This is a genomic window from Photorhabdus khanii NC19 (assembly GCF_000517265.1).
Classification (GTDB): Bacteria; Pseudomonadota; Gammaproteobacteria; order Enterobacterales; family Enterobacteriaceae; genus Photorhabdus; species Photorhabdus khanii.
This window is the reverse complement of sequence record NZ_AYSJ01000008.1, coordinates 1-103868: the sequence shown is the minus strand read 5'-3', so window position 1 is coordinate 103868 and position 103868 is coordinate 1. Positions and strand designations below refer to the sequence as shown.

General features: G+C 46.1%; 124 protein-coding genes and 12 pseudogenes. 98 read left to right on the top strand and 38 right to left on the bottom strand.

What is annotated here, in order from left to right:
• The 5 genes from PTE_RS24500 to PTE_RS08785 all read left to right on the top strand — a co-directional run.
• On the top strand, positions 1–853 hold an 853-nt coding region (locus PTE_RS24500; RefSeq protein ID WP_209435497.1), incomplete at its 5' end, for an EndoU domain-containing protein.
• Between the two features lie 9 nt (positions 854–862).
• Positions 863–1123, top strand: a complete 261-nt coding sequence (locus PTE_RS08800; protein ID WP_036845172.1) for a MafI family immunity protein — start codon at positions 863–865, stop codon at positions 1121–1123.
• 659 nt (positions 1124–1782) lie between these two features.
• Positions 1783–2568 carry a ParA family protein gene (locus PTE_RS08795; RefSeq protein ID WP_036845169.1) on the top strand — a complete coding sequence of 262 codons (786 nt, stop codon included), beginning with the start codon at positions 1783–1785 and terminating at the stop codon, positions 2566–2568.
• An 18-nt stretch (positions 2569–2586) separates the two neighbouring features.
• On the top strand, positions 2587–3747 hold the full coding sequence (locus tag PTE_RS08790; RefSeq protein ID WP_425339427.1) for a ParB/RepB/Spo0J family partition protein: 1161 nt from the start codon (positions 2587–2589) through the stop codon (positions 3745–3747).
• Positions 3748–3795: 48 nt separating this feature from the next.
• Positions 3796–4068 carry a helix-turn-helix domain-containing protein gene (locus PTE_RS08785; RefSeq protein ID WP_010845935.1) on the top strand — a complete coding sequence of 91 codons (273 nt, stop codon included), beginning with the start codon at positions 3796–3798 and terminating at the stop codon, positions 4066–4068.
• A gap of 237 nt (positions 4069–4305) precedes the next feature.
• Here the strand turns inward: PTE_RS08785 and PTE_RS08780 are convergent, their stop codons facing one another.
• The gene (locus PTE_RS08780) at positions 4306–4941 is read right to left on the bottom strand and encodes an N-6 DNA methylase (RefSeq protein ID WP_036845164.1); all 636 of its coding nucleotides are present in this window, start codon (positions 4939–4941) and stop codon (positions 4306–4308) included.
• Positions 4942–5491: 550 nt separating this feature from the next.
• Between PTE_RS08780 and PTE_RS08775 the strand changes: the two genes are divergently transcribed.
• From PTE_RS08775 to PTE_RS08740, 8 genes are all read left to right on the top strand, one after another.
• Positions 5492–5869 carry a hypothetical protein gene (locus tag PTE_RS08775; protein ID WP_036845162.1) on the top strand — a complete coding sequence of 126 codons (378 nt, stop codon included), beginning with the start codon at positions 5492–5494 and terminating at the stop codon, positions 5867–5869.
• On the top strand, positions 5862–6140 hold the full coding sequence (locus tag PTE_RS25990) for a hypothetical protein (protein WP_036845160.1): 279 nt from the start codon (positions 5862–5864) through the stop codon (positions 6138–6140). Before PTE_RS08775 ends, PTE_RS25990 begins: the two co-directional genes overlap by 8 nt.
• Positions 6137–6640 (top strand): hypothetical protein, encoded by a 504-nt coding sequence (locus PTE_RS08765; RefSeq protein WP_245219024.1) that lies wholly within the window; start codon positions 6137–6139, stop codon positions 6638–6640. The genes PTE_RS25990 and PTE_RS08765 overlap by 4 nt, the downstream gene beginning before the upstream one ends.
• Positions 6641–6745: 105 nt before the next feature.
• Positions 6746–7270 (top strand): hypothetical protein, encoded by a 525-nt coding sequence (locus tag PTE_RS26440; RefSeq protein WP_245219023.1) that lies wholly within the window; start codon positions 6746–6748, stop codon positions 7268–7270.
• Positions 7267–7842 carry a DNA cytosine methyltransferase gene (locus PTE_RS26435; RefSeq protein ID WP_245219022.1) on the top strand — a complete coding sequence of 192 codons (576 nt, stop codon included), beginning with the start codon at positions 7267–7269 and terminating at the stop codon, positions 7840–7842. Before PTE_RS26440 ends, PTE_RS26435 begins: the two co-directional genes overlap by 4 nt.
• Entirely contained in the window at positions 7842–8495 is a 654-nt protein-coding gene (locus tag PTE_RS08755; RefSeq protein WP_036845158.1) for a hypothetical protein, read from the top strand. Before PTE_RS26435 ends, PTE_RS08755 begins: the two co-directional genes overlap by 1 nt.
• A 60-nt stretch (positions 8496–8555) precedes the next feature.
• Positions 8556–9173, top strand: coding sequence for a hypothetical protein (locus PTE_RS08750; protein WP_036845156.1), 618 nt, complete (start codon positions 8556–8558; stop codon positions 9171–9173).
• Between the two features lie 233 nt (positions 9174–9406).
• Positions 9407–9685 carry a hypothetical protein gene (locus PTE_RS08740; protein WP_036845221.1) on the top strand — a complete coding sequence of 93 codons (279 nt, stop codon included), beginning with the start codon at positions 9407–9409 and terminating at the stop codon, positions 9683–9685.
• Positions 9686–9748: 63 nt separating this feature from the next.
• On the opposite strand, the gene PTE_RS08735 is transcribed toward PTE_RS08740, so the two are convergent.
• Genes PTE_RS08735 through PTE_RS08720 form a run of 4 tightly spaced genes read right to left on the bottom strand, consistent with a single transcriptional unit; the run spans position 9749 to position 13185 of the window.
• Positions 9749–10153, bottom strand: a complete 405-nt coding sequence (locus tag PTE_RS08735) for a hypothetical protein (RefSeq protein ID WP_036845152.1) — start codon at positions 10151–10153, stop codon at positions 9749–9751.
• Between the two features lie 10 nt (positions 10154–10163).
• Entirely contained in the window at positions 10164–12353 is a 2190-nt protein-coding gene (locus PTE_RS08730) for a DNA topoisomerase III (protein WP_036845149.1), read from the bottom strand.
• Complete coding sequence (locus tag PTE_RS08725; RefSeq protein ID WP_036845147.1) at positions 12353–12586, bottom strand: hypothetical protein; 234 nt, start codon at positions 12584–12586, stop codon at positions 12353–12355. Before PTE_RS08725 ends, PTE_RS08730 begins: the two co-directional genes overlap by 1 nt.
• Positions 12568–13185: a hypothetical protein gene (locus tag PTE_RS08720; RefSeq protein ID WP_036845145.1), complete on the bottom strand. Its 618-nt coding sequence runs from the start codon at positions 13183–13185 to the stop codon at positions 12568–12570. Before PTE_RS08720 ends, PTE_RS08725 begins: the two co-directional genes overlap by 19 nt.
• 167 nt (positions 13186–13352) lie before the next feature.
• On the opposite strand from PTE_RS08720, the gene mobH reads away from it, so the two are divergent.
• The 9 genes from mobH (at position 13353) to PTE_RS08680 (ending at position 21567) form a co-directional block, all read left to right on the top strand.
• Complete coding sequence (gene mobH, locus PTE_RS22785) at positions 13353–16322, top strand: MobH family relaxase (protein ID WP_051477307.1); 2970 nt, start codon at positions 13353–13355, stop codon at positions 16320–16322.
• Positions 16319–18184, top strand: a complete 1866-nt coding sequence (traD, locus tag PTE_RS08710) for a conjugative transfer system coupling protein TraD (RefSeq protein WP_081738191.1) — start codon at positions 16319–16321, stop codon at positions 18182–18184. The genes mobH and traD overlap by 4 nt, the downstream gene beginning before the upstream one ends.
• Before the next feature lie 49 nt (positions 18185–18233).
• Positions 18234–18779 (top strand): hypothetical protein, encoded by a 546-nt coding sequence (locus tag PTE_RS08705; protein WP_245219020.1) that lies wholly within the window; start codon positions 18234–18236, stop codon positions 18777–18779.
• Positions 18736–19365, top strand: coding sequence for an IncC plasmid conjugative DNA transfer DtrJ family protein (locus tag PTE_RS08700; protein ID WP_036845140.1), 630 nt, complete (start codon positions 18736–18738; stop codon positions 19363–19365). Before PTE_RS08705 ends, PTE_RS08700 begins: the two co-directional genes overlap by 44 nt.
• Positions 19366–19374: 9 nt before the next feature.
• The gene (locus PTE_RS08695) at positions 19375–19821 is read left to right on the top strand and encodes a hypothetical protein (protein WP_036845137.1); all 447 of its coding nucleotides are present in this window, start codon (positions 19375–19377) and stop codon (positions 19819–19821) included.
• A 9-nt stretch (positions 19822–19830) separates the two neighbouring features.
• Positions 19831–20208, top strand: a complete 378-nt coding sequence (locus PTE_RS08690) for a hypothetical protein (protein ID WP_036845134.1) — start codon at positions 19831–19833, stop codon at positions 20206–20208.
• Between the two features lie 230 nt (positions 20209–20438).
• Positions 20439–20870, top strand: a complete 432-nt coding sequence (locus PTE_RS08685) for a hypothetical protein (RefSeq protein ID WP_245219018.1) — start codon at positions 20439–20441, stop codon at positions 20868–20870.
• Between the two features lie 180 nt (positions 20871–21050).
• Positions 21051–21194: a hypothetical protein gene (locus PTE_RS25680; RefSeq protein WP_165577083.1), complete on the top strand. Its 144-nt coding sequence runs from the start codon at positions 21051–21053 to the stop codon at positions 21192–21194.
• A gap of 10 nt (positions 21195–21204) precedes the next feature.
• Entirely contained in the window at positions 21205–21567 is a 363-nt protein-coding gene (locus PTE_RS08680; RefSeq protein WP_245219017.1) for a hypothetical protein, read from the top strand.
• Between the two features lie 177 nt (positions 21568–21744).
• Here PTE_RS08680 and PTE_RS24495 read toward each other — a convergent pair.
• A pseudogene (locus PTE_RS24495) lies at positions 21745–23090 on the bottom strand (IS1182 family transposase); the annotation flags it as partial.
• A 278-nt stretch (positions 23091–23368) separates the two neighbouring features.
• Between PTE_RS24495 and PTE_RS08665 the strand changes: the two are divergent.
• From PTE_RS08665 to PTE_RS25650, 15 genes and pseudogenes are all read left to right on the top strand, one after another.
• Positions 23369–23554: a hypothetical protein gene (locus PTE_RS08665; RefSeq protein ID WP_036845125.1), complete on the top strand. Its 186-nt coding sequence runs from the start codon at positions 23369–23371 to the stop codon at positions 23552–23554.
• Between the two features lie 71 nt (positions 23555–23625).
• Entirely contained in the window at positions 23626–24231 is a 606-nt protein-coding gene (gene yfbR / locus PTE_RS08660) for a 5'-deoxynucleotidase (protein WP_036845122.1), read from the top strand.
• A complete protein-coding gene (locus PTE_RS08655; RefSeq protein WP_036845119.1) occupies positions 24224–24634 on the top strand; it encodes a hypothetical protein in 411 nt (136 codons plus the stop codon). Before yfbR ends, PTE_RS08655 begins: the two co-directional genes overlap by 8 nt.
• Positions 24635–24691: 57 nt before the next feature.
• Positions 24692–24853 carry a hypothetical protein gene (locus PTE_RS25670; RefSeq protein ID WP_165577082.1) on the top strand — a complete coding sequence of 54 codons (162 nt, stop codon included), beginning with the start codon at positions 24692–24694 and terminating at the stop codon, positions 24851–24853.
• Positions 24854–24922: 69 nt separating this feature from the next.
• The gene (locus PTE_RS08650) at positions 24923–25774 is read left to right on the top strand and encodes a hypothetical protein (RefSeq protein ID WP_036845114.1); all 852 of its coding nucleotides are present in this window, start codon (positions 24923–24925) and stop codon (positions 25772–25774) included.
• Positions 25775–26214: 440 nt separating this feature from the next.
• Entirely contained in the window at positions 26215–26601 is a 387-nt protein-coding gene (locus PTE_RS08645) for a hypothetical protein (RefSeq protein ID WP_036845112.1), read from the top strand.
• Between the two features lie 178 nt (positions 26602–26779).
• Positions 26780–27091 (top strand): annotated as a pseudogene (locus PTE_RS27230) (primase-helicase zinc-binding domain-containing protein); the annotation flags it as partial.
• A gap of 66 nt (positions 27092–27157) precedes the next feature.
• Positions 27158–28507, top strand: a complete 1350-nt coding sequence (locus PTE_RS08640; protein ID WP_425339429.1) for a DUF7146 domain-containing protein — start codon at positions 27158–27160, stop codon at positions 28505–28507.
• On the top strand, positions 28494–28775 hold the full coding sequence (locus PTE_RS08635; protein ID WP_036845109.1) for a hypothetical protein: 282 nt from the start codon (positions 28494–28496) through the stop codon (positions 28773–28775). Before PTE_RS08640 ends, PTE_RS08635 begins: the two co-directional genes overlap by 14 nt.
• A gap of 72 nt (positions 28776–28847) precedes the next feature.
• Positions 28848–29087, top strand: a complete 240-nt coding sequence (locus tag PTE_RS08630) for a hypothetical protein (protein ID WP_021326768.1) — start codon at positions 28848–28850, stop codon at positions 29085–29087.
• Between the two features lie 246 nt (positions 29088–29333).
• Positions 29334–29708 carry a hypothetical protein gene (locus tag PTE_RS08625; RefSeq protein WP_081738190.1) on the top strand — a complete coding sequence of 125 codons (375 nt, stop codon included), beginning with the start codon at positions 29334–29336 and terminating at the stop codon, positions 29706–29708.
• Between the two features lie 113 nt (positions 29709–29821).
• Positions 29822–30547, top strand: a complete 726-nt coding sequence (locus PTE_RS08620; RefSeq protein WP_036845104.1) for a hypothetical protein — start codon at positions 29822–29824, stop codon at positions 30545–30547.
• A 96-nt stretch (positions 30548–30643) separates the two neighbouring features.
• Positions 30644–30976: a hypothetical protein gene (locus PTE_RS26430; RefSeq protein ID WP_245219026.1), complete on the top strand. Its 333-nt coding sequence runs from the start codon at positions 30644–30646 to the stop codon at positions 30974–30976.
• A gap of 94 nt (positions 30977–31070) precedes the next feature.
• Positions 31071–31820, top strand: coding sequence for a DUF6531 domain-containing protein (locus tag PTE_RS08615; RefSeq protein ID WP_394346978.1), 750 nt, complete (start codon positions 31071–31073; stop codon positions 31818–31820).
• 250 nt (positions 31821–32070) lie between these two features.
• Positions 32071–32247: a hypothetical protein gene (locus tag PTE_RS25650; protein ID WP_165577076.1), complete on the top strand. Its 177-nt coding sequence runs from the start codon at positions 32071–32073 to the stop codon at positions 32245–32247.
• On the opposite strand, the gene PTE_RS23595 is transcribed toward PTE_RS25650, so the two are convergent.
• Entirely contained in the window at positions 32173–32331 is a 159-nt protein-coding gene (locus PTE_RS23595) for an IS1096 element passenger TnpR family protein (RefSeq protein WP_081738189.1), read from the bottom strand. The two genes, PTE_RS25650 and PTE_RS23595, sit on opposite strands and share 75 nt — an antisense overlap.
• 306 nt (positions 32332–32637) lie before the next feature.
• On the opposite strand from PTE_RS23595, the gene PTE_RS26985 reads away from it, so the two are divergent.
• The 4 genes and pseudogenes from PTE_RS26985 to PTE_RS27225 form a co-directional block, all read left to right on the top strand.
• Positions 32638–32985, top strand: coding sequence for a helix-turn-helix domain-containing protein (locus PTE_RS26985; protein ID WP_339366719.1), 348 nt, complete (start codon positions 32638–32640; stop codon positions 32983–32985).
• A 271-nt stretch (positions 32986–33256) separates the two neighbouring features.
• Positions 33257–33685 carry a hypothetical protein gene (locus tag PTE_RS08605; protein WP_036845095.1) on the top strand — a complete coding sequence of 143 codons (429 nt, stop codon included), beginning with the start codon at positions 33257–33259 and terminating at the stop codon, positions 33683–33685.
• Complete coding sequence (locus tag PTE_RS08600) at positions 33648–34619, top strand: nucleotidyl transferase AbiEii/AbiGii toxin family protein (RefSeq protein WP_036845092.1); 972 nt, start codon at positions 33648–33650, stop codon at positions 34617–34619. The genes PTE_RS08605 and PTE_RS08600 overlap by 38 nt, the downstream gene beginning before the upstream one ends.
• 311 nt (positions 34620–34930) lie before the next feature.
• Positions 34931–35188, top strand: a pseudogene (locus PTE_RS27225) (IS982 family transposase); the annotation flags it as partial.
• On the opposite strand, the pseudogene PTE_RS08595 reads toward PTE_RS27225, so the two are convergent.
• Positions 35163–35891: pseudogene (locus tag PTE_RS08595) on the bottom strand (ISAs1 family transposase); the annotation flags it as partial. The pseudogenes PTE_RS27225 and PTE_RS08595 overlap by 26 nt on opposite strands.
• 305 nt (positions 35892–36196) lie before the next feature.
• A complete protein-coding gene (locus PTE_RS08590; RefSeq protein WP_110742853.1) occupies positions 36197–36433 on the bottom strand; it encodes a helix-turn-helix domain-containing protein in 237 nt (78 codons plus the stop codon).
• 247 nt (positions 36434–36680) lie between these two features.
• Between PTE_RS08590 and PTE_RS08585 the strand changes: the two genes are divergently transcribed.
• Together PTE_RS08585 and PTE_RS08580 are read left to right on the top strand one after the other, a co-directional pair.
• Positions 36681–37028, top strand: coding sequence for a helix-turn-helix domain-containing protein (locus PTE_RS08585; RefSeq protein WP_245219015.1), 348 nt, complete (start codon positions 36681–36683; stop codon positions 37026–37028).
• 144 nt (positions 37029–37172) lie between these two features.
• Positions 37173–38204: pseudogene (locus PTE_RS08580) on the top strand (IS630 family transposase).
• A 5-nt stretch (positions 38205–38209) separates the two neighbouring features.
• On the opposite strand, the pseudogene PTE_RS23585 reads toward PTE_RS08580, so the two are convergent.
• From PTE_RS23585 to PTE_RS08565, 4 genes and pseudogenes are all read right to left on the bottom strand, one after another.
• Positions 38210–38431 (bottom strand): annotated as a pseudogene (locus PTE_RS23585) (ISKra4 family transposase); the annotation flags it as partial.
• Positions 38432–38440: 9 nt separating this feature from the next.
• On the bottom strand, positions 38441–38623 hold the full coding sequence (locus PTE_RS27440) for a TniB family NTP-binding protein (protein WP_209435496.1): 183 nt from the start codon (positions 38621–38623) through the stop codon (positions 38441–38443).
• Complete coding sequence (locus PTE_RS08570) at positions 38614–39030, bottom strand: TniB family NTP-binding protein (protein ID WP_205085317.1); 417 nt, start codon at positions 39028–39030, stop codon at positions 38614–38616. Before PTE_RS08570 ends, PTE_RS27440 begins: the two co-directional genes overlap by 10 nt.
• Before the next feature lie 2 nt (positions 39031–39032).
• A complete protein-coding gene (locus PTE_RS08565) occupies positions 39033–39356 on the bottom strand; it encodes a hypothetical protein (RefSeq protein ID WP_036845083.1) in 324 nt (107 codons plus the stop codon).
• An 85-nt stretch (positions 39357–39441) separates the two neighbouring features.
• Here PTE_RS08565 and PTE_RS25645 point away from each other — a divergent pair, with 85 nt between their 5' ends.
• The gene (locus PTE_RS25645) at positions 39442–39618 is read left to right on the top strand and encodes a hypothetical protein (RefSeq protein WP_165577075.1); all 177 of its coding nucleotides are present in this window, start codon (positions 39442–39444) and stop codon (positions 39616–39618) included.
• On the opposite strand, the gene PTE_RS23580 is transcribed toward PTE_RS25645, so the two are convergent.
• Positions 39544–39702 carry an IS1096 element passenger TnpR family protein gene (locus PTE_RS23580; protein ID WP_081738188.1) on the bottom strand — a complete coding sequence of 53 codons (159 nt, stop codon included), beginning with the start codon at positions 39700–39702 and terminating at the stop codon, positions 39544–39546. The genes PTE_RS25645 and PTE_RS23580 overlap by 75 nt on opposite strands.
• Positions 39703–40025: 323 nt before the next feature.
• On the opposite strand from PTE_RS23580, the gene PTE_RS27220 reads away from it, so the two are divergent.
• From PTE_RS27220 to tssK, 6 genes are all read left to right on the top strand, one after another.
• Positions 40026–40202, top strand: coding sequence for a hypothetical protein (locus PTE_RS27220; protein WP_081738187.1), 177 nt, complete (start codon positions 40026–40028; stop codon positions 40200–40202).
• Positions 40203–40328: 126 nt separating this feature from the next.
• A complete protein-coding gene (locus tag PTE_RS22780; RefSeq protein WP_051477303.1) occupies positions 40329–40775 on the top strand; it encodes a hypothetical protein in 447 nt (148 codons plus the stop codon).
• Between the two features lie 94 nt (positions 40776–40869).
• A complete protein-coding gene (locus PTE_RS08555; RefSeq protein WP_036845081.1) occupies positions 40870–41088 on the top strand; it encodes a hypothetical protein in 219 nt (72 codons plus the stop codon).
• Between the two features lie 975 nt (positions 41089–42063).
• Complete coding sequence (gene tssB / locus PTE_RS08550; protein ID WP_209435495.1) at positions 42064–42561, top strand: type VI secretion system contractile sheath small subunit; 498 nt, start codon at positions 42064–42066, stop codon at positions 42559–42561.
• A gap of 30 nt (positions 42562–42591) precedes the next feature.
• Entirely contained in the window at positions 42592–44124 is a 1533-nt protein-coding gene (tssC, locus tag PTE_RS08545; RefSeq protein WP_036845077.1) for a type VI secretion system contractile sheath large subunit, read from the top strand.
• 4 nt (positions 44125–44128) lie between these two features.
• Positions 44129–45862 (top strand): type VI secretion system baseplate subunit TssK, encoded by a 1734-nt coding sequence (gene tssK / locus PTE_RS08535; RefSeq protein ID WP_071992959.1) that lies wholly within the window; start codon positions 44129–44131, stop codon positions 45860–45862.
• Positions 45863–46012: 150 nt separating this feature from the next.
• Here tssK and PTE_RS22775 read toward each other — a convergent pair whose 3' ends face one another.
• Together PTE_RS22775 and PTE_RS22770 are read right to left on the bottom strand one after the other, a co-directional pair.
• Positions 46013–46372: a hypothetical protein gene (locus tag PTE_RS22775; protein ID WP_051477301.1), complete on the bottom strand. Its 360-nt coding sequence runs from the start codon at positions 46370–46372 to the stop codon at positions 46013–46015.
• A gap of 87 nt (positions 46373–46459) precedes the next feature.
• Complete coding sequence (locus PTE_RS22770) at positions 46460–46918, bottom strand: hypothetical protein (RefSeq protein WP_051477299.1); 459 nt, start codon at positions 46916–46918, stop codon at positions 46460–46462.
• 348 nt (positions 46919–47266) lie between these two features.
• Between PTE_RS22770 and PTE_RS08525 the strand changes: the two genes are divergently transcribed.
• Entirely contained in the window at positions 47267–47887 is a 621-nt protein-coding gene (locus PTE_RS08525; RefSeq protein ID WP_051477297.1) for a tyrosine-type DNA invertase, read from the top strand.
• 209 nt (positions 47888–48096) lie between these two features.
• Here the strand turns inward: PTE_RS08525 and PTE_RS22765 are convergent, their stop codons facing one another.
• The gene (locus tag PTE_RS22765; protein WP_051477295.1) at positions 48097–48678 is read right to left on the bottom strand and encodes a helix-turn-helix domain-containing protein; all 582 of its coding nucleotides are present in this window, start codon (positions 48676–48678) and stop codon (positions 48097–48099) included.
• A gap of 425 nt (positions 48679–49103) precedes the next feature.
• Here PTE_RS22765 and PTE_RS08510 point away from each other — a divergent pair, with 425 nt between their 5' ends.
• The 5 genes from PTE_RS08510 (at position 49104) to PTE_RS26980 (ending at position 52420) form a co-directional block, all read left to right on the top strand.
• Positions 49104–49796 (top strand): helix-turn-helix transcriptional regulator, encoded by a 693-nt coding sequence (locus PTE_RS08510; protein ID WP_036845074.1) that lies wholly within the window; start codon positions 49104–49106, stop codon positions 49794–49796.
• Between the two features lie 37 nt (positions 49797–49833).
• Complete coding sequence (locus PTE_RS08505) at positions 49834–50520, top strand: helix-turn-helix transcriptional regulator (protein ID WP_036845071.1); 687 nt, start codon at positions 49834–49836, stop codon at positions 50518–50520.
• 24 nt (positions 50521–50544) lie between these two features.
• Positions 50545–51210, top strand: a complete 666-nt coding sequence (locus tag PTE_RS08500; RefSeq protein ID WP_036845068.1) for a PAS domain-containing protein — start codon at positions 50545–50547, stop codon at positions 51208–51210.
• A 250-nt stretch (positions 51211–51460) separates the two neighbouring features.
• Entirely contained in the window at positions 51461–52168 is a 708-nt protein-coding gene (locus PTE_RS08495; protein WP_036845066.1) for a helix-turn-helix transcriptional regulator, read from the top strand.
• A 126-nt stretch (positions 52169–52294) separates the two neighbouring features.
• Positions 52295–52420, top strand: a complete 126-nt coding sequence (locus PTE_RS26980) for an IS1096 element passenger TnpR family protein (protein ID WP_339366718.1) — start codon at positions 52295–52297, stop codon at positions 52418–52420.
• 435 nt (positions 52421–52855) lie between these two features.
• Here PTE_RS26980 and PTE_RS08490 read toward each other — a convergent pair whose 3' ends face one another.
• From PTE_RS08490 to PTE_RS08475, 4 genes are all read right to left on the bottom strand, one after another.
• Positions 52856–53530 (bottom strand): helix-turn-helix transcriptional regulator, encoded by a 675-nt coding sequence (locus PTE_RS08490; RefSeq protein WP_036845064.1) that lies wholly within the window; start codon positions 53528–53530, stop codon positions 52856–52858.
• A gap of 257 nt (positions 53531–53787) precedes the next feature.
• Positions 53788–55314: a p-aminobenzoyl-glutamate transporter gene (abgT, locus tag PTE_RS08485; protein WP_036845061.1), complete on the bottom strand. Its 1527-nt coding sequence runs from the start codon at positions 55312–55314 to the stop codon at positions 53788–53790.
• A 101-nt stretch (positions 55315–55415) separates the two neighbouring features.
• Positions 55416–56864, bottom strand: coding sequence for a M20 family metallopeptidase (locus tag PTE_RS08480; RefSeq protein WP_036845058.1), 1449 nt, complete (start codon positions 56862–56864; stop codon positions 55416–55418).
• On the bottom strand, positions 56857–58182 hold the full coding sequence (locus PTE_RS08475) for a M20 family metallo-hydrolase (RefSeq protein ID WP_036845056.1): 1326 nt from the start codon (positions 58180–58182) through the stop codon (positions 56857–56859). Before PTE_RS08475 ends, PTE_RS08480 begins: the two co-directional genes overlap by 8 nt.
• A gap of 253 nt (positions 58183–58435) precedes the next feature.
• Here PTE_RS08475 and PTE_RS08470 point away from each other — a divergent pair, with 253 nt between their 5' ends.
• The gene (locus PTE_RS08470) at positions 58436–59335 is read left to right on the top strand and encodes a LysR family transcriptional regulator (protein WP_036845054.1); all 900 of its coding nucleotides are present in this window, start codon (positions 58436–58438) and stop codon (positions 59333–59335) included.
• On the opposite strand, the gene PTE_RS08465 is transcribed toward PTE_RS08470, so the two are convergent.
• Positions 59332–60366 (bottom strand): DUF4158 domain-containing protein, encoded by a 1035-nt coding sequence (locus PTE_RS08465; RefSeq protein WP_036845052.1) that lies wholly within the window; start codon positions 60364–60366, stop codon positions 59332–59334. The two genes, PTE_RS08470 and PTE_RS08465, sit on opposite strands and share 4 nt — an antisense overlap.
• A gap of 149 nt (positions 60367–60515) precedes the next feature.
• Here PTE_RS08465 and PTE_RS08460 point away from each other — a divergent pair, with 149 nt between their 5' ends.
• Together PTE_RS08460 and PTE_RS08455 are read left to right on the top strand one after the other, a co-directional pair.
• On the top strand, positions 60516–61091 hold the full coding sequence (locus PTE_RS08460) for a recombinase family protein (RefSeq protein ID WP_036845050.1): 576 nt from the start codon (positions 60516–60518) through the stop codon (positions 61089–61091).
• Positions 61088–61360, top strand: a complete 273-nt coding sequence (locus PTE_RS08455; protein ID WP_036845047.1) for a hypothetical protein — start codon at positions 61088–61090, stop codon at positions 61358–61360. The genes PTE_RS08460 and PTE_RS08455 overlap by 4 nt, the downstream gene beginning before the upstream one ends.
• Positions 61361–62180: 820 nt before the next feature.
• Here PTE_RS08455 and PTE_RS24965 read toward each other — a convergent pair.
• Complete coding sequence (locus tag PTE_RS24965) at positions 62181–62780, bottom strand: group II intron maturase-specific domain-containing protein (protein ID WP_071992958.1); 600 nt, start codon at positions 62778–62780, stop codon at positions 62181–62183.
• A gap of 287 nt (positions 62781–63067) precedes the next feature.
• Between PTE_RS24965 and relB the strand changes: the two genes are divergently transcribed.
• Genes relB through PTE_RS08435 form a run of 3 tightly spaced genes read left to right on the top strand, consistent with a single transcriptional unit; the run spans position 63068 to position 64241 of the window.
• Positions 63068–63517: a type II toxin-antitoxin system RelB family antitoxin gene (relB, locus tag PTE_RS08445; RefSeq protein WP_036845045.1), complete on the top strand. Its 450-nt coding sequence runs from the start codon at positions 63068–63070 to the stop codon at positions 63515–63517.
• On the top strand, positions 63514–63801 hold the full coding sequence (locus tag PTE_RS08440) for a type II toxin-antitoxin system RelE/ParE family toxin (RefSeq protein ID WP_036845044.1): 288 nt from the start codon (positions 63514–63516) through the stop codon (positions 63799–63801). Before relB ends, PTE_RS08440 begins: the two co-directional genes overlap by 4 nt.
• Entirely contained in the window at positions 63783–64241 is a 459-nt protein-coding gene (locus PTE_RS08435) for a GNAT family N-acetyltransferase (RefSeq protein WP_245219012.1), read from the top strand. The genes PTE_RS08440 and PTE_RS08435 overlap by 19 nt, the downstream gene beginning before the upstream one ends.
• A gap of 304 nt (positions 64242–64545) precedes the next feature.
• Here the strand turns inward: PTE_RS08435 and PTE_RS08430 are convergent.
• A pseudogene (locus tag PTE_RS08430) lies at positions 64546–64820 on the bottom strand (type II toxin-antitoxin system RelE/ParE family toxin).
• The gene (locus tag PTE_RS08425; RefSeq protein WP_110742849.1) at positions 64820–65101 is read right to left on the bottom strand and encodes a CopG family ribbon-helix-helix protein; all 282 of its coding nucleotides are present in this window, start codon (positions 65099–65101) and stop codon (positions 64820–64822) included. The pseudogene PTE_RS08430 and the gene PTE_RS08425 overlap by 1 nt, the downstream one beginning before the upstream one ends.
• A gap of 213 nt (positions 65102–65314) precedes the next feature.
• On the opposite strand from PTE_RS08425, the gene PTE_RS08420 reads away from it, so the two are divergent.
• Positions 65315–65551, top strand: coding sequence for a virulence RhuM family protein (locus PTE_RS08420; RefSeq protein ID WP_036845042.1), 237 nt, complete (start codon positions 65315–65317; stop codon positions 65549–65551).
• Positions 65552–65598: 47 nt separating this feature from the next.
• Here PTE_RS08420 and PTE_RS08415 read toward each other — a convergent pair whose 3' ends face one another.
• Positions 65599–66507 (bottom strand): hypothetical protein, encoded by a 909-nt coding sequence (locus PTE_RS08415; protein ID WP_036845040.1) that lies wholly within the window; start codon positions 66505–66507, stop codon positions 65599–65601.
• Positions 66508–66616: 109 nt separating this feature from the next.
• On the bottom strand, positions 66617–67042 hold the full coding sequence (locus tag PTE_RS08410) for a hypothetical protein (protein ID WP_036845038.1): 426 nt from the start codon (positions 67040–67042) through the stop codon (positions 66617–66619).
• A gap of 408 nt (positions 67043–67450) precedes the next feature.
• Between PTE_RS08410 and tnpA the strand changes: the two are divergent.
• The 13 genes and pseudogenes from tnpA to PTE_RS08340 all read left to right on the top strand — a co-directional run bounded on the left by tnpA (position 67451) and on the right by PTE_RS08340 (position 83428).
• Positions 67451–67879 (top strand): annotated as a pseudogene (gene tnpA, locus PTE_RS08405) (IS200/IS605 family transposase).
• A gap of 708 nt (positions 67880–68587) precedes the next feature.
• Positions 68588–68869 (top strand): hypothetical protein, encoded by a 282-nt coding sequence (locus PTE_RS08400; protein ID WP_165577080.1) that lies wholly within the window; start codon positions 68588–68590, stop codon positions 68867–68869.
• 309 nt (positions 68870–69178) lie between these two features.
• A complete protein-coding gene (locus tag PTE_RS08390) occupies positions 69179–69709 on the top strand; it encodes a protein-tyrosine phosphatase family protein (protein WP_036845033.1) in 531 nt (176 codons plus the stop codon).
• A gap of 89 nt (positions 69710–69798) precedes the next feature.
• A complete protein-coding gene (locus PTE_RS08385; protein WP_425339428.1) occupies positions 69799–70722 on the top strand; it encodes a tyrosine-type recombinase/integrase in 924 nt (307 codons plus the stop codon).
• A gap of 292 nt (positions 70723–71014) precedes the next feature.
• A complete protein-coding gene (locus PTE_RS08380; RefSeq protein WP_425339426.1) occupies positions 71015–71596 on the top strand; it encodes a 3'-5' exonuclease in 582 nt (193 codons plus the stop codon).
• On the top strand, positions 71593–72084 hold the full coding sequence (locus tag PTE_RS08375; protein WP_036845029.1) for a hypothetical protein: 492 nt from the start codon (positions 71593–71595) through the stop codon (positions 72082–72084). Before PTE_RS08380 ends, PTE_RS08375 begins: the two co-directional genes overlap by 4 nt.
• Before the next feature lie 306 nt (positions 72085–72390).
• Positions 72391–73266 (top strand): DNA replication terminus site-binding protein, encoded by an 876-nt coding sequence (locus PTE_RS08370; protein WP_036845028.1) that lies wholly within the window; start codon positions 72391–72393, stop codon positions 73264–73266.
• A gap of 148 nt (positions 73267–73414) precedes the next feature.
• A complete protein-coding gene (locus PTE_RS08365; RefSeq protein WP_036845027.1) occupies positions 73415–74455 on the top strand; it encodes a DNA-binding protein in 1041 nt (346 codons plus the stop codon).
• A 72-nt stretch (positions 74456–74527) separates the two neighbouring features.
• Positions 74528–75445, top strand: a pseudogene (locus PTE_RS25635) (IS982 family transposase).
• Between the two features lie 273 nt (positions 75446–75718).
• Entirely contained in the window at positions 75719–77230 is a 1512-nt protein-coding gene (locus PTE_RS08355; protein ID WP_036845026.1) for a UvrD-helicase domain-containing protein, read from the top strand.
• Between the two features lie 134 nt (positions 77231–77364).
• Entirely contained in the window at positions 77365–78363 is a 999-nt protein-coding gene (traF, locus tag PTE_RS08350) for a conjugal transfer protein TraF (RefSeq protein ID WP_036845184.1), read from the top strand.
• 1 nt (position 78364) lies between these two features.
• Positions 78365–79798 carry a conjugal transfer protein TraH gene (locus PTE_RS08345; protein WP_036845025.1) on the top strand — a complete coding sequence of 478 codons (1434 nt, stop codon included), beginning with the start codon at positions 78365–78367 and terminating at the stop codon, positions 79796–79798.
• Between the two features lie 12 nt (positions 79799–79810).
• The gene (locus PTE_RS08340; RefSeq protein WP_036845024.1) at positions 79811–83428 is read left to right on the top strand and encodes a conjugal transfer protein TraG N-terminal domain-containing protein; all 3618 of its coding nucleotides are present in this window, start codon (positions 79811–79813) and stop codon (positions 83426–83428) included.
• A gap of 35 nt (positions 83429–83463) precedes the next feature.
• Here the strand turns inward: PTE_RS08340 and PTE_RS08335 are convergent, their stop codons facing one another.
• Both PTE_RS08335 and PTE_RS08330 read right to left on the bottom strand, forming a co-directional pair.
• Positions 83464–83826 carry a hypothetical protein gene (locus tag PTE_RS08335; protein ID WP_036845023.1) on the bottom strand — a complete coding sequence of 121 codons (363 nt, stop codon included), beginning with the start codon at positions 83824–83826 and terminating at the stop codon, positions 83464–83466.
• Positions 83827–84008: 182 nt separating this feature from the next.
• Positions 84009–84227: a hypothetical protein gene (locus PTE_RS08330; RefSeq protein ID WP_036845022.1), complete on the bottom strand. Its 219-nt coding sequence runs from the start codon at positions 84225–84227 to the stop codon at positions 84009–84011.
• Positions 84228–84551: 324 nt separating this feature from the next.
• On the opposite strand from PTE_RS08330, the gene PTE_RS08325 reads away from it, so the two are divergent.
• The 4 genes from PTE_RS08325 to PTE_RS08310 are packed head-to-tail and all read left to right on the top strand — an operon-like array spanning position 84552 to position 86524.
• On the top strand, positions 84552–84824 hold the full coding sequence (locus tag PTE_RS08325; RefSeq protein ID WP_023043913.1) for a helix-turn-helix domain-containing protein: 273 nt from the start codon (positions 84552–84554) through the stop codon (positions 84822–84824).
• A complete protein-coding gene (locus PTE_RS08320) occupies positions 84824–85357 on the top strand; it encodes a transglycosylase SLT domain-containing protein (RefSeq protein ID WP_036845021.1) in 534 nt (177 codons plus the stop codon). The genes PTE_RS08325 and PTE_RS08320 overlap by 1 nt, the downstream gene beginning before the upstream one ends.
• Complete coding sequence (locus PTE_RS08315; RefSeq protein ID WP_422615326.1) at positions 85347–85976, top strand: transcriptional regulator; 630 nt, start codon at positions 85347–85349, stop codon at positions 85974–85976. The genes PTE_RS08320 and PTE_RS08315 overlap by 11 nt, the downstream gene beginning before the upstream one ends.
• Complete coding sequence (locus PTE_RS08310; RefSeq protein ID WP_036845018.1) at positions 85973–86524, top strand: FlhC family transcriptional regulator; 552 nt, start codon at positions 85973–85975, stop codon at positions 86522–86524. Before PTE_RS08315 ends, PTE_RS08310 begins: the two co-directional genes overlap by 4 nt.
• Positions 86525–86583: 59 nt before the next feature.
• On the opposite strand, the gene PTE_RS08305 is transcribed toward PTE_RS08310, so the two are convergent.
• From PTE_RS08305 to PTE_RS08295, 3 genes are read right to left on the bottom strand one after another with little or no spacing between them, the layout of a single operon-like run.
• Positions 86584–87003, bottom strand: coding sequence for an H-NS family histone-like protein (locus tag PTE_RS08305; protein WP_036845017.1), 420 nt, complete (start codon positions 87001–87003; stop codon positions 86584–86586).
• 1 nt (position 87004) lies between these two features.
• The gene (locus PTE_RS08300) at positions 87005–87298 is read right to left on the bottom strand and encodes a hypothetical protein (protein ID WP_013141657.1); all 294 of its coding nucleotides are present in this window, start codon (positions 87296–87298) and stop codon (positions 87005–87007) included.
• Between the two features lie 16 nt (positions 87299–87314).
• The gene (locus tag PTE_RS08295; RefSeq protein WP_036845016.1) at positions 87315–88298 is read right to left on the bottom strand and encodes a ParM/StbA family protein; all 984 of its coding nucleotides are present in this window, start codon (positions 88296–88298) and stop codon (positions 87315–87317) included.
• 388 nt (positions 88299–88686) lie between these two features.
• On the opposite strand from PTE_RS08295, the gene mobI reads away from it, so the two are divergent.
• From mobI to PTE_RS08280, 3 genes are read left to right on the top strand one after another with little or no spacing between them, the layout of a single operon-like run.
• On the top strand, positions 88687–89313 hold the full coding sequence (gene mobI, locus PTE_RS08290; protein ID WP_422615325.1) for a conjugative transfer protein MobI(A/C): 627 nt from the start codon (positions 88687–88689) through the stop codon (positions 89311–89313).
• Positions 89303–89605, top strand: a complete 303-nt coding sequence (locus PTE_RS08285) for a hypothetical protein (RefSeq protein ID WP_422615324.1) — start codon at positions 89303–89305, stop codon at positions 89603–89605. Before mobI ends, PTE_RS08285 begins: the two co-directional genes overlap by 11 nt.
• A gap of 20 nt (positions 89606–89625) precedes the next feature.
• On the top strand, positions 89626–90690 hold the full coding sequence (locus tag PTE_RS08280) for a plasmid replication protein (RefSeq protein WP_394346984.1): 1065 nt from the start codon (positions 89626–89628) through the stop codon (positions 90688–90690).
• Between the two features lie 1021 nt (positions 90691–91711).
• Here the strand turns inward: PTE_RS08280 and PTE_RS08270 are convergent.
• Entirely contained in the window at positions 91712–92146 is a 435-nt protein-coding gene (locus tag PTE_RS08270) for a hypothetical protein (RefSeq protein WP_036845010.1), read from the bottom strand.
• A 17-nt stretch (positions 92147–92163) separates the two neighbouring features.
• Positions 92164–93279 carry a phosphoadenosine phosphosulfate reductase domain-containing protein gene (locus tag PTE_RS08265; protein ID WP_036845008.1) on the bottom strand — a complete coding sequence of 372 codons (1116 nt, stop codon included), beginning with the start codon at positions 93277–93279 and terminating at the stop codon, positions 92164–92166.
• 266 nt (positions 93280–93545) lie between these two features.
• On the opposite strand from PTE_RS08265, the gene PTE_RS08260 reads away from it, so the two are divergent.
• The 13 genes from PTE_RS08260 to PTE_RS08200 all read left to right on the top strand — a co-directional run bounded on the left by PTE_RS08260 (position 93546) and on the right by PTE_RS08200 (position 100339).
• Positions 93546–94154: a hypothetical protein gene (locus PTE_RS08260; RefSeq protein ID WP_165577079.1), complete on the top strand. Its 609-nt coding sequence runs from the start codon at positions 93546–93548 to the stop codon at positions 94152–94154.
• Between the two features lie 4 nt (positions 94155–94158).
• Positions 94159–94680, top strand: coding sequence for a hypothetical protein (locus PTE_RS08255; protein WP_036845007.1), 522 nt, complete (start codon positions 94159–94161; stop codon positions 94678–94680).
• Positions 94681–94682: 2 nt separating this feature from the next.
• The gene (locus PTE_RS08250; RefSeq protein ID WP_422615323.1) at positions 94683–94979 is read left to right on the top strand and encodes a hypothetical protein; all 297 of its coding nucleotides are present in this window, start codon (positions 94683–94685) and stop codon (positions 94977–94979) included.
• A gap of 128 nt (positions 94980–95107) precedes the next feature.
• Positions 95108–95434: a hypothetical protein gene (locus PTE_RS08245; protein ID WP_422615322.1), complete on the top strand. Its 327-nt coding sequence runs from the start codon at positions 95108–95110 to the stop codon at positions 95432–95434.
• A complete protein-coding gene (locus PTE_RS08240) occupies positions 95400–95738 on the top strand; it encodes a hypothetical protein (RefSeq protein ID WP_422615321.1) in 339 nt (112 codons plus the stop codon). Before PTE_RS08245 ends, PTE_RS08240 begins: the two co-directional genes overlap by 35 nt.
• Before the next feature lie 4 nt (positions 95739–95742).
• Positions 95743–96597: a hypothetical protein gene (locus PTE_RS08235; protein WP_036845003.1), complete on the top strand. Its 855-nt coding sequence runs from the start codon at positions 95743–95745 to the stop codon at positions 96595–96597.
• A complete protein-coding gene (gene sppA, locus PTE_RS08230) occupies positions 96597–97556 on the top strand; it encodes a signal peptide peptidase SppA (protein WP_036845000.1) in 960 nt (319 codons plus the stop codon). The genes PTE_RS08235 and sppA overlap by 1 nt, the downstream gene beginning before the upstream one ends.
• A gap of 15 nt (positions 97557–97571) precedes the next feature.
• Complete coding sequence (locus PTE_RS08225) at positions 97572–98432, top strand: DsbA family protein (protein ID WP_036844998.1); 861 nt, start codon at positions 97572–97574, stop codon at positions 98430–98432.
• Positions 98433–98464: 32 nt separating this feature from the next.
• Positions 98465–98893 carry a hypothetical protein gene (locus PTE_RS08220; protein WP_036844995.1) on the top strand — a complete coding sequence of 143 codons (429 nt, stop codon included), beginning with the start codon at positions 98465–98467 and terminating at the stop codon, positions 98891–98893.
• Between the two features lie 79 nt (positions 98894–98972).
• Positions 98973–99224, top strand: a complete 252-nt coding sequence (locus PTE_RS25970; protein ID WP_036844992.1) for a hypothetical protein — start codon at positions 98973–98975, stop codon at positions 99222–99224.
• Positions 99224–99418: a hypothetical protein gene (locus PTE_RS08210; RefSeq protein ID WP_036844989.1), complete on the top strand. Its 195-nt coding sequence runs from the start codon at positions 99224–99226 to the stop codon at positions 99416–99418. Before PTE_RS25970 ends, PTE_RS08210 begins: the two co-directional genes overlap by 1 nt.
• A gap of 12 nt (positions 99419–99430) precedes the next feature.
• Complete coding sequence (locus tag PTE_RS08205) at positions 99431–99700, top strand: hypothetical protein (protein ID WP_036844986.1); 270 nt, start codon at positions 99431–99433, stop codon at positions 99698–99700.
• 15 nt (positions 99701–99715) lie between these two features.
• Complete coding sequence (locus PTE_RS08200) at positions 99716–100339, top strand: hypothetical protein (protein ID WP_036844983.1); 624 nt, start codon at positions 99716–99718, stop codon at positions 100337–100339.
• Between the two features lie 14 nt (positions 100340–100353).
• Here the strand turns inward: PTE_RS08200 and PTE_RS08195 are convergent, their stop codons facing one another.
• The gene (locus PTE_RS08195; RefSeq protein ID WP_036844980.1) at positions 100354–100695 is read right to left on the bottom strand and encodes a hypothetical protein; all 342 of its coding nucleotides are present in this window, start codon (positions 100693–100695) and stop codon (positions 100354–100356) included.
• A 63-nt stretch (positions 100696–100758) separates the two neighbouring features.
• On the opposite strand from PTE_RS08195, the pseudogene PTE_RS08190 reads away from it, so the two are divergent.
• Positions 100759–101294, top strand: a pseudogene (locus PTE_RS08190) (DUF1643 domain-containing protein).
• 754 nt (positions 101295–102048) lie between these two features.
• On the opposite strand, the pseudogene PTE_RS24470 reads toward PTE_RS08190, so the two are convergent.
• Positions 102049–102742: pseudogene (locus tag PTE_RS24470) on the bottom strand (conjugal transfer protein TraG N-terminal domain-containing protein); the annotation flags it as partial.
• Between the two features lie 31 nt (positions 102743–102773).
• Positions 102774–103013 (bottom strand): hypothetical protein, encoded by a 240-nt coding sequence (locus tag PTE_RS26425; protein ID WP_131601460.1) that lies wholly within the window; start codon positions 103011–103013, stop codon positions 102774–102776.
• Here PTE_RS26425 and PTE_RS25630 point away from each other — a divergent pair.
• Positions 102934–103332 carry a hypothetical protein gene (locus PTE_RS25630; protein WP_036844977.1) on the top strand — a complete coding sequence of 133 codons (399 nt, stop codon included), beginning with the start codon at positions 102934–102936 and terminating at the stop codon, positions 103330–103332. The genes PTE_RS26425 and PTE_RS25630 overlap by 80 nt on opposite strands.
• A gap of 25 nt (positions 103333–103357) precedes the next feature.
• Here the strand turns inward: PTE_RS25630 and PTE_RS26420 are convergent.
• Positions 103358–103694, bottom strand: a pseudogene (locus PTE_RS26420) (transposase family protein); the annotation flags it as partial.
• Positions 103695–103868 lie beyond the last annotated feature (174 nt).

Here is a 103868-nt window from a genome sequence, read left to right as displayed (position 1 = left end):
AGTGGAGAATAATTCATTAGCGGGAGATAAGGCGAGAGAATCCGTCAAAGAAAGTACGGAGTACTGGAAAAATAAAGTCCGGGAGAAATTAGGGGAGAATACTGTCAGCCAGATTGTTAATGGTGTGTTAACGGCAACAGGTGACGCAGGTGATCTCGCTCTTGCTACAGGCGATCTAGCACTGGATTCCACGTTAGCATTAGGCAGTTGTACGATGGGAGCAGCCTATTGCGATACAGCCATTAATGATCTGAAGAAGAAAAATCAGGGTGCGGCTAACGCCCTCCAGTCGCTGGTTAACGGTCAGGCATGGGACGGAATAAAAGAGACCGCTAATAAAGCCTATCAGGGAGATCAAAACGCACTGGAGCAATTGAGTAGTGTTATTACTGGTGTGCTTTTACCGGTTAATAAACTCCCTGTTGCAGAAACAGGTGGTAAACTGTCTGAGTATACTGCTATAAAAGGGACGATAAGCCCAGCAAATCAGAAGTATGTTGATATTCTTTCACCAGAGGCAAAACAACATATTTTATATGGCGATAGCCCAACACAGGGCGGCCACTTATACCCTGGAAATCCTGGTAAAACGGTTTTCCCTCAGAATTGGACGGCAGATAAGGTTGTTCATGAAATTGGTGATATAGCCACATCACCAAAGACTCAATGGTACGCTCAAACAGGAACTGGAGGAGTATATACAAATGCAGGAAAGCCAGCCAGATGGGTTGCTTGGGAAGTTCGAGATAATGTTAGAGTTCGGGTGGTGTATGAACCCGCTAGTGGAAAAATAGTCACAGCATTCCCTGATAATAATCCTGCATCGTCTGCATTGAAGCCAATTAAGAAATAAGAGGTAATTATGGAGATTAACGATAAAATTAGAGCATTGGGGGAAAGGTTAAAGGATCGATTAGATCCTTCACTAATAGACTTTGCTCTAGAGTATATTAGCTACTCTGAAAATATATTGGCATTCGAGACATTATGTGATCATATTGCTGATTATGATGTCGCTATTGAAGAAGAAGAATATGTTCAAATAATTACCTTGGCTCATGAACTTGGCCTAAAAATAGATAATAGATATACATATATAGATCCAGAAAAAGGATTTCATTGAGTATCAATAATATAAATAACCCTGGTCGATTTTAGCTAGGGTTTTTTTAAAAGTATCGGAAATTAATTTAAGTACTGATGGTTGGGAGTGGGCGATTTCGATTGAACCAACTACTGCACAGGCAGTTCATGACTCGCATGTCATAGAGAACAGCAGTGAGCCAAATTGGCATACATGGTATTCATATATTCCACTTAATGAGACCTATGGTGCAAAATATCCAGGACAAAACTATCTAAAAGCACTTGCTGCCCTGCACGGTGTTAAAAATGTTATTGATGCGCTCTTAACTACTGATTCTACTACTGGCGAAGCCGGTGAGCAGCTCCGTGGTTTGGAACTCAATGTTTTTGAAAATGGCATAGAGTCCACTGGCTGACAGAAACGCTGCCATGCGTAATGGTTAATGGTTCACGCCGGAACGAGGCTCTGCACTGCCAAGCAGTTATTGGCGAATGGGCTTGGGGCAGCCCAGAAACTGCGCTGACAGTACAAACCTTGTAAAAACGCGGCCTTTATGGCCGTTTTTTGTTTCAAGTTTGTTTTAACAGAACCATAATTAGATATTGCAGTATCATTTTATGGTATGTACAATCTTTCACATGTGAAAGTTTGGGGGTGGTATAAATCACCTACAAGAAACCAAAATTGAGGTGGGTATGGCAAAAGTAATCAGCTTCGCCAACCAGAAAGGCGGGGTGGGGAAGAGTACCCTCTGTATCCAACAGGCCTTTTATCTGGCGTTACAGAAGAAAAAGAAAGTGCTGGTCTTGGATATGGATGGTCAGGGGAACACATCCTCTCGACTGGCCCCCAGACGAGAGCTGGAGGATGGAGACTATGAGCCTATCCTCACTGGAACAAAAACCGCTGAGCTGTTCGCTTACGAGCTGGACGGCATTGATGTTATGCACTGCCCTTGTGGTGCTGACCTTATTCATACACCGAAGAACGATCCGGATTTGTTTGAAATGGAGGCAGTGCCTCTCGATCAAGCAATGAACCCGGCTCGCCATTTGGCTGCTCTTTTTGAGAACTACGACTACGTGCTGATTGATTGTCCGCCTAGCCTCGGCAGAAAGCTGGTGGCTGCGTTGGTCATGTCCACCCATGTGGCATGTCCAGTGAAGCTATCAGGTTTCGCTGTTGACGGTGTTGAAGGTCTTTTAAATACAATAATTGGTGTTCGAGAAGCGTATAACTCTGATTTGAACATTCTTGGAATTATTATAAATGATATGGATGGATCAGTTAATCACGCTAAGTCTTTGCATAAGTTGGAAAAAGAAATACCAGATTTTTTATTTAAAAACAAAATTATGCACCGTCCACCATTAGATACAGCAACCACGGATGGGATACCTGTTTGGGATTTGCGTTACGGACATGTCGCGGCCAGAGAGGTTGAGGCGGTGTTAGAAGAAATTTTAGAGAAGGTGGGCTAAACGATGGCATTAAATAATTTGAGAGGCCTGTCGGATCTTGCTAAAGCCGCCAAAGGCAAGAAAGGTAAAGAAGTTCTTACAGTGCCAGTTGACGACGTTGTTTCCAAAGTTCAGGTGCGTAAGCGCTTCCGTAACATTGAAGAGTTGGCAGCGACTATGCTGACCGAGGGGCAGCAGTCTCCTATCATCGTGTTCCCGAAGAATGAGGAAGGAAAGTTCGTCATCCAGAAGGGGGAGCGTCGTTGGAGAGCATGTAAACATGCTGGTATTGATACTATCGACCTAGTTGTCAATGATAAGGTCCAGAATAATCTGGACGAAACTGCTGGTGAGTTGATCGAAAACATCCAAAGAGATGACCTAACGCCGGTAGAAATAGCCGAGGCATTGAATCTGTTTATCGAAGACGGTTGGAAGCAAAAAGACATTGCTGATCGCCTCGGGAAAAACATCACTTTCGTATCTACGCATTTGTCATTGCTAAAGCTACCTGACTGTGTGCGCGAGTTGTACGATAATGAAATATGTTCTGACACAGAAACCCTGAATAATCTTCGTCTTTTGTTCGACATGAACGAAGAACGCTGCCGGGCCGTCTGTGCTGTGGCTATGTCTGACGGGATCACCCGGAAACAAAGTCGTGAGCTTCTGAATGATGCCAAGCGCATCAAAGAAGAAATGGAAAAAGGCCCTCTGACTGGCTCCGGCAACAATGACGAGCCTGGTGATGGAAATACCGATGACCAAACCCTAAACTCAAACGGGAATGGTACGGAGGAACAACTGGGTAATGCCGAGCAGAACCATAACCAGAAGGGGTTGGAAGATGGTTCAGACCATGATGGACTGAATGACGATGATTTGGACCCTTTGCGCGATGAAGAGGACAAAGAGCCAGTCCAGCAGCCTATTAACAGCGGAAAGAACAAAGATGATGAAGGGGGTGATGCTCTTCCTCCTCTGCCGAAGGACAAAGAGTGGAAGAATGTCCGAGCCGACAGTTTGGTTATTGCTGTCAACGTTAACCTGGACGGTGAAACTAAACGCGGAGTCATCATGACAGACCGTGTTGCTCTGGTTCCATCTACTGTCTGGGTCAAAACGCTCGATAGTGAAGGAAAGGAAAAGCATGTTCATGTGCCTGTGTCAGACATTGAACTCCTTAGTGTCGAAGGCTAACAAAGGAGGCCCAGCCAAAAAGGGTGGGCCTGTCAAGAACAGGTGAATATGAAGATCTCACAGGACATGAAGAGAAAATTTGCTTTGGTGAATGCCCTGTCTAAAACGGAGAAACCAAGTCTCCAGGACCTTCACAAGGCGACAAATATTCCTGAATCAACAATCAAGAGGCAGTTGGCTGCTTTGCGTGATGAGTTCGGAATGAACATTTTATTCGTCAGGGAGTCAACCGGCGAACGGGGTGCCACCGGCTACTACATGCTGACAGATTGGGGGATCTTAGACAGGTCTTCGTTTTTGAACCGGTACGGAAAGCTGTAAGGTGCCATAGAGCAGAGCATTGAATGGAAAACCCGCCTGATGGCGGGTTAATGAGATGGTCACCCCCACCCTGTGAGCGGTATGCTGACAGGGTGTTTTTCTTTGGGAAGAGGCCATCATGAATAATATAACCCTTATTGGTATTGATTTAGGCAAGCATTAGATGCCGAATAGATTTAAGCAAGCCCATCATACATCAAAATTTGTGTTTGCAAAAACGGGGGTGACCATAGATTTTTATGCGGCCACGGTGGAGGCGGATGCTGGAGTTTTCTCAGCGAAGTAGGCGATATTCTTGGTTCGTCTGCTTAGGGTGTCGATGCCGACGATACTCAGCGTTTTTGGCGTGGCATCACGGGACTCGAAATAATGGAAGAGCTGGAGCATACAGCACTTCACCATTAATGGATCAATGTCTTCCAGGTAGATTGAGGTTTCGGCCAAGGCCTCTGGGCCTTTGTTCTCGATCAGGTTTTCCATCCAGTGAATGGCGTTGACGCCAGAGCCACAGCAAGGCTCATAGAAGTCTGCCGAAGACTGTGAGCCAACAATGAGTGACAGCAAGCGGCCAATCTCTGGAGGGGTGGGGAAGTAGTTGGTGCCTTTCTTGTGGAAGCCAGACATGCTCAGGACGTAGCCAAGAACATCGCTGGTGGGATCACGCTTCATTGCCGTAGACAGGACATGGGAAAGCTCGAAGGCGACCGTCTGTAGTTCCTCCGGGATCTCCTCCTTGGCTGGATATAGGCCAGTCTGCAAATAAGCCCATTGGTCGATAAAGGCCTCAACAAACCGAGAAGTGCCCATTCGGTAACGGGACTGCTCAATGAGAGATAAAGCCTTGGATGTAAGTTGCTGTGTTTCTGGTGACATAAGCGCTCCAGTTTGTTCTGACGAAACATTCAATAGGTAGAAACGAAGAACCCCGCCGAAGCGAGGTTCTTTGCTTTCCTGATCGCCTTAGTGCCGAAGTAAAGACGTCTTGATAAAGTCAGGACACCCGGACATTTCCCGGTCTATGAAGTCCTGACGTTTCGCCAACGGCCATTTCATGAACGCCACGAGCGGGATGCGCTTATTCGTGTTAAAATTGCCTTGCAGCATAACAAAGCTCCTTATTTGCTTGATTGTGTTGTAAGGGCTGCAACGAAGGTCGAAGAGCGATGCGGCCCTTATTTATGATTATTATAGCATCATAAAATAATATCAATAGACAATAAAACGATACTAAGAATGATGAGCTTTCACATGTGAAAGTATTCACATCCCCAATCTAGCGTGAGCCCTACCTCCAAATAACTTGTTCTTCTTCCCAAAATGGGCGTGTCGGCGTCCTATTGAAAGTAATTGTTAGTGAGATATTGACTACACGGAATATGGCTATATCATAGAATCATAAAATGATCCTGTGAAAGTGGTGTGTATGCCAAAGCAAGCAAATCATCTCCGTTTGAAGAAACCTTGCGCCAACTGTCCATTCCGGAAGGAGGGGGCTATCGAGCTTACCCCTGGACGATTAGAAGGCATCATCAACGACATTGTTGAAAACGACATGACGACGTTTCATTGCCACAAGACCGTGCATTCAAAGTCAGGTGGTGAATGGGATGAAGATGGTAACTATGCGCCATCGGGACAAGAGTCGATGTGTGCCGGTGCTGCGGCTTACTTGATGAAAATAGGCAGGCCGACAGTGGCTATGCGAATTGCCTTTGCGTTTGGTGATGCAAAGGTGTCCGACTGGGACGAAGCTCAAGCGCTGGTTGTCGAGCCTATGGTACAAGGGGACGGAAATGAGTAAGCGATATGCGGTAGTGCCGCATCCGAAACTGAAACGAGAGTACAAAGGTCGGCTGGTCAGAACTACTCGGGTACTGAAAAACGGCTGGGGATTGATTCCTCTAGGGGCTGTGGCAACGGTCACGCATCAGTCTCCCAAGGGCTCAGGGCTGACCTTAGAACCATGCGACTGCTGTGGCCTGAAAGCTACTATCAGTCATGTAAGCATGGACTCCATTGAATTTATCGAACTGATCACCGAGGACGAAAATGAACGAAAACAAGCTCAATGATGAAAGCGCAGGCATACCCACCATCAGTAATTCGGAAAGACGCTGTTTTGTATGCAGCCATTTATTACATTTCTGATGACGATAAAGCAAAGGTCGAAGTTACTCAGTGGATAGTTCGGTCCATTCAGAAAAAACGTAACTCAACCAGCGATCAGCGCTACGTCAATCTGGCCCAAAAGGTAGATGGTGTTACCTGGGGAAAGAGATCCAGAATGAACGGGGATTTTGGTTGGTTGCCATCTATACCGAGTTGGTGTTTGAAGCAATTCAGGGAAGGTGGCGAATTGCCGTTTGGTGTCTACACGACACGGTTGGCGGCACTCAAATTTGCGAAAGCCAGCTTGCAGGAAGAAGTCCAATATTGCGAGAGCGAGCTGAAAAAGCCACAGACAGAAGAGGATACTCAACAACTTCAAGAGGAGCTGACGGAGAACCAGAGACTTCTGAAAGCTGCTGGCTCAATGGTGAAGCGCGAACAAAACAAAAAGAAAAGAGGTTGACCAATGTTACCGATCGTCTCCCCTTCCGTAGTAACCAAACAACTTGCGTTCAATCGAGTAGGCGATAAACGCAAGGTTAGGGTTTCGTCCAACTTTTTGGATGTTATGGGGTTCAAGCCAGGTATGGGCATCGCCGTTGAAACTGGGGAGAGTATGGGCGGTTTTTCGGTGATACCAGCGTCTGATGAGCTACAGACACACCTAGTTTATCAGCGTCGGTATCAGCCAAAGAGTCGCTCCAATAACCCGCTGGAAACCGTCATTGAGTTTTCAGGGCAAGGGCTCATAGATAAGAGCTTCCCTCGTTATACAGAGCGTTTCCACGTCGAAATGCGGAAAGGCCGGGTTATTTTCACTCCTGTAGCAAACAGAGCTTTTGCTATTGCTGATCGATTCAGAAAAACCAGCCCTTTCCGTGCTTTTGTGGCATTGACTGGTGGGGTCGATATTCATGTAATGGAGGCGCTTGGCTGGAAAGCTGAGATTGTGCTGGAGCACCGCCCAGTCGAAGCCAGAGACAAGGCCTCTGGTCGGAATTTGAGTGAAGTACATGCGCTCAACACGCTGGTGAACAGCTCCCCGCGTATCTTGCTTAATGAAGACATTCATCATTTGGAGCTGGGGCGATGATGGGCGTCACTCTGCGGCGTATGGGGTACTTCCTTACTGAGATGGTTTTGAACGGTCTTGATTTCGGGGCTTACCAGGGACGAGAGCGCTATTACATGGTGGCGTCGGTATTCCCCGGATTCGTTCCACCGAAACATCAGAAGAGAGCTGGTGGACGGCTGTGGCCGGTGATCGAGAAGCACCTCGGAGATTGCACTGACGTGACAGGGTTAAAGTCAATTAAGGCCAGAGAGTCAACATCTCGTAGGATGCCAGCATTCTTGACGAGAGAAAGTGTCAGTTGCCCGACCATTCTCAAGTCTCAGGACCGTGGGGTAAAAGACGCTGTGTACATCCAAGACGGCGGACGCATTTACAAGCCATCGGTCGATTTGGTTCAAGAGCTGATGTCGATTCCTGAGAGCTTTGATGTGTCGTGGATGGCAAAAGAACAAGCAACAGAAACGCTTGGGCAAAGTGTGGATTACAGATTGCATTCGGCGGTTATGGCCGCAGTTAGGGACCACCTGAATGTTAATTGCGGTCGCCATACCGTGGTACAGCACGGTATCAGAAGTAAGGAAGGTAGATAATGGCAGTCATTTACTATGGCGAGGGAACCCATGACGCCGGTTTTGTCGGTTTCCGTGTCGCTCGAACAATTGGGGTCGCGGATGATTACAGGCAGGAATACTTCTCCTTGAGAGAGTATTCCTACGCAACGGCTCATCGGCTGGCCTACAGCTTAGACCGAAAGTGGGAAGATGAGGCAGAAAAGGTTAAGCGCCAGAATAAGACTTGTAAGCGGCGGCGTAACTCCGGGCCAAACATCATTGCAGAGGGGTTGAGAGCTTATATCGGTATCGAGAACAGGAGTCGGATGGGGGGGAAGACAACCTACTTTACACCTTGCTTTCTCGTCACAAAGCCAGGTTACGGCAATGGGGATATTGCTTTCCGGGTTTCTACTCATGGCTACAATGAAGCCTATGAAAAGGCGGTGGAAAAGTATTGTGAGATCCACAACCTTACAGACGAGCAGTATGTTGAATTGCTTGACCGTATGCCAAGTAAAGAGGTGTTCACTGGCTACCTGCTGGATGCTCTTCTAATGCGCGGCCATCGCGCTACAAAAGCAGAAATACTGAGTAAGTTGGGTTCAGTGGAAAATGAAGGGGGCATCGCCAATGGCAAAGGGGAAAGCGGCCCGAACAGAATTCGTGGCCCAGAGTATCGGTGGGCGTAACAATCAAGCCACCAGCTATTTGAACGAGAAGATCATAAATTTATACAAGTAGGAGACACTATGTTTTTTGATAACAACGCAGGGGATCATACGTTCGTTATGGGAACAAGTGGAAAAGGTAAATCAGTCTTTTCCGAACAAGCCAGGAAAAATGCGAGGCAGCGCGATGATCTGCTGGTGGATACTGAGATGTACCGTGAAGGTCGAGGGTTGAAACCATACGAGCATGAGTACGCTCGTCGCATAGTTCTGGGGCTAAGTGGACCGTTGCCGCGTGAACTGCGTGGAAAGCCGGTGACGGTTATCTCTGATGTGTCCAGGCCTAAAAAAGTAAAGTGTCAGCCAAAGCAAGTTGTTACAACCGCGAATGGAGTTACCCTTGAACGCCAATTGGTGGCCGATGCCAGGGACCAGTTGGAAATGCAAACAGGCATCTGGCTCAAACAGCCGCAGCTCATCGAGCTGATGGAAGAGTCTGGCATAGATGAAACTCTGGCCGAGTTTGGTGAGGCTGAAACACAGATCAGAGAAATGCTGGCGGATGCGTTGGCTATGAAACTGGTGGGCCGCTCATGGCCTACGTGTGGAGCTCTTTATAATGCGGCAGATAAGTCCGACGTCAGTTTTTCCGCCGAACTTGATGTTGCTGCCAAAAAAGCTGGATACATGGTTCGTTAAATGGGATTTGGTGTGGACAAGATAGATCGGCAAAGTTGGCTTGTTAAATTCAGGCGAGCGAAGTGTCAAGATACCTTAAATACTATGAGGGACGCGGCCATTTGCAACTACGAGGGAAATATTCGTGTTATTGCGGATATTATACTGGCTCATGAAACAAGAGAGACGGAAATTGAAAAAGGAGTTTTTTGCCGGATGCCTCGATGCCCCAAATTTACTCCCTAAGTGTGATTATGAAAAAACGAATACTTCATCTGCCAGTAAAAAAGATTTACTTCGATCAAATTAAGTCTGGAGAAAAATCAGATGAATATCGCCTCGTTACCGAGTATTGGAAAAAGAGGCTTGAAGGCCGTGATTATGATGAAGTCTATGTTAAGTGTGGCTATCCAAAGGCTGGCGACATGTCCAGGATAGAAGTTAGGCCTTGGCGTGGTTTTTCTCAGATTATTATTACGCATCCTCACTTTGGGTCGGACCCGGTTGAAGTATTCGCCATTCATGTGAATTAGAGTGAGTTGCAACAAAGAAATTTAGTCAATTGAAATTAGGGGCCGGTCATCAGGCCCCTTTTTTTAATCTTCTAAAAGCGAGCAGTTGAGTTCGGATAGCACCTTTTCGTAGGCGCTATTTTCATTTGCTTTTCGCAGTTCTACCATCTCTACAATGAATGGGGTTAGGGCCAAAGATTGTGGCTCCCAGACACGGTTACACATATCGGCCATGTGGGCATTTACATCAGTAATGACGTAAATAAATTCAGGAAGATCTTTTAGACTTCCCAAAGCCTTTGCCATATCAACTGCTTCCGTGGTCTGATAGCTATGATTACTTTTCAGTCCAGAAGTAAGCGGCATTATGGTTTGCGCCAAATAACTTGCTGACGCAGCCATTAATCCAGATGAAATACTTTTACCTGTATCTTCGGTAATGGCTGAACTTGTGGTTAGTATGGTAGCTAAGATGATTGATCCGAACATAGTTAATTCCTCATTCTAAGTCTGATTTTTTGAAAGGCATTGTGCCTTTGCAGTCTGGATAAGCTGTGCAACCCCAAAACTTAGAGGCTCGTTTTTTACCTGGTGCTTTCCCTTTTCTAAGGCGCATAGGGCTACCGCAATCCGGGCAGTCTGGGCAATCCTCCGCAGCGATGCGCTTCTCGGGTTTACCTCTATTATCAGGGAATGTTTTTTTACAAGCCTCGTTCTGACAACCCCAGAAGAAGCCATTTTTACCTCTGATTCGGTGCATCTCTCCACCACAGTTAAAGCATTCGTGTGAGGGAGGTTTCGCGCCTTCAAATGCTTTAGCCATCGCGCCACCTTCTTTTGTCAGAACTGGCGAGGCCACTTTGAGCTGATCGACCATCTGGCAAATCCAAGTGGAAATCTGTTTCATGAAGACAGACATGTTTCCGGAGCCACTGGCGACTTTTTCAAGCTCTTGTTCCCAGGCCGCAGTCATGCCAGGTGACTTGATTGCTGGTGGAAGCACAGCGATAAGTGCATGAGCCTTATCTGTTGCAAGCAGAACCTTTTTCTGACGCTTGAAATAGCCTTTATCTACAGCTCCCTGGATGATGCTGGCGCGTGTTGCTGGAGTGCCCAAACCGGCTGTGTCTTTGAGGATCTGCTTGAACTTCTCCTCAGTCACAAACCGGGCAATGTTCTCCATCGCGGCAAGTAATGTGGCTTCTGTGAAGTGTGGTGCTGGCCGCGTCATTTTGTTCATCAGCTCAGTACCATTGAGCAAGGCAGGTTCGCCCTGACTAACCCTGGGGAGCTTCTCCTGTTCAACCGGCGCGTCCGTATCTTCTCCTTCATCCTTGGGGCTACTTTCGCTGTCAGAAGCAAACAAAACCTTCCAGCCTTGTTTGGTCGGAGTCTTACCAGAAGCGGCAAAGAGGTGACGTCCACACTGCACCTCGATGGAGGTTTTGGTGAACTCGAACTCGCTGTAGAACTGCGCGATGTAGAAACGACGGATGGCGTCGTAGAGATTTAACTCGATCTCAGACATGGCACTGATGTCTGTTCTTGCTGGTGTTGGAATGATCGCGTGGTGCGCGGTCACTTTAGAGTCATTGAATACTCTGGCCTTGCGGTGAGGGTCTGCGCCAGCCACCAGCCCCGAGACGTTTTGATCGGACAAAATTAGCGCCTGTAGGATGTCAGGAATGTCTTCCTTTTGGCTCTCTGGCAGGTAACGACTGTCGGTACGAGGGTAGGTTGTTGCTTTGTGTGTTTCGTACAGAGCTTGGGCTGCATCAAGCACCTGCTGGGCTGTATATCCCCATCGTTTACTTGCGTATTGCTGCAATGAAGTCAGATCGAAGGGAAGGGGAGCAGACTCTTTTCCAGGTTTTGTCTCTGCCTTGCTGATAACGGCATTGGCACCGTTAACCTGAGAGGCTACCTGCTCGGCATAGGCCTTATTGATACATCGGCCTTGTTCGTCACTACACTCCTCTGGCGGTATCCACTGAGCGGCAAACTGACCATTTTGCACGGATACGTTCACGCCCAGAGTCCAGTATGGGGAGGGTGTGAAACCCGCGATCTCTCGATCTCGTTGACACACGAGAGCGACAGTAGGTGTGATGACCCTACCTACGTGAAGGGTATGGTTGAAACCTACGTCTCGTGCCAGCACGGTATAGAGTCGGCTTACGTTCATTCCCACCAGCCAGTCAGCACGTTGCCTTGCCAGTGCAGCGTAGTAGAGCGAAACTGTTTCTTTGCCGTCCTTGACGTTATTCAGCGCTTTCTTGATGCTCGACTCATCGAGTGCAGTCAAGCAAACCCGACGGATAGGACCAGAGTAGCGGAATCGATCCAAAAGCGAACGGGCGATAGCTTCGCCTTCACGGTCGTAGTCGGTAGAGATGTAGATGGTGTTGGCCTTTTTTACTAGGCCTTCAACGATTTTGTACTGCTTTAGCGCACTCTTGCGAACGTTGTACCGCCAGGATTCAGGAGCAATGGGAAGAGTCTCCAGTGACCATGACTTGTATCGTTCGTCATAGTCGTCTGGCATATACAATTCCAGAAGGTGGCCGAAGGCCCAAGTAATAACCCTGTTTCCTCCATCGTGGATAAACCCATCCCCCCTTTGGGAGGCTTTCATTACTCCTGCCAAGTCTTTGGCCTGAGAAGGCTTTTCGCAGATATAAAGGTCCATTACGCAGCTCCCTTCATCTTTGATTCCAGATTCGCCAGCTCGGTCCAGTTTTGGGCAAGAACTTTTATCTCGGGATAGTCTCTGGAAAGGTTTTCGAGGACTCCAGAAATGACATAGGCCGCTTCGTGGGTATTACCCCTCGAACCAGCCTCCTGGAGCATGATTAATAAAGCGTCGAAGAGCTCAGCCTTTCGGCCAGGCTCTGTGTGATTTCTTATTTCAGAGCTTTGCATGGGTTCACCACAGAATAGGGACGGACTGAATCGCGCACAATACGGCGATCTGCGTCTGTTACGGCCTGACTGGAGCAAAAGTGCGTCCAGGCATTCAGGTAATCTTGGTAGTTATGAGTGGGCGGTATGCAGCCAGTCACAACGTCTTGGGGGATGTTCGTGGCACCTTCACCCTCAATAAAGCGCCAATCGTGCTCATCCATGCCCTTGCCGCTATCGCAATAGCGTTCCCAGCGTGACAGCTCATACAGCGAGTAGCCTTTACCTTTGTTCATGGACTTGAAGGTATTGATGGCTTCGCCTACATCCCCCTGTTGCTTTATTCCAACCGGTGTTTTAACTGCATCATTGGAATCATCTTTGGCCTTGTTGATCGTTGCGCTGACATTACCGTCGCCCAATACATGGATATAACCCGGTTGGCGTAATGCCGCACCACCGCGCCCCATGTTGTCCCATGCGATAGAAAGTTCCCGGTTAACTCGGGCAGGTTTGTCATTCTCCGCAGGGGATACCTGGGATTGGGGTTTTTGTTCAGGGGCGTTAGAGGCACACCCGGCCAGAATTGCCACTCCCAGAATTGCTAACAGTTGTCTCATCGTGTCGTTCCTCATTAAAAATTGTCGATGAACCCATTCTAAAAGGGGGGAGATGGAAAGCTGGTTTCTCAAACTGCCCAAATTGGACAGATAGGCGTGTGTGCGATCTAAACGTGTTTTGAGAGCATGTACTGACGAAAAATACGATAGGAATATGGTCAACCTACATGCTGAAAGCCCTGAACAAGTTATTTGGTGGGCGAGGTGGAGTGATCGAGACCGCGCCAAGCGCCAGAGTGTTGCCGCTTAAAGACGTGGAAGATGAAGAAATCCCTCGATACCCGCCTTTTGCCAAGGGTCTGCCAGTGGCCCCACTAGACAAGATACTGGCAACCCAAGCTGAACTAATTGAGAAAGTGAGGAACTCTCTCGGTTTCACTGTGGACGACTTCAACCGGCTTGTTTTGCCGGTGATCCAACGGTATGCCGCGTTTGTTCACTTGCTGCCAGCTTCCGAATCTCACCATCACCGTGGAGCTGGTGGGTTGTTCCGGCATGGGCTTGAAGTAGCCTTTTGGGCAACTCAGGCATCTGAGTCGGTTATTTTTTCAATCGAGGGGACGCCTCGGGAACGCCGCGACAATGAACCTCGTTGGCGACTGGCTAGTTGCTTCTCCGGACTCCTGCATGATGTTGGCAAACCGTTGTCAGATGTGTCCATTACGGACAAAGACGGATCGATTACATGGAATCCTTATTCAGAGTCTCTTCATGACTGGGCGCACCGTCACGAAATAGATCGTTACTTTATCCGGTGGCGCGATAAGAGACATAAAAGGCATGAGCAATTCTCGCTGCTGGCTTGGCATCGAATTATTCCGGCTGAGACGCAGGAGTTTCTTTCTAAGTCAGGCCCTTCCATCATCGAGGCGATGCTTGAAGCTATTTCAGGAACAACTGTCAATCAGCCTGTTACAAGGTTAATGCTTCGTGCTGACCAAGAGAGTGTTTCAAGGGACCTTCGCCAAAGCCGTCTCGATGTTGATGAGTTCTCTTATGGTGTTCCTGTAGAGAGGTATGTGTTTGATGCTATCCGTCGTCTGGTGAAAACTGGGAAATGGAAGGTCAATGAGCCTGGCGCGAAAGTTTGGCATCTAAACCAAGGTGTTTTCATCGCATGGAAACAACTTGGAGATCTCTATGATTTGATCAGTCAAGACAAAATCCCCGGCATTCCAAGAGATCCAGATACGTTGGCCGACATTCTCATCGAGCGCGGTTTTGCTGTGCCAAACACGGTGCAGGAAAAAGGCGAACGTGCGTACTACCGCTACTGGGAAGTTTTGCCTGAGATGCTCCAGGAAGCGGCTGGTTCCGTGAAGATCCTGATGCTCCGTCTCGAATCAAACGACTTGGTGTTTACCAATGAGCCACCATCAGCAGTTGCAGCAGAAGTTGTTGGAGACGTTGAGGACGCTGAGATTGAGTTCGTTGACCCTGATGAGAGTGATGACGATCAAGATGAAGACGGAGCGGCTCTGAACGATGACATGTTGGCCGCAGAACAGGAAGCTGAGAAAGCTCTAGCCGGTCTCGGTTTCGGTGATGCGATGGAAATGCTGAAAAGCACTTCAACGGAACCCGAAGGTACACCGGTCCAAGGCGCGGCTGAAACAAAGGACTCGCCTAAAGCAGCACCAGCCACAACACCAAGCAAGGGAAAACAGGTTAAAGCTAAACCCAAAAAAGATACGGAAGAACAAACAGAGAAACCTGAGACAAAAGAAGAGTTGTCCCCTCAGGACATCGCCAAAAACGCGCCACCGTTGGCGAACGATAACCCACTGCAAGCCCTCAAGGATGTTGGGGGTGGGCTGGGTGACATCGACTTCCCATTTGACGCATTCAACGCATCGCCTGAAACAGGCAGCGCTGACGCAGAGAGCCTTAAAAACACCAACGAGGCAGAGCTCGAACAGCCTAAACCTGACTTCGTTCCGCAAGAACAAAACTCCCTACAAGGCGATGACTTCCCCATGTTTAGTGGTTCAGATGAACCTCCGTCATGGGTGATTGAACCATTACCTATGTTGGCTGTTGAGCCAGAAGATACTTCTGCCACAACAGAACTGTCACAAACGGACAAACCTAACCAGCAGGAAAAGGACGCTAAGACATTACTGTCTGAGATGCTTGCTGGCTATGGCGAAGCATCTGCTCTGCTTGAACAGGCGATTATGCCTGTTCTGGAAGGGAAAAAGACGTTGGGAGAGGTTCTATGTCTGATGAAGGGCCAGGCCGTCATCTTGTACCCAGAAGGTGCTCGGTCATTAGGTGCGCCGTCAGAAGTCCTCTCAAAACTATCCCATGCTAATGCGATTGTTCCAGACCCGATTATGCCTGGTCGTAAAGTCCGAGATTTCAGCGGTGTGAAAGCTATTGTGCTGGCGCAACAACTTTCAGATGCAGTCGTAGCGGCCATCAAGGAGGTAGAAGCGTCAATGGGTGGATACCAGGACGTCTTTGAACTTGTGTCCCCTCCTGATTCTGATGTCAGAAAGAGCAAGTCTGCTCCGAAGCAACAAAGCAAACCGGCACAGAAAAAACCACAACAACAGAAGCATGATGCTGAATCAGGGCAAGCTGCACTGGCAAAAGACACGAAAGGAAAAACTGCTCAGAAACCTCAAAAGGAGAAAAAAGGTGACACCTCCTCTGTGGTTGAGGGGCATGAACACAAGCCGATTGAAGAAAAACAGAACGTGGCTCGCCTTCCTAAGAGAGAAGCTCAACCCGAAGCTGTTGTAGTTACCAAAGTTGAGCGTGAAAAGGAACTGGGTCACATCGAGGTGCGAGAAAGGGAGGAGCAAGAGGTGAGGGAGTTTGAACCGCCAAAGGCTAAAACAAACCCGAAAGACATCAAAGACGAAGACTTCTTGCCGCCAGGTGTTACCCCTGAGAAAGCGATTCTTATCCTCAAGGACATGATCCTGAAACGCTCGGGGAGATGGCTAGTTACACCTGTCTTGGAAGAAGACGGCTGCTTAGTAACGAGTGATAAAGCGTTCGACATGATTGCCGGGGAAAACATCGGCATCAACAAACACATCCTCTGCGGGATGTTGAGCCGGGCACAGAAACGCCCTTTGCTCAAAAAACGTCAAGGAAAATTGTATTTAGAGGTAGATGAAACATGACAATGAGTTATGACCCGCTCGCCTACGAGATGCCGTGGCGGCCTAACTATGAAAAAAATGCTGTAGCAGGCTGGCTTGCTGCGTCCGGTGCTGCTTTGGCCGTGGAGCAGGTCAGCACTATGCCTCCAGAGCCCTTTTATTGGATGACGGGGATCTGTGGAGTGATGGCAATGGCTCGTTTGCCTAAGGCTATCAAGCTCCACTTGCTCCAAAAGCATTTGAAGGGCCGAGACTTAGAGTTTATCTCTATTACGGAGCTCCAGAAGTACATCAAGGACACGCCGGAAGATATGTGGCTTGGTAGTGGATTCCTGTGGGAAAACCGTCATGCCCAGCGCGTGTTTGAGATCCTTAAACGAGATTGGACCTCTATCGTCGGAAAAGAATCGACGGTTAAAAAGGTTGTCCGAAAAATACAGGGTAAGAGAAAAGAGTTGCCAATCGGTCAGCCTTGGATTCACGGGGTTGAGCCAAAAGAAGAAAAATTGATGCAGCCTCTCAAGCATACAGAGGGGCACACTCTAATTGTAGGGACCACCGGCTCGGGCAAGACCCGTATGTTCGACATCCTGATCTCACAGGCTATTCTGCGTGGGGAGGCCGTGATCATCATTGACCCGAAAGGGGATAAGGAGATGCGGGATAATGCCCGACGTGCCTGTGAGGCTATGGGACAACCGGAAAGGTTCGTCTCATTCCATCCAGCATTCCCAGAAGAATCTGTGCGTATTGACCCTCTACGGAACTTCACCCGTGTGACAGAGATAGCAAGTCGTTTGGCCGCGTTGATCCCGTCAGAAGCAGGAGCTGACCCGTTCAAATCATTTGGTTGGCAAGCACTGAACAATATCGCTCAGGGTTTGGTAATCACTCATGACCGTCCTAATCTGACAAAGCTCCGTCGCTTCCTTGAAGGTGGAGCTGCTGGTCTGGTTATCAAATCCGTTCAAGCCTACTCCGAACGAGTGATGCCTGATTGGGAAGCAGAAGCTGCGGCTTACTTGGAGAAAGCCAAAAATGGTTCTCGTGAGAAGATCGCTTTCGCTTTGATGAAGTTTTATTACGACGTCATCCAGCCTGAACATCCAAACTCAGATCTTGAAGGTCTGCTGTCGATGTTCCAACACGACCAAACTCACTTCTCCAAAATGGTGGCGAACCTTCTGCCAATCATGAATATGCTTACTTCTGGAGAGCTTGGGCCGCTCCTGTCGCCAGACTCTTCTGATCTTAGCGATGAACGTCAAATCACCGACTCCGCCAAGATTATCAATAACTCCCAAGTAGCTTATCTGGGACTCGACTCTCTGACCGATAACATGGTTGGTAGTGCTATGGGGTCCATTTTCCTGTCTGACCTGACAGCAGTTGCGGGTGACAGATACAACTATGGGGTCAACAACAGACCCGTAAACATATTTGTGGACGAGGCTGCTGAGGTGATCAACGACCCATTCATCCAGCTTCTGAACAAGGGGCGCGGCGCGAAACTTCGTCTCTTCGTTGCAACCCAGACTTTTGCTGACTTCGCTGCTCGACTGGGTAGCAAAGACAAAGCACTCCAGGTGCTGGGGAACATCAACAACACTTTTGCTCTTCGTATTGTTGATGGAGAAACCCAGGAATACATCGCGGATAACCTGCCGAAGACCAGGCTCAAGTATGTCATGCGAACCCAAGGCCAGAACTCCGATGGTAAGGAACCCATTATGCACGGAGGCAACCAAGGCGAGCGTTTGATGGAAGAGGAAGCGGATCTATTCCCAGCCCAGCTACTTGGGATGCTTCCTAACCTGGAATACATAGCCAAGATTTCAGGCGGAACCATTGTTAAAGGCCGTCTGCCCATATTGACCCAATAAGAGTAGAGCTATGTGTGACAAGAAGTATAGAGATTACGAGGTAGCCATCATGGTCGATGTAAACCCTTTTGACAGGGTTATGAATGAATTGAAAAGTCGTGGCCGCAAGAACGCTCATATCTTGAGCATCCTTCAATTCGACTGGCCTGCATCAGAGGTCATCATCGAGAAGCTAAGCTGCTACATCACAGACGGGATTAAGGCGAATCAGGAGCCAGTGATTTACCCGATCATCGAAGAAGCTCTGCATCGCTACAGCCAGCTCGTGTTTCATGAGCAGAGAGAGAAATACGAAGACCCTGCCAGGATTGGGGCATTTTTGGAAACCCTGATCACTGAAACCTGTCGTGCGCTGGAAGTGCAAATTGTCGATAGTGGCGGTAATTCATGGTCCGTAGATTCAGGAGAGTCATTCTCCCTGTGGCTTTCTTCTCATCCAGGAGAATTATCCATTAACTCGCAGCCCCATGAAGATGAGACCTCTTTGCGTGGCTTGCTGTATGAGCTCATCACCTGTGAGAGCGTGAAAACTGTTTTAAGGAGGACTGACTATGAAGAAGCCGTGGTTACTGGTCGCATGGCTGCTGGTTATTGAAATGCTGGCAATATTGCTGTTAATCCCAGGTGATTGGACAGACAAAGCAATTAAACGGGAATCTGTGCTGGTGGAACAGAGCCTTGGCACCGAAGCCAGAGACTGGATACAGGACAAAGCATCTACTTGGTTCCGGTCGGGCATTATTGATTCAGGATTCTACGAAGGTATGTACCAAACTCTGATCCCATCGGAAGAGGAGCGTCAGAAGTCCAAGGGGATGCAAGACATGGGTAAGGGTTGGTTTGCGTGGGTCAAAGGGCGCATGGAGGCGTTAGTCAACGTCATTTATCAATTTTACACGAGACTGGCTCTGTTGACTGCGTGGACTCCCTATATGCTCATCCTGTTTGCGCCTGCTGTGTATGACGGGATGATGACCTGGCGTATCAAGCGAACCAATTTCGATTATGCAAGCCCGGTTCTACATCGTTATAGCGTTCGCGGAACAATGTACCTGATGGCTGGTTTGTTTATCGCTTTTTTCATCCCTATAGCTCTTGACCCGGTTGTTATTCCGCTGACGATGATGACTTGTTGTGTTCTTGTCGGCCTGACGTTTGGCAACTTGCAGAAACGTGTATAGGAGGGGGTGATGAGTTATGCCGTTTTTAACCAAGATGGGGTGCATTTGTGTGACATCCCGTTGAACGTTTATCAGGTGTTGCGGCGCCAGTCTTTGTCATCATTGTGGCTTTACTGGGCGCAGAGCATGAACTTGGTGAAAATGTTAATTGCTTGCATGGGGAAAATGGTCTTTGTTATGCCAATAGCGTGGTTTTGGGTGCTGGTGGTATGCCGCTTGATTGAACCTGAACGTATCGCTGATGTGTCAGACCTTTTCTCTCCAAACACAATTGGGTGGGCCGCTGGTGCGGCCATCACTATCGTTATTTACTCCGTATTTACAGGACCGGCTATGTACGGATACCACAACTTCTTCAAGCAGCATATCTGCTCAAGAGTAAAGCAAGTAACGCCGGAACTCAGAACAGTCACTGGGCCACTGTTCTTCTACCGAAACGAAATTGGAATGATATAGAGAGGAACCATGAACGTAACCAAGAAAATTCATCTGCTGGTGCTGGGATTGTTTATGACCGGTACTACCATCGCAGCACTTGATGTGCTCAATGACGACGCAAAGCTCAAGAACCTTGAGAAGGTGTGTCCTGACTGTGAAATGGTGGCAAAAAATGTGCTCAACCTTAGGGTTCAAAACTGCCAGCTAAGAGACACCTCCAGTACAATGATGATAGGCACTATGCAAAATGATCCTATGTTTTCGTTTATGCTGGCGGTACACACAGCGGCTGGCACTGAGGCATACAAAACAGTGGTTGGTGCCGCTGCCAACCATGTTGACTGTGAAAACCCGTTGAACTGGATCAAGCTGACCCAGCAAGCAATTAAAGGAGGCAAAACCTAATACGTAAAAGAGATTTCTTTTTTGGAGATGTGTATGAAGGGAGTGGAGGAGCCACTTTACGACTGAGTGATATGGAGTCCCTGGCAAGAAAAGTGTCAGCAGAGTTCTTCACCGCACAACTGAATCGAATGTTGAAAGAGCATGACGGTTGGTTGACGATTAGCGATGGAACGTCGTACCCCAGCTTTTGGAGTTTCATCGACAAGGTTGATACCAAACAGGTTGGTTTTGTGGAAATCTATGCGCGTCAAGATGTCAACGATAATGTGGAAGCCACGTTGGCGTGTGACATCGTTTTGGTTAATGGTGTGATCACCGTTAAGCCACACTGGTGTGCTTACAAGGACATCCGGGCTGACGAAGTAATCTCCACATTACTGGTGCCTTTGCATTTGAAAGCTCTCCAGGATAAGGCTTACATCCGCTGGGATGATGGTGAAACTGAACCTCTGCTACAAAACGACTACTATCAGGCTGAACTTGAAAATGTGTTTCTGGTTTCCAAGTACCCATCAGCCATGAGCTGGGGCGATACAGCAGACCAGAAGGTTAAGCAGTACAAGATGGACCTTGAGTGCGCCACGGACGTTGGCCGTCGCGGTGTCTCATCAGAGCAAGCATGGGATGCTTATCGAGAACTCCGGCACAACAGAACAATGTGAAACAGGCGGCCATTGGCCGCTTTTGAACTTTCACATGTGAAAGTTTTTCTCCCCATCTTTTCTTCCCCTATCGAATAAACATCCTCAAGGTGCCCAAAATGGGCCGTAACAGCACTGTGCCGACATTGTTCAATTAAGAGACGATTACTCCGGGATGACGACAAGTTATTTGGAGGGTCTATGTCCACTCAAACTCACGTCAGAGAAAGCGAAAGCTCTTCTGGCTCATTCATCTCCTGGCAGTTTCTCGTCTGGCAGGTGATGTTCGCTATCGGTGTTGTTGCAGGGGTTAACTTGGAACACGCCTTCAATTTTCTTGGTTAAGGGGGGGGGCGTGAACGCAAATAAACAGTTTTTTTGGTTCCTGATGAACGCGGTGCTGATGTGCATCTTCATCGTTCCAGTGGCGGTCGCGTTTTGGTTGTCTGCTTTTGCGGCAGGGTTCGACTGGAATCAGTGGGTTAAGCTGGCTGTCGAGGCGGCCAACAGAGCAGCAAGTGACCCGGCCAAGGCTCTGGGCACTGTTCAGACCTACTGGGGCATTTTCAGTTTCTTCCTGCTGGCGGCGTACAGTCTCATGTTCAAGTTTAAAGCCAATGCCAACAAGGAAAAGGAAGCGCAGGGAGCTATCCGTCCGGCTAATGAAGTTGGCGTGCTGCTTCGGACGGATACTCGGGACGGTTCCTCAAATCAATAACCGATCCGGTAAACGCAAAAGGGGGGGCTCAGGCCGCCTCAAACTGCTGACAAACCTCGTTGAAAGTAACGGGGTTTGTCGTTATCACTCATTATCTTCCGATTTTTCCTTATAGATACCCGATACTCCCTTTTCCTGCCAGGATTGGCTTTCTGCCCCATGACATTCACGGGTAAACCACCCATAAAACCAATAAAGTGCCGCCACCAGTAAAGCTATTTTCTTGATATTTTGTGCTGCCTTTCCTTGCCACACTGTATCTGAACCGGCGCAACCCCGAAAAAGGGGATAACGATGATGTTGATGATGCTTTTATTCGGCATCCCTCCGTACTATCGGTTGTTTTCGGAAATTGTGGTCCTTTTGGCCCCCCGGAGGTTTTTGGATTTCTCTGGCCTTTTCTTTGCCCGTTTCCCAGAATGCCGTGTGATGGTTTTTCCCTTTTTCGCCCGGGTACAGGCCGCCCCAGCGCAATTCTGGCAAATACCCGCCGCCGTCCGGTAATAACGGTATCCCTGACGACTTGTGGTGGTATAAATCAGCTTTTCGCCCTGCGGGCAAACATAGCAATCCTGTTGCGGATCATAAATAAATTGTTTCTTTTGAAAGAGATTCGGCCCTTAGTTTGGGCGCCGATAACTGATGACCGGTGTCAGACCCAGCTCCAGGGTCAGGTGGCAAACTGGGGCCGTAAAATAGCCTGCATCCAGTACGATGGCGACCGGATTAAGCGGAAATCGATCCAACTGACGCGTCAGACGCCCTATCAAGGGCTGGCTGTCGTGGACATTGCCCGCTGTGGCATAGGTATCCAGAATAATATTGGCTTTTCCATCCACGGTACGGTGGTCGAGATAGAAGAATCCTTTGGGTTTGTTCGTCCGGTGCATAAACCCGCTTTCCGGGTCAGTCGTACTGACTTTGGTCTGTCTTGCCGTCCTTATGCCTGCTCAGGCTTTTTTTCCGGACTTAGCCCGGTCTTCATTCACTGCTTTTTCCAACTCGTCCAGATAAGCGCCCGAAGGAACGGGACGCAGAATACTGTCGGATTGATGGGGATTGGCACTGGCTTTCAGATGAGTGCTGTTTGTATAAAGTTCCCGGCCGCCGACAAAACCTCTACCGATAGCCTGTTCGACAATGTTGTCGAAAATGTGCTGGAACACATCGGAATGGTTGAATCGGCGCCGCCGATTCTGGCTGAGCGTGGAGGCATCCGGGACTTTCTCTGTCAGCCCGAGCCGCAAAAACCAGCGGTAGGCCATATTGACCTGAATTTCCTGCACCAGCCGGCGTTCGCTGGGGATGCCAAATAAGGACATCAGTAACATCATCTTAATCAGCATAACCGGGTCTATCGCCGGGCGGCCATTATTGTGGCAATACAAAGGGGCAACTAAGTCCCGGATAAATTCGAAATCAACGGCGGCATCGACTTTGCGAACTAGGTGATTTTGAGGCACGAGGTCATCGAGTGAGAGCGTTTCGGGGGGAAACGTCTGGGGAGGGGGGATTCTTAACATGGCGGCAAGCTCCGTCGGGTAAACGGAATTTGATTAAAGCAAAGTGCCGGATAAAAAACCAGCACTTTGTCAATACTCTGGGCCCTCCTTCGGGAGGGCTTTTTCTTTTGCACCCCAAAAGGGCAATTACAGCGTTTACCCTTTTAGGTAGCTGTCATACTCTTTGCTCATTGTCAGCGCTTGCTGGCTATAACGGTAGCTGGCCCAAAACAGCAATAACCTAACCCCTCGGGAGGCAACCCCTCCTGGGTTCTCTCCCATAACCAAAGGAGAGAAGCATGAGCCTAGTGGACCAACAACGAAAGACCCAGAGTGAAATCAACGATGAAATCATTCTGGCCGTCAAAGAGGTGTTGGCTACCAACTCAGTCGGTTTAGCCCGTGAGTTTGTTGGGTGTGTCCCGCAAGATCATCCATTCCATCCGTTTTTACTCGTTATAGCTAAGCAGCTTGACCCGAGATAACTAAGTAACCCAACCGGGTACACCAAGGCCCGGTCGGCTTTGGTGTACCTCCAACCAATTTTGGAGGCACTATGTCTAATTCAAATTTCGGCTTTTTAGCTCTGGCCTTGCGCCAACGCCTGATTAAACGCTGGTCACTGATGCACTCTGTTCAACCGGAGTCTGTGTTGGAGCACAGCGCTGTTGTTACCTTACTTTCCTACCTGGCTGGCAATATCGCTATTCAGCAAGGGAAGTCGGTGGATCTGGCAACCATGCTTGCTCATGCTTGTTTGCATGATGCGGCCGAGGTTCTCTGTTCGGATGTCGTAACGCCAGTCAAGAAAGCAAATGCTGTTTTGCAGCGTGAGTTTGAACGACTGGAAAAGGCCGCAGAGGACAAGCTCATCCAGACTCTTCCCGCAGAACTCCAGGATGCAGTTGCCATAGCCTTCGCTCCCGGTGGCTATGAACAATCACTGGTTAAGGCCTGTGATACCTACTCCGCCTACATCAAGTGCAAACTTGAGGTGGCCACAGGTAATGGTATTGAGTTCCAGGATGCTCTCAGCAAAATGGAACGTGTTGTTGCTCAGGTGAAATCTGACTTCCCGGAAATCGACGCTCTGGACAAATGGTTTGGTGACGGACTCGGCCATTCAGTAGATAAACTACTGGCAGGAGGTAACGATGACTAAGGGATTTTGGCAGCTTATCGACAAAGACGGTGTAGTTGTTCGTCAAAGAGAGGGTGATTCGGATAGTGAGTCATATATGAGGTCGAGTGTTTGGCTCGTCCCTTCAAATATGCGCTTACATTTCACTATAGAATCCGAATTTATTGAGCCTTGGAAGTTTTTTGGGGCTCATAAAAAAGGAACTCTTGTAACGATTTATAACCAATTAGTCGATGCTGATGAGCATATTGATATTGTCAATAAAGTACGTTCGCTAGATGAAATTCAGCCTCATTTGGGGATTGAGATTAAGTCTTTTGAAATATTGATAGACGATATAGATAAATTCACTTTTGACCATAAAGATTTCCAAGTGTGGAATGCTTATATTGGTAAGGAGTGGGTCGGTACGTCAGAATATTAAACCCACCAGGGACTCGCTTTCCCCTGATGGGAGGAGTCTCCCGTTAAGGAGATATAGATGTCCAAGACGATTAGATGTCCAGTTTGCTTTTACCATGAAGCACTTCTGGAAAATGAAAGCGCGGCACCGAATACGCCAGAGTACATGACTGCTGTTTATTGCCCCGCTTGCGAATCAGGCATTAATGATTTAGACGAGCCTCTTAACGAAGCTCTGTAAATACGAACCCCACGGGGGACATCAGTCCCTGAGGGGATGGTGTCTCCCTCTGAAACTAAGGAGATACCAATGATTAAACAGCATTTTCAAAACGAACTGGTTAAATGCGGATACCCGGATGATCTGACGATTGAGTACAGTCTCGGGTACTGCCAGGGTGATGGAATGGCCTTCTATGGGGATTTGAGCGTTGATGACGTCAAAGCTCTCATGAATCGCCTATTCAGCACTGAGCCCGGCCAAGTGGATGCTGTCAGCCGCGTGAAGAACCTGATGGCGCAGAAAGACATTGAAAATATGCTTTCTGTCCTCCGTGAGTATGGTTCCTGTGACCTGTCCATTACTCGGAATAGTCACGGGCATCACTACAGCCATTGGAACTGCATGAACATCGACGACAACGTGGACTTCACAGGGATCTTCCCTGATGATGATTCCATGCTGGGCACCGGCATTGAAGGGATCAACCAGGATATGGTCGAGCGTTGGCAAGACCTCTGGGAGCGCTTTGTGTTGGAGCTGGCGGATGATGTGAAAAGTCTTTCCAAGAAGCTCGAATCGGACGGGTACTCGCTGATCGAGGCCTCTCCATGCGAAGATGAAGTGGTTTGGGAACGGACCACTGAAAGCTACCTGGTGCGTGTTACCGAACTCCCTGAGCGGGATTTCGATATGGGCCACTGGGATGACGAAGTAAGAGACCAAACAATTTGTTCTATCCTAGAAGGGAAAGAGCGAGTGCTTGGCCTACGTGTTGAGGTACTCTCTCGTGAAAACGAGATTGTCCTAGGTGAAGAGAGTCTGCACGGTTTGACCGTTGCCAGTGATGACAAGAGCTACGCTGGTTACAGACGAGAACTTCTCCGGGGAGCTATCCAGCAAACTAGGGACTTTTTCTCTCGCCACCTCAAAGCGGCATAACAAGGCAGGGGGAAACCCCTGCTTTACTTCCCAAGTCTTCTTACTCATGGTAAAGCCATCAGTAAGCAGATTTTGTCCTCCCTGAGGGCGAAAACGTGCGATAGCTGGTCGCCAAAAACAAACAGCAAATTAACGTTAATTTATTAATCCCTGCGGGAGTCTATCTCCTGCTGGAGATACCTCCCGTTATTTCTGGAGGTATCCATGAACAAATTCCAAGATTTTAAGTTGGTTTATCGTCAAAGTGGTCGTCGCTTGGAGCGTGTCTTTACGGACACTCTTTACGTGAATGTGAAGCGTGTCGCTGACTCGTTTCCTCCGACCGTTCTTTGGCGCATCCTGCCAGAGTAAAACTCGGAACCTTAAAGCTTTTCAATACCCCATGCGGGTACACTTTCCCGCACGGGGTAGGTGTACCCATTAACTTTGGAGTACACCTTATGAACCAAGTAGCTAAATTGGACCTCGCCAAAATCCGTCAACAAGCCATCAATGATGGACTGCTGGTGGACCAATCTTCCCTCGGTAAACAAGCTGGTTTCCTGACGAATGTGGCAGTAACCCCGGCAATTGTCGATGGAGTATTTGGTGCAGATGGTAAGCACTCGGTAGATGACTTCCTCTTTATGTTTTTGCAGCTTTGTGTTGCTCAAACAAAGGTGGCTTTTACCGACAACAAGAACTGGGGAAAGATTCGTCTTTACTACCCCATGCCTACTGTAGATGGCTTTTTCAAACCAACTGAGGTTGTGATTAAGTCAGATCCTGTAACCGCAGATGTCACAGTCATGATGGCCTCGGAAGAGGGCACTCATTTGTGCTTGTGATATTCACAAAAATCGCCTCCGTTTCGGGGGCGAGTTTTTTAAACCCCTTGCCGGGGAGAACTCCCCGGCTGGGGAGCCTCCTTGGCACATCCTCCCGGTGTCGGGGTTTCCTTAAAACCCTGGCGACGGGGGGTTTAAGGAAGCCTCGATGCTGGGGTTCACGCTAAGGAGAAAACCTATGTCTTACTACAAAGCTGACACCGTTCGTGAAGCTGCAAACGGAAACTGGCTATTCATCCTGGCGGCCCTAGCGCCCCATCTTGAACCAGCTCTCCGTAAACCTGGTCGTCATGTTTCTTGCCCTATCCACGGCGGGAAAGATGGCTTCCGACTGTTCAAAGATGCTCACCTGACTGGTGGCGGCGTATGCAATACATGCGGTGCCAATCATGACGGTTTTGAGCTGCTGATGTGGCTCAATAATTGGGATTTTAAGCAGTGCCTGAGTGAGGTTGGTGATTATCTGGGAGTTGAGAAAGAGCAACCCCAGTATCAACAATCCGCTGCACCGACACGAGCTCCTGCCCAGGCCAAAGCGCCTGTTCAGCAAGAGCCTATGAAGGTGAATAACAAGGTTCTCGATTCCAAGAATCGCAAAAAAACCATTGCCGGTACTCTGATTGCCCACGGTAAAGCTCCCTACGAGTATAACGAAGACAATGAGCTCAGCTACTTTGCCTTCATCCGTGACAAGAGCGGCTTGGAACGCACCATTTGGGGTGTGGATCTTGAAAGAGCTATTGGTGAAAGCGAAGCCAAGTATGGGGATGAGATCGTCATGACAAACCTCGGGCGCGAGCCTGTAACTGTCGTCGTTGAAGTTAAAGACGAGCAGGGGAATGTTGTGAGAGAACAACCCATGCAAACGCATCGCAACACCTGGTTGGTGGAACGTCGTGGCGCTACGGTAACGCAGTTCCGCGCTCGCTCGAACGGTGGTGTTGAGCCGGTGAGTCACCATGTTGAGTCGGCCCCTGTGGTCAACCGTACGGTAGAAGCTCCGGTACCGCAAGCACAAGCTGCGGCCATACAACCGGAAGAGCAAAGCAGCGAAAACAAGCCGAAAGTTGTTCCTATGTTTCGTGAACAATCTAAGCCTTGGCTGCTTGAGCTCCAAGAAGAAATGGAGAAGAGAATGGAGCGCGAACGCGCTTACAGTGCTCGTCTCCGTGAGAAAATCGAGAAGGTATGGAACGAGTGTTTGCCGTTCTCCAGTCATGTGACTGAGCCAATGCGTCTGTACTTCAAAAACCGCGAGCTTCTGTTCAAGGTCGATGAAGTAGAAAAAACAGACTGCCTGCGGTTCAATCCGGCTATGGCCTACTACGACGAAGATGGCAATGAAGTTGGGAAGTTCCCGGCTATCGTCTGCGCTATCCGAGATGTGGAAGGCAACCTGGTAACGCTCCACCGCACCTATCTCACCCAAAACGGTAAGAAAGCCAAGGTCGGCAACGCCAAGAAGATGATGCCCATTCCGGACGGTTTGGATGTCAATGGCGCGGCCATCCACCTCGGTGAACCGACTGAGGGTATCCTGGGTGTTGCAGAAGGGCTGGAAACGGCTCTTTCCGCTTATCGAGTCACTCAAATCCCGGTTTGGTCAACGGTCAATGCGACCCTGATGGAGTCCTTCGAGGTTCCAGAAGGTGTTCATACCGTACTGATCTGGGCTGACAAAGATAAGTCTGTGACTGGTGAGAAGTCAGCGAACGTGCTGAAAGCCAAGCTGGAGAAGCGCGGCATTCGTGTGTACGTCCTGTTGCCTAAACTCCCGATCCCGCCCAGAGCGAAAGGGATTGACTGGAACGATGTCCTGATGAGTCAGGGAAGCCTTGGTTTCCCGAATGCTCGCTACCTGCGCGATTTTATTGCGAGAAGGAGAGATGAGTATGCCCGTCATTGATGTCTCAAAGGTCGATACCACGCCTGGTAACGACGAGGTGTGCTCCTTCTCACCCCCTGAGGGGTGGGAGGGTGACTCTGCGGCTTACATTGAGCTTATGCGGTCTCGGTATCGTAATCTGATGCACTGCCAGAGAATGATGGTGACGGCTTCTTTTGCAAGAAGGGAGTCTATCCAAGTTACTGGTCCTTTTGCTGACGAAGCGATGAAGATCATTAACTCAATGAAAATGAATAAGGCAAAGCCGCCATCGGCTTTGTCTGCTTAAAACTTTAACCCTGAGGGGGTGTTCATGCCCTCTCGGGCATGATTCGCCTCCTTTTCAACTATGGAGGTAATTATGAAAAAGTTTTTGCGTATTAAGACGTGGTTTGTGCGTCTTTTCTCTCCTGACAAGAAGACTCTGGGAGCTATCGGTGAAGACCTGCGTAAGGTCGCCGTAACAGCCATCGGTGTTGGTATTGTAGGATTGGCTGTATCTGGGGACACTATTACCGTCAAAGAAGCCGGTTTAGTGTTGTTTGTTGGGGTTATCCTGTGGATCTATGGTATAATCTTAACCAAGGTCAGCAATTCCTAAGGGGGTCAAATGGACGCTTTCACATTAGGTATGTTAGGGTTGCTTATATTTTTCACTGTCGTCACTGGCGGCAGTCTGTATCTCTACCATGAGAAACAGAAAGAAAAAAAGCATCACAACGCCTAAAGAATAACTGCGAAAATGAACGAAAAGGCCAGCAATAGCTGGCCTTTTTTTATACTTGCGGTTTAGTGTGTTACATGTCACGATATGGTTTGTGTGACATGTAACGTAAGAGGTGTTTTTTTGAAAGTATCCAATGAAGACGCTCATTCGACGTCAATCTATCTCCTTAGAGCCGCTTCACGTCCAGCGTTTTGGCGTGACGTTCCATTCGATAAGAAACTTGAAGCAGTGAATATTCTGAATAGCATAGGACGCTCACCCTCAGAACTCACCGAATGGATTAATAAATATCTGACAGCAGAGCAAATTAATAAGCTCGGGACATCTATTAGGCAACGTCGCAGAAGGGGATATGGTGTTGGTAAAAGCATAACTATAAGCGATAACGCCCACAGGATTTTGAAGCGGTTGTCAGAAGTCGATGGTTGCAGTTTGTCAGAAGTGATCGAGAAACGCCTAGCCCGAGCTTATAAAAATACATGGGACCATAAATAGAGTGACGCCAGGGGTTGCATTTTTAAAACCCGTGATAGCATCTAAATGAACCCTAACGAATAGGGGTGCTGGCGGCGATGCCGACCATTATCCCGACAATGGAGAAATAGACCATGATGACATTGACTACCGTCTCGAAGAAAACATCAAATAATTCAGCCCTTGTATTCTGGCGCGTTGGTACAAAACGGAAAGGCATCCTTGATGTCCGTATTGATTTTGACCACGAAGAGGCGGATCTTTTGGCTGAGCTCGTAGCCATTCGCTATCTGGCGCTGGACAAACAGGTTTTTTGCAGAGAGCCAGGTGCTGGTGCTGGTTACAAGCTGGTGGTATCCAAAGGTGCGATCAAGAAGCTGGCACTGGGAAAATCCACCAAGGCGTTTGCATCCAAGTTTGCGGCTTGCCTCACTGGACGTTTAAGGGGCGCTACTATTGAAGTTTCGCAGAGCATGGAGTTTATGGATGAGCCGGGTGAAGGCAACGTTGAGCTCCTCGATGTGGACAAGCAAACTTATACCCAAACCCATGACGAAATATTGACTCCGGCCATTGGCCCCGTCCTAGTTACTCAACATGCCATCGATCAGTATCAGGCACGGATAACCTCTGGAGACCCCAAAAAACCGTGGGCCTCACTCGTTGGCCGACTCCAGCATCCAGAGCTACAGGTTCAGCCCTTTGACGAAAAGGTGGCTCGCCATAAAGCCAGAAAGTATGGCCGCGTTGATAACGTGGAAGTCTGGGGCCATAGAGATTCCAAGTTCAAGTACCTGATGGTGATCAACGATGACAACCAAAAACGTGTTCTTGTCACGGTGTTTGAGCGAAATGAGTGACCCGGCTGATGAGTCTGAACCTGCTTCTCATCTGTTCTGAATACACAAGCTCTCCAAATCACGTATTCATACCCTAAAAGGGCAAAAACGCAGTCGTTGATAACGACTCTCCTACCTGAAAATGGCTCCAGCGTAAAAACTGGAGCTGTAAATGAGATCGAGACCTTCCCTTTCACTGATGCGAAACCTGCGGTCATTGGCCGTGGTGGTGCTCGCAACCTTGCCGTGCTTAGCTTTTGCACAATGGCGGGTTGTGGCCGTGAGCACCGAAGTAGACAAAATGCGCTTCAACACCATCATGGACGCGCATTCCTTCATGAAGAATTATCGCTCTGGGGAGGAGCAAGGGAAGGGAATACCCGTTGGGGATACGCTTTATCCGGTTGCCAGTTATGGGGATGGCCGTTATGTCTCCAGGATCTGTTTTAAGTATCTAGGCGCTACTGGCGATTATGATCCCACTACCTGCACTGGCGGCCCAGCTACGGTCTACTGGCGTTCAACCTACGTTCTGCCGGGTGAGATGGATAAAACGCCTTTCCTGGACAGGGACCTCGGCTTACCATCAACAACCATGTGTGTGGGGAACCCTATCCATCTCGGCACCGGCAACAAGTTCCAGGCTGAGCTGGATTATCAAAGTGGAGGCTCCGACCCGCTCACATTCACCAGATACTACAATAGCCACCTTCCTGATGAAGAGATCGGCGGCTGGCGGCATACCTACTCACGGAGCGTCGAGGTCAACGCTTCAAAGTATGGTGAGAACATGGTTGTCCTGCACCGGCCAGAAGGGCAGGAGCTCGCCTTCTACAACTCGTCCTCTGTCTGGGTGGCAACTTGGAAAACCGATGACACCTTGGTCAAGGAGGATACCGGCTGGCGCTACACCCAATCTGACGGAGTAGTCGAGGCCTATGATGAGGCCGGGCGACTGACCGGCATCGAGAAGCCCAACGGCAATCACATCACGCTGAGCTATCTGAGCGGAGAACTGTCGTTGATCACTGACGGCTTTGGCCGCACCCTCCAGTTCCAGTATCAAGATGGCCGGATGGTCAGTATCACCGATCCTGCTGGTCGCACTATTCAGTACCAGTACAACAGCGCTGGAAAGCTGGCGGAAGTGATCTACCAGGACAATACGAGCCGCAGCTATCTCTACGATGACCCAAACGCACCTGAGTGGGCTTTAGATGATGTTGACTACGAAACAAGAAAAGAAATTATAGAAAGCCTAGCTGAAATTATCAAAGCGGCAAAAACAGATTGATCTTGTAGGAGGAAGCGATAATTTGTTAACTAATATTTTGCCATAGTTAACAATTTAACCTTAGTGATTATTTTGTCTGTCCACAATAAGCGGGAACCTCCGAAATTCTCGTAATCGAAATGGCAGGGGCTATTTGTTTTACTCTTATTATGTGAATCTACCTAGTATTTTAACTATAGAGTAATGATGTATTCGTTCCGTTGACGCCTCAAACCATAACGACTATTTTTTAATTAAATATGAGTGGCTTATGAGCGTATTAGGCAAAATTATTCCCCGGATACGGGCAGAGTTAACTCATTCGTCAGAGCCTAATTCTTTCAGACAAGTACAGTTCACTAAACTGAAAATATCAGAAGCAAAATTGATGAAGGTGATCATCATGCCATCCTTGAGCGATCTGAATGATATAGTGAAAAGTTGCTAAAGACGTTTCATTTGATAACCTAAAGCGACGCCAGATTATAGAACTGACACCCCGAAGTGTCACTCTAACGACATAGGATTTCATGGTGAGCTGCCTGATACGTACATTTAGTGACTCATTCTATCGCAAACTGAATTAAAGTGCCCCACAGTTTTTTATGCTCTCGTAAATAAAGCTTTTTTTTATCTAAAATGACCGGTTGGTGCTAAAGATACTTACCTGATCTGTTTCTACGCTTTCAATGAATCTGACATGGTACTGATAATTACCCATAAAATGACTCTAGGGGTCATATTGTGCGCCTGCCACGCATTCTGAAACAGTGGTAAAAAGTAGTCAAGATGAAACCATAGAAACCACTTATATTTTTTACATATGAAGCCACAGCGATTGATAGCGGCACGAAAAGCACAAAGTCTATCTCAACGAGCAGTTGGAGAAGCATTAGGAATCATTGATTCAGAACAAGCACGAAAAAAAATCAGCAGATATGAAAAAGGATCTGTATTTCCGACATACGAAGTAGCATGTCAGATAGCTAAAATATTGAATGTACCAGAGTGTTATTTCTATATTGATGATGATTTTTTCGCCGAACAAGTTTTAGTGTTATATAAAAATAACTTTTCTGATGGGTTTGAGAATAGTTTGATTATTACACTAAAAGAAAAAAATCAGGAATACGAACAAGCATTAAAGGACATAAAACGCACTATAAATTCTCTAAAAACTCTATAATGTCACAAACAGTTTTACTACGGCTTACCGGTCTTCCTCGCCTCATTTTTTTCCATATGAACCATTTCCATCTCGATCACTTCGTGTTTGACTAAATTCTCGTATTTGCTTGTACATTACTGGATGTTGGTTCTATAGTCAGAATGGTTTTTTAGAAAAAAATATTCGTTAATTAAATGATTTATAACAATTTTTATTTTAGTTGAATGTCAGTTTATGCCGTATTATGCTATTGTTGTATGCAGCAATTCTACATATCGAAGGAGGGGTTATGACTTCTTATGAAAAGATAAAGCAGAGATTATTTAAATCGAGACGCTATGTTTTTGAACGTAAAGATTTTTCCGATATAGCCAGTTATGATCAAGTTGGTCGAGGGTTTAATCGGTTGATAAAGAATGGTTTACTCATAAAAATTGGTCATGGTTTATACACCAAAGCTAGGATGAGTACATTAACAGGTGAGCCTATTCCGGCAAAACCTGGCGGTGTAGATTCAATTGTTTCTGAAGTATTAAAACTTAAAAAAGTTGATTTTACTTTTGATGATTTGACTCTCAAATTTATGAAGGGTGAAATTACCCAAATCCCGGCATCAATTAGATTTAAATTTGATTCCCGGAGATTTAGCACTCGTTTACAAATTGGCAGAAAAATAATAAATGGAAAAGTTAGATCAACTGAAAAAAGAGTTTACTGAGGTTGCATTTGCGTTAGGAATAAATAACCCGGCAATCATTGAAAAAGATTATTGGGTAGTCCATCTATTAACTCTGATTGCAAATGCTGAATCTGACGTGTTTGCAATCGTTTTTGGTGGAGGTTCAGCATTAGCCAAATCACACGTTAAAATCATGCGAATGTCTGAAGATGTTGATCTTAAAATCATACCTTATAATGACCTTGACTGGCAATCTATTAGCCGTTCGGAACGAAAAAGAATACGAAAATGCTTTCATGAACAACTTCTTTCTCTTATTGTTGCTGATGGAGCTTTTAGTATTGCTAGTAAGGTTATTAAACGTGATGAATACAGATATATAGAGATTGAAATTAAATACCCTCAACAATATCAGATAGCACCATGTTTAAGACCAATCATAAAACTTGAGCTAATGGAAACGACTCTGTTTGAAAAACCAGATTCTCGTTCTATTGCTTCTCTGGTGGCTGAACAATATAGGCGTAATTCGGAGGTGAAAAAATTCTTATGCGTTAACATTGAATCCACTTTTGTTGAAAAAATTGTATCTATGCTTAGGCGTACAGCATTAGTTGAGCGTAACCCTGAAGAATGGGAAGATGAAACGTTAGTAAGGCATATTTACGATGTGCATTTAATTAAATCCAATTATGAGCTAGATTTAGGTATTGTGTATTCAATATTTAATCGAGTTATATATGAAGATGTCGCAAGGTATGGTAATAAGCAGCCGGAATTTACTAACAATCCATTTGGTGAAATGAGATATGCGCTGTCACTGATAAAAAATCATGAAAAGTATGCTCAACGTTTCGAACTATATGTAGACCCTATGGTTTATAATGAACAGCCTCACGATTTTGGAACCTGTTTTACTACTTTTGAGAAAGTTTCAACTGAAATATTAGATAAAGTCAGTTTCAATGGATAAAAATGGAGACTATTCTTCATTTTATCTTTATTTTTGTTCTAAAGTCTGTCCTTATATAAGGACAACATAAAAAAGCGTGAAGAAATCATCCAAATGGTTTCCATTGGTTATATTTTGCATGGTAATTTTACGTTACACAGGAACATATTGTTGTAGCATGCTTCCCAATTATGAAGAAATGTACTGATATAGGGAGACTATTCTTAATTAACCTGAACTCTGCTTAAGAAAGGAAAGAAAAAAGGAACTAAGAGCCTAAGGCCCGATCAAAGTTTTTGTATAGAAAACAAAATCGTGGAGATCCTCAGGCTATGATGACTTTAGAAGAACTTTACTGCTGCGTCGATGATTTTTGCCAACAATTTATTCCGCTTTGGGAACAACAGCTCATCGAAAATAACCTGCTTAAACGCCATCGCGCAGCTTCCCTGTCACTGAGTGAAATCATGACGCTCCTCATTTTATTTCACATGAGCCACTATCGTCATTTCAAAGCGTTTTATATTGAGCATGTGCAACAGTATCTTAAGGCTGATTTCCCCCATAGTAGGAAGTATCAACGGTACCTTTGCCATTCTTTGTCCGGTGACGCTCAACGGCAATGATGCTGCGGATTGTCGGCCATTTTTTCACTATTTCCGGGGGAAAGACTGCCTTTAGCTGGAATACATCACGTTCTTCCTTACGGCCATGAACCGTTTGCTTGATTTCAGTGACGATTTTCTCTTTACCCGCATCAAATATCGCTTGAAATTGTGATTGAACGGTTTCCCATAATTTGGGTTGATTTTTCTTAACCTGAACAACATGGGTTTTCTTTTCGCTGATTTTTTCCAGCGTTTCACGCTGGCAATGCAACGCATCAAGCGTCACAATGCGGCCTTTAAGTTTCAGAATATCCAGCATTTGCCGCACCATCGCGATTTCCCCTTTTTTGTGCTCCGTGGCTTTTTGACACAAGACCAGGCCATTCTCTGTGTCATAAGCGGTGACAACCTGAAAGGAGTTTTTTGCATCATGGCGGTGGGCCCGGCGCAAGACTTTACCGTCAAAGGCGATGAGGGGTTTGCCCGCCTGTTCACGCTGCTCATTGACCCAATTCAGTAACGCTTCCAGCAAGGATTCGAGCACGATGGTGCGGAGTATCCTCGCAATGGTATGCCGACAAGGTATTCCGCTGATAACAAGAAAAATAACATCAATCAGATCATACTTACGATTGGTCTCGGAGCGAGTTTCTTTAACAACGGATAAATGTTCCATCAGGGTCATGAGCAGGGCAGCCGGCAAGAAATCATCGTGATTAGATCATGTCATTAGGTTTCATTCAATAGATGAGCCCAAAAGTATGCTCGCGCCCTGAATAATTCCCTGGCATGTTTTATGTCCGTCTATCAGAGGAATTAAAAGATGTGAAATATCCTCTTCGTTAATTTTAGTTCTTTATAGGATTATGATGAATTACCAACGCGATACTCAAAGATTGGTATTAGCTATTGCATTGTATAATACAATAGCTGGCAATTATTTTGTTTTTTGGTTAATAATGACGCTTGAATATTGTTAGCACCATTGGCTTAAACCCACCTCTTTCCATTTTTTTCACGACGTGATGGCCAAATATCGGATGGATGCAAACCTAATTCAACAGCAATCAATGCTTCTCCTTTTGGCCACGGACGATGTAATGCGTTGCTTAATGTACTTGGTGCTAAACCGGCTTTACGGGAAACGGCTGAAAGAGTTGTTCCTCGTTTTTTCAACTCACAAATGATCTCAGCAGGATGCCAGTCTTGATTTAAATTAGTTTTCACAACGATCCTTCCTTCTATTTAATGGTTATTTATTGTTATAATAACTTTTGTAAATATTATTTATTCCCTGGTGATAAAATGGTTTTAGGAAAATACATCTACATGATGATAGTTCATTAAATAGGTTCATAATATGACCCTAGGGGTCATGTTGTGCACCTGCCACGCATTCTGAAACAGTGGTAAAAAATAGTCAAGATGAAACCATAGAAACCACTTATATTTTTTACATATGAAGCCACAGCGATTGATAGCGGCACGAAAAGCACAAAATCTATCTCAACGAGCAGTTGGAGAAGCATTAGGAATCATTGATTCAGAACAAGCACGAAAAAAAATCAGCAGATATGAAAAAGGATCTGTATTTCCGACATACGAAGTAGCATGTCAGATAGCTAAAATATTGAATGTACCAGAGTGTTATTTCTATATTGATGATGATTTTTTCGCCGAACAAGTTTTAATGTTATACAAAAATAACTTTTCTGATGGGTTTGAGAATAGTCTGATTATTACACTAAAAGAAAAAAATCAGGAATACGAACAAGTATTAAAGGACATAAAACGCACTATAAATTCTTTAAGAACCCTATAATGTCGAGAACATAAAAATCTATGGGGTATTTTTACGCAGCTAAATAACTTTTCAAAATAGTAGATCACTTTGAGGGAACTCAATCCGGTTTGAGCGATCTGATCAATCACCAATAAAGAAAAAACCACCCAACCGGACTGAGTGATGCCAATCATAGCACCTATACCCCGAAACGAACGTCGCCTGATGCAAAAAGTTGTTCATCAAACGCAGGATAAAAACCACGCCAGAAGGTTAATGGCGATGTTCATGTTACATCGTGGCGATTCTGTCACTCAGGTCGCTAAAACGCTTTGTGCTGCCCGTTCTTCTGTTAATCGATGAATAAACTGGTTTACCTTGTTCGGGATTGACGGTTTGAAAAGTCTTCCTGCGGGACGACCATCCCGATGGAATTTAAATCCGCTTTTTCCTGTTTTTTCTCTGTTGTTACAGTACTCTCCCCAACAATTTGGATGGCTACGCTCACGCTGGAGCCTTGAGTTATTAGCTATAAATATCAAATCGTTATTTAATATCACGCTTCCCATTAGCACACTTTATCGGTATTTCTCCCGGGTCAATATCGTCTGGCGCAGAGCAGCCCCGACCCTCAAAATACCGGATGCGGAATACGAAGAAAAAATGGCCGCAATTAAAGAAGCGTTATCAACAAGTTCTGCGGAATATCCTGTATTTTATGAAGATGAAGTCGATATCGCGTTCAATCCCAAAATCGGTGCTGACTGGTGTTTGAAAGGTCAGCAAAAACGTATCCCCATCCCCGGCCAAAATCAGAAATATTATCTGGCAGGGAGTGTTGATGCCCGGACAGGAAAAGTCGATTATGTTGGCGGCCAAAGAAAGAATTCTGATTTGTTTATCAGTCTGTTAGAAAAACTGAAACACACTTATCGTCAAGCGAAAAAACTGACGTTAATCCTGGATAATTATGTGATCCACAAAAGTTGTAAAGTGCAAAATTGGTTGAAAAAGAACCCTAAATTTCATCTTCTGTTTTTACCTGTCTATTCATCCTGGCTTAATAAAATAGAACGACTTTGGCAGTCTTTACACGAGACCGTCACACGAAATCATACTTGCTAATATATGTGGCAATTACTGGGAAAAGTAAATCGATTTATGGCCGCCGCTTCACCCTTCCCGGGCAGTCGAGCAGGAACAGTAAAAGTGTAGCGGTATTATGGAAAGTTATTTAGAGCCTCTATCTCTGTATTCTTCAATTTGGGATACCAACGATGAAATAAACTTTCAAGCTCTTCATTTAATACCGCTACCCGTGTTTGTAAGAGATAATGAGCACCTTGCTGACTCCATTGCATTTGCTGTTTTTTCGCCATCCGCTTTTCTATCACTTCATTTACGGTTAATTCAACAAATGCTGTTGATATCGGTTCTCCGTAACAATACCTTTATAGAGTCCAGTTTATCGCTAAATAAGCATCGTGTGTACCAACACCAATCAGGGGAATACTCAGTTCGTTGCCAAGAAAGCGCAATAAGTTGAGAAATTCTCGCCGATTTATGCTGTTACCCGCTAGAATGTTGTGCAGCTCGTCTATCACTAACAGGCGAACGCCAAATGTTAGTGCCAATTGTTCCATTTCTGGTAGTCGGGGGCGGGCCGTAATGGTGCGCCTATTGCGATGAGCAACGCGACGTAGAAGCGGATCACTGAGGGTTCAGACGGCATCTTCTGCACAACCAATACTGGAATGTACTCTTGGTTGTCGTCATAGCTGGCCGGATGGGTACGCCGGAACTTTTCTATGACCATCGACTTGCCATTGTTGGTTGGGCCAATCAGCAACAGATTAGGCATGCGCTGCTTATTAGGCCAAGTATACAGGGTTTTCAACCGGTTCAATGCATCAAGCGCTCGTGGATAGCCTATCCAGCGATCAGCGCGGATACGCTGAATACGCTCGGCTGTTGGCAACTGAGCCAGCCCTTGTACAGCTGGCAACAGATGGGATAAATCAATGATAGGATATTCGTCCACAGCTACCACTCCTCTATTTGATCAAATGGTTTGGTCAAAGGCTGATTTTTTGTCTGTTGGTCAGTTATCTCTATTTTTGGCAGAACGGACTTATTTGGTGGAAGCGACAGCTTGAGGTGCTGGCGTCGTTCTGCATCACGACGGGTTTTGCGTGTCGCTTTCTGTGCCGTAGTGACGATCTCACGCATTTGCTTGATCATGCGGAACAATATCGATTCATTCACCTGTTCTTGCCCGAGTTGACGAAGCTTTATCAACGCCTGTCGCTGCTCCCATAGGGTAACCTGATTATCACTTAAACTCAGCTCCCATAGGCGTATACTCAAGATAAGTCTGTGCGGAGGTAGATGTATTCGTTCCGTTGACGCCTCAAACCATAACGACTATTTTTTAATTAAATATGAGTGGCTTATGAGTGTATTAGGCAAAATTATTCCCCGGATACGGGCAGAGTTAACTCATTCGTCAGAGCCTAATTTTTTCAGACAAGTACAGTTCACTAAACTGAAAATATCAGAAGCAAAATTGATGAAGGTGATCATCATGCCATCCTTGAGCGATCTGAATGAGATAGTGAAAAGTTGCTAAAGACGTTTCATTTGATAACCTAAAACGACGCCAGACGATAGAACTGACACCCCGAAGTGCCACTCTAACGACATAGGATTTCATGGTGAGCTGCCTGATACGTACATTTAGTGACCCATTCTATCGCAAACTGAATTAAAGTGCCCCACAGTTTTTTATGCTCTCGAAATATTACCAACAAGGATAAGCTTGATTGCTGCGTTAAACCTGATTGAGTCACAAGTTCGTTATTGTGAATTAAATGCGGCAGGGACACTACCTGAAAAATTAGATATATAACATATCTAAGGCAAGAGCAAAAATAACTACCCATTCTCGAAATTAAATTTTTTATTGACGATAATCATCGTTCAATGTAGGGTACTTCTGTTGCAGCAAAATCTGTAACCGGACGTGAGAATCCGACTATCCTGAATGGCGCAAACTACACCACACGCCAACGCGTGTTTTTTTTTGCGCAGCCTGACAACATCAGAGTTATGGTGACTCAGGCGGGGCAGCCTTTGGGCTGGCCGGTACCATTCAGGCCGGTTTCTCACCCCCGTTTGGGTTGCCACCTTGAGCGTGAGAACTTAAGGTGGTAAGAAAATCACAGAACTGAATGGAGTTTTCAATCATGTACCAATTCAAATTTATCCTCTGTCCGATCTAAAAATAATCTTTCATTCCCATACTTGTACATGTTTTTAATAAACAAATAGGTAATTTAAATGACTGACAGAAATGATCATAATTTAAAAAAAATAATTGCGTTAAGTCTTGCCACCGGTGCCGGTTATTTTTCATATAGCCCAGAAATTGGATTTAATAGATATAAATTTAGTGAAGAAGCAATTTTAGTAACGAATAAAGAAATAGATTTATATAGAGATTGCTCTAGAGACGATGGTTGGGATAGTGGAGTTGAAAATATATGCTGGGGCATTATCATTCAGAAAACAACAAAATCAAATAAAAAAGATTATATTCTAAGCGACATTGATACACGTTTTATATATAATAAAATACAATCTAACGCTGTTAATAATTTTGCATTAAATATACTTGAAGAAATAAAAATATATGAAAATCATTCAAATGATAATAAGCTAATTGATGGGCTTAGACTATCCGCAGTTTTAGCAAAAATTTATGCCAATCAACTTAATGATTCATAATGAGAAGTAGGTTGTAGATATACGATAGGGGCATATGTCTGACCATATGCCCCTATCTACCACATAAACCAAACTCGTAACGTGGATGCTTATTATGGCAACTAAACATGATAACACTATTAAAATAGATCTTCTAGATCTTCTAGATCTTATTATTGAAGCAAGAGACATCGGGCGAGCATGCTACATTTTAGCATCTTTAATTTCTAAAGATGACGATTTATATCCTCTAATAAATCAAATTTTAAGGCTGGTGCATTTCAGAACTGAAAAAGTGTACGCTAAAACGATAGTATCAGATCTGGAAGTCTAAATCGAGAGCATGAAATTGTGTGGGGCACACTACATAGGCGTTTATGCCGCTGTAGAGCCATCAACTGTACTCCGGCTAGCTCATTAATTCTGGTGCCGGGATACCAACGCTCAAATTGTGACTTTAGCTCGCCATTCAGAACGGCCGTCCGAGGAGAGCATTTAAATGATTGCCCCGCAGTTTTTATGCTCTCAACTGAGTTGGTAATACGCCACATAACAATATTTCGTTTACCCGTGACTTGTTCAAATGAGCGTTATTATGATTGTGTACCCGAAAATAAATCCTCGTATCCATCATCAAAAATAGCAAAAAAGTATTTTGGTTTTACTTCACAGGATAGGACTTTTTCATCTCCATACTTATCTGTTCTATAAAAGCGAAAATGAATAAACGAGTTATCCCATAATATAATCGATATGACGCGGCTTAATTAAATGTATTCTCATTCGCATAATATGATTGATAACCATTCTCTTTTTCACCCATCCCATCAGGCACGATGTATTGATTATTTAGTGAATTGAAAACATAGTATAAATTTAAAAAATATAACAGTTCTATATTGTGCTGAATGACCCTAATGATAACCAAATAGATAATTTGCTATCACTTTGTTAAAATAAATGCAATCTTATTTTTGAAAAAAATACAACGCCGTTTAGGTTTGGTTTATATATTGTATGTTTTTTATGTTACAGATCGGTTTTTATGACTGATTTATCTTGTGCAAAAAGTGCCATAGGATAAAAAATGTCTTGATTTTAGATAAAACTGTTTAGAAAATCGCCCTGGTTAGGAAATGATCTGCCCGGTGAATATGTTTATTTATCGCGGCGGATCTTGTCGGTGTTCTCTTATTTACTGCCCGGTTAATGGCCTGCTCTGAAATATCTGAATCCGTTTTTTGTTCCTGAAATTTAGAGGGCATGCCCCTCATGCCTGGCGTTGTTTTTTATTGCAGAGGAGCCGATTATGGCCCAGAGTTTTCAAAACGAAATCCCTAAGGCGCGTATTAATATCAAATTAGATTTGCACACTGGCGGTGCGCAAAAAAAAGTTGAGTTGCCGCTGAAATTATTGGTGATGGGAGATTACAGTAATGGGCAGGAACAGCGCCCACTCTCGGAAAGAGAAAAAGTTTCTATTAACAAAAACAATTTTGACAGCGTGATAGCTGAATTCAGCCCCGCACTTAATCTGACGGTTCAAAATACCCTGGCTGAAAATGGCAGCGAAGAAAATATCGCCCTCACTTTCCAGCAAATAAAGGATTTCGATCCTGAGCACGTGGCCCGCCAAATTCCCCAACTGCGGGCTCTGCTTTCGATGCGTAATTTACTGCGTGATTTGAAATCCAATTTATTGGACAACAGCACGTTTCGCCGTGAATTTGAGCGCATTCTCAAAGACGAGGCCCTCAGTGATGAACTGTGTGCTGAACTGGCTGCATTAGCGCCAAGAGCTATCTGATGATAACGGTATTTAAGTCAGGAGAAATGAATGACTGTGCAAGAACAAGCCGCTGCTGCTGCGGTCACCACGACCTACGCTGAGGGTAGTGTCTATCAATCATTGTTTGAGAAAATCCATTTACAGCCAGTCGAACAGCTGAGCGACATTGAATTCTTTCAACATAGTGACGCGCTGGCTGATGTCACGGCGGATGAGCGGGTGACCGCCGCCGTCCGTGTTTTTCTCAATCTGCTGAAAGCCTCAGCACAAAAAGTCGAGCGGCTGGACAAAACCTTGTTGGACCACCATATCGGTGAGTTGGACAGCCAAATCAGCCGTCAGTTGGATGTGGTGATGCATCATCCAGAATTCCAGCGAATCGAATCTGCCTGGCGTGGCCTGAAATTTTTGGTTGACCGGACGGATTTTCGTCAAAACGTCAGAATCGAAGTCCTGGATGTGACCAAGGAAGATTTACGGCAGGATTTTGATGACGCGCCGGAAATTATCCAAAGTGGTTTCTATCACCACACTTACATTCAGGAATACGATACGCCGGGTGGGGAACCTATCGGCTCGGTGGTTGCCAATTACGAATTTGATGCCGGCTCGCAGGATATTGCCTTGTTGCGTAATATCGCCAAAGTATCAGCCGCGGCGCATATGCCTTTCATTGGCGCTGTTGGACCAGCCTTTTTTGGTAAAAAAACCATGGAAGAAGTGGCGGCGATTAAAGACATCGGCAGCTACTTTGACCGCGCTGAATACATCAAGTGGCAAGCGTTCCGCGACAGCGACGATGCCCGCTATATCGGCCTGACGATGCCGCGTGTGTTGGGGCGTCTGCCCTATGGCCCGGATACCGTACCGGTACGCACGTTTAACTATGTCGAAGAGGTCAGCGGGCCGGATCACGATAAATATTTGTGGGCCAATGCCGCGTTTGCGTTTGCCGCCAACCTGGTCAGAAGCTTTGTCAGCAATGGCTGGTGTGTGCAGATCCGCGGGCCGAAGGCGGGAGGCGCGGTCACGGATTTACCGATCCATCTCTACGATCTGGGGACCGGTAATCAGGTCAAAATTCCGTCAGAAGTGATGATCCCAGAAACCCGCGAATTTGAATTTGCCAATCTGGGTTTTATGCCGCTCTCGTACTACAAAAACCGCGATTACGCCTGCTTCTTTTCAGCCAACTCTGCGCAAAAACCGGCGTTGTACGACACGCATGAAGCCACAGCCAACAGCCGTATCAATGCGCGTCTGCCCTATATTTTTCTGCTGTCACGGATTTCCCACTATTTGAAGTTAATCCAGCGGGAGAACATCGGCACCACCAAGGACAGGCGTCTGCTCGAAATTGAGTTGAACAACTGGATCAACACCTTGGTGACCGAAATGACCGATCCTTCTGACGATTTACAGGCCTCTTACCCGTTGCGCGAAGCGCGCGTCATTGTTGAAGATATTGACGACAACCCCGGTTTCTTCCGGGTCCGGTTGTACGCAGTGCCCCATTTTCAGGTGGAAGGACTGGACGTCAATCTGTCCCTGGTTTCCCAGATGCCGAAAGCCAAGGGGTAACAACATGAAAATTGATCGTCCGTTATGGGTGACGGGGACTATCCTGTCGCCCCAACAATTTCAGCAACAGGCCCGCTGGGAGGCGTATACCCATGAATGCGTTGCCCGACTTGGGGGACTGCATCCCTGGGGCGTGCTGACCGCTGTGTTTGACAAAGCGATGCTGGCGTTGGGGCAGTTGAAAGCCGATCACCTGTGTGTGCGCTTTGCTGACGGATCGCTGATTGATACCGATCAGGCGGATCGCTTACCCCCGGTGCTGGAACTGGCGACGGTGCTGTCGGCAGAGACGCAACAGGTTACCGTCTTGCTGGCCTTGCCGCACATGTATGCCAATGGGGGGAATTGCCTTAAACCCGATGAACAGGCTGACCGCCCGGTGCGTTACCGACAGGAGTGGGTGCCGGTACAGGATGAATTCAGTGACCGCAGTGAATCCATGGCAGTGGCCCGTTATGCCGTGTCGCTGCGCTTTGATGGGATGGAAAACAGCCTTGTTGACGCTTTGTCGCTGCCTGATTGGTATCCGCAAGCTTTTTCTCACCTGGATGTAGAGGAATATGCCCTGGTGTGTCAAATCTGGCAACGTGAGCCGGTATTGCGTGAACTGGTCGCGGAACTTGATAAGTATCATCTCAGAGGCAGCCAGGAAAAACAGGCCGTAAAACCGACGAAACATACACATCAGGCGTACTATTGTCATTCCTGCCAATGTGACCATGCTGACTATTTCGATACGCCATTCCATTTGATTGATCATCACCTGCATGTCCGTTTATATGCGGTCCTGGTCACGTTGTGGGGCTGTTGGTGTATTGAAAACGCCATACGAATAAGTCACTGTCATAAAAAATCTACGTGGGAACGTTATCGCCAGCGATTGGCGCCGGTTCTGGCGTTGACGAGTGGCCGTCCGGTGACGCCGTATCCCCGTTATCTGCTGGGATTTTCGCCGGGTCAACAGGGAATAAGCTGCCCGGCGTGTCAATCATCGTGGCTGAATTACGTTGAGGAGATGCCAGCGGGTAACCCCATGGTTCACTGTGACGCGTGCCAGCATCAGTTTGTGATGTATCCGGATATACCTAAGGGGGTTGATCCGTTTGCTGAGAAAACACCGAATGACCAGGTGCCGGAACCGGACTGGTTCCGGCACTTGTTTGCGCATACCACGCAAGCGCAATACCAGCATTTAAGACATGTATGGCAAAGAGAACCGGTACTTCGGGCATTAGCTGATCGTCTGGATGAACAAAATCCGACTTTGGGGGCGGTGTATGAATGTCCCCGGTGCGGGAATCGGCAGGTGACAACTTCTCATCGGGATGAATATTACTGCCGGTTCTGTGATAAGACGTTCGCTGCCAGCGTGGGCTCATTGTTTTATAATTTGCAAAGACGATATTATTATCGGTTGTATGCCACGCTGGTTTTATTGTGGGTACAGTGGCGGCCTACGCCTGCTTCGGCGATCGGGAAGCTCAGAAAGATAGAGGTATTCAATTACTACCGTAAACGGCTGCAACCGCTGTTTGATGAATTAGGGGATCAGCCTGTTACGCCATACCCACGGTATATGGCGGGGTTTACCCTGGGAAGACAAGGGGTTCACTGTCTTCGCTGTCAGTCTTCGAAGGTGGATGCCGTGGGATTTATCGTCGTCTGCCCGGATAATCCGAAAATTCGTTGCCAGGATTGCGGGTATGAGTTTCAGTTGCAAGCTTGGCGGGGAATTTAAACCGTTCCAAGTGCTTTAGGGGACCCCCGCACGCAGGGGAAACAATTGGGGTCATTGTTGTTCTATTAGGGACGTATCAGGAACCCTCTGAGGCAAGGGAAACACCTGTTTTTAAAAAAAATGCTTGATTAATGGGGTTTGCAGTCCATCTTAATATACCGTGAAATCTGGCATTTTAGCATTGTTCCATTTTTCAACATCCCATTCTGTTTCAACCAGTCCGCAGTTGTGATGGTGATGTCCACCCAGACGGGGATGACCGGCGAAACGTATCAGGGCGGCCAGGAAAAAAACCGCTTCTATCTGTGTGACGCCTTTCAAATGCCTTCTGTGTTTCAATTCAGCACCGGTAATAAAACCTTCGTAAGGATGAAGTGTGCGGCGGATATTTTCGCGGGTTTCCTGTTTCTTATTCTTACGGGCCTGGATTTCTTCGTCTAATACGGCCAGTTGTTTTTCTTTCGTCCTTTTGAGATCGATGGTTTTTATTGCACTCTGCGTTGATGTCATTAATGTGTCTGAGTAATAAATTAGTTCAGAAGGCGATGGGCTTAATTTAAGTGAACGTACACGCTCATCCGTTTTTTTGCCAAAATTTTATATATAGAGCAGAGGAAAAACGAGATCAAGCGTTTGTAATAATGACAGATGATGATTCATCGTGGTTGTCATGACGTGGATTCTGTCAGTGAAATACATTGGAAGTTTTGCGACTACGCCAGGTGGGGCCAGAAACCGGGTTCGAATGCCGGGCTCAATAATTGCCCCGACACCTGACCACATGCCAAATTTTTGACTGGTCTTTGGTTTTTGAGGATTCTCAATCCCTGTTATTGCGATATCCGATACAAAAAAACTTTGGCAAGCTCTACAGTGGTTAAATGGTATTTTGTATCCATTCAGTCCACTGACTGACATCGCATTAAATTCTGCGGGTATTCTTCCGCAGCATGAACAGAGCTTATCTGTAAATGTAAAATCCATTCGTGCCAGTGCCGGGTCCATGATGTTTGTGAGTTCGCTATAAACTATCTCGACTGGATGAGCAGAGGTCATAAAATATAGATTCCTTTTATCGAATTTATATTAAATCTTACTGATAAGATTGTCCATCATTATGAAAAATGTTTGGACGTTATTCTACCGTTCAATACAATTAATTGGAAATCATTTTCTATTTTGTTGGTAGGAAAAGCAAAAATTCAATTTCAGTAGTTTTTACGTTTAAAAATGGCGATTTATCTTATTATAATCAGAAGTGACCTTAAGTTAGATATACTATCATAATTATTACCACTTAATTTTCCTAATTTGGCTGTGCTAAGCGCTACACTTAGCGCAGCTTTTTCTTCTATATAATAATTATTTTCCCTGCCGTTTTCGGGGAGGTGTTAAGGATATCGAATGGGACAACGAAAACATCTGACGCAATTGGAAGTAGAAAGCTTATTGGAAATGGCAAAAATGAGCACAAATAGTGCGCGTGACTATTGTCTAATTTATATGAGTTTTGTTCATGGCTTACGTGTGAGCGAAGCACGATATCTACGATTATCTGATCTAGATTTAGAGGGGGGAACTCTGTACATTCAGCGCTTAAAAGGCGGATTGTGTACGAATCATCCGCTCTTAGGTTATGAAATTCAGTTAATAAAAGCGTGGCTCAAAGTACGTAAAACCCTTCGGGGAGCCGAAAGTAACTGGTTATTTCTGTCACGTTATGGGCAACCATTGACCCGTCAGCGCATCTACAAAATTATTAGCCAGTTGGGGCGATTGGCTAATATTGCTGTTAATTCACATCCACACATGCTGCGCCATGCCTGTGGTTTTGCTCTTGCAGACAGGGGAGTAGATACCCGGCTGATACAAGATTATCTTGGGCATCGTAATATTCGCCACACCGTGCTGTATACCGCAAGTAATGCTGAACGTTTTAATGGCGTCTGGAATAATCAGCGAAATCGCCGCCGGGTATTGCATTTCGGATCAAAATACTCCGTTTTTGACGATATGTCTGTTTAACAGGCCAGTGTTAATCTTATGTTAGTCAAAAAAGTAAAAATTCATTTCATGACAGATTTTATTATTGGAATCGCATTGGACTTTCTAGATGGATAATTTTTTGGCGGGGCTGAACATCACAGCCCTTTTTTAATGTGATTGGCAGAGTGGTACGCTTATTAGTGCTTAAAAATCCCCTAAGTAGGGGGGAATACAGAGAAAGTTTGATGTTACTTATATGTTGATATCACATCTAAAATTTTGTTTAATAACAACTTCGCGTCTTCCGGTGTCATCGTATCTAATTTTTGTTTGTGTTTATTAGCATCGGTGTCTAAGCCTAGAATTAACCACTCTATCGAAGTGTTGCTTGCGTGGGCAAGTGCAGCCATTTTATCAATTGAAGGGTAAGTTAAACCACCCAAATAGCTCCAGATTGCTGTTTCTGACAGACCACAACGCCGGGCAAATGTAGCGATGGGTTCATCTTGCATGGCTTCACGTAAACGCTGACCGAAATGAGTGACCCTATCGTCATGGATCCCTAAGATTAACCATTCTATCGAAGTGTTGCTTGCGTGGGCAAGTACAGCCACTTTATCAATTGAAGGGTAAGTTAAACTATCCAAATAGCTCCAGATTGCTTTATCGGACAGACCACAACGTCGGGCAAATTTAGCGGTGGGTTCATCTTGCATAGCTTCACGTAAACGCTGACCGAAATGGGTGATCCTATCGTCAATAATCACGCGATCTGGCTTATTACTTTTTTTACCTTTTTTAGTGGTTTTTTCTTCGTACGAATTTGTCATTGAGTCGTTTCTCGCAAATTTGAGAAAAAAATCGGTTTTGGCTTTACATCTTCTTTTTTATTCAATATTGTTTACCTATAAATTTTACCTACAAATAGTTATTCATGGCTCTTACCAGAATACATAAGCATATCATGCCCATATAATACATGCGAGCAGGCAAGATTGGTATTGCATAGATATCTGCATAATTAAAAAGGTTCGATGAAATTTTGCGCAAAAATATTATTTGTGAACAATCGGATGGACAGTGAAATTGGTTTACATATGAAAGTATCACTATGATTATAAGTCAATGCAGTGAATAATTTCATTATGATATAATATTATCTTTTATAAATAGAATAAAATCATCGTGTTTTTTGACGAATAAATTATTGTGGCCTATCTTTCAGAGTATATTATTAAATAGGTAAGGAGTTTCTATGTCAAATAAGAAAACCAATCAACCGAGTAATATCGATCCGCAATTAATTCATATGTGGGAAAAAAGTCATCAGCCATGGGGAGCTAAAGATCTGCAATCAAGGTTTATCTATGCTAATCCGGCTTTCTATCAACTGCTCAACTTGCCTGAAGATTTCGATATTACCGGGCTTGCAATAGGTGAATTACCTTCACCCATTGCAAAATATGCAGAAGAATTCCGCCGCCAGGACCAGGAAGTTCTTCAAACAATGCAAAGAGTGACTTCACTGAATACTTATCCGGTTGGAAAACAGCAAGTTAAGCAAAGCTATCGTTGTGATAAATATCCACTCTGCGATGAGAATAGTCATTGCATCGGGATCATTTTTCAGATATCCGAAATACAAAACTTTTCTACTTCTTACTACTATGAAAGAACATCTCCGGCAACGCTGGAATTCACGCCGCCTAACGACATACTGACACAGACTGAGTGGGAAGTGCTCTTTCTGACCCTGCGTTCACTGGATGAAGAAAGTATCAGTGAAGCATTAATGATGAGTACAGAAGATGTTGTTAGTCATATTCAATCAATTTATCAAAAATTTAATCTGCCGCTGCATATAGAATTGAAAGATTTCTGCAAAGAAAATAAATTAGATCGTTATGTTCCTGAAAAGTTTATTACTATTGGTAGTAGGGAGTTATAAATTTATCATTAACATAACTGTACAATAGGATTTTTTTATGAAAAGCACTAATCAGATAACTATTTCATCGCAAATAGTCAATACCATGGGAATAAATAATGATCCATGGGGAGTCAAAGACAAAAATTCATGCTTCATTTATGGTAATCTGGCCTTAAAATCTCTCAAGAATTTCTCAGACTCATTTGATTTTGAGGGGCTTTATGATGATGAACTCCCCTGGGATGGTGCTGAGTTTGCAAAAGAATTTGTTGAACATGATAAAAAAGTGATGGAAAAAAATAAAAGAATATGTTCACTTGAAACTCATGTCTTTGGGAAAGAAAAAATTCTGTCATCTTATTTTTTGGAAAAATTTCCAATATATGATGATAAAAATGAGTGCATTGGCATCCTTTTTCATGCATGGGAAGCCCAGGATTTCTCACTGACTCGTTTGTATCATGGAAAACTTCCTGCATCCATTATGTTTCAGCCGCCAACTGATTTATTTACGCAGCGGGAGTGGGATGTTATTTTTCTCTCCTTGCATAAATACACGAGTAAACAAATCGGGCGGATATTGAATATCTCCTATCGCACTGTTGAAACCCATATATTTCGGATATATAAAAAGATCGGCGTTAATTCCTGTTATCAATTGGAAGAATATTGTCGCCTTAATGATTTTGATCTCTATGTGCCGGAAAAATTTGTGCACCCAGAAAGCAGAATGTTTATTTAGATTTCAAATTATCACGGAGTATTTATGAAGAACTATACAATATCGCCTCAGATTATTAATACAATGGAATTAAGTAATGAGCCGTGGGGAATAAAAGATAGTTCTTCATGTTTTATTTATGGTAACTTAGCATTAAGTTTGCTTCATGATTTTCAAAAATCATTTGCTTATGAGGGATTGTATGATGATGAACTGCCTTGGGAGGGGGCTAAATTTGTACAAGAGTTTGTTGATCATGATAAAAAAGTGATGGAAAAAAATAAAAGAATATGCTCACTTGAGACGCATGTGTTTGGTAAAGAGCAAGTTTTGTTGTCTTATTTTTGTGAAAAGTTCCCTTTTTATCATGAAGATGGGGATTGTATAGGTGTTATATTTCATTGTTGGAAAGCTAAAGACTATTCATTAACCTATTTACATCAGTACTATGATAAATTCCCCTCATCCATTTTACTTCAACCGCCAACAGATCTTTTTACTGAGCGTGAGTGGGATATTATTTTCTTTTTTTTACAGAAATATACAAGAAAGCAGATTGGAACAATATTGGCTCTTAACTCTAGTGCTATTGAAAACCATGTGACCAGGATATATCATAAAATAGGTATTAATTCCCATCTTCAATTAGAAGAATACTGTCGAGTCAATAGTTTTAATCGCTATATACCCGAAAAATTTTTATTATCTTAGCGCCCTGTATTCTTTGGTTACTCTGTTTATCGTATTAATATGAAGTAATCTTATCTTGAATGCTTAATTGACTAGCGTAGAACGAATGTAATATGTAATCATTATCGATTATTTATCTTTCTGCCTTCTATATACTGTCTTTTGCGTTATTTGTTATTTATGAGAAATTAGGAACATTATTACCTGCAAGGATATGCACTTATATACTAAATAATTTAATTAAAAATAATGTTTTAAGGATTACCTATACATGAATCAATCGAGATGCAAAAATTTACCTTTGATTACTCATCAATTAACAAATATGTGGGATAGAAGTTCTGAACTGTGGTTTGTCAAAGATAGAGAATTCCGTTTAATTTATGCAAACAGGGTATTTATGAAAGTTAACAAACTCCCTAAAGATTTTGATGTTATTGGGTATTCTGAAAAAGAATTACTCACACCATTTTGTCGTTTTGCCCATTTGTTTGAAGAGCACGACCGTAAGGTATTTAAGCATATGCAGAGAATATCAGCCATAGGGATTTACCGAGTAGGGAAAGGTAAACAATTTAGATCTTACTTTTATAACAAATTCCCATTAATGGATGAAAATAATCAATGTATTGGTGTAGCTTCCCATGTCAGAGAAATAGAGTATTTTGCAATATCTCATTATATTAAACACCATACGTTTATTCCTGTTAAGTTTAGCCCTCCGAACGATATATTAAAAGAGAAAGAGTGGATGATTATTTACCTGTTTTGCTGCGGTATCAGTAATAAAGATATTGCTGTGGAAATGAAGATGTCATGCCGTACTGTGGAAAAACATTTTGAAATTATCTATGAGAAACTCTCTGTCGGATCAGCTATGGAGTTAAGATGCCTTTGTAAAGAAAAGGCTTATGACCTATATGTTCCGCCAAGATATTATAAACTTATTGGCTATTTTTTATTAAATCAACCACTATAATTTTGTGGAAATATCAGAAAAAGCCTTTTTTATTGATTCAGATAACATAACCAGTACTGGTAAGCAGTTTTACCAGTGCGCCTATTAATATTGGTTTCTCCGATAATCCATATCGGGTAACTCTTAATGACCTTAGCTTTAGGTGATCGTTTTACCTATGAGTACAATTTTTTCGATAACTGGTTGCATGATATCCGTATTGAAAATGTTCTCAAACTTAAAAACCTTATTTTGTTTGGGCGGAAATGGTAATGTCCTCCTAATTCATTGTACTGTATTCACGTACCCGTGCCTGGCAGGGATAATTGATGTTGCACCTCACTACTATAAGATGGATATTCCAGCACTGTAGCGAGCATTCCATAAAGCCTGTTTTGCTTTTTCCCGATCTTTAGAACGTCTAATCTCCGTATGTTCCTAACCATTTATCCCGGCAATTCCGACAACCCAGACATCGCCGATGAACTTTGCTGTTTCAATACATTCAGAGCAATGTATTAGTAAAGGATATCCTGTAGATTCCCGAATCCCTTGCCTTTTGCCTGTGTCTGCGTAACAATCGCCGTGGCTTCAGCGGCTTGCATACCGGCTGAGGTTGTCAGGTGGCGGTGACGGGTGTCCCACTCGCCTGATCTTCCGGGCGGACATTTGAGGTTTATTCCTGATAATAGAGCACAGGGATCATTCTTAATCCAGAAAAAAATAGTTCATAGATTTAACGTATTTTGGTGGAATATAGAGATTATAATTATTTTTTTCGCAAAATAGTTTCAATTCAATAATTGTTCCGATTGATAATTTCTCATAGATATCTTGGAAGTACTTTTCCACAGTACGGCATGAAACTTTCATTTCATGAGCAATACATTGATTACTGATGCCGCGGCAGAATAAAAAGATTACTGTCCATTCTTTTTTTGTCAATATATTATTAGGGGGGCTAAGCTTAACAGGAATAAACGTATAGTGTTTAATATAATGATGGACTGAAAAATGATTTATTTCTTTAATATGACAAATTATGCCAACACAGTGATTCTTTTCATCCATTAACGGGTATTTTTCACAAAAATAGGGATTAAGTTGTTGGCCGTCGTTTTGAAGATGAGCTCCAATAGATGATACTCGTTGCATAGTTTGTAATACCTTACGGTCATGTTCTTCAAAAAAGTGAACAAGATGATTAAACGGTGTAGGTAATTCTTTAGCAGTATATCCTGTGACATCAAAGTGTTCAGGTAACTTACTTAGTTTAATAAATGCTTTATTTGCATATATAAAACGAAGTCTCTTATCTTTTACAAACCATGATTCATGACTTCTAGCCCACATATTTGTTAACTGAGGGGTAATTTGACTCATCTGTGACCTTCAATAATGATTGAATATAAAAAGAAAAATATTTCAGCAGTCAGCAAGAACAGCGATTTGTTCTATAGGGAATTCTCTCATAATCAGAAGCTATAATATTGCTATGGTTTCCGCAGTATAAGTAGTCTCAGATCAAGATTATTCTTAATCATACATTTCAAATTCCACAAGTAGTCGTTGCTGCCTTGTTGGGTTCAGGTATAGAAAGCGCATTTAATAACGCTTTCGTTCGATTATCAGTCTGGGGGTTACAGTAATGTTGGGTAAATACCTGGCCCAATGGGCAATCCAGCAAAATACCAACCTATAAGCAGCAATATCCAGACGGCAAAAAACACCAGCGGATAAGGTAATACTAACGTGTAATAGGTGCCTAGTTGAGCACTCTTATAGTAACGTTGAAGAAACCCCAAGAAAAGCGGCAGAAAAGGGGACATCGGTGCCAAAGGTAATACTGCGGAATCAGAAATACGGAAGATGATTTGTGCAAAGGCAGGGTGAAAGCCAAGCAGGACAAACATTGGCACAAAAATAGGGGCCAGAATCGACCAGATGGCAGAGCCACTTGCGATGAACATACACAAAAAGGCAGATAAAAACATTAATCCGATGAAGGCAGGAACACCTGTCATACCCAAGGCTTCTAGCATATCGGTTAGCCCTATCGCCATAAATTTGCCCATGTTGCTCCAGTTAAAGAAGGCAACAAATTGAGCCAGAGGGAAGACCATTATAATGAAGCCTGCCATGTTTTTCATGGGGTCAACGAGCAAATCAGGAATATCATTAGATTTTTTTATCTGTTTTGTGGAAACGCCATACGTAATCGAAACCACGAAGAAAAACAAAATAATGACTGGCACGATCCCTTTTATGAAGGGCGATGGAATAATTGAGCCAGTTTGTGGATCACGCAGTAGTGCATTTTCAGGAACAACGAGCAATGCAACAATCCCGATGAAGATTAGTGCAGATAGACCGCTCATTAGCAGCCCGCGATTTTGTTGTGGCGTGAGCTTTGCTAACTTCTCATTGCGACTTCCTTCCCATGCAGGAAGGCGTGGCTCAACAAACTTATCTGTTAAGATAGCGCCTACAATCGTCAGTACAATCACTGATGCTGCCATAAAATACCAGTTATCGATGACACTGACGTGTAAGTTGGGATCAAGTATTTTAGCCGCTTCAGTACTGATACCAGATAAAAGAACATCGGTAGTGACAATCAATAGGTTTGCCGTAAATCCTGAACCGACGCCAGCAATAGCGGCCAGTAGGCCAGCAACGGGATGGCGACCAACTGCAATAAAAATTAGTGCGCCTAATGGCGGCATGACAACGAGTGCGGCATCCGAAGAGATATGGCTAAAAAAGGCGATAAATAGCACCATATAGCTGGCGTAACGTTTATTAATACCAGACGCCATTTTATACATCAGGGTTTGTAACAGACCGACTTTTTCTGCAAGCCCTGCACCAATGACCAGCGCTAATATTGCGCCAAGTGGTGTGAAATTACTGAAATTTTTAACGATATTAGGCAGGATCCACTGTAATCCTTCAGCGCTAAGTAAGTTTTTAACTCTGATGAGCTCTCCATTTGTAGGGTTTTTTACGGCCAAATCAAACCAAGACAAAATAGCCGTCGCTATCATTAAAACAGCGATTAAATAGATAAATAAAATAAAAGGATTTGGAATTTTATTTCCAACTTTTTCGATCCAGCCAAGAATACGTCCTGGGCTCTTATTTACAGGGATAGTTGTTTCACTCATGGTTTTTTCCTTTGTGTTTGCTGTCGTTATTATTTTTGATTATGTCAATGACTGAGTGCTGGCTTGCCGCTGTAAGCAAGTCAGTATTTATCGGAGCAAAGTTATTTCAAAGGTGATGGTTTAATATCGGGCGGAATAGGACACCGATAGGGATGCTGATCCCGTTGGTGTTTGAACTCCGATTGAATCTCTGCTAACAGAGCAGGGTCTATTAATAATTTAAGTGCGGTGGCGGCCATAATTTTCCCGGCAAGACACATCCCTTTGTGAGCAATGGATGAACGCCCTTGTGCGACTAATTGCCAAGTATGCAGTGGTGTGCCAAAGGCAAAGCAGGGGCTGAAGCATTGCGCTGTGGGTGTTACCCAACTCACATCACCGACATCGGTAGAGCCATACATCAACTCTTGCGATTCTATATAGGGTAAGACTTCATCTGTTAGTGCTTTTTCCCCTTGTCGTTCACTCCAGCGTTTACCCTCTTCGCCTGCTGTTCGCGCTGCATTGAGTTTGGCATTTCGTAAATCATCTTTTGTCAGTGTTTGATGGATTTTTTCGGCGAATTGGCGTTCCTCATCAGTATATTCAGGAATACCAAAGGCTTGAATATACTGATACATCACTCTTTCCATCGTGCGGTTAGGAATATAGTTTGAACACGCCTTATCAAGGCGAATATTCAATTGCGTGCCGGTCATTAAGGCGGCACCTTTAGCGATATCAATGACTCGTTGGTAAATATCTTGAGCCTGATCCAGTTGTGGGGCGCGAACAAGGTATAAAACTTCGGCATCAGCTTGTACAACGTTAGGTGACACACCACCCGTATTAGTCACTGCATAATGAATTCGGGCTTCCTGAATGATATGTTCACGAAGGAATTGAACACCCACATTCATCAGACTGACGGCATCTAAAGCACTTCTACCTAGATGAGGGGAATTGGCTGCGTGTGAAGCAATCCCTTTAAAATGAAATGCTGTTTGGATATTTGCCAGAGACTGGACATTAAATGCACTACTGAATGATTCAGGATGCCATGTAATTGCTGCATCAACATCATCAAAAAGACCTTCCCGGACCATAAATGTTTTGCCGGAACCCCCTTCTTCACCGGGGCAACCGTAAAACCGCACAGTTCCAGGCCGTTGATTTTTTTGCAGCCAGGCTTTCACTGCAAATGCCGCAGCGAGTGCAGCCGTCCCCAGTAAATTATGTCCACACCCGTGGCCGTTACCATTTTTAACCACAGGATTAGATTCACAACAGCCTGCTTTTTGGCTTAAACCAGCCAGTGCATCATACTCACCAAGTAAAGAAATCACAGGGTGTCCACTACCGTAACTGGCGATAAACGCGGTCTCAATATTGCCTACCCCACGCTGAACAATAAACCCTTCATTCTCTAACGCATTTGCAAGTAGCTCCGCAGAAAAGGTTTCTTCAAAGCGGGTTTCTGGGTGTTCCCAAATATTATCGCTAAGGTGAATAAAATCACTTTGGTGTTGATCAATATATTCATGGATGAATTCAGTCAACGAATTATTCATGGTGATGAACTCCGAAATCAGGTAGGTTAAAAGCGATAGTGGCTAATGTTTTCACTGCGGTTGTCATCACGTTTTCATCAAAGTCAAACCGTTCATTATGATGACCTGCACTGAGTGCTGTACCGAAAATAAGGTAGGTGGCTTGACCACCATTCGATTTGACGCGTTCCATAAAATAGGTCGCGTCCTCCGATCCCGCAGCTTGCTGGCGGCTTTTGACAACAGATGAAAGCTCTGGGATATATTGTTGAGTCTGTTGATAAATGAAATCGACCCATACAGGGCTAGGTTGGCTGCTTTGAGCGGCTCCCATTAACTGTATTTCATATTCAACCCCCTGCATTTTTGCAGCACCTTCAATAATATTGAGGGCTTGATGGTAGACAAATGCATTGATCTCATTAGTTTCACCACGCGTTTCCACTTTCATTAATGCGTAGTCAGGAATAACGTTACGGCCAATGCCTGCCTGTAGCACGCCGACGTTAATGCGTGAACTACCTTCGCTGTGGTGAGAAATAGCATACAGTCCTAAAGTTGCCTGAGCGGCGGCTAACAGGGCATTTTTTCCCGCTTCTGGTTTTGCACCAGAATGGGAGGCAACACCCCGATAAGTGACATCGATTTTTGTGGTAGCAAGAAAATTATTACTACCACAGACCAATTCTCCTTGAGGTACACCAGTGCCGATATGGATAGCGATAAAGAAATCAACATCATCGACAACGCCTGCTTCAACCATTGATTTTGCGCCACGAGTTCCTTCTTCCGCAGGCTGAAAAATCAGTTTGATTTTTCCGGTTAGCTGGCTTTCATATTTTTTCAATATACGAGCGAGTCCTAATCCGATCGCTGTGTGACCATCATGACCACAAGCATGCATCATATGTGTATTACAAGAGGAAAAGCCTTCAGCGTGAGGGCGGTGTACGTGAGTTTGTTCCTCATTCAGGTCAAGCGCATCCATATCAACCCGAAAAGCCAATGTTGGTCCAGGTTTTCCTGTATCGAGTGTCGCGACAATGCCGGTAAACCCGCCTGAAAAATGGGGTAGCCATTCAGTCAGAGCGCCTTGTTTAATAGCACGCTGTTCTTGCGCCTGTAATGCCTGTTCTGAAGGTAAGCCCATTCGTGCATCAGCCTTGATAACGTCTTTTCCTATTTTCAGGCTGTACCCCAAACGGTACAGTTCATCTGCCACAATCGTTGCTGTTCTGAATTCGAACCAGCCTGATTCAGCAAAATGGTGGAAATCGCGACGCCAGTTTTGTAATTGTCCAGCAATTTGCTGAATAGATTCGTTTAATGAAGTGTTCATAATAATTATCTCTTTTAGTTATCGCGGAGAATAGAATATATTTGGTTTATTTTACCAATATTGATTTTGTTTGATTTTAATTAAATTGGTTTATTTTTTAACTTTATTATTTTAATAATTAAAAAATATTTTTGTTGAACTTTAAATACAGCCCGGTTTTTTTATTACTGATTTTTAATGTATACAATGAATTCTGTTAAAGTAAGATACAATTATCTTTATCTATATAATTAAAAGTTATCGCAAGAAAAAAATGGCGACACCAATAAAACTCAATCAACTGCGCGCTTTTGTTGAAATTTACCACCATGGCAGTATCAGAGCGGCCAGTCGGTTTCTGTTACTCTCGCAACCGGCTTTAACTAAATCGATTCGCGAACTGGAAGATTCACTCGGTGCAAAATTATTTATACGCAGTAACCAGGGTATTCATTTGACAGAGTGTGGAAAAAGTTTTTTACAACGCGCCAGTTTGATACTTGAGGAGCTTCGAATCGCACAGGAAGATATTCAGCAACGCGTTGGCTTGAGCGGTGGTGTCGTCAATATTGGTGTGGCTGGCAGTATTGCACGTACGATTATGCCGAAGGTGATTACACAATTTCACCGCGATTATCCCACCGTGAAGTTAAGAGTTGTTGAGGGACAGTTATTGGCTATGTTACCTCAGCTCAGACAAGGTGAACTGAATTTTACCGTAAACACCTATTATCCCGGTAGTTTGGATGCAGAATTTAGCTTCGAAAAACTGATGGAAAAAGAGTACAAAGTGATTGTACGAAAAGGGCATCCAAAAGTGAATGCAACCTCTTTAGGCGAATTAGTTGATTGTGACTGGACCATGCCAACACCGAAAGACACCTACTATCGCAGGTTATTTGAGATGTTCTCATCGCTGGATAATCCACCTGTCTTTAGTGTGACGTGTGAAACCTTGATGGCTTGCATGAGTTTAGTTGCCGAAAGTGACTTTGTGACTATTGTGGCTGTGGATGTGGTTAATGAGACTCTGTTTAATCAGCAATTTGTGGTTTTAAACCTTAAAGAACGGTTGCCGTTTGCAACTTTTTGTCTTGTTCAACGAAGAGATACAAAGCTGACTCCTGCGGGAGAACATTTGGCTAGACTTTTTCGAATGCATTGTCGTGATTAATTTTTGCACCAGAAGTGGGGATTAGGGGGAGTTGAGCAGACCCGTCGGTCACCACAGGTTTGACTGGATAGACTACATGAAGAGCATTCTTCTGTCTGCTTCATGTGCCACATCATGGCGCTGGTGAGGTTATCTGACAGCTGACGGTAGCGAAGCCAGATATAGCACATCAGATATAACCAGGTTTGTTCGGTTTTGAGGTTACGCAAATCGTGGATGGTATAAAAGTTGACCAGACTGGCGAAGTACAGCAAATTTTGTTGTGAAATCCCGAGTTCGGGTAGCAATTGTCGAGCCTTCTGATATATCGGTGCCAACTGGTTTCGTTTATCCCTTTCCCTCGACATTTGTCGCCACCGAAAATCTTTTGCTTCCTGCTTCAACACAGCCAGTCCCGACAGCGCATCATCTTTCTTCAGAAGTGAATTCAGCACGCGCTGTGTTTCTGTATCAAGGGAGGACAACAGTATGCCCGCCAGTCGTTGCCGCTCAGTTGACAGTGCTTTACTGATTATTTTCTGGAGTGTGGAATATCCTGGTCGAACGATTTTCTTTTCATTCAGCCAGCAGATAAGTTCGGTAGCAACAAATCCAGGGGTAATATCACGATGCACAATCTGCGCTGCGCGGGCATCCAGCTGCGGGCCAACGGAACCTGACCACTGACGGTACCCAAAGAAGTCGGTAATAAGCTTACGCTGGGCGTAATATTCATGGGTGGTAATAGTTCTGTCGGTAAGGGATACCCCACGAAAGTAACGCTGAACCACAAAATCGAAATCACTTTCCACATCCTTCGGTGAAAAATGAAAGAAGGCGTGTTTGGCCTTAAAATAACCCGTTTGAAGGATACAATAAATCTGCGACAGTATTTCGGGGCGACTGTTTGCCAGCGCCAGCTCATCTGCCGTAAGCGACAAATACTCCAACTGCTGGCCTTCATCAAAGTCAGGCAGGCCATACAGTGCGAATTTTTCTGCATCCGTTAAAACGGTGAGTCTTTTACCTTTATCTTTTCGACGGGATGTCATCCTGACCTCGCACTGAATATGTCCGTAAGAGGACCGCTCTGCGGACAGTAAAAAATGACATTTGCGCTTCAGTGAAAATCACTGCTGACGTTGTCTCATATAACTGGTACGATATCAATCTCTTTCATGGCCCCTTAAACGTACACTTTATGACTGAAATACGCATTGGTTATGCCCGTTGCTCCACCGATCGGCAGGATTTGACCGTTCAGCAGGAAGCATTGATTAAACTCGGCGTCTCCCCGGACCGGATTTATATCGACAAAGGGCTGACTGGTTCAAACCGGCAGAGACCGGGTCTGGATCAGGCGCTGGCCGCCGTGCGCAGCGGTGACACGCTGGTTGTTCCCAAGCTTGACCGCCTGGCGAGTTCGGTACCTGATGCACGTGAGATAGCTGATGCATTACAGGTCAGGGGCGTGAAACTAGCGCTGGGAACCAGTCTCTACGATCCGGCAGACCCGATGGGGAAAATGTTCTTCAATGTGCTGGCGACCTTTGCTGAGTTTGAGGGTGATCTGATACGCCTGCGTACTCGGGAAGGCATGGCCATTGCGCGGGCGAAGGGGAAACTGAGGGGGAAACAGCCAAAGCTGTCTGAAAAACAACAAAAAGAGCTGTGCCGCATGCGGGAAACGGGCAAATACTCGATCAGCGATCTGGCTGATTTATTTTCAGTCTCACGGCCAACTGTTTATCGAACACTTTCACGAGGACAAAAATGATCGACTTAACCGCAGAGCAGCAGCAACTGGCGAAAATAGTCCATGATTATGCCTGCCGGTTTCCTCCGACAGAGGATGGAGATGCACAGTTATTACAGGGTTGCTATGATTATATGGAGGCTTTCAAACAAGTGCTCGATAGTTCATCAAAAGTCCAGATGGATTACATTTGCCTGCAATATCCAGGATTTTTTCGCTTTGCAACATGGATGGAACTACTGGCACAGGGGATTGCTGATGGAGTTATCGAGGTTCCGAAAGATCACTAAAAAGTAGGCGGCAAAATTTTGGCGGCTTCCCGCTTACAACCCCTATTAGTTGAATAAATTACTTTTTTCATATTAGCACCCTCTTTATTTAATAAAAATCTTACAAAGTTCCATGTTTTCATGAAATCCTATTCTTTATTAAGAATTTTCTTAACCAAAATTAACCAGATAAAAATCCAATAGAAAACTTCATAGTTATACGAATAAATTATGTTATAATTATAAATAAAGATATTTATAACATATTTTTCGTATCATAATGCCATATATGATTTATTTTATAACATGGCGAAAGCCCATCTTCACCACATGATGAAGAGCATCCTCCACCACATGATGATGAACCACCTTCACTGCATGAACAGGCCCCACCGCCAATACTATTAATAAGTCTTGATTTTGCATTAAAAGAGTATATTACTTTTTTTATATTGTTTTTCATTTTTATTATAAACAGATAAGTATAATGAAACCAAGAAGAAACATATTCATATTTATGAATAATTTCGCATATTTAAATTTTACAAGCAAGTTTATATTATGATTATTTGTATTGAATTTTGTAATTCTTATTATATTTATGGTAACTATAATCACTAATTAATTAGGAAGTATTAAAGTTTTATAAGTCATAATGAAATGGACATCTCCAAAAATAGGGTTATCGGGTCGCGCAAGGGAACTTCCCCCCTGCGCTCCCACGGAACCGGACGTGACAGTCTCCCGTCATCCGGCTCTTGTCGTTGACCGTTCACGTCGCGTACAAATTTCCCAGTGTGCAAACAGGCCGGGCTTAGCGCTTTGTATCCTTCTTAACCATTCATATTAACCATTCATATGCCTGAGCCAGGCTACCGTGTACCCGCTTATATTTGCGGGCGACCCATTTAGCAAGGTGCAGGTCTACATGACTGGCTATACAGTTCATTGCTGAACGATAAAAGCGCCCATAGTACTTAACCCAGCCCCGTAACATGGGATTGAGCCAACGGGCCATTACTTCCAGCGACAGCGGAGTTTTGTGACTCAGATCCCAGCCCCGTACTGTCTGCCGGATTGCCTTCGCAGCTCTGGCGCTCATTGCTGGCAGGAAATTCACCGACAGCTCTCCTTCTTTCGAGACCGACTTTCTTGGCCTGAACGTGTAACCCAAAAAGTCGAAGCTGATTTCAGGATATGCTTCCGTTCTTTCCCTGTCCTTGCAGTAGACAACTTCCGTCTTGCCCGGACTCATCTCCAGCTTACACCCCGCCAGACGCTTTCTGAGCCTGCCACACATCATCATTGCCTGCGCATGACTCTTGCAGTGGATGACTATATCATCAGCGTATCGCTCAAACCGGACGACGGGGAATTCCCGTTTCATCCACATATCGAATGCATAATGCAGGAACAGATTAGCAAGCAACGGACTAATCACGCCCCGAACGCAAAAGGTAATTTTATCTTCGAACGAATGATCTCATTTGATCGTTCATATTTTGTCCTTGATTCACGTCTTAAAAGGTAATATTTTTATGTCTTATGTCGAGATCAACAAATAGGGGTCCAGTGGAAGAACCCTCGAAAATGACGAGTCAGGGCGCGTAATGTGTGGCGTTATGGTAAACAATAACCGCCAGCTTCTGTTGATTGTTGTGCGATTTATAGTAATTTGCAATAATGATATCTATCAAACGCACCGCGTTTCTTACAGAGGCCACTTTTATGTCAACAGAAACCATCGATCACACTACGCTGTCCCGCCTGGTTGAAGCCGGTGCCGTCCGGGGGGCACACATCGTCGGCCAGCCTGGCGGATGGGCCGTCATGGTCCAGTACGGGATGCTGGAGCGCCCGCTGGCCGCGCAGCGCAGTCGCAATGTGCGGCTCTTCCGCCGTTTTGAAACACTGGTGTCGTACCTAAAGGACATTGGCATTGCCCGTTTCGATGTGGATTCGTCGAACTATACGCCCGACACCATTACTACCGCCCGGCGACCCGATCGCGCCGAAGCCCTGAAACGAGCGCATGAGGCTGCCGCCTATGATGCCTGGTTCCGTGAACAGATCCAGGCCAGTATTGATGATCCGCGCCCTGACATTCCGCATGAGGTCGTGGAAGCCAGGTTTGCCGCGAAACGCGAAGCTTTGCGCAAGAGTATGGGGAACAAATGAAGATTGTCTGGCGACCGATGGCAGAGGCTGACAGGGAAAACATCTTTGATTACATTGCACAGGACAACCCCCGGGCGGCACTTGAATTGGATGAGGATTTCAAAGCCAAGGTTGAGATCGCAGCACGAAACCCGAAACTCTACAAAGCGGGCCGTGTGCGGGGCACTCGCGAAATCGTGGTGCGACCGAACTATGTGATGGTTTGTCGCATAGAAGACGAAAGCAGCTCAGTGATAGTGCTGCGCGTCCTCCATGCTGCACAGCAATGGCCGCCAACCAAGTGACACAATTTCCGGCGAAAGAACCCTTCACTCGTCATTTTCGGGGGTTCTTCCACTGGACCCCTATTAGCGAGCACAATGAAAAGATATTGGGTTACTACAGCCTAAGTCCCGCCTCCATTGCCTATGAACGAGCACCGGAGGTGATTAAGCGCGGCCTGGCTCGACATGATGTGCCGGTATTTCGGCTTGGCCGTTTGGCTGTAGATCTTTCAGTACAGAGTCAAGGACTCGGTGGTCAGTTATTGCTTGCAGCTGGGCGGCGTTGCTTGTTGGTGGCTGCTCAGGCAGGCGGCGTAGCATTGTTGATTGATGCCAAGAATGAACGTGTTGCCGAATGGTATGCCAGCTATGGTGCTGTTCCGCTATTGGATGCCCGTCTATCTTTACTGTTACCATTCAAAACAATACATGCCGCGCCGACTACTGCGGGGAAACTGTAACCTATGATTGGTATCAACCACCAAATGATACCCTTAAAGTTGGCGGCTATCGCAGCTACCCGGTCACTACCCCTTTTACTGAGGCAGAATCACAGTAAAAAAGGAACCTAGTATAAGGGGTCTGAAGCCCAATCGTACGAAAACGTACGTTAAGTGTATTTTTTGAACAATTTGGTGTGGCTATGGGCTTGCAGCCTGGGGTTGTACGCCTATAACGACGTAACTAGATCAGCTCATGAAACGCGATAAATCATACGCTAAGCCTCGCGCACGATTTAAATAGTTGATGGGCGACCCACCCATCTCAACGATTTTCTCGGGTATGCCACAGCCGTAGCACGTAGACGATAGAATCAAGAATCTCGAACGACTCTCGTACTCTCCAACCAAAATCCGCCTAACCTCACGTGGTTCAAATTGAAACAATTGCTCTCCAACACGCGGATTACTTAGCAGAATGGTCGGGGATTGAGTCAACGAATGTATCGCCCTCGCCGCCGCGGACTTGTTAGCCAGAGCTAAAAATTCATACAAGCGCGCCAAATCTGATAGCGCCTTGCTGGTCCACTTAAGTTCCATCAACGCGGCACAGACAGCGGTTGGTTGGTACCAAGGCTATCTGTCCAAGCTTGCACTGCCTGATGATCAATAACCCGGCCAGCATCCACATCTGCCAGAGCCTCCAGAGTAAGGCGATCTCGCTCTTCTTCCTGAGCTATCCATGCGGAAAGTGCCTGTTTCATGATCCAACCCCGTGAACGTTCAAGTCGGGCTGCCATCTGGTCAACCTTGTCGGCCATCGGTAGTGGCACGTGTGCTGTCAGTACCTTAGTTGTTGCTTGTGTCATGTTGCTCTTCATTTACCGACTCCTGATGATTTATTTGATTCAAAGCTAATCATAGTGATTTTTCCAAAATCAATCAAGGTAGTGTCAGCTTGGATTAAACCCTATCCTGATGTCAGTTCCATCAAATAAAACATGTCAGAATAAACCCAATTATTCATTAATTGACATCTATTGAAGAGGATCATAGAGTCTTTCCTGACACTTCAGGACACAAAAGGCAATGAAATGGGCGAACTTGTCATTTATCAACCAAGCAATGGGGATAAAGTTTCGGTAAGGCTGGAAGGCGATACACTTTGGCTCACACAACGGCAACTGGCGGAAATTTTAGAAACATCGACCGATAACATTAGCCTGCACCTCAAAAACATTTATGCCAGTGGTGAATTGACGGAAATAGCAACTACCGAGGATTTCTCGGTAGTTCAACAAGATCTGCCGTCTCATTTTGGCATACCCTAATAAACGGTTTTCGAATTCAAGCGGCTATGCCGAGTATAACCAAAGTACTACATACTAGCACAAATTGTAACATTCTGAATTGCGAAATACCCTAACCAGTCATACCCACGCTTTTTCGCATCCTCTTCTACGTCATCTGTGTAGGTCGCCATTGATGCGCCAGGTTTATGGCCCCAATAATAGCTATCCGAGTTGTTCCCATGCCATACTTTCCTGTACCAATGATAATCCCATGTTTCCTCATTATTGGGAATACCAGCAGCCAACCCTACTATCCACGCGGGGCTTTCATTGCTTCCGTTTACGGGATTCATCCCTTCTTCAAGGCGGATAATACGATCGTTTCTCACGCCTTCTAGAAGTTCTTCATTAGATTCTGGGATTTTGCTTTTTTGGCAAAAACCGGGGTGAGGCCAGCTGCTCTGAGTATTACCATCTGTCCTTACGTTGCATGCGTATGCGTAGCAATTATTGCCTCTCAAGTGTGCAGGGTCATTCCACCATGCGGAATTATATGTTGCATATTGGACGGTACTTCCGTGTGTCATACCACTCTTAAAATGCGTTTCTTGGGAATCGCGCCGGGCTTTATCTGAGGAATTATATGAGACATTTCTAAGCATTTGTCCGCAAGAATTGAATGTTTCGGATTCATTTGAAAGTGTTACTTCAGCCTCATTTAGAAGAAGTTGCCCCAATTTTCGGCTGGCTGATATGTCTTTTGCATGTCCATCAGAGACGTCAAAAACCATAGGCAGTCCAAATTTTAGCGCGGATGTATGGTCGAGAATCTCAACTGTAATCCCCACAAATCCGGGTAAGAGAATATTAGGAGATATATTTATGGCATCTTGATTGCTAGAGATATATTTTAGGATATTAGATGCCTGAGGCTCATGAATTATTCCGAATGGGTTATTTCTTCCAAAGAAGATATTTTTGGTTATCTTTAACATATATTTTCCTTTACAAACTCAGCTCTGAACAGCTACAAGTTGATTTCGAATAAAGCTCAAGGGGACAGAAGTCCCCTAAAGCACTAGAGAGGCCAGGACAGTAAAACTGTTACACCATTCTTTCTGGAATGTGAATTTCTTTTTGCTCATCAACGAAGATAAGCACTGATGGGTAAATCGATACCTCGCATCCACTAGAAGCTGAGAAAGTCACATACATTTCTTGAGTGGCTCCATCGATTCTCAATGTGACATTACCATTATCATTACTACCAATAGAACAATAGAAATTGTCTTTCATTGTATACAGCCGACCACTGGATGTAATAAACTTTACCCACCAATAATCATATGGCGAACCTGAACCTGTTTCATAAGTAACTTTCAGTACATTCTCAGCCGTTTCTCCTGAACGGATATTATTTAGCGTCTCTTGCTCTTGTTTATTTGGGTCATTGCTTCTACGATGGCGAATTGTAATGGAAGAAATATCTTCACCCCAATCATTTTTGAAAGTGACAATACCTGTGGACATATATAACCTCACTTATTGATTTAACTCGAAAAAATACGCCCTGCATTGTGCGAAAACTTAAACAATCGTACAATGAAATTATCCTATGTTTTTATTTTTTACTTTCAAAGTTCATTTTTTGAAGAATGTGTTTTATTATTTATAAGCAACGACTAAACGGGCAGTTCATTTACCAGAGTCGCCGGATAATCTACAGGGAGAGCATAAAAAAGTCTGGGGCACTTGAGTTGTTTGGTTTAGCGGGACGGTTTGTTACGCCATTGACCCGGTGCCATGCCGATACCCAAACGGGTCTACCCAATCCAAACCACTTTATCAATACCCATTTTATTCTTCAATGAAGGTTAAAACCACCGGCTTTAGCCGGTCAGCTTTAGCTGCAATACTCTGTTGTACTGGAGGTGCAACATGGATTACAGATATGGCAGCCACACGGTATTTCAGATTGAATACCATTTTGTGTGGGTAACGAAATACAGATATAAAGTGTTGACAGGAGAAGTCGCGAGCCGAGTGCGTGAGTTAATCCGTCAGACATGTGAATCTTTTGAAATCAGGATATTAAAGGGAGTTGTTAGCAAAGATCATGTGCAAATACTTGTGAACAGTCCCCCAACATGAGTGCCCACCGAAATTATGAGAAGGCTGAAAGGGAGAACGGCCAGTAAGATGTTTGAAGAATTTTCACATCTGATATACCGGTAAGCGGGCCAACAAGTTCGGGGTGGAGGCTATTTTTGTGCAACCGTGGGACAATTAACGGAAGAGATGATAAAAAATTATTTGGAGCATCATTTTGAGCCGAATCCGAATGATAATTTCAGAATGGATAATTGACGCGTCGTTTAGCCGACGCGTATCCGGACTTTCAGTCCGTTAATCGCTAACCCACCTACTTTAGTAGGTGGTTGTTTAGTCATCGTTATCTTCTCGTTTCATGCTTGAGCCAGTTTTTATGGCCGTCGACGACCTTTTCGATGCTTGCGTCTCGTCGCCCTGTCTCCTTTGTTGCGTATGGCGCGAACTTTTCCCCTGTCTACTGTCTGCTTACGTCCAAATTTGACCCCTTTGTCCTTGGCTTCTAAACGGCCTTCATTTGTACGCTCAAGTATCCTCTGCCGTTCAGCTTGGAGAGCATAAAAAAGTGTGGGGCACTTTATTTAGTTGGATATAAAGTCATACTTATCAGGGAATCTGAGCGAGTAGAGCTATTGGTTATCCGGTCAGCACTTCATCAGAACGTGATTTGCAAGACTACCGCTTCTTGCTCTCACATAATTGCCCCACAGATTTTTATGCTCTCCTATGATGTGTTCACTATCGTTGGTAAGCGTTTTTTCAGCAAGTATGTTCCAGCGCAACATCTTATACCATTCCATCTTAATCTGTAAAATTGCCGTATTACTGTAATTATGATAATTACGGTAAATAGATTGAAATTTCTTTATTGCTGTTCTACTTATTAAAAAATATCTTTGAAAAAGTAGAGTTTTTGAAATAAGATAGGTGGTGGAGAATGCCAACTTTATGCGAGGAGCGCGATTAGTGATTTTTGATGTAAGAGCGTCCTTCGAGGTAGCGCTCCAGACAGACACCCACCTGGTACTTATCGATCTGGATCAGGAAGCATCAGTTACGAACGATGCAGAAGCGGTAATCGCCTGGTTGGCCGCAAACCTCGGCGGTGGAATTGGAAAACGTAAGGTGTACTACCGGGACACCGACGGACGCTTTGATGAGATCAAGGTTAATGCCGGTGCTTTTGCCGGTTTTGCACCTTGTAGCGAAGGCCAGCAGACCGCCTTGGCTAAGATGCTCGGCCAGTAACCCAGTGTGGAGAACTAGATGTTAAACAAAAACAAATTTGAAAAGGTGTTGGCGAGAGTCATCAACAAGAACAGTAACCGATGCTCAGTGTGCAAAAAGCCGTTTTCTGGGCCTTGCCACACATTTGGCGGGTTGGATGCAGATAGTAAGGTGCAGAACGTCGGCCAGTGCTGCCGAAGCAATATAGTGGACCTGAGGCATGGTGGCGTCTATACCACCGCTCCGGTAGGTACTGAGGAAGGTGAGCGCCAGGCCCGTGAGCTCATGGCTTTTCATCCGTGTGCTCGTCGCATGATGTAGGAGAGGTCCATGAAAAAAGTCATCTTCATCAGCCAGTCTGAGGCCGAAAGGCTGGAGCCAGTTGCCAGTGCGGCTATGATCTCCATAACTGACCCAGACAAGTCCCCTGCCGCTCTCGGACCGTGGTGGCAGTTGTACCGCGATAGTTTCTATGATGGCGGCTATTCCGAGAACACCATCCACACGATGAAGGCTGCGTTCCGGATGAATTACGCCTCCTACATCGACTCATCCCAGGCTGAAAAGCTGTCCACCTTCCTGGATGGATTGGTTGGAAGCGGTATCGATCAGATCTTTGTTCATTGCTATTACGGTGAATCCAGAAGTGGCGCTGTAGCGCTGTACCTCCAGAACAAACATGGATTTACTCCGAACAAACCGATCACCAAGCCCAACCGAACAGTTTACGAATTGCTGTGCAATCCAACCAAGTTTGAGCCACTGATACAAAGCTACGAAACACAGCATATTGAGGAGGAGCCGCCTCTTCATCTCAAAATATGGGATTTACTTCTCATTGCGGTCGGGCTTCGGAGGTGACTTTGCACGATACGAACAATGACAACGAAGGGCTAGTTTCACATGCGAAAGTTAATGTTCCATCAGAACAAACCATTCGCGGTGAACTACTGCCGTCATCGAGCTCGCTCCGGAACATCCAGGACAACCCTGCCGTCGCCTATCTGGTGAGCCTTGGGTCAAAGCGAAGCAGGCAGACCATGAGCTCATTCCTCAACATCGTCGCCAAGATGATCGGGTTTCAGAACCTTCGTGACTGTGCATGGAGCTCAATGAGGAGGCACCACATTTTGGCCGTGCTGGAAATGCTAAGCGATTCAGGTAAAGCTCCGGCAACCATCAACACCTACCTCGCAGCGCTGAAAGGTGTAGCTCTTGAAGCATGGACGATGAAACAAATAGACACGGACAGTTTCCAGCACATTAAGCAAGTTCGCTCTGTGAAAGGGTCCAGGCTACCCAAGGGCAGAGCCCTTGAACGCCATGAAATTCGGAGTCTTTTTTTCACATGTGAAAGCGATCCAAGCTCCAAGGGGTTGCGTGATGCGGCCATTTTGGGGGTTCTTCTCGGGTGCGGTTTACGTCGTTCTGAAATTGTTGCCTTGGACATGGTGGACATGATTTATAAGGACCGAGCTCTCAAGGTGCTTGGCAAGGGCAACAAAGAGAGAATTGCTTATGTACCTGGCGGTGCATGGAAAAGACTGGATAAGTGGGTTGAAGAGGTTAGAGGAACGCATGAAGGGCCTCTGTTCCCGAGGATCAGGCGGTTTGATGATGTGACTGGAGAGCGGATGTCGGATCAGGCCATCTACCACATCTTGGAGACCAGAAGAGTAGAAGCCGGTCTGGAGAAGTTCGCGCCCCATGACCTGCGACGTACCTTTGCCTCCTCGATGTTGGATAACGGTGAGGATATTGTGACCGTGAAGGACGCAATGGGCCATTCAAGCATTGCCACTACCCAGAAATATGACAGACGCGGCGATGAGCGCTTGAAGAGAGCGAGCCAACGCCTCGATATAGCGGATTAACAGCATGAATGATGAAGAACTCGAACTTGCCAGAGCCGAAGCCATGAAAGCCGATAGGTGCTTTTCCAAAGGGCGGCTCAGGGATGAATTTCGGATGAAGCCCAAGCCAGGAGTAGAGCCAGTTTCGTTCTACAAAAACGGGTATGGCGGCCAATTTGGAGTGTACCGGATTGCGGATTGCCAACCAATGAGGAGAAGGGGCTGTTCACCGGCATCACAAAAGCAAATAAGGGCGCAATCCATCCTTTCGGTCAAGGCAAGAATGCGTAGCAACCTGGCAAAGGCCTCTGTCATGGCACAAAGGTGGATCGCTCTGGAGCCTCTGGTACTCGATACCGAGACGACCGGACTTGGTGAAAGAGACCAGGTGATCGAGCTGGCTGTTACAGACATCAGAGGCGCTGTTCTCCTCAGCTCCAGATTGCGGCCAACCGTGGGAATTGACCCTCAGGCAATGGGTGTTCATGGCATCAGCGAGGCAGAGCTGACGAATGAGCCTACGTGGACTCAAGTTGCGCCAGCTCTCGCCCGGCTTTTGTCTGGCCGCCATTTGGTGATATTTAACTCTAGTTTCGACAGCAGGATGTTGAGGCAAACAGCCAGTGCATTTGGAGATCAACTCCCTTGGTGGCAAGAGCGGAACTGTCTATGCGCGATGAAGCTGGCGGCTGATGCCTTTGGCTCAACCAACCGGCACGGCACAATCTCACTTGCGGATGCCACCTGCCAGGCAGGTGTGAGCTGGAAAGGTCGAGCCCATTCAGCAGCTACTGACGCCATTGCCACCGCCGATCTGGTGACAGAGATAGCCAAAGTCCAACGTGACCTCGTGGTTCAGCTCCAGGAGCTTCAAAGCAAAGGTAATTTGGAATGACAGAACAATCCTACGGCGAAAGCCTCAAATTTTTCTCAGACTGGCAGAAAGACCCGGCGAAACGCACCGGCCTGAATGTGCAACACACGCTAACCAGAGGTGAGTATCCTACGGTCAGCATCGAGATTGCGCCGATCAGGGCATCGGGGTCCAGCCCAGACTGGAAAAGCAAGATCACGGTGCAGCTCACTCGTGGCGAGCTGACGGCGTTTTGCAGCGTTCTCTTTGGCTTGCGTAGCAAGGCTGAGGGTTCCTATCACGGCGACTCGAAGAACAAGAGCTTTGCGGTTTACAACAACGGCAAGGCCGGTGTTGCAATTATCCTGAGCGAGCGAGGAAACCAGATCCAGAATTTCATCAATGATGACGACCGGATGGAGCTTGCAGTTTTCGCAGTTCGCCAGCTATCCAACGCATGGAAAGTTACCCCTTTTGATGCCATCGCGCTGTTGCGCCAATCAGCGTGGATGGACCGCAATCTGTCCTAATCGCACATACCAAGGCACCCTAAAAGTCGTCCCAAAACCACAAAGTTAGACCATCATGCAAAATAGGGTATAGAGGGTGCCAGCTCCACCCCCGCAGTTCCCCTCAGCCACATTTCTGGCTTGCCCCGCTCTTTTCTTCTTTCTCTCTTTTTCTCAATCTAATCTCACACGCGAAGGTCAAACAGGGCACCCGCCGACACGAAGCGGAGGCGTATTCTTGCCCTCCCCCCTCGTTGCATGATGGTCTAATACTGTCTACTATGTAACCAATGATCTGTTAGAACAAACCCACACACAGGCGGCAACATGGCTAAAAACTTCATTTCAGAACAATTCTCGGCCATGTGCCGGGACTTAACAAACCTGTCTTCCATCATCAAACGACTACCACCACGGTACGCAAAAGTTGCGGCCATCCCTCCTACCAGAAAGGGAATGGAAAACGAGCGCATCAACAATATTGTCGTGACGGAACAAACAGGACGCGAAGCTCTTGAGCTGGCAGCGCATAGCTACAAAGATCTGCACATCAATCCAGACTATTCGCAAAAGTCTGCCAGACGAACAGTGGGGGTCCTATGGTTCTCCCCTTCCAGAGTCGGGCTGGCTGATGAAATTGCTGCGACAGTTGATCGTATCAATGCGGCCAAAGCCGGTATAGAAGAGTTCATTATCTCTACATACCCCACCAGGCAAGAGCGGTTTGAAGCACTTCGAGTAGACTGCCCTGGAGTAATGACACTTCACCTTTACAGGCAAATCCGATGCTATTCCAGTGGCGACATCGACTCTATCCGCTTCACCTGGCAACGGAAGGACTCTTTAAAGAAGCCAGTGAAAGAAGAACTCTTGCAACGAATAAGAGAGGAGCTTGAACGTTCTGGTGCTGACTATCCGCTTCCCCTTGAACAACTTATCCAGAGGATAGTCAGCACTCCGGAGCCTTACCTCCGGGAGCGAAGGGAGGTAAAGGTGCAGCCGGTAGCAAACGTCATGGCCGCAGGCGTACTCAAAACCGTTACCGCGCCCATGCCCCTGATCCTGCTACAAGACAAGGATGTTGAGCTCAAAATGCTTCGCAGCTTCGACGCATCAGAACAGCGCAAAACACGCTCGGATAAGGCGGCCTCGGAAATCCTTGGCACCTTTGGTGGCGTCACCATCGAATCTACCCCTGAGTAAACGTGACCATGTGACAAAACTCTTCCTAGCACGGAAGGGTTTTGTGCAACCGAAATAATTTCAATCTACCTTGCTTTAATGTATAATTACGATAATTATCATATTACGGTAATTATCGTAATTACCGTGAGAAAAAAGGAACGTTATTATGGCTAGAAAATTAGTTGAGTACGACGATGTGGCCGCAGCGGCTCAAAGGCTCAAAGACGCAGGTAAACGTCCAACTCTCATCGCGGTCAGAGATCTCATTGGTAAGGGAAGCTACACCACCATATCAACATTTCTAAAACAATGGTCAGAGGAACATTCTCTCGATGATGAACCCGTAGAAGTGGTTCTGCCTGAATCGGTTATGAGTGATGCTCAGCTCTTTCTCCAGAAAATATACACTGTCGCAAAAGCCAGCGCTGATGATCAGCTTGAACGCGAGCGAGAGCTTCTGCGCCAAAAAGAGATTGAGTTCCAGGAAGACATGCAGCAAGCCGTGGATATGGCTAATGATGCCACAGAAAAATCTGAGCTTTTGGAAGAGCAGCTTGAGGCTATAACCAACAAAAAAGCAGAGAGTGATGCTGCTCTTGCTAAAACTGAGAGCTCGTTATCACTCAAATCTGCGGAGTTAGAACGCTCTCTAACTGACATCGAGAAACTAGAAAAGCGGATCATGGATTTGGAAGGAAAGTTGGAAGCGAAATCCACCGATCTTACCCGAGCTCAGGACCACTTAGAGCAAGCTGAAAGCGAAAATCGCTCTTTGAGCCAAAAATTGGCAACTACAGAGGGTGAGTTAGCTGCCCAAAAAGGCAAGAGTATAGAGCAGACTGAAAAACTCCGGGCCGCTCACGAGCAAAATAAAGCGTTAAAAGAGCAGCTCGAAAATACACAGGCCAAATTGGCCCAATCACAGGACTCCCTCGCCACAGCCAAAGCTCATGGCGAATCCTTAGAACGAGAGTGCCAGCGTCTATCTGGTGATGTCCAAAAGCTGGAATCTAAACTCTCTAGCGCCGAAGCGGAAGCTCGCTCTCTTGTTCAAGGCAAAGGCGTTATTGCTGGTCAGTTACAGGAAAAAGACCAGCAGGCCAAGAACCTTGAACAGAGACTCAATGAGGCGCTGACCAAAATTTCTGGGTTAGAGTTAGAACTCGTTAAAGTTGGCAAGGGAGAGAAAAAGAAAGAGGAAAACTGATGGCACGTAAGGCTAAATAACCTGAGGTTTGCTTAAGAAGGGAACTAAGTGCCTGAGGCACGATCAAAGTTTTTGTCAAAGAAAACAAAATCGTGGAGATCCTCAGGCAGGTTTAATTTAGAAGAACTTTACTGCTGCGTCGATGACTTTTGCCAAAAATTTATTCCTCTCTGGCATCAACAGTTAATTGAAAATGGTTTGCTCAAACGTCGCCGCGAAGCTTCCCTTTCTCTCAGTGAAGTCATGACGATACTCATTTTATTCCACATGAGCCATTATCGTGATTTTAAAACGTTTTATATTCAGCATGTTAAACACTATCTTCAGGCCGATTTTCCCCAGTTGGTCAGCTACACCCGGATGTTAACCTTGAAGCAAAGGGCGCTCATTCCTCTCTGTGCTTTTCTTTCGTCACGCAAGGCCCAAACCCAGGGGATCGCTTTTATTGATTCAACCAAAATTGCCGTTTGCCACAATCTCCGTATTCCCCGTCATCGTGTATTTCAGGGCGTCGCACAGCGAGGGAAAACCAGTACCGGCTGGTTTTATGGCTTTAAACTTCATCCGGTTATCAATGTTTGTGGTGAACTTCTGGCAGTGAAGTTACCTCAGGAAATAAGGATGATCGCCATCCCGTCAAAGCGCGGGTACAAGGGTTAACCGGATGTTTATGGGCGATAAAGGGTATTTGTCGCAGGCTTTGTGCGATGAACTGGAAGCAGTTAAAGTAACGTTAATCACTCGTGTCCGTCGTAAGAGAAGGCGAAAAAATTGTCTCTATGAAATGAACTGATGTTAAGGAGGCGATTTTTGACCGTTTCGGTCATGGATCAGCTTAAAAATATTTCTCAGATAGAGCATTCAAGACACCGCAGTCAGCTCGGTTTTTTATTGGAAATCGTCGCTGGCCTAATTGCTTATACATTCCAACCTAAAAAACCGAGCTTGAATTTACGGGATTGTGATATCCCTATTTTTAAACGAAGCTGAGGTTAAATCTTCAGAAGAGTGGCGAAGCAGAGCGGCTGCTCTCAAGCCAATATCGAGGAGGCTATGAACAGCCTCTGCGTCTATTGGTGACGATGGCTGGTTACACCGGCTGCATGTCTGGGTTGCAGAAGTGGCCCAGGGTAAGGCCCCAGACTGGTGGACAGATCTGGATTGTGAAGTATCACTCCCCCGAGAAGAAAAGCGGGTCAGTACCTTCATCTCGACACAAAGGAAACGCATCACTTTTCAGATGTGTTTGGCGTAGGAGGTTTCATGAAGCAACTACCTCCTGATACACCCGAACAATCACTGATCACTCAGTATAAAGGGCCTCGACTTGTCGTTAAGGCTTACGCTGGTACGGGTAAAACAACTACGTTGGTCAAATATGCCCACAACAACCTCAATTCCCGAATCCTCTACTTGGCATACAACCGAGCCATCCGCGACGAGGCCAGAGAGAAGTTTCCTGCAAACGTGGACTGCAAAACATCCCATCAGCTTGCATACGCCACTATTGGAAGAAGCTATCAGCATAAACTCACCGGCAACCTAAGACTTACCGATATAGCGCAAGCGGTAAATACGAAAAACTGGACCTTTGCCAAAGACATTATTGACACGCTCAACGCCTTCATGTGCAGCGCTGACACGCGGATTCTTTATACTCATTTTGCTCGTGCTGACACTGGCAAGTTGCTTACATCCAAACAGGAGAGATACCAAATACAAGTGATTGAGGGTGCTGAGCTTATATGGAAGCGCATGACCAACGCCCAAGATCCGTTCCCTACTGTCCACGACTGCTACCTCAAGCAGTATCAGCTAGGTATGCCAAATCTTTCTCGCCGGTACACGACTATTCTTTTTGACGAAGCTCAGGACGCAAACCCTGTCACAAGCAGTATCGTTTTGCAGCAGAACTGCAAGGTAATATTGGTTGGAGACCGCCACCAGCAGATCTATAGGTTCAGAGGAGCAAACAACGCTCTTGATAGCAAAGAACTTATGAACGCCGATCAACTCTATCTCACTCATAGCTTCCGCTTTGGTCCCAACGTGTCGCTTGTGGCAAACGCCCTTCTTGAACTCAAAGGTGAGACTCGCCCTGTCATTGGCCGGGGGCCAGCAGATCAGGTGGTTATGTTTTTACCAGGCGATGTGGGCCATCGAGCAATACTTCACCGAACCGTAATGGGTGTCATTGAAACGGCTCTATCTGCTACCGAAGCAGGTTCACAAGTTTTCTGGGTGGGTGGAATTGACGCTTACCAGATTAACGAGCTCCAGGACTTGTATTGGTTCTCGATGGCTGAACCTGAACGGGTCAAAAACAAGAAACTGCTTGATGAATATGAGGACTACTTTGAGTATCAAGAAGTAGCCAAAGCGACAAAAGACCCCGAGATGATGAGAGCTGTCAAAATCATCAACAGCTACGATGAAATACCTGAGCGACTCACTGTTCTTCGACGAAATACAGTCAAAGAAGAGTTTGGTGCCGATATTACGGTTTCGACTGCCCATCGCTGCAAAGGGCTTGAATGGGACTTTGTTCAGCTCTATGACGACTTTCCTGATGTCCTTGATCCTGAACTCGACCCTATGGCTCGTGATGACGAAATAAACCTGCTCTACGTCGCCTCAACCAGAGCGATGCGTATCCTCGCCTTGAACAGCGCTGTAGAGATGGTTATCCGCTACATTACCCAAAAGCGCTTAGTCGAGAAGCAGATAAAGATGGCTGCTGAGGCCAAAGAAGTTGAAGAGGACACGACCAAATAGTTTGGTCAATTCTTTCACATGTGAAAGTTGACAAATAAAACGCTCTAAGCGCCCTAAATGGGCGCTTACACCTGCCTAATTTCACGCCTCCCACCTCTACCATAACGAACATGGGAAAATACGTGCGTGAGACTATGAAAAAATCACCTTTGAACTTACTGCTCCTAGCATCGCTCACGCTGGGGGCATCACACCAGGCTTGGGCTCAAGATGGCACTAGCTCAGGTTTTTATGAGCGAAAAGAAGAGGGTTGGTTCTGGTACAAAGAAGAGCCAAAAGAACCAGAGAAGAAACCCGAAAAACCTAAACCGAAGCCAGCGCCGACGAAGCCTACCGCTCCACAGCCGAGCGGTCCAGAAATGTTCTCGGCAAAATGGTTCCGAGAGAACTTACCCAAGTACAAAGATCTAGCTTGGAACGACCCGACTGTTGAAAACGTCAGGACGTTCCTCTACTTGCAGCGATTTGCAATAGACCGCTCAGAGCAGTTTTCCGATGCAACAGAGCTTGCTGTTGTGGGTGATCCCTTTTTGGATGAGATAACCAGACGCCCAGCGGCCACGTTTGCTTCACAGCAGGTGGACCGAGATGCTGGCAACGCCAAAAATATGCTGCTCAAAAGTGTTGCCGACCGTGTGGGGATATTCTTCTTCTACAAGTCAGACGACGACTACAGCGAATTACAAGCTCCGCTCATCAAAATGCTTGAACAAGGAGAAGGCTTCTCGATTATCCCCGTGTCTATGGATGGTAAACCTCTCCCCAGCGGAATCTTTCCTCATTACAAAACCGATGAAGGCCATGCCAAACAACTTGGCATCGTAACTTTCCCTGCTGTTTACCTAGCGTCTCCGGATGGTCAATTCGCCCCGATAGGACAAGGACCAATGTCACTTCCTGAGCTGAACCACCGGATTTTGGTCGCAGCTAAACGCAACGGCTGGGTATCAGACGAAGAGTTCAACCGTACTCGTCCGGTACTCAACCTAGAAAACAACATAGCCGAACGCTTGGCCTCACCAGAGTTGGGGTCTGACCTCAAACAGCTATCACAAGCGAGCGGAGACAAAGACAACTTCGTACCACCGGAACAACTAATGAAGTACATCCGGGACAAATTACAGGAGAACTAAAATGGTCACGCACAAGACATTAAAAAGGAGCCTGATTGCCCTAAGTGTGGCGGCCAGTCTCTTTATTGCTCCAACAGGAGCTATGGCATCTAACGGCCTACAATCTCAGATGGACAAGCTGTTCAATGAAATGAGTAATACAACACCGCCTGGTGTTTATGAAAGCCAGCGGCGCGGTGTGTTAGCTGGTGGTCGATTCACTGCCAAGACTCGTATCTTTGACGAGAACTTGGTGAGTTTTGCACCTCCATCATGGAAAGCAGGTTGTGGTGGTGTGGACCTATTCGGTGGGTCACTTTCATTTATTAATGCCGATCAAATCGTCCAGCTCCTTCGCGCTGTCGCAGCAAATGCCAAAGGTTATGCCTTCCAGCTTGCGCTGGATAACGTTTTCCCTGATGGAGCTAAATGGATAGAGAACTTCCAAAAGAAGGTGCAAGCACTCAACCAACATCTAGGAAATTCCTGCCAACTAGCGCAAGGGATCGTAAACGACCTAACCAGCAGTATGGACGTTAAGCACAAAACCGATGCTTCTATCACCGCCACAACTTCCGGCTTGTATGAAGACTTTTTCGGGTCCAAACAGGAAACCAGCGGTAAGAGTCCTCTGGAAGAACTAAAAGCCAACAAGCCTGATGAATACAACAAGATGATTGGCAACATTGTTTGGAAGCAACTAAAGGGCAACAACGCAAACACCTGGTTCCAGTACGGGGATAACACTCTGCTTGAAGCGATCATGTCTTTAACTGGCACGGTAATCATTGGTGATCTCGTCAACGACCCTAACTCAACCGGAACTGGCGCAAAAACTACGCCTCTGACGACTCTACCTGGCAACAAGATTACCCTTTCAGACCTGATTTCTGGTGGCTCTGTTGAGATCTACTCTTGTGATAGCGATACGACCAATTGTTTGAGTGCTGGAACCTCCAATAAAACGGTCGCTCTCAAAGGAATTAAGAACCAGATCACGGATATGCTGCTAGGAACCAGCTCCACTCCGGGAGTTATCTACAAATACGCAACTAACTCAGGAACCTTGACTGACCCGGAAAAAGCCTTTGTATCTAATCTCCCTGGTGGCATAGGCACCATTGTCCGCAACTTGTCTGTCCTTTCGCAAGACGGAGCTAACCTTTTCGCCACGGAGTCATCTGGAGCAATTGCCCTGGCAATGATGTATAGCTTTTCGGAAGAGTTTTTCCGTGCCGCTCGCATTGCAATGGCAAACAGCAACTCACCCTATAAAAAAGAGGCTCTAGATCTTCTCTCTCAATCACAACAGCAAATCCGTGGCGAGTACACAATCCTTTCCTCTCAGTATGGCGACCTAGCGAGCCAAATTGAGAAATATAACAACCTACTGGACAACATCCGCAAGCAGAAATACATGCTGGCAACTTTGTCCAATCCTCCTAGCACAAACTAAGGGGCAATAGGAATGGGAGCTTTTTCAATCTACTCTATTGGTGACTCTGCTTTTCTGGAGCAAATCCTGATTGCAGTATCAATGATCACCGGAACTGGAGACTTCGAGAAAATGGTCAGTATCGGCCTGCTTCTTGGTGTCTTAATGATCTGTATTCAGTCTGTCTTCCAAGGTGCAAAGCAAATAAACTTTCAGCAGGTTCTGGTTGGCTGGATTCTGTATGCTTGCTTCTTCGGACCGACCACAACAGTGACTATCGAAGACGCTTACACTGGGCAAGTTCGGGTCGTAGCCAATGTACCTATTGGTGTAGGTTTTGCTGGTGGCGTCATATCCAACGTGGGATACACCATCACCAATTTGTTTGAAACCGGGTATGGCGTGATCGTCCCTAATGTTACGGAAAGCCATTTCTCCGAAACACTGAAACTGCTTAACGACGTCAGAAGGCGAGCCTATGACACTGGGGTGTTCACCGCTCTTAACTCTGCAAATGGCGGAGGCTACGTTGACGTGAGACGCTCCTGGAACAACTACATCAGGGAATGTACGTTGACTAAAGTCGATCTCAACCTCATGTCACTTGATGAGTTAATGAACCGTTCTACTGATTCTGCTTTACGTTTCAACTCGCAGCTCTACGGTACTCGCTTGTATTTATCTACGTCAGACCCAGATGGGGCAGATTACACCTGTACAGACGGATGGGTGGCAATTAGCTCTGCCACCGCTAACCTGAGCAGTCCAGTTGTTGTTGATGCCCTGAACAGCTTGCTTGGCATAGACACTTCAACCGGCGATAACGCACTGACGAAGCTGACTGATTCTCTTCAAGCTATGGGAGCCACCACTACATCATCAATCGACTACCTGAAAGCAGCCGTTCTGGAACCTCTCTATTACGAAGCCGCAGCAGGTCGTTATCAGGATCTCCAGGACTACGGTTCTGCTTTGATGGTCAACCAAGCGATCCAGCAACGTAACACTCAATGGGCCGCAGAACAGTCTATGTTTATGACCGTCGTTCGCCCAATGCTGACGTTTTTCGAGGGTTTTATCTACGCTATCACCCCGATAATTGCCTTTATCATTGTGATGGGCAGCTTTGGGCTCCAGTTGGCTGGTAAATATGTTCAAACCATCCTTTGGATTCAGCTCTGGATGCCGGTTCTCTCGATTATCAACCTCTTTGTTCACACCGCCGCGTCAAACGAGATGTCTAGCCTCAGCGCTTCTGGCCTCAATTCTATGTACGCACTATCTTCGACCGGGGATGTGTTGCAACACTGGATAGCAACAGGCGGGATGCTTGCAGCGGCCACCCCAGTAATTTCACTGTTTATCGTCACAGGTAGTACCTATGCCTTCACCAGCTTAGCATCAAGAATTAGTGGTTCTGACCATGTTGATGAGAAGATGCAAACACCAGATCTCCTCAAGCAAGGTCCGGTCATGCAGAGTCAGCCAGCTTACAATCACAATCAGTTCAGTGGCGCGATGGCGAACGGCGCAGAAAGCATGATCAGCACCTTCTCTCTTGGTTCCACGTTGGCCTCAGGAGTTAGTTCCGCTCAGGCGTTGCAAAGTCAGAAATCAGAGGCATTCCAGAGCACCTTAGGGCGAGGTTTTTCTGATGGAGTGAGCCAGGATCAAGCATATTCGAGACTGTCCAATGTAGGGCGCAATGTATCTTCGCAAAACACAGCTCAGAGCCAGCTCGTCAACCAGCAAGCCAAGAACTTTATGGATAAGTTCCAGGTGGACGATACTCACTCCGATGCTGTAAAGGGTGCGTTTGCCATGCAGGCTATGGGCACTCTCGATGTTGACGAAGCGGCGTCCATGCTTATGCCTATGGTGGGCAAAGCGAGAGCAGCGATGAAGGCTGCTGCTGGAGTTAAATCTAGTAGTACAGCTCTTGTTCCCGCCGGAGGTGAAGGTCAGTCTGGTGGTGGCGGTAGTGATCTCCTTGACATCAAAGCACAAGCAAAGGGATCAACAGAGTCCTCCGCTCAAGACTCTTCAAGCTGGTCTGCAAGTGATGTGTCTCAGTTCATGAAAGGTGTTAGCTATTCGCAGACCGATAGCCAAGCGTTGACGAATCAATTAGCACAGGGTTTCAGTCGCTCTGGTAGCGAATCATTTAAGCAAACATGGGGGGATAACCTTTCACAGAATCTGTCCAAGTCGGCTTCTGAGTTGGTTTCTGCATCAGATACCTTCACGACAATGAGCCAGCTCCAGAATCAAATGGGGTCCATGACTAACACCGACTTTAAAACTCTCGGTGGTGCTGTCGCGCAAACTCCAGCGGCTATGAATCAACTGAACGACTACTTCCGTAATGCTGCACCACAGTCTGTTAAAGACGAGGCTTCCTCACTACAACAGAGATACCAGTCTTACGGAATGTCCCCTCAAGTGGCTCAAGCAGCAGCGCGAATGACTGCAATGACCAACTCTAAAAACTACGAACCTGGTAAGGAGCTTGGCGGGTATCAAGCAGCACTACAGGCTATTAATACCGCATCAGGTCGCAACGGAGCGTTTAATGGCGATGCTTACGGAAATAACGGCATTGAAGGTCCTAATGTTCAAGGACTGCCTGCCCAGGTTCAAGGAGCAGTTGGCAGTGGCCCCAACTTACAACCGGGATTTCGTGAGAATGTGGCGGGTATGGCAGGAACCAATCCTGCGTCAGAAGCCAGCCAGTTACCAACAAACAGTCCACTTGTTCAAAATGACAATGCAATCGGCTCAGCAGCTCTTAACAATAAAGCACAGCAAACTGAGCGTGATGTGTCAGCTCCTGAATTGAAAAAATCTCAGGACAACCTTATGAACTCGCTTCCAGAAATGTCCAAGAGCGCATCTACATGGGGCGCGTGGGATAACTCATCTGATTGGATAGGCCGCAGAGCTGAGCAAGCTGGTGGAGCTCTAATTGCAGGGAGTCAGGCTGGCGCAGATGCTTTTTCTAAAGCAATGGACCAAATGAGAACGATGACGCCTGAACAGCGAGATCAGTTCATTGCAGCGACTCAACGGGGAGATGAAGCGGTAAAAAAAGAGTTTGGCTGGGCCGGTGATGCTTTGGTTGGGATGGCTAAACTTGGCCGCAACGTCATGGGAGCTGCGGCCAGCGGCTATGATTCAGCCAAAGAATGGTTAACAGGTAAATCCGACCTGTCAGAAGCGGCCAAAGGAATGAGCATCGAGGAACGAGGAGCGTTCTATGCAGCCGCTCTTGCCTCAGCCTCAGAAGCAGGTGGTGGAGCGGCTCAGCAGTTTATGAACCAGTACGGTGATGAGTTTAAAGAGACAATGCAGTCTATTGCTCAAAGTCGATACGGGCTGACGGAATCCCAAGCTGCTGTTTATGCTGAATCCTTTGATACCAACCAAGGGCGCATGGATCAAGCTGTTCAAAACCTGAAAATGGAATACGCAGAACGCAACCCAGATGGCTCACCAATGATGCAAGGTGGTCAACCTGTTCTTTCTCAGCAGAACGAAGAATTTACAGACAAGTTGGTAAACGTATTGCAGAACTCGACAGACGCCGGGGATCGTTCAGGAAGCTATCTGACCGCCATCAGGGGCTACAACATAGCAAACCAGCGGTTCTAAAACACAAGCAAACAATAAGGGGGTCATCGGCCCCCTTATTCGTCTCCAGTTCCAATATGATACTTCTGATCAAAGTCATAGGAATCTTGAAAACCACCAGCATGTTTCTTTTTACGTCGAGTAGGCGGAGCCTCTTTATAAGCTGACCGAGCAGATCGGACTAACCATGTCATTCCAAACAGGGCTCCAACCGCTAAAGCAACTTGCCACTGGAAGTAGGCGATACCCCCCCAAAAAACCACAGCAGCCCAAAGGCTTTTGTGAATAAAAAATAGGAACCGAGCCCCCCAAACTGCAAAAGGAGCCAATGCCACACCAAGCCCCCAAGGGGTATCAGTCATCATAGCTATTCCAAGAAGAACCATTCCCAACAGCAGAATATTGATCACATGCTTCATACCAACTCCCTCACTCAATCTTTAAATCAAGTTTACCACAGCATCAAAAAATGCAACTGTGAAAATTTGACTATTTTTTGCTAAAAAGCATTTCATCAAAAAATTGTATGATTAAAATGCGCTCCGAAACTTTCACATGTGAAAGTCAGACCTTACGGAACAAGGCGTTTGTTGACAAACCATTACATAGTTGAACATGTCAAACAGATCGCATAAACTATGGTATAGGCCATTGCTAACGCTTTGGTCCCCATCTGCAACATCGCAGAGTCTTTATTTCCAAATATCTCATTTTGTAAACTCCAAGCTAGATCATCCTCGTGTGGTCGGGGCGCTCCTTTGCCTTCCCTGCCCTCCTCAGCTCCTGCTGTATTCGCAATTTCAGCCCTCGCTGTATCCATAAAATCACTTATACCAAAACGCTATTAAATATCCCAAAATATCGCACCTCCCGTGCGCTATTTCCGTCATTCCATTGGCGCACTTTCTAATACTATTTCAAAATAACTCGTATCCTATTGATTACTAATAATATTGTAACTTTGTACTGTCGGTAAAAATTTAAGTATATGTTTTTAAAGGTTTTATATTGTTGACAGCATCATTATTTGGGCTTATAAAGGGCGCAAAATATGTCAGTTTGTGACAATAGAGAAACTCTAAAAGCGTTCATTAAATAACGCACTTTTTATATTGGTAATAACGCAGTTTAAGGGGTGGCAACAATGGACAAATGCCAAGTAATAGACATCCCAATCGACCCGGAGAAAAAACGCGAATGGATCAAGTACAAATTAAAGATCCAGGGGCTTTCTCTGGCCGCATTGGGTAGAAAACACAAAACTTCTCGGCAGGTGGTGTCTACAGCACTCTACAAGCCCAGCCCACGTTGGGAGCACGAGATAGCGACAGCTTTGGGCATGAAGCCGTCTGAGATTTGGCCGGAGCGGTATGACGAAGAACACGAAATACCCATTAAACATAAGGAAGCAAGCTGATGAAGAACAAAGCCAAAGTATTGGTTCTTTCTGCGGCTCTCTTGTCGTCAACAGCAAATGCTATTGACCTGAGTGGGACGATCTTCGACAAAGCGGCGAAAGCACATAACCTTGATCCTCTTCTGGTGTATTCGGTCGCATTGGCCGAATCTGCCTTTGGACGAGGTAACGGCGCTATAAGTCCTTGGCCTTGGACGCTCCGCGTTCCGGGGCTTCCTTTCTATGCCAAGTCGGAAGATCAGGCCAAGGCGAAGCTGGCTGAATTTCAGCAACAGTATGGACGGGCAATTGATGTTGGGTTCATGCAAGTGAACATCCGTTGGAATGGTCACAGAGTATCTTCACCAGCAGAACTTCTTAACCCGGAAACCAACGTAATGGTTGGTGCAGAAGTGCTTTCAGAAGCCATTCAGTCATCTCCAAATGATTTGGAGCTTGGTATTGGCCGCTATCATGCCTGGGAAGACGAAATCCGTGCCAGAAACTACGGTAGTCGAGTCTTGGCTATCTATCGCAACCTTCGTGATTTGTGAGGGGGGCGAAATGTTAGAACTAGACATTATTGGGGCTTGGGATGCTAAAGCGGTCAACCTCGATCAAGAAAAAGCAGACAGAAACGTCTACGAATTCGATCTTACACTTTGGAATCTGCTTTGCTCTCTGGCAAAAGAACGTCCAGAGGACGCGGCCTCACAATTTGCTTTGGGCATTGGCACAGTACAAAAATTATCACTGGCGACATCTTCCCAATTAGAAGCGCTTGCCTCTGGCGTACTGATTTCTTTCAAGCTAGAAACAGCAGAACAGAACATCTTAACGCGACTATCAGGAGACTATGATCCGGTTGTTTTCATCAATCATAGCGTCGATGAGTTTGATGCGGCCTATTGGTTGCTATTTAACCGCGTTGCTTCGAGAGACCCGGAGATGGCTAAAGAGGTTTTCGGTGTATCGAGAGAGCTTGCGGAGCTGGTGGCAAAGGCAACAGATAGTCAGTTGCGTCATATGTCTGGAACAACAGTAACGCATTTCACACTGCGTTTCGCTCCCAGCATCATCGAAGAAATCCTTGATGATAGTCGGGATGAAGTAACACACCCAGTATTGAAAAAACTGCAACAGTCTCTACAGGGACGTGGGAGGTGGAGATGAACATTGGCAGCTCTGGTACATTGGGTCGGTGGGTTACAGCTAGACACATGGCCCTCGCCGGATACATCACAAAAATTATCATGATCGAGACAGGGTTGACCTATAAGCAGGTCCGACGGCTTTATCAAGATTTGGAGAGAGATGGATACACTCTGGAGCGAAAGTCCAGAACGTTCAGAGGTGGTGCAACACTTATCCATAGCCACACGTCTAAGATACAGGCATCACTTTTGATGCAGCTCTATTTCAACATTGGTGGGGAAGCAGTGTTACGCTCAGTGAACATAAAAGCCCTAAATAAGGCGTTCAGAATGTATCACGCTATTCGCAAAGAAGTGCTAGGAATGAAAGGTGCTCGATGGGCTCCGTTTGATATTACCGACGCTTGGTGTCTTGCTTCTGAGTTACGAAGTGGGGACGCAATGCTGGAGGAATGCGATAATTGCAAATGCACGTACTTCACTTCTGTCAATCAAAGAACCTGCGTTGAGTGTCCGTTCTGCAAGGAACAAGGAAGGCATGGTGGTGGGGAGAAAGAGTGTGCTTGAGTAGCCTATGACATTTTCAACTAAAAGATGAGCGCCTCAACTTTGCGGCGCTCATTTTTTTACTTTTTCTGCGGTATACGAAAGCGTTCTAGCTCAACATGCCCCAACCCCTTAAAAGCATCAGGGCGACGCCCTTGACCGCTCCAGGATACACCGTCTTTTGAATATTTTGCATTATCAGGTTCTGATTTGCTTGTGTACATCTCGTTGAGAAGATTGATGTCCACTCCGCATGATTCCATGTCACTCATTATTCGCTCGGCCTGAGCTCGCTTTTCTTTTTCTTCTTCTTCTCGCTTTTTGTACTCTTCCTCCAGTTCATTAAGAACACCTTTCATCCTGTCAATGATCTCCCGAACTTCATCCAGCGGGAGCCCTCGTAATAGAGTGCGTATCCGGCTTTTTCGCTTTAACTCTGCGATTATTAATTCTCTACGCTCAGCCGCTGATAGCGTAGAGAATTCCTCGTTGTCTTTCATGTTATACGGAGCCCATCAGTTTTCCTTTAAGTTGATCACGCTTGGAGTCCAGTTTATCGTCAACCTGCAACTGTTCAGGTTGAGACTTAGCAATTTGATGCTCTGAACTCGGTTGCCCAAAAGACCCAATGTTGCCAGAAAAACGAAGAGAATAAAGCCCCAATAGAGCAAGAGCGCGCAGCCGATCACTACGCGCCTTGTGCTGCATCTGGGACAGCTCACGATATAATTCCGGAAATCCTTGCTCCGAAATATTCAGATTAGATATTTTCCCATCCCATTTGCTACCAGCCACTACGACCTCCTATCTATTAGCCGCAGTACCAGAAGCCCCTGGCATTGGATGCCACGGATTCTTTGGGCAGTACGATCCTACTCTTAGGAAAAAGCTCCTTGGCTGCATCCTGGTATGCTTCGGCACCACCACCAGCCAGCAGAACAACGTCAGCATCCATTCCGTCTTCCCGCATTGACTTACGCATAGGGACTAATGCGTTTTGAGCTACTTTGGCTGACGCCTTCTTAAAGTAATCTTTGATCGATACCTTTTCACCATAGAGAAAAATTTCAGTCTTACCGGCGCGAATTGCTTTTTCGATCTTTTCTATGCCAGGCGCACCACCGTGGTCTTCCTGGATGAGTCGATTCGTTTCTTGTAGCAACATCGACATGGCCTTTAGGCTGGTGCCAGATGAGTGATAACGAACTTCACCCTCTTCAAGCGCAACCCAGTCAACAGAGAAAAATCCGGGGTCAATAACAACAGTTTTCCCTCCCTGAATAATTTCGAGTAGGTCATCATCCTTTGTTGAGCTGACAATATCCATGTAAGCACCGGCAGGTTGAGGCACAACCACGACAGACTTAACCGTTACCGTTCGTTTAGGTGTAATCTGGTGCTCACCCTCCAGCCGAGCTTTCAATGCCTCTCTGAGTTCCGCTTCCATGTACTGACTTACTGGAAGACCTGTCACCAGCACATCAATTTCCTTCTGTTCCGACATCAGAAGTGCAGCGTAAAAAAGAGCCTTATACGGTTTCGTTGAGGGGTAGTCACCGTGAAGCTCACGCTCCCAACCTTGCAGACGGTCAGGTTCAACACCAGCAACCCACTTCTCCCCATCAATCACAACCTGAATGCAGGTCCCAGCGCCACCAGTTAACTGCTGTGGCATCAGTTCCAGTGGACCAGCGCCAACAGGCATAACAACAGTACGAGCTTCTTCACCTTTATGACCCATAGCCATTTTCAGATTGGAGTAGCCAATATCCAACCCCATAACAAACTGATTCATTAAATCCTCCAAAGATTGCTTTTCGATTGTTTTCCTCTTGTTGGAGAGAGAATACAGCCTGTTCCCAGCCCGTATAGCCTCTGTAATTGCCCAAAAGGGGCGTTTAGGTTGCTTTTGGGTGGCTTTGTGGTTTGAGAACCTGCAATACATGTGGGTATGCTGCACGGATAGATAAATTTATGACAACAGAGCCCCACCACATACCAAGCTCTCCTTTACCAGCCTCCATAATGGTCTCGCAATAATTTGGAATCCTATGCCATTTATCCAATATATTTGGAATCTTGCCTAGTATATTCACATTGTAGTTATGGGTTTCTGAATTAAGGCTGTAAGATTCCAGATAGATAGAGGGGTATTTGACAAATTCCAAAGATGGGGTAGCCTAGTGACAGAACTAGATTCCAATATTGGAATAATCAGCTTTAAATTCCAGATAGATAGTTATGTGGATAGGAATTGGGAGGGTTTTGAGGTGAGTCTACCAAAAGAGCGATGGTTAGATCTGTTAGATCCTAAGCTCGAAGAAGAACGATCCGAGATAACAGAGGATCTGCTTGAGGCAGAAGGTCGAGAGTTTGTCACGGAGTTACGGAGCAAACTGGATCACGCTTTAGCTGTTCTTGCTGTCGAGGCACAGCAGGAAGCGGACATGTACTGGAACGCGCACAAATCGGCGCGTGAAGAAGCGTCAGAGGACGAACAAGGGCGTGTCGGTACACGGGTACGCATTCTCGGCGTATCTCTCGTTGCAGAGTGGTATCGCAACAGATTTGTCGAACAAATCCCCGGACAAAAGAAAAGGGTTCTATCGACACACATCAAGAAGGGTCGCGGTCATGCCTACAGCATGTCGCACTTCAAGAAAGAGCCAGCCTGGGCACAAGAGTTGATCCAGCAAGTAGAAACTAGGTATGCCGCGTTAAGACAACGTGCCACTACCTTAGCCAAAATTCGCCGGGCGCTCAACGAGTATGAGCGACTGCTAAACAAGACTCATAACGATGAGGTGTAACAACATGACAGCATCTGTAGCGGCCACTGAGCTGGCGAAGCTCGGCAAATGCGAAGCGATGATCAAAAAATTTGCTAAGCATCCTCGCCCTGCCCCAGCAAAACGCCCACAAACGCCACAGGGAACCGATAACACCCTACGAGGTGAGTTCGCGCATTTCCGGTATGAAGCTGCTGCCATGCGCTTCATGAACAGTGCTGCGGGCGCTAAGCGTCGCATCTACCAGCTAGTGTTTGCAGCAACGGTAGCGGCGGGAGTATTGACACTGCTGGCGGCATGGACCACCAGCTAGATGGTATCGACGGAACAATCATGAGCAAGAGAACCAAAGACAAAGACCTGGAGAAACTAGACGTAATCAAAGACTCACCACAAATGAGCCTGTTTGAGATCATTGAGTCTCCGGCCAAAAAAGACGACTACTCCAACACCATCGAAATTTACGATGCGCTGCCCAAGTACATCTGGGACCAAAAGAGAGAACACGAAGATCTTTCTAACGCTGTAGTGACGCGACAATGCTCAATCAGAGGTCAGCAATTCACGGCAAAAGTGAAACCAGCCATCATCGAGAAGGATGACGGTAGAACTGTTCTGATCTATGCAGGACAGCGAGAGGAAATCCTTGAGGATGCGCTACGCAAGCTCGCGGTGAACGGCAAAGGACATATGATCGAGGGTAAAGCTGGAGTTATGTTCACTCTGTACGAACTCCAGAAAGAACTGTCAAAGATGGGTCACGGTTACAACCTGAACGAGATCAAGGAAGCAATTCAAGTTTGTCGCGGCGCAACACTTGAATGTATCAGTAATGACGGTGAAGCCTTCATCAGCTCCAGCTTCTTCCCGATGGTGGGCTTGACCACCAGAGGTGAGTTCCGTAAGAAAGGTGGTAACGCTAGGTGCTACGTACAGTTCAATCCGCTGGTCAACGAATCGATCATGAATCTGTCGTTTCGTCAGTACAACTACAAGATCGGAATGCAAATCCGCTCCCCTCTCGCCCGGTACATCTACAAGAGAATGAGTCACTACTGGACTCAAGCATCCCCAGATTCGCCTTACACCCCGTCGCTTATCAGTTTTCTAACTCAGAGCCCTCGTGAGCTAAGCCCACGTATGCCAGAAAACGTCAGGGCAATGAAGCTCGCACTGGAAGCGCTCATCAAACAAGAGGTCATAAGCGACTACGACGCGAACCAGATTAAGGATGGCCGCAAAGTCATCGACGTGCGTTACGTCATAAGGCCTCATGAGAACTTCGTGAAGCAGGTAATGGCATCCAATAAGCGTAAGCAGCAAACGGAACTAAGAGCCATCAAGCAAGGCATGATTGACCACGACATCATTGATGAGCGCCAGCGTAAGGGAAGATAGCTGCCAGCATCTCTTGCGGAGGGCTCATGAAAAAAGGCGCGTCAGCGCCTTTTTTCATGCCTGGAGAAAGCTCGATCACCAAGGCTACCGGTCAAATCCAGAAACGGGATGACATCGACATGTGGGAAACCTGCACGTATGCAACGAACGGGAGACCATAGGCAGCGTGGGCTTTCGCTCTATATGTGGGTTTGTTGCACGCTAAATAACGGTGCAACCTCAAAACCGTGCAAGCTCGGTAGAAACGCTGTAATAGGGAGTCTCGCAAGGCCAGAGATGAACTTGTAAGGTGTTGATATGTAAAGAGCCGATGTGTGGGGGATCTGCACGTTATGGGGTTTTATATATGGGAGCGTTGCCCGGAAGTTGTTTAGCATCACTTTTATATATGGGAGCGCTGCACGATTGACAAAGTAGAACAAAGGTTGACAGGACAGGACAAACACCAAAGGGAGGTCAAAATTGACCTAACAGTCCAAAGTGTGACCATGTTCACGCAATAAAAGGCTAAAAGTTATCCACATTTCCTGTGTATAAGCACGGGGTTGATATATGGGTACGCTGCACGGCTACATGTGGGTACGCTGCACGGTGCAAAAAACGACCAAATTTGATATGTGGGTACGTTGCACGTTAGCAGAAAGTATATGGGGCAACTGCACGTTTAAGGCCAAACATGTGGGTGCGTTGCACGAACGCCAACGCAAATATATGGGGATGCTGCACGAAAGGTCTGTTTTTAAAAGATTTTGTGGAAAAAACGAGGGTTCCGTGTGGATAACAGTGGATAAGATCCAGAGGCATGTGGGAACACTGCACGGTAACCTGTGGGTATGCTGCACGTAACTATGTGGGTTCACTGCACGGTATAAATAGGGGATTGCCAGTAATATCAAGGCTTTGATGACGCATTTAGAGCGGCTAACCTATCTTTAACCGCTTTTAATCCTTTATACAAAGATCAAAGATCTTTATATTTATCCTTATGATCGCTGAACAAAAAATAATCACCTTTGTTTTATTAGAAAAAAGTCTCGTGTACTAGACCAAACACGATTAGTATCACCAACAATGCAAGCATCGACAGCACAAAGTAACCAGACTCATACAGCACAGTTTTGATTAATGAGGTAATGCGTATGGATCTTCCAGAGATCCTTCCAACGATCCATTGATATGCAACGAACGAACCTAGACCACAGAGCAACACTACCACCACAGAAACAAACGAATGATCTCTCAGAACAGACTCACTCAACAGACCGTACTGGATACTTAAAAATACGAGCTTGCCTATTCCAAAACCAAGACCTAAAGCAACGATTCCTCGCACCAACACCACCTTCAAAGACTGAAACCATGTCAAATCAAGATCCATTGCCTTCCGTGAAGAACGACGCACCAGCACCGTAGATATAACCAAGCCCACAAACACCAAAAGAACAAAATCAAACATTGCCACCTCAGTACAAATCAATCAGAACCACAGGCCTCTCGGCCAAACGCACCACCAGGAAGAGCCCACCTCTGACCCTCAGGTACGAAAATAGGGAGCGTGTAACTTTCTCTGGATACCTGCTCCAACGCCTCAATATCACTAATATGTATCGGCGAAACAGCAGAACCTAAATCTATAACGTCAATTTTTTTCCTTGATACCGTTACACCAAAAGTTTGTTCATACCGAGCAATATTCCAAGCTCGATCAGGCCAGTAGTGACGGATCGTGGACCAAATGCGTTGTGAGTTGTAGATGCAAGTCATACACGACGACCGGCTCCAGCCAAGCCGATATGGAACTGGAGCTAGGATACGGTGACGCTCAATCACCTCCCACACTTGTTCCTCGCTCCAATGGAGAACTGGCCTCCAAGCATCAACTAACCGTGCAGTCTTCCCATATCTTCTGTCGCAGGCGTGAGCTTCAAGCTGGTTATACTTCGATCTATTTGCACTCTCCTCACGTCGTTCACCAGTGATAAAGAGGATCTTCTTCTCCTTAAAGCGCTCCTGGTTGTTAATCGCCCTGCGGCCCACATCAATCTTCAAAGCAGATGAGCACCAACATGTTTGCAATGACGGCGACTGCTGTGGGAAACGAAGGCGTGTGCCAGGCTTAGATCGCTTATGGTATCTAGGCAGCACCAGAAGCCCCTCAGGCGTTTCTACTCGATGGGGGTGGTTGTAGGTATTCTCCTTGAGCATTTCCCCCTCAAAGCCGCCCTCAAGCCACGAGAAGTACATTGGGATGCCCAGTGCATCCCCAAGCTGACGGCAGTAATCACGCATAAAGGTCCAATCCATCAAAGAGCTACCTTCCTGGCCGTCAACGTCATGGTGCCAGAATTCCACCTTTGACTTGTCAACGCCCATGTCAACCAGCCGCAAATACGCAGCAATTGAGTCTTTCCCTCCTGACAGGCAAACAATGATGTGGTCGTACAAATCCAAGTCCACATCCGGAGCAGAGAAATACGTTGTTCTATCGTCACAAACCTGACTTGAAGATATACCGGTAAGAACCGATTCCAAGGATGGCAACACCACATGGTCATCGAACAGATCTCGTTGGTTTTCTCGTCTTAACATAAGCCGCTCTTTTTTCTTTACTGGGTTGTTTTTATGATTTACAGTATTATAAAATGATACTATAAAAAGTAAAGTTTTCAGATCGACTAATCACTCAGGAGAACTTGAGAAACACCGAAAAACAATCTAAAGGTGGTTTTTCGGTGATAAGTGTTCAGGTGATGCCTGTCGCAGTTAGTTAAAAATCATCAGAAAGTGGTTTTTCGGTGGGGTTACAGTTTTGGGGTGAGTATGTGGGAACGTTGCACGGATAAAGGGGGCTGCACATGAAAGCAATAAAGCGGTTCATCGTATGGGTTAATTACGGTCTTGAGGGGTGGAGCATTTTTGGTCCAAGCGATGACTGGGATGAAGCTGTATCCATCCGCTCAGAAGCTATAAACGAATGCAGTATTGATGAAGATGACATCATCCTGGCAGAGAACAAAAACGAGCTGGTGGTGAAGCCAGCGGTTAAACAGATGACTGAGTGGCACCGAAAGCTGGAAGCTGTCCTTATGACACTTGACGACTGCCAGATGGAATGTGACGGCATGACATGGGCGGTAAGTTACCTACTGAACGAAGCTGGTGTCCCGCATGACTGCATGTATGGATTTGTGCGAAACGAACAGACCAAGGACATCGTTACACCTCATTTTTGGGTTGTCCTGGATGATGGTTGGCTGGTGGATCTGAGGCTTCGCATGTGGCTTGGCGATCACGACAACATCCCTCACGGGGTATTCCATACCGATAACGAGCCCGGATTTTTCTACAAGGGAGACCCGGTTCAAAACCATAAAGGGATGAGATTGGGCAAAGCTGTCCTGGACATCATGACCGACGGAAAACTTTCACATGTGAAAGTTCCTGAGCGACAAGACGGAAAGTAATAGCGTGGAATTTGATTACGACAAGTCAGTGTCAAACGCACATCTTGAGGCCGCTGGCTGGGGTATGGATGCCTTTAACCACTCCAATCCATTTGAGAGTCATGTCATCTATGTACGTGATTACCGTAACGATCACATTCGTCTGTTCACTATCAAGCAGGCTGACTTCGACACCATAAAGCTGCCCCTTCACCTTACCTCCGACATGCTGGCTTCGGTGATCGCTGAGTTCGTATCAAAGGCAGCAAAAGGAAAGTTGAATGCTAAGGAGTCCGATACGTTGGCTCCCGCCTTAGTTGGCTATGCCAAATCAACGGAAACCTACCGGTGCTGGCGGAGAGTGTCAGGGGCAGCAGAGCGATTGCACATGGTAATCAACATTTACGCTGGTTCTGGATTGTTGAGGCCTTTCATTGCTCGGGCTCCTGAGACCGTCCTGACGACCCAAGAGGTGTTGGCCTTCTCATCGCAGGTTAAGAGCATGGATGTATCTAATCATCCTGAGTGGTTTAGGGGCCGGAGGTAGTCATGAAGGCAATTCTCTGGATATTCGTCCTGATCATCGCCCCTTTCGTCATTGCGAAAGTGGACCAGTGGCGCAAACGCGGCATTGGAGACACCTGGGCGTGGTGGAAATCAGAGAACATGCCGCCCGAGCTACGCTCAGCCACTTTGTTTCTGTCTGAGCAGGACGTATCAACCACCCTGCCTGTGCCAATGCACGGCAGGGTTGACCAGGTGTACCAAACAATCCATCCGTTCTGGTCAGGTAAAACCTTCCTGTTCCTGTGGCGGAAAGTTTCACATGTGAAAGTTTTTGGGTAAAAAATCGGTTGCCCGAATTGGGCAGCTAGACGGGGTTGCATTTTTAAAAAGTCCTGTACGCTGATTGGCATAGGAGGTGAATCGTGGCTCAACTTAAACATAACCGCTTAGTCATGTTGGGGTCCCTGATGGCAACCCTTTTTAAAGCTGCGAAGGATGCGTTTGAAGCATTGAACGTCATTGCGTTCGACAAGCACTGGGTAGGTTCAACCGCGACGGTCGCCAAGATGTCGAACATGCTCACCCCGGCAGAAAGACTGGATAAACCCTGGGCGGTACAAGTTCTGGCAGTAGCCGAAGGTGGAACTTGGTTCGCAGTGGACCTTCAAGTGACGGGTACTGACAAAGTTCAGATGCTCAGCCTCCACCAGCTCAGTGAAAAGGCAGCAAAAACTATGTTGGCCTTTGACCTCGAAGTGTATGAGAAATTTTTCGGAAAACCTGATGTTGCATGAGGAAAATGTGATGGAAAAAATCAAAAACGTAGATGCTGTGGAATTCACAGTAGAAGATAAAAAAGCGATGACCCATGCGGCATACGCCCAGTGCATCTTCATTCTGGCCCAAGTGCTTGCTTTCCCTACCCTGGGGATGTCTGGCGCTATGGTTGCAGCTTTATGCGGCATGATGCCGTGGCTGACTAAATTCGCCAAAGAAGCTCCGTCTAAAGCCTTTGGTATGGTAATGGCTTCACTCTGTCTTGCACCTGTTTACGGGAAGCTATGTGAGCTTGTTATCCACGCGATTCAGGGAGCTTGAGCTTATGGGGGTAATACGAGCTCCCTATCTCTTGGCTGAGCTTAAAGAACGCGGGGGTGATGATGAATCTGCTCTGGCTAAGATCATGCAACCCGGTTGCCGGATTGGAGAGGAAGACCTGCGAGCGTTGGCCTCCAAATTAGGGATTGAAATGTCCGTTCTTGCTCCAGCGCCAGAGAATGCGGCCAATACCCGGTTCAAAGCAAAGCTGAGAGGAGGTTTGGCCTCCTTTCTTTTTGAGTACGACGGGTGTTTTCGACATGCCGAAGGCTCCAGCCATGCAGAAATGCTGGGTATCGAGCAAGAAGACGATATTGGTCTTCCGAGTCGAGCTGCTGATGCCATGCTCCTGGAAAAGACTCTCTACCAAGTGATAGCTCGGGCCAAATACATGCTGAGCAAGATCGACTGCAAGTTTGTTAGGTCAGAACAAGCAATAGAGTTCCGTGAACAACTTGCTCCGGGGATCTTCAAACCTGGTTACAGAGGATTCCGGTTCAAGGAAGCAGCCTCTGGTGATTTGCCTACTGTCTCCATTGATGGTCGGAAATTCAATTGCGTTGCCAGTATAGCCAGAGCACATGGACTTGATCCGGTTACAGTGCGTAGACGCATTGTGGACACCGGAAAGACAGCAGAAAAACTCACCAATGATGAGTGGAAACTCATCCTCTCCAAGAAAAAAGGTAAAGGAAAACCCTTCACCTACCAGGATAGAACCTACAGCAATATTGCTCAGTTCTGTCGAGAGCATCAGCTCAACAGCAACCTTGTTTACCAGAAAGTCAAAGATCGGGCTGATAGCACTGATGAAGAGTTCTGGGGACAGATTATTGAAACGTGCAAAAGGAACGACTAATGGCAGAAAACAAAGAAATCCCCTGGGAAAGAGAACTCATCGAGAAGTACATGTTCACCCTTCACAAAGAGCAGGTGAAAGATCGCCGCTGGCGGACAATGTTGCGTGTACTTCGTGCATCAGGCTTCGTACTTCTCATGATCGGCTTCATTATCCTAGCTTCCAATCCAGGTGGAATGCCTTGGCAAAGCGCCAAAGCAGCAGCTCCCCATACCGCCTACATCAACATCCGTGGCGAGATTGCAGCAGGAACGCTGGCCGACGCGGACCATCTTATTCCCTCCATTCAGGCTGCATTCGACAACCCTAACTCTCAAGCGGTCGTTCTTCGCATAAACAGCCCAGGAGGTAGCCCTGTTCAGGCTGGACGGATTTATGAGGAGGTGAAGGCGCAGCGAGCTCTGCATCCGGAGAAAAAGGTTTACGCCATCATTGATGACATTGGTGCCTCAGGCGGTTACTACATCGCCTCTTCGGCGGATGAAATCTATGCAGACCGCGCCAGTCTGGTTGGTTCTATCGGCGTTATCAGCTCCGGGTTCGGGTTTACCGGCTTGATGGACAAGCTCGGCATCGAGCGACGGGCTATCACCTCCGGAGAGCACAAAGCGCTTCTCGATCCTTTCTCCCCTCTTACCGCTGATATGAAGACGTTCTGGGAAGGAGTTCTATCAAAAACCCACCAGCAGTTCATCGAGCGAGTGAGGGCTGGTCGGGGGGAGCGACTGAAAGACGACCAAAAGGTGTTTTCTGGATTGCTCTGGAACGGTGAGCAGGCCAAAGAGATTGGTTTGATTGATGGACTGGGTAGTTTGAACTCCGTGGCGCGAGACGTCATTCACCAGACCAGCCTAGTGGATTACACACCAACCGAAGACATCATCCGGAGACTGACTCAACGAGCCAAGCTCGAAGCCAGCGCGTTCGTGCAAGAACTCAGCGCTGTGAAAGTTTACTGATAGGAGCAATTTGACATGACAGAACAAAGTACCAAAACACTACGCCTCGGGGTTATTGCCGCCGTTCTTTTGGGGCTTGTAGGAACCGGCTTCGGGATTTACCAATTCGTGAAAGAGAAAGAGCTGGCGCAAGAAATCGCCAGCGTGAAATCCACTGTGAACCAGGTGAAGGATGCCGAAGGCGTCACCTTCAAGAACAAAGCCGAGTTTGATGCGGCTGTGGCGGCAAGCATCAACAAGTTTGTCGAGCAAAAACAGCAATCGGACATCGATCAAAAGTATGCCCAGTTTGAGGGGGCTCCCGAAAAGGTTGAGGATGGCAAGCACATCTATGGGGACCTTGGTGCCCGATTCACGCTGGTGGAGTTTTCTGATTTGGAGTGTCCGTACTGCAAGCAATTTCATGACACACCAAAACAGATTGTGGATGCCAGCAAAGGGAATGTGAACTGGCAGTGGAAGCACATGCCGCTCGACTTCCATAACCCTGCTGCCCATAAGGAAGCTCTGGCCGCTGAATGTATTGCAGAGCAGAAGGGCAACCGAGGCTTCTGGGTCTTTATTAATGATGTATTCCACCGTTCCCAAGGTAATGGTCGCGGCGTTGATGACCTTGCTTCCGTGGTCACTGGTGTAGGTGCTGATCTGGATGCTTTCCGAGAGTGCCTCAGCTCTGGCAAGTACGAAGAAAAAGTTCAAGCTGACATTCAGAAAGCCAAGAGTTACGGCGTTAATGGTACACCTGCAACCTTTGTTGTGGACAACCAGACAGGAAAGAGCCAGCTCCTCGGTGGCGCTCAACCAGCACAAGCCATCATGGCAGTGATGCGAAAAATGATGATTGAGTCGGATCAAGACGACTCAGCAAACAAGTAAAACTTTCACATGTGAAAGTGGAGTAAGAACTGATGAACAAGAGAAAAACTAAGTTGGGATGTCTGCTGGTGGGGTTATTTGCTCTGTCGGCTTGTTCAAGCGTCCCTCAGCCAAGCAACGAATACAAGAAGGCTCTGGATGATACAAAACAGTTATGTGAGGCATGTGCTCTGGTTGGGAATGACCTGCTGGTGGCCCTTAACAAGTCATGCGACACCCCCATGACCCATGAGAGTTTTACCGGAGTCATGAACAGCAACCCGATGTTTGCAGCCATGATGGCAATTAACTCCATTGGTGGAACCGATCTCTATCAGGTTTATCGTGACGCGGCCATAGACACCCTGCGGTGCAATGAGATGGACACTTGGCCTGAACGGACCAAGATGCGTTTCCAGCAGCCCGATCTGCAAAAGGTGCTGGCCTTGAAGGTTTCTGCCAGACAGCAGAAGGATAATTAACTTTCACATGTGAAAGTCTTGCAAGGCGTCTTTTTATTGTTTACAGCATCATAAAATGAATCTATAAAGAGGCATATTAATGTGCTTCCAACGAAAAGCTGGCCTTGGGCGTTATAACTCAACCAGGCCTGAATGGCTGGCGGCATACCGGAACGCAAGATGTATGAGAAGCGCAGGTAAAGAGCCTGATGCTTCTCTTTCCGGGATAGCTTGGAAGGCGCAACTCATTGTTGCCCACGAAAGAGGCAGAATTGATAACCTGGCAGTCCCTATGGAAGCCAGATTGATAGCAAAGAACCTCATCAACGAGATTCTTGCTGAGGAGAACTGATGGACGAAAAAATTACCTACGAAGAAATGCTTGAACAGCTCGACCAGAAAGGCATTCGTGTTACCAATGGGGCACAACGGCTTTATGTCGCATTGAACAACGGAGTAAAAGCTGAGGTACTGGGTAACTGCGGTCCCGCCACAGTCTGCTTGGTTGACGGGATGATTGTTGTGGAAGAACAAACTATCCATTAATAAGGAAAGATTATGTCCGCAAAAACAGGGCATTTTTGCCCCCATTGTGAAGAGTACGAGCTGGTAATGGATTGGGATGAAGGGGGAGACATTCCCAATGGACCAGGTTCTTTCCATTCTCCGGGAGGGTTCGTTGTCAGGTGTCCAGGTTCTACCAATGGCGAGTGTAATGGGCCTGATATTACAGGTAAGTGCGAGACGGAAGACGAAGCTCTTAAATTTACAGAAGAATGCCTGAATGACTGGAAGCCTCATTTGGTTAATTTAGCCCGAAAAGAATAGAAAACTGGAGCCAACATGGATTCAAGAAAAAAGATCGTCATAAAAACTGACGTCAACTGGTCAGCTCTCGCTCAGTTAGTGACTGAAAACGCACTAGAAAAGGCTAGGTGGGAGATTAAACCTGACATCACCCCCCACAGTTTGGAAGGCAAGCGTAGAAGCGGAGTACACCAGGGCGTTTGGGAAGTTGTTGCCAAGTTGCTTCCACTTAATCAAGCGTGTGCTGAAAAAGTTGCAAGGAACCTGAATCCCGAACCGCAGTTTATTCACGAATTTGATTGGGAGGGCTTACAGGAGCACTTCAATTCGTTGAAGAACGCTAAATCCTGGGTAAAGGGAGTCACTCAAAAAAGACCATCTCCACTGGAATCTCTGGTGCCTTGCGGGTTGGATAAAAATGTTAAAGGCAAACTCGGTGATAAAGAGGAAGCCGAGGCATGGACGAAGGGGAGAGACTACGGCATTGCTGAGGCTCTGCTGGAGGGATACCTATCAGATGCGAAATGCACTTATGAAGTTATGTCCGCCGACATGTACGTTCCTCAAGAAAGTATCCATCCCCTGACGATAGCCAAAGCCAACCTAAGCGAGGGTGGAATGAGAGGCTTTAGGTTGTTTCTGGGTGAGGAAGAAAAATAACCGTGGAGCCATCCTTAACTAAAGCATTCACCAGTTTGATAGTCGTAGCTGTATGTGCCCATCAGATTGGCTTTGCGGCTTTTCTTGCCATTAGTCTTTGCTGGAGCTTGCGCTTTAGGGGTAGCAAGTACGCCATAGAACAGGATGCCAGCAAGTGCCGCTTGCCACGCGAAAACAGCAACCAGAACCCAAAAAACAATCGCCAGAACAGGCTGTTTGTGAAGAAGGTTAAGCACTGGTTTGATCCAAACCACTGCCGGGATAGCGAGCACTGCGTAACCCCAGTTGGTCGCCTCAAGCATAGCCAGTCCAAGAACAACAATAGCCATCAGCGCGATATTCAGTACATGTTTCATGGTTATTTCTCCTTTTCAATTTACACTTTCATCCTATCACAGCATTAAAAAATGCAACTATGAATGGGCGTTTTTCAGACAAAAAGAGGTGATATTTTGAGTGCAATTATCAGCAAGTGCGGCATGTACCGATACCGTCTGGAAAGGGATGTGCAACCCGAAGGCCTTGTGTTCGGTTATTTTGGTGTAAACGGCTCTACGGCCACGGCCACCGAGGACGATCACACAGTCAGAAAGTGGATAGGGTTTACCAAGGTCTACGGAGGGAGGCGATTCATAGTCGTAATGCTTTTGTTTTTCGGGCGACCGACGTTCGTGAGCTGGCTACGGCGGTTGATCCTGTCGGGCCTGAAAATGAAATCCACCTGGAAAGGATTATTCGGGATGCTGATGTCCTGGTGCCCTGCTGGGGGAGCCGAACCAAACTGCCTAAGCCTCTCCATATTCATCTGGATAGACTTTTTGAGCGGCTGGTTGCATCTGGTAAGCCGGTCATGACATTCGGTGTTACTGGATCAGGAGATCCGAAACACCCTTTGATGCTTGGATACTCGACACGCCTTACCCTCTGGGAGGGAAATAACTATGGCAATGATTGAAGCTCATGCAAGGAAGTAGCTAGAGGACAACTATTTTGTAAGGGCGGCTCTGGCCGCTTTCTTTTTAGTATTTACAGTGTCATATAATGATACTATGATTGTGTGAATTTACTTTTGGAGGCGGTTATGCTTACGGCGAAATGTATAGGGTGCGGATGCACAGATCATCACGCTTGTGTTGAAAATGATCAACCATGCCACTGGCTTCGTGTAAATCGAGTGGAAGGGTTAGGGGTTTGCTCATCGTGCCCGGACGCTCTCGATCAATTTGCATCGACCATCACTTTCCCTGAACCATTTTAGAATATATTAAAGGTTTTACAATCTAACCGTTTTCACTATTAATTCAATAGCGGAATAGCTAAACTTAATAGGTAAATCGGGTCCAATTCTATTTATTTTCATTATCATAAATGGCGAAGCCTCAATGGGTTCGACCATTGAGGCTTCTATAAATCGTCTACTACCAGATACAAAAGAGTTAATGTAAATAGACATGAGAAGTATAGCGCTTTCAGTGTAAATCACCTTGAATTAAATGACATTAAGCCATTTGCTTCTTTGTGATATACATCATACATATTGAGTTAATGCAATTCCAATATGAAATATAAAAACACAGAAAATGGATATTCAGAATCACCGCCTGCATCATCGGCAGTGCCTGTTGCACGACATCAAACATTGGGTAAGCTAGCAAGCCCCCCAACAGTGCACCTACGGATGCACCTATCCGGGGGGAGCCATCCAATGCCAGCACCCGGGTTCTCAGTCCCGTTTTCGCCATTGACCACCAGACTTTGCAGCTGGGATATCCACCCTGCCCGGTCTTCGGCCGACCATTGTCACGCATTTAGTTCCACAGAAACGCCGTTCTGGGGGGAGTGATTGCAGCGTATGGTAATCGCCGGCTAACAGAACAGCAGGATCAGTAGCTTGCCCTCGACGATCACGTTGCTTCCATTGGTAAAGTGCCAAGGCATAACAATCATGGGTGAAATCCTCTAACTCAGCTGCCAGTGCCGGATTGCTGATACGGGTGTGCTGTACCTCAAAACGCAGTTGCCGCAAATCCGGCTGGCAGGGAATGGATGCCACCGCTGCTTGTGTCAGCCCTTTAGATAATTGGTGCACACCGCCCACCAGACGGAAACCTCCGCCGTCTGATTGTTCAGACTGGACATCACTGGCGCATAACCGCTTTTCTCTGGCACGCCGGGTGTCCAGGTACCGCAGCTTTTAGCGCGGGACGCATCGTGCAGGAGGGTGCTAAGGCTGACATTCATCAGCGGAGCACAGCAGAAAACCATGACGAAAAAAGCGCTATAGAGCGTATTTTCAATCCGGGCCAGCGACTGTAATCCGCCAGGCCCTTTTTCTTTGTCATACATTCTGACTTTCAGCCAGACCGCAATCACTTTGACCACCAACGGCAGGGTAAAACTCCCCCGTCGCATTTGCGAGAAAAAAGACCTTAATTCATACCCCCTTAACTACCGCCCCCGCCAATCCCCAAAAAGAAGATAAAATCAGGCGACTGGAACAGTCTGCCGCCCTCTTACAAATCCGACAAGAAAATCGTGAAAAAAGCGGTAAAGACGCCAGCCAGTTACGTATCAACCCAACAGAACCGGAAGCGATGGTCCAGAAACTCAAACGGGGACAGGGATTTTCCAGTGCGTACAAACCCTCAGTATTAGTGAACCAGGCTCGCATCATTGTCGCCCAAACAGTCGACCCCGTCAGTGAAACACGGGTTATCGCTGAGACTCAAAAACACGCGATCCTGTTGTTCTGTCCTGAAGGTAATGACCGACAGAGCCCAAGAAAAATCTACCCAAAATCGCGGTTTATTTATCATGCGGAGAAAGACCTGTATATTTGCCCGGCCAATGACAGGTTACGTCATGTCAGTACTGTAAGACCGTCCGAAAAAAGCCGTGGGCATCGGGTCTATACCGGAGCAAATTGTGCCGATTGCCTGGAAAAAGAAAAAAAGGACGCTTGCCGGGAAGAAGTATATCCAGATGAGAGATAATCTGATTCATGGACAGAGAGCGAAACAAGGCCATTCCAGTCATCGCCAAATGGATTTTGCTTGAACGTCCCCCCTCGACTCCGGCTTATCAATGCATCTTCCCCTGAAGCTGCGCCGGCACTGTGCTGATGTGCCAGGACTAGATTACCATCAATGAATAACCATTCTGAATCGGCGTGATGATGTAACTATCTGAATAATAACTTAAAAATTCCTTTTTTTGACCCCGGATTAAAACGGCGGAACACCGTATTCCATTAACCGAAAGTGGCGGGGATATCCCTCTAGGGGCAACTCGTTCTTATTCGATAGAGAGTGATGCGATGTTCTGCTTTGTTATAGACACGGCCACTGTGTCGCATCAATGGGGATAGTGTATTCCCTTCTAATAGTCATCTAACATAATCATAAAAGGTAATACTTCATCACAAATTAACGATAATCATCACATTACAAGTAATTTAATTCTGAAATAAAATAATTAAAATGTGACATATATCACAAAAACAAAACTATTTTGAAATTATTACCATTAA

Bases quoted from the DNA above. Each gene is read 5' to 3' on its own strand.
- PTE_RS08800 (WP_036845172.1), top strand. From the start codon at position 863: ATGGAGATTAACGATAAAATTAGAGCATTGGGGGAAAGGTTAAAGGAT.
- PTE_RS08795 (WP_036845169.1), top strand. From the start codon at position 1,783: ATGGCAAAAGTAATCAGCTTCGCCAACCAGAAAGGCGGGGTGGGGAAG.
- PTE_RS08785 (WP_010845935.1), top strand. From the start codon at position 3,796: ATGAAGATCTCACAGGACATGAAGAGAAAATTTGCTTTGGTGAATGCC.
- PTE_RS08780 (WP_036845164.1), bottom strand. From the start codon at position 4,941: ATGTCACCAGAAACACAGCAACTTACATCCAAGGCTTTATCTCTCATT.
- PTE_RS08775 (WP_036845162.1), top strand. From the start codon at position 5,492: ATGCCAAAGCAAGCAAATCATCTCCGTTTGAAGAAACCTTGCGCCAAC.
- PTE_RS25990 (WP_036845160.1), top strand. From the start codon at position 5,862: ATGAGTAAGCGATATGCGGTAGTGCCGCATCCGAAACTGAAACGAGAG.
- PTE_RS08765 (WP_245219024.1), top strand. From the start codon at position 6,137: ATGATGAAAGCGCAGGCATACCCACCATCAGTAATTCGGAAAGACGCT.
- PTE_RS26440 (WP_245219023.1), top strand. From the start codon at position 6,746: ATGGGGTTCAAGCCAGGTATGGGCATCGCCGTTGAAACTGGGGAGAGT.
- PTE_RS26435 (WP_245219022.1), top strand. From the start codon at position 7,267: ATGATGGGCGTCACTCTGCGGCGTATGGGGTACTTCCTTACTGAGATG.
- PTE_RS08755 (WP_036845158.1), top strand. From the start codon at position 7,842: ATGGCAGTCATTTACTATGGCGAGGGAACCCATGACGCCGGTTTTGTC.
- PTE_RS08750 (WP_036845156.1), top strand. From the start codon at position 8,556: ATGTTTTTTGATAACAACGCAGGGGATCATACGTTCGTTATGGGAACA.
- PTE_RS08740 (WP_036845221.1), top strand. From the start codon at position 9,407: ATGAAAAAACGAATACTTCATCTGCCAGTAAAAAAGATTTACTTCGAT.
- PTE_RS08735 (WP_036845152.1), bottom strand. From the start codon at position 10,153: ATGTTCGGATCAATCATCTTAGCTACCATACTAACCACAAGTTCAGCC.
- PTE_RS08730 (WP_036845149.1), bottom strand. From the start codon at position 12,353: ATGGACCTTTATATCTGCGAAAAGCCTTCTCAGGCCAAAGACTTGGCA.
- PTE_RS08725 (WP_036845147.1), bottom strand. From the start codon at position 12,586: ATGCAAAGCTCTGAAATAAGAAATCACACAGAGCCTGGCCGAAAGGCT.
- PTE_RS08720 (WP_036845145.1), bottom strand. From the start codon at position 13,185: ATGAGACAACTGTTAGCAATTCTGGGAGTGGCAATTCTGGCCGGGTGT.
- mobH (WP_051477307.1), top strand. From the start codon at position 13,353: ATGCTGAAAGCCCTGAACAAGTTATTTGGTGGGCGAGGTGGAGTGATC.
- traD (WP_081738191.1), top strand. From the start codon at position 16,319: ATGACAATGAGTTATGACCCGCTCGCCTACGAGATGCCGTGGCGGCCT.
- PTE_RS08705 (WP_245219020.1), top strand. From the start codon at position 18,234: ATGGTCGATGTAAACCCTTTTGACAGGGTTATGAATGAATTGAAAAGT.
- PTE_RS08700 (WP_036845140.1), top strand. From the start codon at position 18,736: ATGAAGAAGCCGTGGTTACTGGTCGCATGGCTGCTGGTTATTGAAATG.
- PTE_RS08695 (WP_036845137.1), top strand. From the start codon at position 19,375: ATGAGTTATGCCGTTTTTAACCAAGATGGGGTGCATTTGTGTGACATC.
- PTE_RS08690 (WP_036845134.1), top strand. From the start codon at position 19,831: ATGAACGTAACCAAGAAAATTCATCTGCTGGTGCTGGGATTGTTTATG.
- PTE_RS25680 (WP_165577083.1), top strand. From the start codon at position 21,051: ATGTCCACTCAAACTCACGTCAGAGAAAGCGAAAGCTCTTCTGGCTCA.
- PTE_RS08665 (WP_036845125.1), top strand. From the start codon at position 23,369: ATGAGCCTAGTGGACCAACAACGAAAGACCCAGAGTGAAATCAACGAT.
- yfbR (WP_036845122.1), top strand. From the start codon at position 23,626: ATGTCTAATTCAAATTTCGGCTTTTTAGCTCTGGCCTTGCGCCAACGC.
- PTE_RS08655 (WP_036845119.1), top strand. From the start codon at position 24,224: ATGACTAAGGGATTTTGGCAGCTTATCGACAAAGACGGTGTAGTTGTT.
- PTE_RS25670 (WP_165577082.1), top strand. From the start codon at position 24,692: ATGTCCAAGACGATTAGATGTCCAGTTTGCTTTTACCATGAAGCACTT.
- PTE_RS08650 (WP_036845114.1), top strand. From the start codon at position 24,923: ATGATTAAACAGCATTTTCAAAACGAACTGGTTAAATGCGGATACCCG.
- PTE_RS08645 (WP_036845112.1), top strand. From the start codon at position 26,215: ATGAACCAAGTAGCTAAATTGGACCTCGCCAAAATCCGTCAACAAGCC.
- PTE_RS08640 (WP_425339429.1), top strand. From the start codon at position 27,158: ATGAAGGTGAATAACAAGGTTCTCGATTCCAAGAATCGCAAAAAAACC.
- PTE_RS08635 (WP_036845109.1), top strand. From the start codon at position 28,494: ATGCCCGTCATTGATGTCTCAAAGGTCGATACCACGCCTGGTAACGAC.
- PTE_RS08630 (WP_021326768.1), top strand. From the start codon at position 28,848: ATGAAAAAGTTTTTGCGTATTAAGACGTGGTTTGTGCGTCTTTTCTCT.
- PTE_RS08620 (WP_036845104.1), top strand. From the start codon at position 29,822: ATGATGACATTGACTACCGTCTCGAAGAAAACATCAAATAATTCAGCC.
- PTE_RS08615 (WP_394346978.1), top strand. From the start codon at position 31,071: ATGGATAAAACGCCTTTCCTGGACAGGGACCTCGGCTTACCATCAACA.
- PTE_RS25650 (WP_165577076.1), top strand. From the start codon at position 32,071: ATGAGCGTATTAGGCAAAATTATTCCCCGGATACGGGCAGAGTTAACT.
- PTE_RS23595 (WP_081738189.1), bottom strand. From the start codon at position 32,331: ATGAAATCCTATGTCGTTAGAGTGACACTTCGGGGTGTCAGTTCTATA.
- PTE_RS08605 (WP_036845095.1), top strand. From the start codon at position 33,257: ATGACTTCTTATGAAAAGATAAAGCAGAGATTATTTAAATCGAGACGC.
- PTE_RS08600 (WP_036845092.1), top strand. From the start codon at position 33,648: ATGGAAAAGTTAGATCAACTGAAAAAAGAGTTTACTGAGGTTGCATTT.
- PTE_RS25645 (WP_165577075.1), top strand. From the start codon at position 39,442: ATGAGTGTATTAGGCAAAATTATTCCCCGGATACGGGCAGAGTTAACT.
- PTE_RS23580 (WP_081738188.1), bottom strand. From the start codon at position 39,702: ATGAAATCCTATGTCGTTAGAGTGGCACTTCGGGGTGTCAGTTCTATC.
- PTE_RS22780 (WP_051477303.1), top strand. From the start codon at position 40,329: ATGACTGACAGAAATGATCATAATTTAAAAAAAATAATTGCGTTAAGT.
- PTE_RS08555 (WP_036845081.1), top strand. From the start codon at position 40,870: ATGGCAACTAAACATGATAACACTATTAAAATAGATCTTCTAGATCTT.
- tssB (WP_209435495.1), top strand. From the start codon at position 42,064: ATGGCCCAGAGTTTTCAAAACGAAATCCCTAAGGCGCGTATTAATATC.
- tssC (WP_036845077.1), top strand. From the start codon at position 42,592: ATGACTGTGCAAGAACAAGCCGCTGCTGCTGCGGTCACCACGACCTAC.
- tssK (WP_071992959.1), top strand. From the start codon at position 44,129: ATGAAAATTGATCGTCCGTTATGGGTGACGGGGACTATCCTGTCGCCC.
- PTE_RS22775 (WP_051477301.1), bottom strand. From the start codon at position 46,372: ATGACATCAACGCAGAGTGCAATAAAAACCATCGATCTCAAAAGGACG.
- PTE_RS22770 (WP_051477299.1), bottom strand. From the start codon at position 46,918: ATGACCTCTGCTCATCCAGTCGAGATAGTTTATAGCGAACTCACAAAC.
- PTE_RS08525 (WP_051477297.1), top strand. From the start codon at position 47,267: ATGGGACAACGAAAACATCTGACGCAATTGGAAGTAGAAAGCTTATTG.
- PTE_RS22765 (WP_051477295.1), bottom strand. From the start codon at position 48,678: ATGACAAATTCGTACGAAGAAAAAACCACTAAAAAAGGTAAAAAAAGT.
- PTE_RS08510 (WP_036845074.1), top strand. From the start codon at position 49,104: ATGTCAAATAAGAAAACCAATCAACCGAGTAATATCGATCCGCAATTA.
- PTE_RS08505 (WP_036845071.1), top strand. From the start codon at position 49,834: ATGAAAAGCACTAATCAGATAACTATTTCATCGCAAATAGTCAATACC.
- PTE_RS08500 (WP_036845068.1), top strand. From the start codon at position 50,545: ATGAAGAACTATACAATATCGCCTCAGATTATTAATACAATGGAATTA.
- PTE_RS08495 (WP_036845066.1), top strand. From the start codon at position 51,461: ATGAATCAATCGAGATGCAAAAATTTACCTTTGATTACTCATCAATTA.
- PTE_RS26980 (WP_339366718.1), top strand. From the start codon at position 52,295: ATGACCTTAGCTTTAGGTGATCGTTTTACCTATGAGTACAATTTTTTC.
- PTE_RS08490 (WP_036845064.1), bottom strand. From the start codon at position 53,530: ATGAGTCAAATTACCCCTCAGTTAACAAATATGTGGGCTAGAAGTCAT.
- abgT (WP_036845061.1), bottom strand. From the start codon at position 55,314: ATGAGTGAAACAACTATCCCTGTAAATAAGAGCCCAGGACGTATTCTT.
- PTE_RS08480 (WP_036845058.1), bottom strand. From the start codon at position 56,864: ATGAATAATTCGTTGACTGAATTCATCCATGAATATATTGATCAACAC.
- PTE_RS08475 (WP_036845056.1), bottom strand. From the start codon at position 58,182: ATGAACACTTCATTAAACGAATCTATTCAGCAAATTGCTGGACAATTA.
- PTE_RS08470 (WP_036845054.1), top strand. From the start codon at position 58,436: ATGGCGACACCAATAAAACTCAATCAACTGCGCGCTTTTGTTGAAATT.
- PTE_RS08465 (WP_036845052.1), bottom strand. From the start codon at position 60,366: ATGACATCCCGTCGAAAAGATAAAGGTAAAAGACTCACCGTTTTAACG.
- PTE_RS08460 (WP_036845050.1), top strand. From the start codon at position 60,516: ATGACTGAAATACGCATTGGTTATGCCCGTTGCTCCACCGATCGGCAG.
- PTE_RS08455 (WP_036845047.1), top strand. From the start codon at position 61,088: ATGATCGACTTAACCGCAGAGCAGCAGCAACTGGCGAAAATAGTCCAT.
- relB (WP_036845045.1), top strand. From the start codon at position 63,068: ATGTCAACAGAAACCATCGATCACACTACGCTGTCCCGCCTGGTTGAA.
- PTE_RS08440 (WP_036845044.1), top strand. From the start codon at position 63,514: ATGAAGATTGTCTGGCGACCGATGGCAGAGGCTGACAGGGAAAACATC.
- PTE_RS08435 (WP_245219012.1), top strand. From the start codon at position 63,783: ATGGCCGCCAACCAAGTGACACAATTTCCGGCGAAAGAACCCTTCACT.
- PTE_RS08425 (WP_110742849.1), bottom strand. From the start codon at position 65,101: ATGAAGAGCAACATGACACAAGCAACAACTAAGGTACTGACAGCACAC.
- PTE_RS08420 (WP_036845042.1), top strand. From the start codon at position 65,315: ATGGGCGAACTTGTCATTTATCAACCAAGCAATGGGGATAAAGTTTCG.
- PTE_RS08415 (WP_036845040.1), bottom strand. From the start codon at position 66,507: ATGTTAAAGATAACCAAAAATATCTTCTTTGGAAGAAATAACCCATTC.
- PTE_RS08410 (WP_036845038.1), bottom strand. From the start codon at position 67,042: ATGTCCACAGGTATTGTCACTTTCAAAAATGATTGGGGTGAAGATATT.
- PTE_RS08390 (WP_036845033.1), top strand. From the start codon at position 69,179: ATGAAAAAAGTCATCTTCATCAGCCAGTCTGAGGCCGAAAGGCTGGAG.
- PTE_RS08380 (WP_425339426.1), top strand. From the start codon at position 71,015: ATGGCACAAAGGTGGATCGCTCTGGAGCCTCTGGTACTCGATACCGAG.
- PTE_RS08375 (WP_036845029.1), top strand. From the start codon at position 71,593: ATGACAGAACAATCCTACGGCGAAAGCCTCAAATTTTTCTCAGACTGG.
- PTE_RS08370 (WP_036845028.1), top strand. From the start codon at position 72,391: ATGGCTAAAAACTTCATTTCAGAACAATTCTCGGCCATGTGCCGGGAC.
- PTE_RS08365 (WP_036845027.1), top strand. From the start codon at position 73,415: ATGGCTAGAAAATTAGTTGAGTACGACGATGTGGCCGCAGCGGCTCAA.
- PTE_RS08355 (WP_036845026.1), top strand. From the start codon at position 75,719: ATGAAGCAACTACCTCCTGATACACCCGAACAATCACTGATCACTCAG.
- traF (WP_036845184.1), top strand. From the start codon at position 77,365: ATGAAAAAATCACCTTTGAACTTACTGCTCCTAGCATCGCTCACGCTG.
- PTE_RS08345 (WP_036845025.1), top strand. From the start codon at position 78,365: ATGGTCACGCACAAGACATTAAAAAGGAGCCTGATTGCCCTAAGTGTG.
- PTE_RS08340 (WP_036845024.1), top strand. From the start codon at position 79,811: ATGGGAGCTTTTTCAATCTACTCTATTGGTGACTCTGCTTTTCTGGAG.
- PTE_RS08335 (WP_036845023.1), bottom strand. From the start codon at position 83,826: ATGAAGCATGTGATCAATATTCTGCTGTTGGGAATGGTTCTTCTTGGA.
- PTE_RS08330 (WP_036845022.1), bottom strand. From the start codon at position 84,227: ATGGATACAGCGAGGGCTGAAATTGCGAATACAGCAGGAGCTGAGGAG.
- PTE_RS08325 (WP_023043913.1), top strand. From the start codon at position 84,552: ATGGACAAATGCCAAGTAATAGACATCCCAATCGACCCGGAGAAAAAA.
- PTE_RS08320 (WP_036845021.1), top strand. From the start codon at position 84,824: ATGAAGAACAAAGCCAAAGTATTGGTTCTTTCTGCGGCTCTCTTGTCG.
- PTE_RS08310 (WP_036845018.1), top strand. From the start codon at position 85,973: ATGAACATTGGCAGCTCTGGTACATTGGGTCGGTGGGTTACAGCTAGA.
- PTE_RS08305 (WP_036845017.1), bottom strand. From the start codon at position 87,003: ATGAAAGACAACGAGGAATTCTCTACGCTATCAGCGGCTGAGCGTAGA.
- PTE_RS08295 (WP_036845016.1), bottom strand. From the start codon at position 88,298: ATGAATCAGTTTGTTATGGGGTTGGATATTGGCTACTCCAATCTGAAA.
- PTE_RS08285 (WP_422615324.1), top strand. From the start codon at position 89,303: ATGAGGTGTAACAACATGACAGCATCTGTAGCGGCCACTGAGCTGGCG.
- PTE_RS08280 (WP_394346984.1), top strand. From the start codon at position 89,626: ATGAGCAAGAGAACCAAAGACAAAGACCTGGAGAAACTAGACGTAATC.
- PTE_RS08270 (WP_036845010.1), bottom strand. From the start codon at position 92,146: ATGTTTGATTTTGTTCTTTTGGTGTTTGTGGGCTTGGTTATATCTACG.
- PTE_RS08265 (WP_036845008.1), bottom strand. From the start codon at position 93,279: ATGTTAAGACGAGAAAACCAACGAGATCTGTTCGATGACCATGTGGTG.
- PTE_RS08260 (WP_165577079.1), top strand. From the start codon at position 93,546: ATGAAAGCAATAAAGCGGTTCATCGTATGGGTTAATTACGGTCTTGAG.
- PTE_RS08250 (WP_422615323.1), top strand. From the start codon at position 94,683: ATGAAGGCAATTCTCTGGATATTCGTCCTGATCATCGCCCCTTTCGTC.
- PTE_RS08245 (WP_422615322.1), top strand. From the start codon at position 95,108: ATGGCAACCCTTTTTAAAGCTGCGAAGGATGCGTTTGAAGCATTGAAC.
- PTE_RS08240 (WP_422615321.1), top strand. From the start codon at position 95,400: ATGAGAAATTTTTCGGAAAACCTGATGTTGCATGAGGAAAATGTGATG.
- PTE_RS08235 (WP_036845003.1), top strand. From the start codon at position 95,743: ATGGGGGTAATACGAGCTCCCTATCTCTTGGCTGAGCTTAAAGAACGC.
- sppA (WP_036845000.1), top strand. From the start codon at position 96,597: ATGGCAGAAAACAAAGAAATCCCCTGGGAAAGAGAACTCATCGAGAAG.
- PTE_RS08225 (WP_036844998.1), top strand. From the start codon at position 97,572: ATGACAGAACAAAGTACCAAAACACTACGCCTCGGGGTTATTGCCGCC.
- PTE_RS08220 (WP_036844995.1), top strand. From the start codon at position 98,465: ATGAACAAGAGAAAAACTAAGTTGGGATGTCTGCTGGTGGGGTTATTT.
- PTE_RS25970 (WP_036844992.1), top strand. From the start codon at position 98,973: ATGTGCTTCCAACGAAAAGCTGGCCTTGGGCGTTATAACTCAACCAGG.
- PTE_RS08210 (WP_036844989.1), top strand. From the start codon at position 99,224: ATGGACGAAAAAATTACCTACGAAGAAATGCTTGAACAGCTCGACCAG.
- PTE_RS08205 (WP_036844986.1), top strand. From the start codon at position 99,431: ATGTCCGCAAAAACAGGGCATTTTTGCCCCCATTGTGAAGAGTACGAG.
- PTE_RS08200 (WP_036844983.1), top strand. From the start codon at position 99,716: ATGGATTCAAGAAAAAAGATCGTCATAAAAACTGACGTCAACTGGTCA.
- PTE_RS08195 (WP_036844980.1), bottom strand. From the start codon at position 100,695: ATGAAACATGTACTGAATATCGCGCTGATGGCTATTGTTGTTCTTGGA.
- PTE_RS25630 (WP_036844977.1), top strand. From the start codon at position 102,934: ATGGTCCAGAAACTCAAACGGGGACAGGGATTTTCCAGTGCGTACAAA.
- PTE_RS26425 (WP_131601460.1), bottom strand. From the start codon at position 103,013: ATGATGCGAGCCTGGTTCACTAATACTGAGGGTTTGTACGCACTGGAA.